The 83,866-nt window shown below is 40.3% G+C and carries 65 protein-coding genes; 24 read left to right on the plus strand and 41 right to left on the minus strand.

The window, feature by feature from the left end; all coding sequences use genetic code 11:
- Positions 1-494: 494 nt before the first annotated feature.
- From rplT to M2135_RS11885, 15 genes are all read right to left on the minus strand, one after another.
- Positions 495-839: a 50S ribosomal protein L20 gene (gene rplT, locus M2135_RS11815; protein WP_280748713.1), complete on the minus strand. Its 345-nt coding sequence runs from the start codon at positions 837-839 to the stop codon at positions 495-497.
- 105 nt (positions 840-944) lie between these two features.
- Positions 945-1,142, minus strand: coding sequence for a 50S ribosomal protein L35 (gene rpmI / locus M2135_RS11820; RefSeq protein ID WP_280748714.1), 198 nt, complete (start codon positions 1,140-1,142; stop codon positions 945-947).
- A 58-nt stretch (positions 1,143-1,200) separates the two neighbouring features.
- Positions 1,201-1,830 carry a translation initiation factor IF-3 gene (infC, locus tag M2135_RS11825; protein WP_280748715.1) on the minus strand — a complete coding sequence of 210 codons (630 nt, stop codon included), beginning with the start codon at positions 1,828-1,830 and terminating at the stop codon, positions 1,201-1,203.
- 33 nt (positions 1,831-1,863) lie between these two features.
- Positions 1,864-3,822 (minus strand): threonine--tRNA ligase, encoded by a 1,959-nt coding sequence (gene thrS, locus M2135_RS11830; RefSeq protein WP_280748716.1) that lies wholly within the window; start codon positions 3,820-3,822, stop codon positions 1,864-1,866.
- Between the two features lie 142 nt (positions 3,823-3,964).
- On the minus strand, positions 3,965-6,049 hold the full coding sequence (locus M2135_RS11835) for a tetratricopeptide repeat protein (RefSeq protein ID WP_280748717.1): 2,085 nt from the start codon (positions 6,047-6,049) through the stop codon (positions 3,965-3,967).
- A 926-nt stretch (positions 6,050-6,975) separates the two neighbouring features.
- On the minus strand, positions 6,976-7,302 hold the full coding sequence (locus M2135_RS11840) for an acetyl-CoA carboxylase biotin carboxyl carrier protein subunit (protein WP_280748718.1): 327 nt from the start codon (positions 7,300-7,302) through the stop codon (positions 6,976-6,978).
- Between the two features lie 24 nt (positions 7,303-7,326).
- Positions 7,327-8,874 (minus strand): acyl-CoA carboxylase subunit beta, encoded by a 1,548-nt coding sequence (locus M2135_RS11845; protein WP_280748719.1) that lies wholly within the window; start codon positions 8,872-8,874, stop codon positions 7,327-7,329.
- A gap of 25 nt (positions 8,875-8,899) precedes the next feature.
- Positions 8,900-9,457, minus strand: a complete 558-nt coding sequence (gene def, locus M2135_RS11850; RefSeq protein ID WP_280748720.1) for a peptide deformylase — start codon at positions 9,455-9,457, stop codon at positions 8,900-8,902.
- 3 nt (positions 9,458-9,460) lie between these two features.
- Positions 9,461-9,883, minus strand: a complete 423-nt coding sequence (ruvX, locus tag M2135_RS11855; RefSeq protein WP_280748721.1) for a Holliday junction resolvase RuvX — start codon at positions 9,881-9,883, stop codon at positions 9,461-9,463.
- Positions 9,884-9,954: 71 nt separating this feature from the next.
- A complete protein-coding gene (locus M2135_RS11860) occupies positions 9,955-11,352 on the minus strand; it encodes an undecaprenyl-phosphate glucose phosphotransferase (protein ID WP_280748722.1) in 1,398 nt (465 codons plus the stop codon).
- Between the two features lie 119 nt (positions 11,353-11,471).
- Complete coding sequence (locus M2135_RS11865; protein WP_280748723.1) at positions 11,472-12,611, minus strand: OmpA family protein; 1,140 nt, start codon at positions 12,609-12,611, stop codon at positions 11,472-11,474.
- 335 nt (positions 12,612-12,946) lie between these two features.
- Positions 12,947-13,819: a glucose-1-phosphate thymidylyltransferase RfbA gene (rfbA, locus tag M2135_RS11870; RefSeq protein WP_280748724.1), complete on the minus strand. Its 873-nt coding sequence runs from the start codon at positions 13,817-13,819 to the stop codon at positions 12,947-12,949.
- Positions 13,820-14,137: 318 nt separating this feature from the next.
- Positions 14,138-15,268, minus strand: a complete 1,131-nt coding sequence (locus tag M2135_RS11875; protein ID WP_280748725.1) for an esterase — start codon at positions 15,266-15,268, stop codon at positions 14,138-14,140.
- A gap of 16 nt (positions 15,269-15,284) precedes the next feature.
- Positions 15,285-16,493: an esterase gene (locus M2135_RS11880; protein WP_280748726.1), complete on the minus strand. Its 1,209-nt coding sequence runs from the start codon at positions 16,491-16,493 to the stop codon at positions 15,285-15,287.
- 34 nt (positions 16,494-16,527) lie between these two features.
- Positions 16,528-18,207: a carboxylesterase family protein gene (locus M2135_RS11885; protein ID WP_280748727.1), complete on the minus strand. Its 1,680-nt coding sequence runs from the start codon at positions 18,205-18,207 to the stop codon at positions 16,528-16,530.
- A 906-nt stretch (positions 18,208-19,113) separates the two neighbouring features.
- Here M2135_RS11885 and M2135_RS11890 point away from each other — a divergent pair.
- The 4 genes from M2135_RS11890 to M2135_RS11905 are packed head-to-tail and all read left to right on the plus strand — an operon-like array spanning position 19,114 to position 23,383.
- Positions 19,114-20,349 (plus strand): carboxypeptidase-like regulatory domain-containing protein, encoded by a 1,236-nt coding sequence (locus M2135_RS11890; RefSeq protein ID WP_280748776.1) that lies wholly within the window; start codon positions 19,114-19,116, stop codon positions 20,347-20,349.
- 53 nt (positions 20,350-20,402) lie between these two features.
- On the plus strand, positions 20,403-20,951 hold the full coding sequence (locus tag M2135_RS11895) for an RNA polymerase sigma-70 factor (RefSeq protein ID WP_280748728.1): 549 nt from the start codon (positions 20,403-20,405) through the stop codon (positions 20,949-20,951).
- Positions 20,948-21,802 carry a FecR domain-containing protein gene (locus M2135_RS11900; protein WP_280748729.1) on the plus strand — a complete coding sequence of 285 codons (855 nt, stop codon included), beginning with the start codon at positions 20,948-20,950 and terminating at the stop codon, positions 21,800-21,802. The genes M2135_RS11895 and M2135_RS11900 overlap by 4 nt, the downstream gene beginning before the upstream one ends.
- Positions 21,803-21,817: 15 nt before the next feature.
- Positions 21,818-23,383, plus strand: coding sequence for an STN and carboxypeptidase regulatory-like domain-containing protein (locus tag M2135_RS11905; protein WP_280748730.1), 1,566 nt, complete (start codon positions 21,818-21,820; stop codon positions 23,381-23,383).
- A gap of 1,002 nt (positions 23,384-24,385) precedes the next feature.
- Here M2135_RS11905 and M2135_RS11910 read toward each other — a convergent pair.
- The 9 genes from M2135_RS11910 to M2135_RS11950 form a co-directional block, all read right to left on the minus strand.
- Positions 24,386-25,678, minus strand: a complete 1,293-nt coding sequence (locus tag M2135_RS11910) for a nucleotide sugar dehydrogenase (RefSeq protein ID WP_280748731.1) — start codon at positions 25,676-25,678, stop codon at positions 24,386-24,388.
- A gap of 11 nt (positions 25,679-25,689) precedes the next feature.
- Positions 25,690-26,697 carry a DNA/RNA non-specific endonuclease gene (locus M2135_RS11915; RefSeq protein ID WP_280748732.1) on the minus strand — a complete coding sequence of 336 codons (1,008 nt, stop codon included), beginning with the start codon at positions 26,695-26,697 and terminating at the stop codon, positions 25,690-25,692.
- A gap of 899 nt (positions 26,698-27,596) precedes the next feature.
- On the minus strand, positions 27,597-29,837 hold the full coding sequence (locus M2135_RS11920) for an alpha-L-rhamnosidase C-terminal domain-containing protein (RefSeq protein ID WP_280748733.1): 2,241 nt from the start codon (positions 29,835-29,837) through the stop codon (positions 27,597-27,599).
- 29 nt (positions 29,838-29,866) lie between these two features.
- Entirely contained in the window at positions 29,867-32,443 is a 2,577-nt protein-coding gene (locus M2135_RS11925; protein ID WP_280748734.1) for a family 78 glycoside hydrolase catalytic domain, read from the minus strand.
- 31 nt (positions 32,444-32,474) lie between these two features.
- On the minus strand, positions 32,475-34,223 hold the full coding sequence (locus tag M2135_RS11930; RefSeq protein ID WP_280748735.1) for an alpha-L-rhamnosidase C-terminal domain-containing protein: 1,749 nt from the start codon (positions 34,221-34,223) through the stop codon (positions 32,475-32,477).
- 66 nt (positions 34,224-34,289) lie between these two features.
- Entirely contained in the window at positions 34,290-35,090 is an 801-nt protein-coding gene (rhaD, locus tag M2135_RS11935; protein WP_280748736.1) for a rhamnulose-1-phosphate aldolase, read from the minus strand.
- A 24-nt stretch (positions 35,091-35,114) separates the two neighbouring features.
- The gene (gene rhaT, locus M2135_RS11940; RefSeq protein ID WP_280748737.1) at positions 35,115-36,140 is read right to left on the minus strand and encodes an L-rhamnose/proton symporter RhaT; all 1,026 of its coding nucleotides are present in this window, start codon (positions 36,138-36,140) and stop codon (positions 35,115-35,117) included.
- Between the two features lie 19 nt (positions 36,141-36,159).
- Positions 36,160-37,419: an L-rhamnose isomerase gene (locus M2135_RS11945; protein ID WP_280748738.1), complete on the minus strand. Its 1,260-nt coding sequence runs from the start codon at positions 37,417-37,419 to the stop codon at positions 36,160-36,162.
- 21 nt (positions 37,420-37,440) lie between these two features.
- Positions 37,441-38,862, minus strand: coding sequence for a rhamnulokinase family protein (locus M2135_RS11950; protein WP_280748739.1), 1,422 nt, complete (start codon positions 38,860-38,862; stop codon positions 37,441-37,443).
- A gap of 358 nt (positions 38,863-39,220) precedes the next feature.
- On the opposite strand from M2135_RS11950, the gene M2135_RS11955 reads away from it, so the two are divergent.
- On the plus strand, positions 39,221-39,748 hold the full coding sequence (locus tag M2135_RS11955) for an FKBP-type peptidyl-prolyl cis-trans isomerase (RefSeq protein WP_280748740.1): 528 nt from the start codon (positions 39,221-39,223) through the stop codon (positions 39,746-39,748).
- A 52-nt stretch (positions 39,749-39,800) separates the two neighbouring features.
- Here the strand turns inward: M2135_RS11955 and M2135_RS11960 are convergent, their stop codons facing one another.
- Both M2135_RS11960 and M2135_RS11965 read right to left on the minus strand, forming a co-directional pair.
- A complete protein-coding gene (locus M2135_RS11960; protein ID WP_280748741.1) occupies positions 39,801-41,177 on the minus strand; it encodes a glycoside hydrolase family 140 protein in 1,377 nt (458 codons plus the stop codon).
- 7 nt (positions 41,178-41,184) lie between these two features.
- The gene (locus M2135_RS11965; protein ID WP_280748742.1) at positions 41,185-43,473 is read right to left on the minus strand and encodes a cation:proton antiporter; all 2,289 of its coding nucleotides are present in this window, start codon (positions 43,471-43,473) and stop codon (positions 41,185-41,187) included.
- A 109-nt stretch (positions 43,474-43,582) separates the two neighbouring features.
- On the opposite strand from M2135_RS11965, the gene M2135_RS11970 reads away from it, so the two are divergent.
- Positions 43,583-45,589, plus strand: a complete 2,007-nt coding sequence (locus M2135_RS11970; RefSeq protein ID WP_280748743.1) for an alpha amylase C-terminal domain-containing protein — start codon at positions 43,583-43,585, stop codon at positions 45,587-45,589.
- Between the two features lie 16 nt (positions 45,590-45,605).
- Complete coding sequence (locus tag M2135_RS11975; RefSeq protein ID WP_280748744.1) at positions 45,606-46,580, plus strand: type I phosphomannose isomerase catalytic subunit; 975 nt, start codon at positions 45,606-45,608, stop codon at positions 46,578-46,580.
- A gap of 79 nt (positions 46,581-46,659) precedes the next feature.
- Here the strand turns inward: M2135_RS11975 and M2135_RS11980 are convergent, their stop codons facing one another.
- Positions 46,660-49,128: a glycoside hydrolase family 2 TIM barrel-domain containing protein gene (locus M2135_RS11980; protein ID WP_280748777.1), complete on the minus strand. Its 2,469-nt coding sequence runs from the start codon at positions 49,126-49,128 to the stop codon at positions 46,660-46,662.
- Between the two features lie 159 nt (positions 49,129-49,287).
- On the minus strand, positions 49,288-49,680 hold the full coding sequence (locus tag M2135_RS11985; RefSeq protein WP_280748745.1) for a YkvA family protein: 393 nt from the start codon (positions 49,678-49,680) through the stop codon (positions 49,288-49,290).
- A 480-nt stretch (positions 49,681-50,160) separates the two neighbouring features.
- Between M2135_RS11985 and M2135_RS11990 the strand changes: the two genes are divergently transcribed.
- The 5 genes from M2135_RS11990 (at position 50,161) to M2135_RS12010 (ending at position 54,395) form a co-directional block, all read left to right on the plus strand.
- Positions 50,161-50,841 (plus strand): response regulator transcription factor, encoded by a 681-nt coding sequence (locus tag M2135_RS11990; RefSeq protein ID WP_280748746.1) that lies wholly within the window; start codon positions 50,161-50,163, stop codon positions 50,839-50,841.
- Position 50,842: 1 nt separating this feature from the next.
- A complete protein-coding gene (locus tag M2135_RS11995) occupies positions 50,843-52,111 on the plus strand; it encodes a HAMP domain-containing sensor histidine kinase (protein WP_280748747.1) in 1,269 nt (422 codons plus the stop codon).
- A gap of 65 nt (positions 52,112-52,176) precedes the next feature.
- Positions 52,177-52,620: a PepSY-like domain-containing protein gene (locus tag M2135_RS12000; RefSeq protein WP_280748748.1), complete on the plus strand. Its 444-nt coding sequence runs from the start codon at positions 52,177-52,179 to the stop codon at positions 52,618-52,620.
- Positions 52,621-52,654: 34 nt separating this feature from the next.
- The gene (locus M2135_RS12005; RefSeq protein WP_280748749.1) at positions 52,655-53,482 is read left to right on the plus strand and encodes a PepSY-like domain-containing protein; all 828 of its coding nucleotides are present in this window, start codon (positions 52,655-52,657) and stop codon (positions 53,480-53,482) included.
- Between the two features lie 187 nt (positions 53,483-53,669).
- Positions 53,670-54,395 (plus strand): hypothetical protein, encoded by a 726-nt coding sequence (locus M2135_RS12010; protein ID WP_280748750.1) that lies wholly within the window; start codon positions 53,670-53,672, stop codon positions 54,393-54,395.
- Between the two features lie 32 nt (positions 54,396-54,427).
- Here M2135_RS12010 and M2135_RS12015 read toward each other — a convergent pair whose 3' ends face one another.
- From M2135_RS12015 to M2135_RS12035, 5 genes are all read right to left on the minus strand, one after another.
- Positions 54,428-54,940 carry a hypothetical protein gene (locus tag M2135_RS12015; RefSeq protein WP_280748751.1) on the minus strand — a complete coding sequence of 171 codons (513 nt, stop codon included), beginning with the start codon at positions 54,938-54,940 and terminating at the stop codon, positions 54,428-54,430.
- A 477-nt stretch (positions 54,941-55,417) separates the two neighbouring features.
- The gene (locus tag M2135_RS12020; RefSeq protein WP_280748752.1) at positions 55,418-56,119 is read right to left on the minus strand and encodes a head GIN domain-containing protein; all 702 of its coding nucleotides are present in this window, start codon (positions 56,117-56,119) and stop codon (positions 55,418-55,420) included.
- Between the two features lie 145 nt (positions 56,120-56,264).
- Positions 56,265-56,573, minus strand: a complete 309-nt coding sequence (locus tag M2135_RS12025) for an RNA-binding protein (protein ID WP_280748753.1) — start codon at positions 56,571-56,573, stop codon at positions 56,265-56,267.
- 39 nt (positions 56,574-56,612) lie between these two features.
- Complete coding sequence (locus M2135_RS12030; protein WP_280748754.1) at positions 56,613-57,062, minus strand: cold shock domain-containing protein; 450 nt, start codon at positions 57,060-57,062, stop codon at positions 56,613-56,615.
- 47 nt (positions 57,063-57,109) lie between these two features.
- On the minus strand, positions 57,110-58,234 hold the full coding sequence (locus tag M2135_RS12035) for a DEAD/DEAH box helicase (protein WP_280748755.1): 1,125 nt from the start codon (positions 58,232-58,234) through the stop codon (positions 57,110-57,112).
- A 298-nt stretch (positions 58,235-58,532) separates the two neighbouring features.
- Here M2135_RS12035 and M2135_RS12040 point away from each other — a divergent pair, with 298 nt between their 5' ends.
- Positions 58,533-59,675 (plus strand): aldo/keto reductase, encoded by a 1,143-nt coding sequence (locus M2135_RS12040; RefSeq protein WP_280748756.1) that lies wholly within the window; start codon positions 58,533-58,535, stop codon positions 59,673-59,675.
- A 34-nt stretch (positions 59,676-59,709) separates the two neighbouring features.
- Here M2135_RS12040 and M2135_RS12045 read toward each other — a convergent pair whose 3' ends face one another.
- Positions 59,710-60,588 (minus strand): AraC family transcriptional regulator, encoded by an 879-nt coding sequence (locus tag M2135_RS12045; RefSeq protein WP_280748757.1) that lies wholly within the window; start codon positions 60,586-60,588, stop codon positions 59,710-59,712.
- 431 nt (positions 60,589-61,019) lie between these two features.
- The gene (locus tag M2135_RS12050) at positions 61,020-62,201 is read right to left on the minus strand and encodes a C1 family peptidase (protein ID WP_280748758.1); all 1,182 of its coding nucleotides are present in this window, start codon (positions 62,199-62,201) and stop codon (positions 61,020-61,022) included.
- A 117-nt stretch (positions 62,202-62,318) separates the two neighbouring features.
- On the opposite strand from M2135_RS12050, the gene proC reads away from it, so the two are divergent.
- The 3 genes from proC (at position 62,319) to M2135_RS12065 (ending at position 65,813) form a co-directional block, all read left to right on the plus strand.
- Positions 62,319-63,122 (plus strand): pyrroline-5-carboxylate reductase, encoded by an 804-nt coding sequence (proC, locus tag M2135_RS12055; protein ID WP_280748759.1) that lies wholly within the window; start codon positions 62,319-62,321, stop codon positions 63,120-63,122.
- A gap of 83 nt (positions 63,123-63,205) precedes the next feature.
- Positions 63,206-64,276, plus strand: coding sequence for a DUF4831 family protein (locus M2135_RS12060; protein ID WP_280748760.1), 1,071 nt, complete (start codon positions 63,206-63,208; stop codon positions 64,274-64,276).
- A 28-nt stretch (positions 64,277-64,304) separates the two neighbouring features.
- The gene (locus M2135_RS12065; protein ID WP_280748761.1) at positions 64,305-65,813 is read left to right on the plus strand and encodes a peptide MFS transporter; all 1,509 of its coding nucleotides are present in this window, start codon (positions 64,305-64,307) and stop codon (positions 65,811-65,813) included.
- Positions 65,814-65,896: 83 nt separating this feature from the next.
- On the opposite strand, the gene metK is transcribed toward M2135_RS12065, so the two are convergent.
- Positions 65,897-67,189 (minus strand): methionine adenosyltransferase, encoded by a 1,293-nt coding sequence (gene metK / locus M2135_RS12070; RefSeq protein WP_280748762.1) that lies wholly within the window; start codon positions 67,187-67,189, stop codon positions 65,897-65,899.
- A gap of 294 nt (positions 67,190-67,483) precedes the next feature.
- Here metK and guaA point away from each other — a divergent pair, with 294 nt between their 5' ends.
- Together guaA and M2135_RS12080 are read left to right on the plus strand one after the other, a co-directional pair.
- Complete coding sequence (gene guaA, locus M2135_RS12075; protein WP_280748763.1) at positions 67,484-69,007, plus strand: glutamine-hydrolyzing GMP synthase; 1,524 nt, start codon at positions 67,484-67,486, stop codon at positions 69,005-69,007.
- 353 nt (positions 69,008-69,360) lie between these two features.
- Entirely contained in the window at positions 69,361-69,633 is a 273-nt protein-coding gene (locus M2135_RS12080; RefSeq protein ID WP_280748764.1) for a hypothetical protein, read from the plus strand.
- Between the two features lie 49 nt (positions 69,634-69,682).
- Here M2135_RS12080 and M2135_RS12085 read toward each other — a convergent pair whose 3' ends face one another.
- The 5 genes from M2135_RS12085 to M2135_RS12105 all read right to left on the minus strand — a co-directional run bounded on the left by M2135_RS12085 (position 69,683) and on the right by M2135_RS12105 (position 74,234).
- Positions 69,683-70,381: a 16S rRNA (uracil(1498)-N(3))-methyltransferase gene (locus M2135_RS12085; protein WP_280748765.1), complete on the minus strand. Its 699-nt coding sequence runs from the start codon at positions 70,379-70,381 to the stop codon at positions 69,683-69,685.
- A 10-nt stretch (positions 70,382-70,391) separates the two neighbouring features.
- Positions 70,392-71,708, minus strand: a complete 1,317-nt coding sequence (locus tag M2135_RS12090) for a nucleoside transporter C-terminal domain-containing protein (RefSeq protein WP_280748766.1) — start codon at positions 71,706-71,708, stop codon at positions 70,392-70,394.
- Entirely contained in the window at positions 71,705-72,352 is a 648-nt protein-coding gene (locus M2135_RS12095; RefSeq protein ID WP_280748767.1) for a bifunctional nuclease family protein, read from the minus strand. Before M2135_RS12095 ends, M2135_RS12090 begins: the two co-directional genes overlap by 4 nt.
- 71 nt (positions 72,353-72,423) lie before the next feature.
- The gene (locus M2135_RS12100; protein WP_280748768.1) at positions 72,424-73,362 is read right to left on the minus strand and encodes a DUF5106 domain-containing protein; all 939 of its coding nucleotides are present in this window, start codon (positions 73,360-73,362) and stop codon (positions 72,424-72,426) included.
- A 20-nt stretch (positions 73,363-73,382) separates the two neighbouring features.
- Positions 73,383-74,234, minus strand: coding sequence for a M23 family metallopeptidase (locus M2135_RS12105; RefSeq protein ID WP_280748769.1), 852 nt, complete (start codon positions 74,232-74,234; stop codon positions 73,383-73,385).
- 747 nt (positions 74,235-74,981) lie between these two features.
- Between M2135_RS12105 and M2135_RS12110 the strand changes: the two genes are divergently transcribed.
- The 6 genes from M2135_RS12110 to M2135_RS12135 all read left to right on the plus strand — a co-directional run bounded on the left by M2135_RS12110 (position 74,982) and on the right by M2135_RS12135 (position 83,739).
- Positions 74,982-75,977 carry a TRAP transporter substrate-binding protein gene (locus M2135_RS12110; RefSeq protein ID WP_280748770.1) on the plus strand — a complete coding sequence of 332 codons (996 nt, stop codon included), beginning with the start codon at positions 74,982-74,984 and terminating at the stop codon, positions 75,975-75,977.
- Positions 75,961-76,440, plus strand: a complete 480-nt coding sequence (locus M2135_RS12115) for a TRAP transporter small permease (RefSeq protein WP_280748771.1) — start codon at positions 75,961-75,963, stop codon at positions 76,438-76,440. The genes M2135_RS12110 and M2135_RS12115 overlap by 17 nt, the downstream gene beginning before the upstream one ends.
- Before the next feature lie 5 nt (positions 76,441-76,445).
- Positions 76,446-77,744 carry a TRAP transporter large permease gene (locus tag M2135_RS12120; protein ID WP_280748772.1) on the plus strand — a complete coding sequence of 433 codons (1,299 nt, stop codon included), beginning with the start codon at positions 76,446-76,448 and terminating at the stop codon, positions 77,742-77,744.
- Positions 77,745-77,886: 142 nt separating this feature from the next.
- Positions 77,887-79,758, plus strand: coding sequence for a beta-L-arabinofuranosidase domain-containing protein (locus M2135_RS12125; RefSeq protein ID WP_280748773.1), 1,872 nt, complete (start codon positions 77,887-77,889; stop codon positions 79,756-79,758).
- 107 nt (positions 79,759-79,865) lie between these two features.
- On the plus strand, positions 79,866-81,542 hold the full coding sequence (locus M2135_RS12130; RefSeq protein ID WP_280748774.1) for a putative transporter: 1,677 nt from the start codon (positions 79,866-79,868) through the stop codon (positions 81,540-81,542).
- A 595-nt stretch (positions 81,543-82,137) separates the two neighbouring features.
- Positions 82,138-83,739, plus strand: coding sequence for an AbgT family transporter (locus M2135_RS12135; protein WP_280748775.1), 1,602 nt, complete (start codon positions 82,138-82,140; stop codon positions 83,737-83,739).
- The last annotated feature ends 127 nt before the right edge of the window (positions 83,740-83,866 follow it).

Consider the following 83,866-nt stretch of genomic DNA (forward strand, 5'->3'; position numbering starts at 1 on the left):
AGGTCTGTGCTCAGGGGAGTAAACAATATCCCATACTTCCTGTTTAGACTCAAAAATATTTATGCCTAGCTCCACAACTTTACGGGGTGAGCCATAATTATAGCATTTCAAAAGGGTAATAGGCCTAAAATAAAAAGAGGTGATCATGGATCACCTCTTCTATTATAAAAAGCCGCACCTAGATATGAACAAACTCCGTATGACAAGATTTGAGTGCTTTGCCACCTTTGTAATCCGCTGTGCAAAATGCATACCTCGAAAGGCGCGGCCCGCCATTAGCAACAAGAGCGATGTCTCGGAATTAATATAAACTGATGAGTTTCCCAATCGAAAGTGCGGCTAACTCATTTGTCTATTCTCCTATCACAAATATATAGAGAACAACTGACATTTCCAAACAAAATCGACCTGAACTTCTCAAGTACTTTTATATAAAACAAAAAAGGAATCCCTTTGTTCAAGGGATTCCTTTCATTTGTTGTAAGTATAGTAACTTATTTCACTTTATCAACAATTGCTTTGAATGCTTCCGGATGGTTCATAGCCAAATCGGCCAAAACTTTACGATTGATTTCAATCCCTTTAGCATGTAAAGCACCCATTAAACGGGAATAAGACATTCCTTCCAAACGAGCAGCAGCATTGATACGCTGAATCCATAATGCACGGAAAGAACGTTTTTTGTTACGACGATCACGGAAAGCATACGTTAACCCTTTCTCCCAAGTGTTTTTTGCTACAGTCCACACGTTTTTACGTGCACCATAGTACCCTCTTGTAAGCTTTAAAATCCGTTTTCTTTTTGCTCTTGAAGCAACATGATTTACTGATCTAGGCATAATTCTAATCTGTTTTTGAATGTTAGCGCCATCATTGAAGTGATGATCTTGTAAGCTAAATACATTCGGTTAATAAAAATCGTTTTTAAACTCGCTTAATTAAGACTACTTGAGACCAAGCATTGATTTTACATTATTCACATCAGAGGCATGAACCAATCCGGTGTGAGTAAGATTTCTCTTCTGTTTTTTCGTCTTCTTAGTCAGAATATGACTTTTAAAAGCGTGTTTTCTTTTGATTTTACCTGTTCCGGTAAGGGCAAACCTCTTTTTGGCACCGGAGATAGTCTTCATCTTAGGCATTTTGCTTATTATTTAATTATTAAAATTAGCGACCCACTACGGGTAACCTTCTATTATTTTATTCGTTATCTCCTCCTTCTTTCAGTTCTTCACTGGCCGATGGAGATGAATCTTCTGTCTTTTGAGGCGGTTTGACCCCTTCGCTTTTCTTCGGAGGAACAACACTTACCTTTTTGGGTGAAAGCATAATAATCATTCGCTTTCCTTCAAGAACCGGTAACTGTTCCACTTTTCCGTAATCTTCCAGATCATTGGCAAAACGGAGCAATAAGACCTCTCCTTGTTCTTTAAATAAAATAGAACGTCCTTTAAAAAAGACATATGCTTTTACTTTTGCGCCTTCCTGAAGAAAACCTTTAGCATGTTTCAGCTTGAAGTTATAATCATGATCGTCTGTCTGAGGGCCAAACCGTATCTCTTTAACAATCACTTTAACAGATTTTGCTTTCTGTTCTTTCTGGCGTTTTTTCTGTTGATAAAGAAATTTTTGGTAATCGGTTATCTTACAAACAGGTGGATCAGCATTCGGCGAAATTTCGACCAGATCAAGTCCCATATCCTCTGCCATTTTTAATGCTTGAGAAGTCGGATATACACCTTGTTCTACATCATCACCGACTAATCGAACCTCACGCACCCGAATACGTTCATTAATTCTGTACTGATCTTTCAGTTTATCATTCTTCATTCAAAAAGATTTATTCTCCTCGTTATTAGTTATTTAATTGTTTGTATTCCGCCAACGATTCATCATTTCTTCTACTTCATCGTTCAAAAGCGCAGCAAATGTAGCAATTTTCATCGAACCTTTATCACCTTCGCCCTGTTTTCTTACGGAAACTTCATTATTTTCAGCTTCTTTTTCACCGACAATCAGCATATAAGGTATTCGCTTCAATTCATTATCACGAATCTTCCGGCCGACTTTCTCATTACGATCATCAACCACTACACGTATATCTTGTTCTTCCAATTCACGGGCAATCTCCCAGGCATAATCATTAAACTTCTCACTGATTGGTAATATAGCCACTTGGTCTGGAGTCAACCACAGAGGAAATTTACCTCCGGTATGCTCAATCAAAACAGCTACAAAACGTTCCATAGAACCAAACGGAGCCCGATGAATCATTACCGGACGATGTTTTTTATTATCCTCACCTGTATATTCCAGATCAAAACGTTCAGGCAAGCTATAGTCTACCTGGATAGTACCCAGCTGCCAACGGCGTCCGATCGCATCTTTGACCATAAAATCCAACTTCGGTCCATAGAAAGCAGCTTCACCCAATTCGACACGTGCGTTCAACCCTTTCTCCTGACAAGCTTCAACAATTGCTTTTTCTGCCTTTTCCCAATTTTCATCTGCTCCAATATATTTCTCTTTATTATTCGGATCACGCAAAGAGATCTGAGCCTCAAAATTCTCAAAATCAAGTGCCTTAAAAATAATAAAGATAATATCCATAACTTTCAGGAATTCATCCTTCAGCTGATCAGGACGGCAGAAGAGGTGGGCATCATCCTGTGTAAACCCACGAACACGCGTTAAGCCATGCAACTCCCCACTTTGCTCATACCGATAAACCGTTCCGAATTCTGCAAAACGGATAGGCAAATCTTTGTACGAACGTGGTATTGTTTTATAAATTTCACAGTGGTGAGGACAGTTCATCGGTTTCAACAAGAACTCCTCTCCTTCTTGTGGAGTATGTATCGGTTGAAAAGAATCTTTTCCGTATTTTTCATAATGCCCGGATGTCACATACAACTGCTTTCCGCCAATATGCGGAGTCATAACCTGTTGGTAACCATATTTCTTCTGAATACGTTTCAAAAAGTCTTCCAACTTCAAACGCAACTGAGTTCCTCTTGGCAACCACAAGGGTAATCCTGCACCTACGGCTTGTGAAAAAGTAAACAGTTGAAGTTCCTTTCCTATCTTACGGTGATCTCGCTTTTTAGCTTCTTCCAAAAAGGCGAGATACTCATCCAACATCTTTTTCTTAGGGAAGGTGATTCCATACAAACGAACCAATTGTTTACGCGTCTCATCACCACGCCAATAAGCACCGGCAACACTCAACACCTTGACTGCTTTTATATAAGATGTATTTGGCAAGTGAGGACCACGACACAAATCGGTAAATGCTCCCTGTGTATAAGTGGTAATCGTTCCGTCTTCGAGTTCACCAATTAACTCTGTTTTATAAACTTCACCACGATCACCGAATTTTGTTAATGCATCAGCTTTAGCTATTTCCTGACGTTGAATCTCTTCCTTCTTAGCTGCCAGTTCCAACATCTTTGCCTCTATCGTCGGGAAATCACTCTCTTTAATCGTAGCACCTTCTCCCGGATCAACATCATAATAGAATCCGTTTTCAATAGCCGGACCGATACCAAACTTTATCCCGGGATAAAGTTCCTGCAAAGCCTCGGCCATTAAATGGGCACTGGAATGCCAATAGGCATGTTTCCCCTCTTCATCATCCCATTTCAGTAACTTTACTGTGGAGTCTTGATGAATAGGACGTGTTAAATCCCAGGTATCGCCATTTACATCTGCGGCCAATACATCCTGAGCCAAACGTGAACTGATACTTTCTGCTATCTGTAATGCAGTAGTTCCTTTAGCAAATTCTCTTACGGTATTATCCGGAAAAGTTATTTTTATCATATGCAATTACTCTATTTTCAATATTCAAGGTGCAAAGGTACGATTCTTTTCAAAAATACATATCCATATATCTAAAATAATTTCATCGGTAACAATCGATTATCCACCTAATAGTCAGAAAAGAGGATGAAATTAGAATAGATCAATTACTGGTCATTCGTTTAATGATACTATAGGCATTAATGATCCCCAACTCCCCTGCTTTACTCAGATCGGCAATACCCCGCGAGGCATCTCCCAGCGACAAGCGTGCCAAACCTCTGTTAAAATAAGCTTCCGCAAACTCCGGGTCGTGTTCAATAGCATCATTGTAATCCTGAATAGCCGCACGGAAATCACGCTGGGCACAACGCATATTCCCCCGATTAAAATAGGCATAGACAAATCCCGGATTCTGCCTGAGCACCAGATCGTAATCACGAATAATCATCTCATGCTCATACGATCTTTTATTATCCTTCAAGGCTGTCGAAGTCGGATCAGAAGAAGCAGACTGCTGCTGGTTTCTCCCGACATTCAGATTCATCATCGACCCAATTTCATTGGCAGAGGTTTGCGACATCGTATATTCCAACTGCTTATACCGAACAATTGCCCGATTAAAATAAGCCATGATAAAGGTCGGATCCAATTCGATCGTTTTATCATAATCTTTTATCGCCTCGGCAAAGTCCTGGACAAGCATATAATCAATTGCTCTCCCGAAATAATGGACAGCCTTATCCGGTTCCTGAGCAATTTTAGCCGAATAGTTGTCTATCGATGAGAAATGAACGGCGATCTGTCCCTCCGTCAAAGCCGCTTCCTGATTGGTAATTAATAATATCCGGTCGAGTATCATCTGTTGATTAAAATCTTCGATCGTTTTATCGTAATAGATGATCTTTTTGACCAATTCAGGTTTTTCATAATAGGTCAGAATAAATTGAGGTTCCAGATCAACGCGAACATTCCTGTCCTGAACCCGTCCTCTGATCTCGCTTTGATATTTATTTTTTTGTTCGGTCTCTTTATCGTAGATAACCAATCGGTTAAATTTATTGATATTCGTATCCGATTGTTCCCGGGTCTTATCTTCTTCATCCTGATCAGTATCCGCTGTCGAATGCGTACCCGCGCGATTCGATTGCTGATTTTTCTTCAGTTCCTGTTCTCTTTCATAGGCGATCCAGTTATCACGCTCCGCCCCGGCATTATCGCCCATCTTCCGTTTCGCTTCGGCACGGCTATAATAGCCCGGTAAGAAATTGGGATATTCATTTAAAACCACATTAAAATCGTTGATTGCCCCTTCATAATCAGCCGTTTCATAATGCAATAGTGCTCGATTATAATACGCCATATAATTATCAGGTTCTTGTGCGATTACCACATCAAAATCTTCAATGGCCCGATTATTATCTCCTACCTGAAAACGCAACAACCCGCGGTTAAATCTGGCGATCAGGTTCCGGCTATCAATTTCAATCACCTGATCATAATCAGCCATCGCTCCTCGCAAGTCATTCAAATGGTACCTGACTAATCCGCGATTGATATAATAACCACTCTCCCGATTATTCAGACGCACCGCTTCATTCAGATCGGCCAATGCTCCGTCAAAATTATTCTGCTGATAACGCAATATAGCCCGATTTCCATAAGCAGGTGCGTAATATGGATCCATCTCTACCGCTTTATCGTAATCGGCCAAAGCGCGTAAGGTATCACCTTTCTCGGTATACATCGCACCACGAAGCAAATAATTCATCGAGTTGTTTGCATGCGATTTCATAAGTGCGGCAAAAACCTCCTCCGCATGATCAAACTCTTTCTTCTGGATATAGGCAACCGCTTTGTTGACAAGCATGGAACGGTCGGTAGGCCTAAACTCTAACCCTTTGGTATAATCATCAATTGCTCCATTCAGGTTCTCCTGACTCTGCCGGGCAATGCCCCGGGCAAAATACGCCTGCACCAGAAAGGGATTACGCTCCAGGCACATCGAACAATCTTCCTCCGCTCCACTATAGTCGTCCAGATTGATTTTTGCAACAGCACGGTAGAAATAGGGTTCTGCCAGCCAAGGCTTTGAGCGGATGACCTGATTGAAGTATTGAATCGAAAGCACATAATCTTCAAAATAAAGCGCATTCCTGCCGATTGCAAGTACACGATCCGTATTAATTTGCGCAGACAGGGATAGTGAACATATGGACAAAAATAAAAAGACTACAATTTTCTTCATTCCTCTCTATATTACATCTTCGGAGATTGTAATCAAACCAATAATGTTGTGTTTCATCCGAATATCAGGCAAAAATAAAGAAATAATCTTAGGAAATATAGAGGGGTTGCTTAAAAACTATAAAAAGAGGTTTGCATTGTCAAATGCTAACATAACGTGAGTTCGATATAAGTTTCAAATTGAAGGATATGTGAAGATAGTGAAGGCGAACGCCACAGGCGTTAAATGTGCATAACCCCGGGTCGATCCGCTACGCTTCTCTTCACCCGGGGTTATGCATATTAAATCCCTGTGGGATTTGGCCTTCGGAAAACCAAATTTTACCCAATCTGAAAATAACTCTTTATTTCAAACTCATGTTAACATATAGTTGTATCAGCTTTGTTAATATCCAAAAAGTCAGAAAAGATAAGATCTACTTTTGGCCCCCCCATTTTATCAATTTACGCTCCTGAGCGTTGCATATTCGCGGGCAACTGCAAGGTCGTTCGGAAATATCGTCTGCATTTGAGGGTTAATTTCTATTCAAATAACTGATTACAACTCAATTACACCTGTTTTTTTAATTCAAGAAAAAAACCAAAATGTCGCTGTCGGTTTATTTGAAGCATGACAAATACTTTTCTGTTAGAGGTACCTCTAAATTCGTTTACACCTACCTCTAAATGAATTTACACGTACCTCTAAATTATTTTAGACGTACCTCTAACAAAAAACAGAGGTAGGTGTAACAAAAAAACTGTCAATATACTGTTTTTATTTCCTTTGGAGGATGTAGAAAAAAGTACGTATACTTTTCGAAAACGAAAACAAATATGGTTGATAGACCTAAAAAATAACCGTCTGTTTTAGTCAAAATAAAAACCGGGGATCACAATTGATTATCAACCAATTACAACCCCCAGTCTTTTCATTTATTAAAATTATTATTTCGGATCAATCTTTATCATCAAATGATTTTTACTGATCTTTTCACCCTCTTTTACATTGATTTTTTGAATAACTCCTGAAACGGGAGCGACTATGCGGTTCAACATTTTCATCGCTTCATGAATCAATAGCAGCTGACCGGCTTTTACCTGATCCCCCTCTTTCACCTTTAATTCGATAATGGTACCCGGAAGAGTAGAGAACACCTCTCCCTGAACCGGTTTATTCCATACAGGGCGGTGCTTATATTTATCGGTCAACAGCGTTTTGTATCTCCTGGCTGTAACCACAAAATCAACATATTCATTTACCTTCTTTTCCATATTGAAACAAGATTTAGATTTTTATCAGAACGGTGGTATTCCATGCTTTTTAGACGGACGCTCTTCTTCTTTCGATTCGGAAAGTTTAAGTGCATGCAACAACAAAGCACGCGTCTCTTTCGGTTCAATAACCGCATCAATAAACCCTTTCGATGCGGCAACATACGGATTGGCAAATTTTTCAATATACTCTTTCACCTTCTCTTGACGCATCTCCTCCTGATCGGCTGCCTCCATAATTTCCTTGCGGAAAATAATATTTGCAGCACCTTCCGGACCCATCACTGCGATCTCCGCACTTGGCCATGCAAACATAAAGTCAGCACCTAAGTGTCTTGAATTCATCGCAATATAACCTCCACCATACGCCTTACGCAAGATGACTGTAATCTTCGGAACCGTCGCCTCAGAATAGGCATACAACACCTTGGCACCATGACGAATAACGCCGGCATGTTCCTGGTCGACGCCCGGTAAATAACCCGGCATATCTTCCAAGGTTATGATCGGAATATTGAACGAGTCGCAGAAACGGATAAAACGAGCGGCCTTATCGGCACTATCACAATCCAACACACCAGCCAATACCATCGCCTGATTAGCGACAAAACCTACGGTTTCGCCGTTCATTCGCCCAAAGCCAATCACAATATTTGCTGCCCATAGTTCTTGTATTTCCAGAAAATCAGAATCGTCAATAATGCATTTGATCACATCCCTCACATCATACGGTTGTTTAGGATCAGCCGGAACGACATTTTCAATATTCTTTTTTGTTTTCGGATCCTTGGGTTTAGCCAGTTTGGCTTTTTCTTTATTGTTCCAAGGGATAAAGCTGATCAATCGCTTGACCTGCTCAAAACACTCTTGTTCACTTACGGCGTAAAAATGTGCATTCCCTGTAATTTCGGCATGTACACGCGCACCGCCCAGATCTTCCATCGAAATATCTTCTCCTAATACTGTTTTAATCACATTCGGTCCTGTGATAAACATTTTAGAGATATTTTCCACAACAAAAACAAAGTCTGTCAATGCCGGAGAATAAACAGCGCCACCTGCACACGGTCCCAAGATTAATGATAATTGCGGAATCACTCCGGATGCAATCGTATTACGGTAAAAAATCTCACCGTAACCGGCTAAAGCACTGACACCTTCCTGAATACGGGCACCACCGGAATCATTTATTCCGATAATCGGGCATTTCATTTTCAGGGCATGATCCATAATTTTAGTGATTTTACGGGCATGCTGTAACCCCAATGATCCACCTGCAACAGTAAAATCCTGTGCATAGATACAAACCGGAGCACCAAAGATTGTTCCTGTTCCGGTAATAACACCATCTCCCGGAAAATCTTTTTTATCCATACCAAAATCACGTCCGTCGTGTTTGACAAACATATCATACTCCTGAAAAGAGTTCTTATCCAATAATGAAAGTATACGTTGACGAGCCGGGAGTTTCCCCATAGCTACCTGCTTCTCAATAGCAGCGTCGCCCCCACCCTTCTCTGCCTTGGCTTTCTTTTCGCGAAGAGTAAGGATGTTTTTAAATAAATCTGCCATAGTGATTAATTATAGAGTTTTTCTGTTATTTGCCCACAGCTTTTGCCCGATACGAGCAACGTGCGGTTCCTTTTATAATATCATTTAGTTTTCCTTTATTCAATTGGCGGCGGATACCTGAAATATTATCGATAAATACATGTCCTTCAAGATGTTCACATTCATGCTGTACCACGCGAGCTGCAAATCCTTCTATCTCTTCCTCCTGTTCGACAAAGTCTGTATCCATGTATTTTATTCGGATTTTACGGGCACGGGAAACTTTTTCATGGACACCCGGCAAACTGAGACATCCTTCTTCCAAAGTGATCTCTTCTTCACTCTGTTCAATAATTTCCGGATTCACCATTACGCGTTTAAATCCTTTACATTCCGGACAATCATCGCCCATAACATCTGCATCTATCACCAATAAACGAATGGATAATCCAACCTGAGGAGCAGCTAATCCCACTCCATCCGCATTATACATCGTTTCAAACATGTTATCCACCAATTGTTTCAAATTGGGATAATCTTTGGGTACATTTTCCGTTTCTTTTCGTAATACGGGCTGACCGTATAAATAGATGGGTAAAATCATATATTATTGTTGATGTTTTTTTGATTCTAAATAAGATTGTAAAATGATAACAGCACTGATCTCATCTACTAAGGCTTTATCTTGACGTTTCTTTTTCTTCAGGCCACCTTCCAACATGGCTTTGTGAGCCAATACCGATGTAAAACGTTCATCATAATATTCAACAGGAATTGTTGGAATTATCCGACGAAGATGTTTAACAAAGGCTTCAATATATGGCATGTTTTCCGAAAACTCATTATTCATCTGTTTAGGAAGGCCTATAATAAATAAATCGACGGGTTCTTGTTTGATATAGTTGGACAGATAATTGACAACCTCCCCACTTGAGACGGTTGCCAGGCCATTTGCTATAAGCTGCAATGTATCCGTGACAGCTAATCCTGTCCGTTTACGACCATAGTCTATAGACAATATTCTTCCCATTGTTTGCAAAGATAAGAGAAATATAGATACAGATTACACAAACTTACAGAAAGTGTGCAACCATCAGCCTATCAGTAGGCATTTTTCTCCCCTTTAAACATATTGAACACCGTCACAACAATGATTTTTAAATCCAGGAAAAAAGACCAATTTTCGATATACCACACATCTCTTTTTACGCGTCCTTCCATCTGTTCCAGCGTTCTGGTTTCACCACGATAACCAGTGACTTGCGCCCATCCGGTAACACCCGGTTTTACTAAATGGCGCACCATGTACTTATCTATAATTGTAGAATATTGGTGGGTATGTTTCAACATATGTGGCCGTGGCCCTACAACAGACATATCCCCTATTAACACATTAAAAAATTGAGGAAATTCGTCCAGATTCGATCGACGAAGAAAACTGCCGAAACGTGTTTTGCGAGGATCATTTTCCTGCGCCTGCAAAGAGTCGGCCTGTGGATTAACACGCATTGTCCGGAATTTATAACAATAAAACTCCTGTCCATAGATACCTGTTCGCTTCTGTCTGAAAAAAATGGGTCCCGGAGAGGTTATTTTAATGATCGTCCCTACAATAATATATAATACGGGAAATACCGTGAGCAAAATACCCAAAGAGAAAACAACATCAAATGAACGTTTTAAGGCTCTGTTATAAGCCGACTGCAGTGGCTCACGTCGCACCGTCAAAAGAGGTATAGACTCCATGACCTCCATGACCAGACTCTTTTTTACATTCCGGTAGAACTCCGGTACAATATAAAAACGAATCATGTTCTTCTCCGCAAAATTCATTAGACGAAGCATTTTATCATCCTGCGTTCCCGGCAATGTACAGTAGATTTCATCTATTTCGTGCTGCAACACATAATCTTCTACCTCATGCGTCATACCCAGATAATTAGGCAATATCTCTTTCAAGGAAAGATTGTCATCGAAAAAACCCATCATATTAAAACCATACGACAAGTCTTCTTTCATGACCCTGTAAAGTTCCATCCCGTTCTTTCCCGCACCGACAATAATAACCTTTTTAAAATTATACCCTTTCCGGCGATAAATTTTTAATGAAACGCGCACCACAACCCTCCATAGAGCAAAAAGCACGACCAATGTCAGATAATAAACCACAATAAAGGTAGCCAATACATCACCGATATTCATGAATATCAGACAGGTCGAAAACAAGATGATAAAAAAGGTAATTAATACAAATGCCCTTTGAACGATTTTATCTATAAAGACAACGGATAGGTGCAACTGTATCGGAATGAAATACAAAGAAAAGAAATAACAGAAATTTAATAATAACACGACTTCGCGTAGGCTGTATGATAAACCTACCGTATAATAATCACTCAAAGAGTAATATACTATAAAAAATAAAGCATTTATTATGATCAGATCCCCTACTCCAATAAGCCATTGAATAAGGTAGCCGCGTTTCTTATAAAAATCCATCCCGATAGTTCTAAAATCTCACAAAAGTAAACATTATTCCTGAGCAAAAAAAAAGCTGCGCAATATTGCGCAGCTTTATCTTATATTTCGATTTTATGAGTATCGATAGCGATAATCAATTAATCATTTGCAGTCATAATAACTACACGGTTCCAGTTGTTTTCGCTATAAGGCTGAACATCAGAACCTTTCCACTCGATAGTGATCTGGTTAGAAGAGATGCCATATTTATCAACTAACTGTTTAGCAACCGCTCTCGCACGTTTTTCCGACAATTGCATGTTATAAGGAGAAGTACCTGTTTTCTGATCGGCATAACCAATCACTTTGATAGGTACGTTATTTTCCTTCATGAACTGAGAAGTGTTGTAAATATTGATTTCCTGATTTTTGTCAATAACAGAACTATTCAAGCGGAAATAAACAACATTTTCTGCATAGTTCTTTTCAACAACTGTTACAGCTTCCGGACAGTCAGGACAAGATACCGGACGTTTGCTCAATTCATCATTAGCAGCACGTAATGAGTTGATTTGATTATTCAAATCATTCAACAAAGCGTAATCCATCGGTTCCATAACTTCGAAATCAGTTTTACCCAATTTGAATGTCAAACCTGCACTTAACTGAGCGATACCATCACTTAATTTACGTTTAGATACACGGTTGAAATCTTCGTTCAATAATGATCCTTGTAATTCAACATTCAAGTCAATACGTTTGCTTAAACGGAACGCTGTCAAAATACCACCATTTAATGAAGGAGACTCTGTTCTTGGATAACCTTGATTTTTGAAACGTTGAGCATAACCCAAACCAATCCAAGGAATCAAACGGAACACTTTTGACTCACTGTATACACCAAAGTAATTGGTTACATCCCACATAAAGTCAAAATGACCTGCAAAATATTTATTATGTTGCAGTTGCTGTGGAGAAGTTTCACCCACATAACCATGGATCACTCCACCATTCAGTTGAAGACGAGTCCCGAAATAGGGATTAAACCATTTACCTACTGATAATTGAGGGGCAAAATTCAAACGATCCATGAAATCTTGCTCATTATTATCATCACCATACAACACACTTGCACCACCAGCAATAGAAATAAACCAGTTATCACTGGCCTTGTTTCTCTTAAATGTGGTCTTTCTGCCAATCTCATTATTCTGAGCAGCCATCGGCTGGTATTCTTGTGCAGCCACAGAATATACAAATCCTGACAGTAACGCGAAAAGTAATACTTTAAACTTCATATCAATTAATTTTAAAATTAAACAATCAATTACCAGACAAAGCCCATTATCGAGCAAAATTAACACTTTTTCATCTTATAACAAGCATTCTTTGAAATTTGTTTCTATTATATTCTAAAAATAGTTCACTCTCTGAGAGTTTCTTTTCTCTTAAATCAAATATCTATATATAATGTAAGATCAAAATTATCATTTGCTTCACAAAAAGGGTAGGCATTATCGCTATAAAATTGGCTTCATACTGTAAATCATAACGCGATTATATACACCATAAAACGACCAAAAGCAAATCCCTACAATCTATTATCGCCATAACAGATGTTTCTGTTTCCTTTTCACTTCATTAAGCCTAATAAATACTGCCCATACTGATTTTTCTCCATCACACGAGCAATTGTTTCCAATTCCTGTTTATCGATCCAACCTTTTCGGTAAGCGATCTCTTCCAGACAGGCTATTTTCAGTCCTTGTCTTTTTTCGATGACTTCTACAAAGGTGGATGCTTCCGACAAAGAATCATGTGTTCCCGTATCCAACCAGGTAAATCCTCTTCCCAATAATTGCACCATTAATGCGTCATTATCAAGAAACTGTTGATTGACCGAAGTGATCTCAAGTTCCCCACGAGAAGATGGCTTTATCTGTTTCGCTATTTCTATCACTTTATTCGGATAAAAATAAAGACCCACTACCGCATAATTCGATTGCGGATCAACCGGCTTTTCTTCAATACTCAAAGCATTCCCATCCGTATCAAACGAAACCACCCCGTAGCGTTCCGGATCGTTCACATAGTAACCAAACACAGTTGCTTTTTGTTTTGTTTTCACATTTTCAACCGCATTTTTTAACATACTTGTAAATCCCTGGCCATAAAAAATATTATCCCCCAACACCAAACAGACATCATCTGTTCCGATAAACTCTTCACCTATAATAAAGGCTTGTGCCAATCCATCAGGGGAAGGTTGTTCGGCATATGAAAAATGTACACCATACGCTGAACCATCTCCTAACAAACGACGAAAAGCGGGTAAATCCTGGGGAGTAGAAATAATAAGAATATCCTGAATGCCAGCCAGCATCAATATCGATATCGGATAATAAATCATTGGTTTATCATATACAGGCAAAAGTTGTTTCGAGACACCTTTTGTTATTGGGTATAAACGTGTTCCGGATCCTCCGGCTAATACAATACCTTTCATTTCTCCTATATTAACGGTTAACCAATTTTACAATTGAAGCGACAAATATATACAATTTATTCTGATTTTAACAAAAAAAATGCTGAAGTTCTTTATTTTTCAATGGCGATATAAGAAGGATCATCCCGAACGACTCCTTTGTTGATTTAAAATGACATAGGTAATCCGCCAAAGACATTCGACGATTACAAGAGATTTAGTGTTGACTAAAAAGATTCAACACGAGGAACAGGTTCTTTAACAAATTAAAAATCAAATAAGAACCATATTCTCCGTATTGAACCTTCTTTTCAAATCTCCTTTAATATAATAGGTATGTTATCTGAACAGCATCGGCGCCATCGTATTCAGGTAGTCACGCCAATTCGACCAGGTATGTCCGCCGCCTGTGATATGGAAGGTATGTTCCAGTCCGTTGCGTGTCAACGCTTCATCCAACATTTTAGCAGCAGGGAAAGCAAAGTCCACATCACCGCAAGCGATCCAGTAGAGTTTGTAACCCGCCTTTTTCAGAGCCTGTAATTGCTCATCCACTTCCTGTCCTTCACGCAGTCCCATACTCATCGGGCAGATATAACCAAACAGTCCCGGATAATTATTTGTCACATTCACTGTGTGTCCTCCACCCATAGATAGACCGGAAACAGCACGTGAATCGCGTTCGGCAATCACACGGTAGTTTTTCTCAATGTACGGAACAATATCCTTGGCTAAGCTATGAATATACAGATTGGCATTTGCCGGGTCTCTATAATCATATGCATTTTCCGGCAACATCAGTGGTTTGGCGGCCTGTTGTCCCGGATTACCGTTAGGCATGACAACAATCATCGGTTTTGCTTTACCCTGTTCGATTAAATTATCGAGGATCTCGCAGGCACGTCCCATATTCGACCAGGCATCTTCGTCACCACCTCCACCATGAAGCAGGTAAAGGACAGGGTATTTCTGAGTACCTGTCTCATAACCATAAGGGGTGTAAACATACATCCGCCTGTTCATCTTAAGCGTTGGCGAATCAAACCATACTTTCGACAGATTACCTCTTTTATTGGCTTCTTTATAATTGGCTGTTTTAGCACCTTCTACGAATAACATACTGAGATAACGTGTTCCATCACGTTGCATCAGGATATTTTGGGCATCACTCATATTCACTCCGTCGACGATGAAATGGTAGGTGTAAATTTCCGGACTTGGCGATTTAATGGCCACTTCCCAAACCCCTTCTCCATTTTTCTTGAGAGCCTCTGAAGAGGTGTTACTCTCCATCCAGGAGCCATAAAGTTTAACTTCCTTGGCATTCGGAGCATTGATACGGAATGTTACGTTCCCTCCGGCAAACTCGGGAGAAACAATTTGGGCGCGATTAGCAAAGTTTGCAATTTCCTGTGCCGACAGCCATACGCTGCATAATAACAGGGAGATAGTATATAAGTAAGTTCTCATCTTTTTCTTGTTTTATTTATTTAAATAACATTGGAGCATATTCGGATAAATAGATTCGCCAGTTATCCCAGGTATGGCCGCCACCGCTTTCACGATAGACATACTTAAAATCAATTCCATCCATCTTTTTCATGCTTTCGATCACACCATTGTATAAGAAGTCCGTATTCCCACAGGCGATCCAATACAGTTTATAACCGTTTTTCTTTTGTACTTCCAGTTTTTTCATAAACTCACTTTCCGCGTTCGGATCCTGATTATTACCGCCCATAGTGGTTACAACCGGAGGAGCTGAAAAGACTCCGACATAGTCGAACATATTCGGATACAGGGAAGAGATACGTGAAGAATGCATACCCCCCATAGATAAACCGGCTATCGCTCGATTTGCTTTATTTTTCTTCACGCGATAATTGCTTTCTACAAACTTGATGATATCGCCGAAGGTATCTTCCATGCTGGCAACCGCTTCTCTTTGTCCGCCACCCATTGCAGGCTTGAACATACCATGGCTTGATTCGCCGGGAGCAGCCGGATTTTGCGTATGTCCATTAGGCATGACGACGATCATCGGTTTCGCTTTTCCCTGCGCAATCAGATTGTCTAATATCTGTGAAGTACGTCCCAATGCGATCCACGCTTCTTCATCTCCGCCCGAACCATGGAGCAGATAAAGTACCGGATAAGTTTGATTATTACTTTCATAACCCGGAGGTGTATAAATCGTAATTCTGCGTTGAGCCTGTAACCCGGGCGAATCATACCATCTGCGCGTGACGCTTCCGTGCGGAATGTCCTTTACTCCGTACAACCCGTCACGTCCGTCGGCGATGATAAAGATATTGGTCACAGTGGCCACGTCACGGATTTGATAGACATTGTTCGGATCGCTGGTTTTTACACCGTCGACAATGAAAGAATAACTATACAACTCCGGTTGAAGCGGAGAGGGAGTCGTGAATTCCCATACGCCGTTTTCTTTCTCGGTCAGGTCTGCATTGCCGGCCGCATCCATCTCTCCGAATGAAGTTTGTATCTTCTGTTTCGGCAAAAAATCACCGGTGAGTTGAACCTTTATCGCTTTGGGCGCGACAAAACGGAATGTTACGGTATTATCCGGATGAATTTCGGGTGAAACAATAGCCTGTCCACCGAATAACGCTTGTTGAGCATATATCGCTGTGGATATGATCAACCCTAATGAAATAATAAAAAATTTGTTCATAACTGATCTAATAAAATTGGTATTAAAAAATTATTTACATAAGACTTGACCGAGCCTCACGGTCGGGGTCATTTTTGACTTCACAAACGTCGTTCAGAATCATTGTCTCTCCATTTTCAACCGTAAATTCAGGCCATTGGGGGAGACTGGATGTATTCGGATTACCCGTGCGCACAAAGGCCAATAGAGCATCCGCCATTTTTTGAGACAATTTACGTGGACGTGCGCCTCCTCCCGTATGTGTCAACATCAGGTCTGTATTTAAGAACCAGAAACAGATATCGAGGCAATGGAAGGCTCGCATGCGATTGTCGAAAAGAGGAGGACACCATCCAAACCAGGCCATATAAACTGGTGATTGCTGATGCTTCTTGGCTGTGGCGGCATTGATCACATTCTGACGATTCGAAGTGATCATGGCTAATAGTTCGATCGGTTTGGCATCCGGGAAATTTTTGGCGTATGCATCAACAATTGACATTGTTTTATCTCCATAACGGGATTTCAAACGTTCGACAACTCCTTCTTTCGAGATTTTCTCCAGTTCGGCATCTGTACGACTGGGTGATTGCTCATGGAAAGTGGTACAGAATAACATCGGTATATCGGGAGAGTTGGGTAACGGCTCTTCGAAGAAGGTGCCTTTAGGCAGATATACATCGTCGGCTATAGGGCCGTAAGCGCCACGGTAAGTCGTTGGGCCACCCATATCTTCCTGCAACTTTACGGCAGCCTTATTGGCGATATCCATATACTCCTCCCAGGAGAGATCCTGTAGTTTATCGATTTGAGCCGGGGTTAACCGTGCTTCTTTCAGGATATATTCTCCTAATTTCTGCGAATAAGCTTTATCATTAGCTGTTATGGCCGATCCACTTAATGGTACAGCTTTATGAATCAGCCCTTTTGCTTCCGGACAGGCCGATAACAGACAGACTTTTCCTCCACCGCCTGACTGACCGATAATCGTCACGTTTCCGGGATCACCACCAAAATTGGCAATGTTCCGGTTGACCCACTTTAGGGCTTCCACCATATCCAACAGACCAACATTCCCGGAGTCTTTGTATTTTTCTCCGCCGACTGCCGACAAATCGCTAAAACCGATAACTCCCAACCGGTGATTGATGGAACAAAATACAACATCGCCGTATCTGGTTATATTCTCACCATGGTAGCCGTCCTGCTCTATTCCGTTCCCGCTCCTGTAACCTCCGCCATGGAGCCATACAATAACCGGACGTTTTTTCCCATCAGCAATACCGTTTGTCCAGATATTGATGGTCAGACAGTTTTCGCTTATTTCATCATAATTCCAATGATCCACAAAGGCACCGTAAGATGTGGGTACACGGCTATAGATTGTTTGTGGCGCCGAATTACCATAGAATACCGCCGGGCGTATACCATCCCATCGCGCGTGTTTCTGTGGAGGCATAAAGCGGTTTTTACCGGACGCGTCAGCGGCATAGGGAATCCCCAGAAAGGTATAAACACCTCGCATGGAGAAGCCTTTTACTTTCCCGCAATCGGTATCCGCAATAGCGATATTATCGCCGATTAGCAAGACCTGATCGTCGTCATTTGGGGTTTGAGAACTATCGGAAGACGAAGTTGCTGTGCATCCGGCTAAAGGGATAACCGAACTTGAGGTAATGACGGCTGCGCCAGCCCCCAATCCTTTAATAAAGGAGCGTCTGTTGAATGATTTCATGGTCGGAATTTAGAATAAAAAGTTAACAATATGATGCGAATATAGTAAAAAAAAAATCATAAATCACTATCCTTAACCTTTTATTTGATCCTGCCCGATCAATCGAAAAACAAAAATCAAAACGTCAAAACATCCCTTTCGACAGGCCGTTCATTGCCCTTTGACCCGAGGGTTGTTTCAAATATCCGCTTCTCCGGAAGTTCACGGTTATCAAAATGCAGGTCAATCGATCTTGAATCGTCACTTATTGACCGTGAAATAAAAATCGCGTAAATGATTTTCAGAGTGTTGTTATCCCAAGTATGTATTTAATGGAAAAATGATCATTTCAAACGAGACTGTTTTTTGCGTCATTTAGATGGAAAAAATCTGATTTTTCGACTGTTTTTGATTGCTTTTTGCTTGTTAGTGAAAAAAAACACATTGTTTCCGGAAAATCATCTGCATCATTGTTGCGCGTGTTCTACATGATTTTAAAAATCTTTTAGATAACTACCGGACATCATTAGCATGATTTTTTTAACATTCGCTTTTGAGTCGTGAAAAAGGGGTGAAAAGCCTTGATTTTTCGCCTGGTTAGTCGATTTTTCTTCTTTTGTGTGTTATTTAATTACTCTATTTTGTATCATATTGATATAATAATGGGTCATTTGATGGAATAGTGGTATTTTATTGAAGAAATATTCACTTAAAAAAATAAGTCAAATGACATCCGTAAAAGTAAAATTCAGAAAATCGTCAGTTACGGCCAATCAATCAGCAGTAGTTGAAAGAGATTAAAATGTGAAGTTAATTTTTACTGTTGCCATAGGGTATTCTTTTCTTTACCCGTCATACTAGTGTATAAACAGTAATCAACATCAACACATAAAAGGCAATCTTATGAAAACAATCGGCAAACAAATGATGCGTTTTTTCCTGATACTTATGTTTATCGGAATAACCAGTCCGATAGAAGCACAGGAAGAAGATGATAACTACATTACAATCCATGGAGTTGTACGGGATAAACAATCACGCAAATTATTGGAATATGTAAACGTATCTGTTCCGGGAACAAATATTGGTACAATCACCAATTCCGACGGTGAGTTCTCCTTGAAAATAAAAGAATCGATAACAGCGCGTCATGTGGAGATTTCACATATCGGTTATATGAACTCACTGATCGCCATCAATGGAAAAGATCTGTCGGATATTACCGTATGGATGAATCCGAATACAAACTTATTGGAAGAGATTGTTATTCGTGCAGGTAATCCACGCACGATCGTTGAAGAAGCCATGAAGAAAGTGGGCGACAATTATAGTCCGAATAGCAATTTATTTACCGGTTTTTATCGCGAGACCGCCCAAAAAGGACGAAGATATATCAATATCTCTGAAGCGATCATCGATATTTATAAAACACCCTACAAAGAGCGAAATGTAGAACGCGACCGGGTACAGATCTACAAAGGCCGGAAATTACTTAGTCAGAAAGCGAATGACACATTGATTGTCAAACTATTGGGAGGGCCTAACCTCTCGGTGTATGTCGACATTGTGAAAAATCCGGATTTATTGTTAGAGCCGGCCACGTTGCCTCACTACACCTTTAAAATGGAAGAGAGTGTCATGCTCAACGACCGCCTACATTATGTGATCAGCTTTACTCCTGCAGCGATTCTACCCTATGCCTTATATTACGGCAAGTTGTATATCGACCGGGAACGCTTATCTTTCAGCCAGGCCGAATTCAGCCTGAGTATGGACGACCGAAATAAGGCGACTGAAGCAGTATTAAGAAAGAAACCTTTCGGTTTACGTTTCAGGCCTCTTGAAGTCTCTTTTCTTGTCACTTACAAGGAACGCGACGGCATAAGTTACCTCAGTTACATACGCAACGAGGTACGTTTCAGATGCGACTGGAAACGAAAATTGTTCGGAACGAATTACACCATTCTCTCCGAAATGGTAGTCACCGACGCCAAAAAAACCGATACAACGATCCCATACCGGGAATCATTCCGAGCCAACCAATCGCTCTCGGATAAGGTGGCCGACTTCTACGACGATGAATTCTGGGGGGCATACAATATCATTGAACCGACAGAGTCACTGCAATCTGCCGTAAACAAATTAAAGAAACAACAACATTAATAACTCAACATCTTTTTGTAAATTTGGAGTATTGTACTCATTAAATTTCAACTATGCTTAACGATTTACTCGTGCTTAAAAAGATCAAAGAGGGTGATATTAAAGCTTTCGAAAAAATATTCAAGCTTTACTACTCCCCTCTTTGTCTATATGCGACAAGCCTGACAGGCCGGTCGGAAGCCGCAGAAGAAATCGTTCAGGAACTGTTTTATGTCGTATGGAAAGAAAAGGAGCACTTACAGATATTCCGTTCGTTTAAAAGTTATCTGTACGGAGCTGTCCGGAATCGTTCTTTTCAGTATCTGGAACATATGGATGTCAGAAACCGATACCGCGAAACCGTCTTATCCGGAAATCAACAGACTACGGTTTCACCCCATGAGCAGTTGGAATATAATGAGCTTCAGACATTAATAGATCAGGCGCTTCAGAAACTTCCGGAGCGTCGATTGCGGATCTTTCAAATGCACCGGTTCGAAGGTAAAAAGTATGCAGAAATTGCATCTTTACTTTCCGTATCTGTCAAAACAGTAGAAGCCGAAATGTCAAAAGCCTTGCAAACCCTACGAAAAGAGATTGAGCACTATACGCAACAAATATGAATCAAACAAGACAAGAAAAGATGAAAACAGATCAGGCATGGGAACAACTCTACGCCCGCCTGGAGCAGGAGGATCTACTCAATAAGCACGCTGATAAAAAATCTCAACGATTATTCAGTATACGGTCTGTAACCTGGGCAGCAGCCATCGCTTTACTTTGTATCACAGGCATATCTGTATATCTGAATAGTGTATCTGATGAGGCAAACAAAATGTTGCTGACTTTACAGAATTCTGAAAATGCGGTAACACTGGTGACGACACTTGAGGATGGATCAATCGTTTACCTGGATAATAACTCCCAACTACAGTATCCGGAACATTTTGCGGATGAAAAACGGGAAGTTGCACTACAAGGCAATGCATTATTTGAGATCAGTGGTAACCGCGAGCGTCCTTTTCTGATCGAAACAGCCGATGTATATATTAAAGTGATCGGCACCTCTTTTAATGTAAGATGTATGGAAAATGAACCATTCAAACTGGCTGTTCGACAAGGGGAAGTTGAAGTTACACTGCGCCAGACAAACGAAACGATAGCGGTTAAAGCCGGACAAACAGTAACTTTAATCTCCGACAACCTCCAATTAAGCCACTCATCCGACAACGATGAATTCAGACACTATACCTCACGTATTCGTTTTAAAGACGAGAAACTAACTGATTTACTGAATGTGATTAATAAAAACGAAGCGAACATAACTATCCTGGCAGAACCTTCATTAGCCGACAGGAGAATAACAATAACGTTTGAAGAAAACTCTCCGGAAGAGATGGTCGAACTGATTTGTCTGGGTCTGAATCTGAAATATACACGCGATAATAACTATTTAACCCTATCTCAACCGTAAACTAAACCGAATTTTATGAAAAACACATTCTCACGTATTTCTTTATTAATCCTTTTGTGGTTATCGCCTTTATGGGTGACAACTCCTCTTAAAGCGGAGAATGAAGATATATTGAATCGTGTTATTCGGATGCCTAAAAATAGCGGTACGGTTTATAGTTTGTTAGGAAAAGTCACCGACCTTTCTGGTTTTCTGTTTGTTTATGACAGTCGCTTGATTGATAATGATAAAAAAACCAGAATTAAAGCCGGGGAATACACCATTCGGGAAGCCATTCAAACAATTACCGGAAATAGCCGGCTTCAAATGCGTATTATTGGCTCACATATCCTCTTAACAAGTCCGAACGAAGCGATCAAGACATCGCAACAAAATAATCTTTCTCCTTCCATTTCAGATTCAGCAACCTATATCACTATTGAAGGGATTATACGCGACCGTTACTCCGAAGAAGTGATCCCTTACGCTTCTGTCGGTATAAACAATGAAGCGATCGGAACAATTACCAACCAGAACGGAGCATTCCGGTTACGTATTCCGGATTCGCTCAAAACATCACCTGTACATATCTCCCATTTGGGTTATATCCCCCAACAAATAGAAAGTTCGTTACTCGGTGGCGGACACCATTTAATTACACTGGAGCCACAAGTAATTTCTTTGCAGGAAATTATTGTCAGACTAATCAATCCTCAACGCTTACTGGAAGATGTGATGAATAAACTCGACCGGAATTATTCGTCTGAACCGGTTTATCATACCACATTTTACAGAGAAGGAATCGAACGCAAAAACAAACTTCAAAACTTGACTGAAGCAGTATTCAAAGTCTATAAATCGCCCTACTACAACACCTCGGCCGATCAGGTAAAGCTACTGAAAATGAGGCATATTATTAACGAACAGGCCAGAGATACCTTAGTGGCTAAATTCAAATCGGGAATAAATGCAACACTTATGCTGGATCTCATCAAACACCAACCTGATTTTTTAATCTTAGACAAATACAACCCGTATAACTATTTACAAGCCGATATGTCGGTCATAGATAATCGACAGGTCTATGTGCTCTCTTTTGAACAACGACAAACGATTACTACACCTTTATATCGAGGTGAATTATTCATCGACGTTGAAAACGAAGCGTTGGTAGGTGCAACTTTTGAAATCAATCCAAAATATGTTGAAAAAACAGCAGATATGCTGATTATCCGCAAAAGTAAAGATCTGAATATCATCCCACAGAAAATAACATACACCGTCTCTTACAAACATTGGAACGACACCTATTATATCAATCATATCCGAGGAGATCTGGAGTTTAGAGTCAGAAAGAAAAAGCAGCTGTTCAGTAGCTCAAATGTCCATTTCTGGTTCGAAATGGCAACCGTAAAAACAGAAACGGAAAATGTAACCAGATTCACCCGTAACGAAACGCTCTCTACCCGCACGATATTTGCAGACACAGACTCGCCCTATGATGCTGGATTCTGGGAGAACTTCAATTTTATCGTACCGGAAAAGAAATTGAGTGAGGAAATCAATCGGATAAGTGCTAAAATAGAAGAGACGGGTTATTAAACTATTTGTTCTTGTAAGATGTATTCCACAATCCACGAAGAAGTATGGATACGACCCTCTATATTACCCCTTATTTACGCTTGCTGAATCCCTGAACAATCACACACAGATTGCAATAGATTTTGACACAAAAACAACATATACATATTAAATATCACATATACACACTACAAAACAACCACAAACGCCAGACTAAACAATGGTCTAAATATTTTAATAATAAAACCTCATAAAATATATATAATTATAATAAAAACACATACGCTCCTCAAAGAATATCTATAAGAACGCTTATTTTAATTATTAAATCCTATAGACTATGATCAAAATATTACATTTTTATTATATATCCCACAGGATCTAACGGCAATAGAACAGAATATCATATATCCCCTATAAAATCAACAAACAATTTGTATATAATATACAAAATACACATTAAACAATATAATATAAATTATATATATAAAATACACATAAATATATCAGACTAATTAGAACCAAACCACAGAATACCACAAGAACAGAAAAGCCCTATTTAACTGACAGAAGCCATAGAGTGGCAGAATTGATAGGATAGAAGTTCATCCGGAATAAGGCACACCATGAGAGATGCGTATAACCGTATGCGCATATTACGCCTACGGCGTAACTGTTTTCTATTATTTTTAAGATTAAACCATAAAGTGTAAGCCAAAATATAAACTGACAAGTAAAAACACGCAAACGACGCTCTTCTCTCTAACTCCACCACTTTCCGGAAAGAACTCCAAAACACAGATTAACAACCTGTATAAAATCATAAAGAGAGCCTTTTCGCAAAGGCTCTCTTTATAGGTTTTTAATAGGTATTAGTCTTTAAGGCAAAAAGATTGTTTAGGTTATCTGCATGCAAAGATGATTCATAAAATCATACTGCGCAAGAAAAAAAAGATATTATAAAACACATTTTTATAATTATCGAGATTTCTTTGCAGCTTAACTTACTTTTTAACATTTCACTCATAGACTCCAGTAGTCCATTTTCTCGATTCGTCCTCGATAAATACCCTTTACGTCCCCCAAAACGGCCATTTCGTTGGTTATCGACAAAAAATAATTTTCATCAAATCTTAAATAAAGTTTATGAGGAACGGCTATAATCACTGCATCATAATCTGTTCTTTCAACCTTTTCGAGCAAAGAAAAACCGTATTCGCGTTCCACCTCTGAAGGCGAGGCATAAGGGTCTGTTACATCCGTTTCGACACCGTAATCATTTAATTCGCGAACAATATCTACCGCTCTTGAGTTTCGGATATCCGGAACATTCTCTTTAAAGGTTATCCCCATGATCAAAACACGCGAACCCAAGATATTTTTTCCCTGAGCGATAATCTTCTTTGCTATTTTTTTCCCCACATAATGGCCCATTGAGTCGTTGACAAAACGGCCGGAGTTGATCATCTTGGGATGATATTTCAACTCTTTGGCTTTATGAACAAGATAGTATGGATCGACACCTATGCAATGTCCGCCAACCAATCCGGGAGAAAAAGGGAGAAAATTCCATTTTGTACTTGCTGCTTCAAGTACATCATAGGTATTTATACCCATTCGTCCGAAAATGATTGATAATTCGTTCATCAATGCGATATTGATATCACGTTGTGTATTTTCGATAATCTTGGCTGCCTCTGCGACTTTTATACTGGGCGAACGATGTAATCCCGCATCAACCACCAATGCATAGACCTGCTCTACGGCATCCAGAGCTTCTTCATCACATGCAGAAACAATTTTCACCGTATTAGCCAAACTATGTTCTTTATCCCCCGGATTAATCCGTTCCGGAGAGTAACCCACCTTAAATTCCGCACACGCTTTTAATCCTGAGATCTGCTCTAATACAGGTATACAGTCTTCTTCCGTACATCCCGGATAAACTGTTGATTCGTAGACAACATAATCTCCTGGCTTCAAAACACCTCCTATTGTATGTGTCGCACTTAACAAAGCCCTAAGATCCGGCTGATTATGCCGATCAATAGGTGTAGGCATGGCTATCACATAAAATGAGGCTTTTCGGAGTTCGTCAATGGATGAGGTAAAGAGAATGTCTTTATCCAAGAACGTTTCTGCAGCAATTTCTTTTCCGGAATCAATTCCTTGTTTGAGTTGATCTAAACGGTTATTGTCGATATCAAACCCTATAACAGATAATTTTTCAGCAAAAGCCAGGGCAATAGGTAGCCCGACATAACCCAACCCGACAACAGCCAATTTGGTCTCTTTATTCAGTAATTTTGTGTACATCGCCATATGCTTCAAAAAGACCAGACTGCTTCATTTATTCTTGCTTCCATCTGTGTTTCCAATTCATCGGGTAACAAATGAAAGAAATCAATCCCCGTAAGAGTTTCCACACTATCAATAGGTACAGCGAACGAAAAAAGCTTTTCTGTCTTATACGCTTTATTTTCTAATACAAACGCAATTCCTTCGTATTTGTTATCCGAGATCATACAAATCACTTTATAAAAATGAGTTGGTACCCCTACTCTGTTTATACCCACGCGTTTCATTTCTTTTGAAATAATCGGACCACAAGCAATCAACAGACGGTTATTTTCTATCGCCCAAAGTCGGCACAACTCTTCCAAGTCTCTCCATAAACCCTGGTTCAAGTCGTGGTCTTGAGGGCAAATATTACTCAAATAAAAAGATTCCTTCATCGCCTTTTCCGACCATTTCATATCACCCGCCGGCGCCATATGCCCTCTATCGTAACCTGAATTCGAATAATCTTTATCTGTTGCCGATACCGACTTCAACTGTGGATCCGGAAGAAACTTATTCGTTCGTGCAACTTTGGCGTTTTTTACTTTAGATGCAGTCAGTTCCCAAGCCACCCAGTTCGCAATCTTATAATCGGAATTATACGAAACGGTATAACCTTCATGGTTCACGATGATCTCTTTCCGCTTAGACAACAAACGGGGTATTTCTGCTCGCTTCGGAAAAGTCAGGCCAGAGGTTACGGTTTTTACTGTATTGGTCTGCGTCTTTTGTACTTTCTGATCGGCCTGAGAGTTTTTGATCTGCTGTTCTGAAGGGAAAGTAATCTGAAGATCTTCTACCTTGGAACGTATGTTCTCCGTTTGCGGATCGGGATAAAAATGGTTGTACAAAAACAGTAAGCCAATGAAACTTAATGCTATCACAATCGCCCAAAGCAATAATTGCTTGAGGGAAGCGAAAAAAGAACCTTTTGCCTTTCCTTTCTTTTTCTTTTTGTATTTACCCGAACGAGGTTTAGTCGCTTTTTTTGCCATGAATAGAGTATGCTATCTTTCGAAGTACAAAAATAATACAAATAATGATTTGTATGATATGGTCACGAGTATACGGTATAATTCAAACATTTTCAACCATTTATCACCACCAGGAGTTATCCACCTGTAATTATTCTTTGTAAACAATTCATTTACAAACACTTCCACAAAAAGAATAAAACTAAAGGCAACCTCTTTTCATCTAAATACCTTATCCGTTTTATCGTATTTTGCTAACAGTTTTTGCCAGACCAATTAATCGTCTAACAGTTGGTAGACGATCGGGCACCAATTGGTAGACGAAAGTGACACAGTTGGTAGACGATAGTGATCCAACTGTTAGACGATTAATGGATCTGCACAAAAACAACAGCTTATTCCTATGAACCGAAGAACAGATGCGGTACTTTCCGGTAAGGGTACTTATTGGATATGCATGAAGAAAAGATTTAACCTAACGTGAACGCGATGTAAAGATTTATTTTTAGATTGGGTAAGATTTGAAGATTTTCCGAAGGCCAAATCCCGCAGGGATTTAATGTGCATAACCCCGGGTGAAGAGGAGCGTAGCGGATCGACCCGGGGTATATAATGAGTGTAACAAACGAACGCCGAAGGTGTTCAATCATCTGCGGTTCAACACCTATCGGCGTTGATTGGAGAGTAGCATCTATTCACCCCCGGGTTATGCACATTTAACGCCTGTGGCGTTCGCCTTCACTATCTTCAAATTTTCTTCGGATTGAATACAATTAAGGCTTTTCCTACCTTCATACTTTTGCGATTGAATCGCAAAGATGAGGAGTTTCAAATCGAAAAATCAAAGAATAGGCTTACTTTCCTTTATTTATAAGGGTGGTTGATTATGTCTATATATATTCTAAACCGGACACCAGACACTATAATAGAAGTGTGACCTCATGTTTCCCTGAGGATAATTTCCGGATCTGTCCGGAAGTTTGCAAAATGGCCTCGGTATCTTCCGGAACTGTCACTGTAAAATACAACTTACGTCCTTTCTTTTTAATATATACGGTAATATCTCCATAGGCGGTAGCAACCGTTGCCGCGGCTTCTGTCAATGTTCCTAACTGTGGGGCAATCTTAAACGTTTTAAATCCGGGTGAAGTCGGTTCTATGCCACACACTTTCTGACTCAATAAAGTGAGAGGTCCTCCACTCCATGCATGATTAATTGTTCCTCCACCGAATCCTTCCGGCCCAATACCCCAACCTTCAAAAAGAGTTGTATAACCAGCATAATTCATCATTTTTGTATAGCGTTGTTTCATGCGTTCCAGGGCAAAAGTAGCCTCCCCCATCTGGAATAAAGCTTCCAATACATATTTTTCCATATAAGGACTTGCATGATATTCTTTTCGCAACACTTTTATTAAAGCTGGATATTTATCCGTTGATGCTAATCCTGATAATACAGCCATCGCTTGAGAACGATCGTCAGTCTCTCCTTTATATCCTGGTGAACGGTAAGCTGATCCGATCCAGAATTTAGTATCAAAACATTGTTCTATGGTATGCATCATCGCTGAAATATCCTCAACATCAGACTGTTTGTTCAATTGACGAGCAAACGCTCTTTCTGCTTTTAATGCCAAATAATACCAGCAATTGGTCAATACCCCGATATCTACATTTTCTCCCCAATCTCCCCAGTTCCAGCCTCCGGACCGCTCGACAACCAAGCCACTACGATCGACTTGCCATACTTCATGCAAATAACGATGTAAGCGATCATAAATAGCCGATACAAAACTACTGTCGCCACTATAATAGTATTGAGTATAAAAACCATACCATCCCACCGACGCCAGCATTTGCAATGGCAGTTCTTTATCCCAATTACCGGCAGGCGCTGGCGAAAAAAGAGTACCATCTTTGCGTTGCCAGTCCATCAGTTCATAAATACCTTTCACCGCCAACTGCTGTCCCGATAAAGAAAGTGCATAAAAAGTCTCACCCAATTCATTCACTTCATCGCCCCACCATTGCGCCCGCTCACGATCCGGACAGTCCATATAACTATCCCGCATGGTAACATATAATGTCCGGGCCGAACGTTTCCATAATTCATTCAAGAAAGGATCGTTGCAACTGAACGAACCTGAAAATTCCGCATCATAACCGGTTTCCCTGAACCGCAGGTCTATCACTTCCACACCCTCCGGTATAATGTACCAGACCTCGTGTCCATTCATCCAGCCATAACTTTCATATATTTGTTCTCCGTCTCTGGCAATATACTCTGCCCGGACGTTTGGTACACTACCACCTTCATAATTATCGGTCAACATATGAATCGTCTGACCAGCTTCGGCTTTGACTTTCAGATAAGGGGTAACCTGACAATTATAAGGCAAGCGACAAAAAAGTGTATCGCCTTTTAATGACCGTCGTATGGTCGGATAGGGCAAAAGCCCGTAGTCTTTCCATTGAGGGATAGGGCGTTCGACCAATTCGCCAAAAGGAAAATCTCCTGCAGACGCGATTGGCACTGCAGATGCTAAACGTCCTTTAAAATCTGGGGCATACCACTCTTTCATTTCCAGGCGAGCATCAAAACGGATATTACTTTCCGGCAAACGGTAATTAGGAAAAGGAGCTTCTGTATTTTGATAAGCCTCATAAACAGAACATTGCCACGAACGATCCGACACTATTGAAGCGATCTTTTCTTCCGACTCATTATATATTTGTCCATGAAATAATAATCCGGCTTTACCACTATTGATATGACTAAACCCATCCTTACCGAAATGCCAAACGAGTAACGCAATTGTATTTTCACCTTCTTTCAAATAGCGTTCTATGGTCAGTTTATCATAATAAGTACCTTGTGGTGACGGGCCTCTCTTCAAACCTCCTTCAAATACGGTTAATTCACCATTAATCCATAGCCAATATTTGGTATCGGCAGCAATCAAAGCATCCATTTTACTGGGTTTTTCATCCAACTGAAATGTCTTTCGATAAATCAACCAGGTATTCGTTGAACTCTGACAACGTTCGGTATTTATCCATTGAGCCTCTTCAAATAAAGAACGACCGGCATGCTGTGCTATACAACAAAAACAGACAAGAGATTGCAAGAAAATAAGAGTAAAGCATCGTTTGATACACATAGACTTTTCGATAAAATTATATTTGTAAATCAATAATAAAGCTGATAAGTTCCGGATCTCAAATCAACTTTTCTGTCGGCGACTATTACCTCTGCTGTACATCCGGCCGGGACACGCACTGTTAATTCGATTTTATCCCCTGTACGTTTCCACTCACTGGTAATAATCCCTTTAACCGATTTATATTCTCCCTTAACCCAGTCAAGCCCCTCTACAAAATGAGGCGTAAACCGGATATGTTTGAAACCCGGAACAGTTGAGTCGTAATTAATTCCTGCTAATTGGTTAACCATCCAGGCTGATATATCTCCCATAAAGACATGATTGATTGAAGCATCACGAAACTGTGGGCTTAATGTCCATGTTTCAGCCAATGTCGTATACCCCATTGTTTCCACCCAATATCCCCAAGAGGGAGCCTCGGTTTTTGTCACCATTTTCATTACATCTTCAATATAACCATATCGGGTTAATATAGCCGGAACTGTTTTACTTCCTATTAAACCGAAGTCAAGGAAATGATTATTATTTGCTACAGCTGTCCGAAGATTATCTGCTACTTGTTTCTCTTTCCCTTCCGGAACAAGATCTAAGTAAAGCGCCAAAGCTTGTGCTGTTTGAGTACCTTCAGCATATATACCCGCTGCTGCATTAAAGAATTTATCATTGATCAATTGTTTTAACCGGGCGGCTTTTTCTTTGTACGGAGTAGCATCTTTTCCTAACAACTCAGCAAAACGAGCCATAAGTAGATTATCCTGATAGTAGTATGTGGTAGAGGTATATTCATTATTTGTCGTAGCTTTCCAATAGACCCAATCGCCTAATCCGAATGTAAGGAAACCCTCTTTTTCATTGGTTTCCAGATAGTGTAGATAACGTTCCATGGTTGGATATAATGCTTCAATACAACGCGTATCTCCATAATAATTATACAACGCATTCGGTATAATGAACAAAGCGGCATCCCATACCGGCCCGATGTTTTTTCCGTACCCCCAGCCACTCGAAGGAATAATACCCGATAAATCACCCGCTTCACGTTGATTATCGATAAAGTCATTCATCCATTTTTCGTACAGTGTAATACCGTCAAAACCCAACAATGCCAGATCGATAGCGATATGGGCATCAGCAGTCCAACCATTTTTTTCCCGTTGCGGACAATCGGTCGGGATGCTGTGTAGATTTCCCCGATAAGCCAGCATCGTCGCATTATAGATCTTATTCAACAGAGGATCAGAGCAACTGAATGATCCGACCGGATCAATATCCGTATGTACAAAAAGAGCGGTAAGACTCTCTTCTGTCATTTCTATCGGTTCCGAACTTTCTACTTCGGCATACTGAAAACCATGATAGGCAAACGAAGGCGTAAAGATTTCCTCTTCTCCTGTCCCTTTTAAGGTATACATATCCGTTTGGATGATCTCATACGGTTTCTCCGGATGATAGTAAATATTGATATTGCCTTGCTCCAACCGGCCATCCGTTTTCAACAATTCACCATGTTTAATCGTTACGCGGGTACCCGGTGCGCCTTTCACTTTCAAACGGGTAAACCCTGCTATATTCTTTTCATAGGAATAAACATACAATTGATCATTGAACTTCTTCACAGATACGGGTTTTAATTCTTCCGTAATCCGTATCCCCGGCATTTGTTGAGCGACAAGGAGCGGAGCAGGAGATGTTGTTAATGTTGCATCTTCCCACCGACTGTCATCAAATGAAGCCGTTTTCCAGCCTTCCTCCTCCAGTCGTGCATCATACATATCACCGCTGTACAGATTATTATATGTATAAGGTCCGGTTGCTGTCTGCCAGGTTTTATCTGTTGCAATTGTTTCTACAGAGCCATCATCATACGTCAGTCTTAACTCACATAACATACGCGGACGATCCCGCCAACGGGCAGTTTCAAAATTCCAGACCGCTTTTGATTGTATATTATACCAGGCATTCCCCAATACTGCGGCAATAGCATTTTCTTTTTCATTCAAAACCGAGGTAACATCATGTGTCACATACAAAATACGTTTATCAAAATGGGTATACCCCGGATCAAGATAGTTCTCTCCTACCCTTTGTCCATTGATAAACAACTCATAATAACCAGCCGCAGCGATATAAACACGGGCATTCTTGACCGATTTTTCAAGTGCAAATTTTTTCCTGAAAAGCGGAGCAGGTTCATATTCCTTATCCTGGTTATCTGTAATCCATTGACCCGTCCAATCCGAAGGATTTAACTTAGCCGTTTCGAAATAGGATGTTTCAGATGTCCGACACTTTTGTCCTTTTTGATCCCATACCGTAACATTCCAATAATAACGCGTATGTGATTGGAGAGACATCCCTTCGGTATAAGGCTGCAGATTATCCGGAGATGTACCGATACATATTTCAGAACGGGAGATATCAAAATCGTCCTCCACACTTTCATACTCCCAAGTAAAACGGGGAGAGATCGTTTCTATGCCAAGTGGTTCTTTCAGGTATTCCGTGCGCAGATTGACTGGCACGGTTTGTGTATTTTCGCTTTGACAAGCTGTTAATGTCAAGACATAAAAAATAAAAAGGATTAATACATTTTGTGTTTTCATGGTTGTTATATTGTTTCTGTATCTGGTTCTCTTATCGAATTACCTTCACTTCTTCCGGAGCATTTATTTCACTTTTAATCGTTCCTCCCGGTTGTTTTTCATGCCGAATCCGAATAGTCCCATAAGGAGTCGGGAAAGTCCCTTCTACCCATTCTAGATCCCCTAAATGAGGTGTGATTTTTACCACACGACAGCCAGGTTCTATAATCTGTACTCCCAATACATACTCACTCAGCCAGGCTGTCGGACCAGATGCCCAGCCATGACATAAACTATGGCGAAACCCTTCGTAACAATAAGCGCCATAATCCCCATGAATATCCTTTTTACCTGGAGCAACCAGTTCATCTATCCGTCCTGCGCCGGGCAACCAATCCAGGTTAAAATCTTCCCAAAACGTAGTCGCACCCAAATCAAGCATTGCCCCCCAGTAATCACGGATAACAGTCATTGCTCCGTCATAATTCCCGGCTAAAGCCATTGCACGCAACATATAATAACCATAAAAAGTAGAAAAACCATGACCTCCGTTTACAGAGAGGTAGGAATTATCAGCCTCTTTAGGCGACATCAAACCGGAAATAGCCATAAGGGCAGCAGCTTGTTTCGAACCAGGCGCATCTGGTGCTTTGCCAGACTTCAACATCGCTTTTGTGATAATCGAAGCGGCCTTTACAGCTCGTTTTGCAGTAGCCTGGCATTCTGCTGCCAACACTTTTTCATCCAAGATCGTACAAAGTTCTTCGCCCGCTCGCAAAGCTTGAATCATTAATGCCTGCAACCCGGCATCTATAGCCGCCGGATTTTCACTAGAAGGCCAATCCAGAAAGCGATTCCCATCCAACTGTTCCCTGCCATCTTTATCCACTTTGGAAATCAGGTGTTGCAACAAACTGGTCAGATACGCTTTCTGTTCCTTTAAATAATCCAGATCACCCTGATAAAAATACCAATCCCGATGGATCAGCAACCACCAGATCGAATAAGAACTAATCCCATTCATCCATTGTGGCAGTGGAGTAATGTCCCGAATCAGATCCAGGCTTTTAGGCACCACCTCATGATAGCCAAAGACCGAGTTGACTGTCATCACCTCCGGATGTAAATCGCCTACCCAGACCAATCGGTCACGTTTAATCCCATCCCATAAATATTCCTGCATATTCAAATGCACTGTATACGCACCTGTTTGCCAGATTTTATTTAACCGTTCATCGTTACATTTGAATGAACCTTTATAAGGTATATCAAGAAAAGTCGAGATTGCTCTGACTTCTTTCAGGTGCAATTCTGCCTCATCACCCAATAAGTCGATACGGACAAAACGAAAACCTGAATTTCCAACCTCTGTTACTCCCAACCAAGGCAATTTTAGTGTAAAATCACGCATAGCATGATCGTTTGTTGCTCCTTTTACACCAATTTCCGACATCGCTTCACTAACAGATTCACCGAAACGGATCCGTACAGATACCGGCAGTTGAGAAGCAGGCATTCCGGTGACCACCTGAACTCCTCCTTGCAACTCTCTTCCAAAATCCAACAATATTGAAACAGGCTCTCCCGGTTTGTTTTTCATTACACAAATACGGGTATTGGCCAGATCCGATTGCCCGTTACCTGGTAATAACAAATTATTTATTCCGGAGATTTGATCACCCGACTGTTGCCATACAATACGTGTCGGAGAAAGATATTCACGCGTGCGAGTATCCCGTTGCTGCGCTGAAGTCAAAAACGAACAACAAAGAAAAAAAAATAGGATCAGATGTTTATTCATGATTTAGATATAGGGTTTTAAAAGTCGCGTTCTGAAATATATTCAAAACGCGATATTCGTTTCTTCTTACAATCCGAAAGCCGGTACCAGATCATCCAATTGTTGGTCTGTCATACCTTCCGGCTCATATCCACACATCCGGGCATTCATATAGATCTGAGCCGACTTACTCAACGTATCTATGGCATCAAAACATTCGATAATATCCTCACCAACTGCTAATATACCATGTTTTTCCCAGAAAACCACATCGTGTTTTTCCAATTGTCTGATTGTAGCTTCAGCCAAAGCCAACGTTCCCGGGATCTCATAAGGGACAATCCCTACGCCTTTAGGCACAATAATCCGGGATTCGGGAATCATACTCCATAGGGTACGCGTCAATTTTTCAGAATCAAGAAACGGTTTACAATGAGTCATTCCGATCAGATCTGTCGGATGTGTATGCACTACGACCTTTATATCTCTTCCCAATCCACGAAGATAATTATGCATCATTAAATGAGAAGGCAATTCTGATGTCGGAACAATTGGTTGCTCTGCAATAATCTCATACGATTTCCCATCCGATGATATACGGATAAGTGATCCGTTTGCAAACGGATCCTGAGCAACATAACGCATCCGCTTGCCTGTTCCGGTTACATAAAAAATATGATTACTCAGAACCTCCATAGGCGTCAGTAGGTCTATAGCCGGACATAAAGCAGGTAAAGTCTTTTCTTCCTCAGACATCAATGAAGTCACGTTCACCGAAATATTACCTCCATTTCGTTCTGCCCATCCTTTTGTCCACAGATATCCTGCTACCTCTGCAATCCGTTCTATCTCTGCCATCAGGCTGTTATTGTTTCTAATTGTGATCATTCTTTCTTTATCTATTGAATCGTATTATACTAAATTAGGAAATAACAAGGAAAATATCAGTATACAGATTCCTGCTACCAATACAATGATTGTTTTTGTACTCGCCCCTTGCCATTCTTTCAAAATTATTCCCCAGAAATTACTGAATATGACATTTAATGACATCAGGATACTCCATGAAAAAGCCAGCATAACCGGTGAATCGGTAAAATAACTTTTCCCCATTCCCAAGCCAAAAAACTGGGAATACCACAAGACTCCTGCTAAAGCACAAAATAACACATTATTAAGTAAAGTACCCTTTGATACAGAGAAATAATCTTTTCCGGTCTTATTCTTTATATTCTGGAAAATACAATAAGAGGCATTGGTTAGAAAACCACCGATCGTGACTAATAAAATCACAGGATTCAAGGCAAACAGTTCGCTTGCCCCACCCGCTTTTACCTCTGCGACAATCTCGTTTCCAGACTCCAGCCCCAGATTAAAACAGGCACTCATCACTCCGGCAAGTAAAGCAACGAGCAATCCTTTCGTCAAAGCAAAATCTTTAATCGCTGCTTTCTTTTCTTCTTCCGTCATATTTTGTGCCCGTAAACTACCGGCATAACCAATCACTGCTATACCGGCCAGGGTAATACAGACACCGATCAACACAATTAATCCATCCCCGTGGAAAAGATCCATCCCACCGAAGATAGCCGGGAGAAGAGTTCCAAAACCGGCACAGGTACCCAAAGCAATACTTTGTCCCAGTGCAACTCCCAAGTATCGCATACTTAAACCGAAAGTCAACCCTCCTACTCCCCATAGCATACCATACACTATACAGCCCCAACTACCGTCGGCGCTCCATAACTGCATAAGGCTACTTCCGGAAGGAATGGCCAACAACGCACCTAAATAGGGAAAAACAAGCCATGCAAACAGCCCTTGTATCAACCAAAAGCTTTCCCAACTCCACTCTTTTACTTTCCGTATCGGCACATACGAACTACTCTGTCCAAAACTACCGACAGCTATTATTAATAAACCGATTAATATCTCCACAATTATTAATTGTTAATGATTAATTGCGCTTGCTCGTTACTTCTTTTTCATATTGTTGGATGCCTGCAATATAATCATCTCCAACCGGCACATTATTCTGCAGACAGAACATATCCCATACCGCATTCCACGGCATACTCTTTAATTCTTCCTGCATAGCCAACCGTTCAAAATATTTACCCTCCGCTTCATATTGCTGCAGTAGTGCAGACGGTTCCAATAAAGCCTGTAAGAAAGCCTTTTGTGTTGCACGACATCCAATCACATAAGCACCTATACGATTAATCGTGGCATCAAAATAATCCAATCCGATATGTACGCGATCCAATGCTTCACAACGGATAATTTCCCGAGCCAGATCCATCAGATCATCATTAAGTATGACCACATGATCACTGTCCCAACGGATCGGACGGCTCACATGCAACATAATCTCGGGAGTGAAAAGCAATAAAGAAGAAACTTTATCCGCTACACTTTCCGTCAAATGGAAATGTCCGGTATCCAAGGTAACAATTTTACCTTTCTTAGCACCATAACCCAGATAGAAATCATAAGAACCCACCGTATAACTCTCCAAACCTATGCCAAAGAGTTTTGCTTCAATACAATCCTTCATATAATTATATGGGGTTGAAAAGATCTCATCTAAGGACTGTTCTAGTAAACGACGATATTTTAACCTGTTTGCAGGCACTTCCTTACTTCCATCATGCACCCAAAGGTTCATCATAGCAGGATCTTCCTGATATTTCCCCATCTCTTCACTGATCCATCGACAACGTTTCGTATGTTCGATCCAGAAGTTACGTATCTCATTATCCGGGTTAGCCAGTGTCAGATCACCACTTTTAGGATGTGAGAAAGAGGTACTGTTGAAGTCCAGTTTCATTCCATTTTCTTTCGCCCATTGCATCCAGCTTTGGAAATGAACCGGTTCTACCTCATCGCGATCGACCACTTTACCTTGAAAATCACCATATATCTCATGTAAACTCAAACGGTGGTTGCCGGCTATATACGATGATGCTTTGAGAATATCAGCACGTAACTCATCGATATTGCGTGCGCGTCCGGGATAGTTACCCGTTACCTGAATTCCTCCTGTTAATGTACCTCCCTGATTTTCAAAACCGGTAACATCATCTGCCTGCCAGCAATGCAAAGACAAGGCAATTTTTTGTAAACTGTCGATCGCTTTATTCACGTCCACACCCAAGGCGGCATACTTCTCTGATGCTACCTGAAAAGCTGATTTAATAGCTGTTTCTTTTGTCATAATATGATTATTGAATTATTATTATTGAGGATAAAATGTTTTCAGATCAAAGGAAGAGGCTATAATCCGGCGCATCTCCCAACGGTCGGCAACCAAGCCGGCAGCTTTGGCCTGTACCATACAGTTTCCAATAGCTGTAGCCTCAGATGGCCCTGCCACAACGGGTATACCTATCGCATTTGCTGTCAATTGATTGAGCAGTGCATTATTCGATCCACCACCTATTATATGTAGTTTATCGACTGCAAACGGAGCTGTCTCTTTGAGCATTGATAAAACCTCTTTATAGCGGTTTGCCAAACTATAAAAGATACAACGAATAAAATCGGCATCACTCTGTGGAGTATCTTGTCCGGTTTGTCGACAATATGCGGCAATCGCCTCAGTCATAAGCTGCGGATTGGCGAAAGAGTCGTCATCCGGATTAACAATCGATGCAAATGTGCTCTCTTTTTCAGCCTTTTGAACAATCTCTTCGTAAGAATAAGAACGGCCTTCCCTCTCCCACTCCTTTCGGCACTGTTCTAAAAGCCACATTCCGGTAATATTCTTTAAAAATCGGGTAGTCCCTTCGATTCCTCCTTCATTGGTGAAGTTATTGTTGAAAGAAGCGTCATTGATAATCGGTTGTTCGACTTCTATCCCCATCAAACTCCATGTACCACTGCTTAAATATGCAAAATGAGTATCGACTGCCGGTACAGCCACAACAGCCGATGCTGTATCATGCCCTGCAACAGCAATAACAGGAATTTTTCCTATACCAGTCTCATTGGCTATCTCTTCTGTTAATTCGCCCACTATTGTTCCGGGCATAACCAGCGGAAGCATTATCGAGGGAGAGATTCCTGCTGTTTTAAGCAATAATTCTTCAAACTGTTTGGTTATCGGGTTCAATATTTGTGAGGTTGATGCATCGGTATACTCACAAACTTTTTCCCCTGTTAATAAATAGGATAGTAGATCTGGTATAAAAAGAATATTTTCTGCCTGTTCTAACGGTGCAAACTGCTCTTGTTTCATTCGGTATAATTGAAACAGGCTATTAAAATTCATTATTTGAATCCCTGTCAGATGATATACTTCTTCACGAGGAAGCAGCTTAAAAAAAGCTTCAGGTGCTCCTTCGGTATAAGGATCTCTGTATGCACGCGGCAGTCCTAAGAGCGTACCGTCTTGGGCTATACAACCAAAATCTACCCCCCAGGTATCGATCCCAATCGAATCGACCTGTATGTTCTTTTGCATACATATCCGCAGACTTTCTCGTAGCGAATCATACAATTGATAGATATTCCAATAGTACTTGCCATGAAGTTCCATGATGCTGTTTTCAAATCGATGGATCTCATGCATTTCAAATGTGGAGCCAGTTAGTGTGCCTATGATCGCTCTTCCGCTTGTCGCTCCGATATCAAAGGCCAAAAAGTTTTTTGTTTTCATGGTATTATTCAAATGAACACTTTTCAGGAGAGCAAAAATAGAGAGTTAACAGATGCCGGAATTTATGAAAATGATAATAATCCTATAAATTATGACAGAAGTAGTTTTAAAAGGTATGTTGACTGTTTTTTGCAGTATCCCAACTGTTTTTTTGCAAGATACTGTCTGTTTTTCTGTAACACGTAGGTCTGTTTTCTGTTAGAGGTACGTCTAAAACAATTTAGAGGTACGTCTAAATTCGTTTAGAGGTACGTGTAAAATAATTTAGAGGTACCTCTAACAGAAAAGTGATCGCTATGTTGTAACTTTTTGTTTCAAATAAGCTTTTATTATATTTGCACTCTTTTAATAACACATTATGAAATTTAGACAAATATTGATGACACGTTTATGGTTTTTTTGTGTGATGTTGGGTTCGTTTTTAGCTGTATGTACCGCTTGTGACGATGATGATGAACAATTCTCTCCGGAGGAACAGAATTATTTCGAAGAGAATGCAGACTATCTCTATCGAAGAAAAACCGAAAAAAATGAGAACGGAGATTTGGTTTATACACCGATTCCTGTCGGGAAAGATACAATCTTGTATCGGGTTATGGAGAAAGAGGGAGATGGGGAAAAACCGCAGATGAGCAGTCGGCTTACCATGCTCATACAAGGTGAATTGATCAGTGGTGAAACTTTTCAACCGCAGATTGAAATACCCTGTACACCAGCACAATTAATACCCGGAATGGCCTATACTCTTTTGGAATGTGCAGAAGGAGAAACGGTTGAAAGTATTATCCCGGCATCGTTGGGATATGGATATGTACCGGTCGGAACAATTCCAGCTGGTTCGACATTAATTTTTGTCTTTAAAATAAAAGCGATCGATACGCCTTAAGGGTATATCGATCGCTTTATGACAGGGGGATAGATCTATTAGGATCACTTTTTTAGTTTTCTCGGATAATTAAAACCCAGTCGTTACCCCGACCGGAGGATGGTGGAGTTATTTGACAGGCACTTGTACGCATAACCTCTTCCCCCTCTTTTAATTCTCCTGTACGGGGATTCATCCAGGATAAAGCGAATTTGTTTTTACGGCTGATCGGTTCCAGGTTGATTGTTGCATTTTCTCCATGGGGAAAATAGACAAATGCAAATCCATTACCACGTAAAGCAACTATTTTATGATCAGGTGAACTGTTTTCGGAAACGATTAGCGATAAATCAGGTATGCGGCTTGTCCAATCAAAACGTTCCATCAGCTGGCGGGCATAGATTAAATCGAAGGCGCCGGGTAAGTCCATGGATGTTTTCCAGTTTCCTCTTGCTTGGCCGGTCGGTTCAAATTCAGGAGTCAGCATTTGCCAGATATCATGACAACCATACGTATGGCCTAACGCTCCCGTAAAAAGATTCCAGTACATGGCTTGGCGAACATCCACATCATCAAACCACCCTAAGGAGTCGGGCTGCCAGCATATCGGATGGTTTTCATAACGGGGCTCTCCGTCCAAACACGGTTTGACCGGAATAAGATTATAGTCTCTTTGTACAATTTTTTCATAGGCTGCATAGTTGCGTTGGCAATGGCCTGTTTGCGACATATTGAAATCGAGCCAGTCACAGTTATGAAACCATTCGCTGGATGAGCGTTCGCCTTGCGGATGGAAAGTGATCAGATGGTTTTTATCGGCTTTTCGCAGAGCTTTCCCTAATGCATCCCAGATCGGATAATTGCCATCGCCCCCAAAACGGTCGCCTCCATTGATCCAGATAATATTTTTGAAATTCTTATAGCGTTTGCCCAACCATGTTCCATACCATTCGGCATTTATAGGGGTGAAAATTTCCGGACCAACGCCCCATTGTTTATCTACTTTATCTCCCCAGGTGGGAAGTAATCCGATATACAGTCCTTTTGTTTCTGCCATTTTGATCACTTTGTCGACCCATTTAAAATAGGCTTCATTCGGTTGCTCTATCCGATTGTCTGTTAATGGCGTATCCCCATTTTTATTGGGTGTGTTTAACCCATCGAGTTCGGCCAGAATAACAGCCTGGATCACCGTAAAACCTTTTGCTCGTCTGTTTTCGAGGTATTCTTCTACTTCCTGTTCATTTAAGCGATGGAATAATTCCCAGGCGGTATCTGCCAGATAGAAGAAAGGTGTGCCGTCTTTGTGTTGCAGATAACGCCCGTTGGCAGATACTTCGAGTTTGCCATGCGAAAAGTTTACAGACGATCCATTCCATAATGTCTTTTGTGAAAAACATGACCACACAGAGGTTAAAGCCAACAAAACAATGATTAGCTGATTTTTCATAATGTACTTATTTACTTAAAATTAGGGTTGAAGGCATATTTTGTAATGCCTCTTGATGATTTTCAGATATACGGTTCCAGGTATGATAACCGATAAGCATAAAATTATAACCATTGAATATCTCAGCGGTCAACTCTTTTTCCCGTAAAATAGCCGTATTTCGTACACGGGTTATAAAGTCTTGTGATTTTTCTTCTACAACAGATCGTCCGGGAGTCGTATGATTGGTCAGGTTTAAGACTGCCGCTAAACCCTGAGTCGATCTCAGTAACGTCTGTGCATAATGGAATAGGTAGAGATCTTCCTCTGAGTCAATGATAATCAAAATGCTATTTGCTTTTACAAAATCACGGTTAATGAACACGCCAACCGGGACGTTTGTCTGTTCGATAAACATTTTGGTTTTATCTTTCAACAAATCACCCGGGTAAAATAACGATTCCGGGGCTTTGAATTTCTTAAGGTACTTATTGTATAGCGACTTATGGTACTTTGTGGCGGCAACGTCACCGGGTAGATTACTGTGGGAGATCCCGGCACCGACCAGTAAAAAATCGAAACCTTCTTCGTTGACGATTTGGCAGATATCTTGTCCCGGATTATTGGATATTTCATAACGTGTTTGAATGTCGATCCCTAATTTTTGAGCGCCGTACAGGATCGGACCGAAACTCATCTCTTCAAAATTTTCAATGTGTAATGGATTCACATCCGGCCCTACAGTCAGATGGAGTGCCGTTAATTCCATTTTATTTTTCCCTTTAGAAAACATCTGGTGGGCAACATCTAACATAATCTGACCGTTTCCGGCGCGTCCAAAAGAAAGTAAAACCCTGAAGATATTTTCGACCGGTTGATGTGTTGTGTGTTCCAACAACTTATCTCTTGTCCGGAAGCAGAACTTAATGAATGAGATCAGAGGTGCTGTCATGAAGGTGGTAATTAATGTCATGATGACTAACATGACAAAAATCGGAGGAGGAAGTATCTTCATTTCGTAACCGATGGTCAGTACCACTAACTCCATTAATCCTCTCGTATTCATTAGTGCGCCAATATAAAGGCTGTTTTTCCAACTCTCGCCGACAAAACGGGCAGAGAACAATGCGCCTCCGAATTTTCCGGCAATAGCGACAAGGATCAGGATTCCACACATCGACCATAGTTCCGGGGTATTCAGTAGACCGATCTCAGTCCGGAGGCCGGTAGAGACAAAGAATAGAGGTAGGAACAAGGAGAGTGAAACGTCTTCCACTTTTTCGCTCATGATCTTACGGAATTTAATATCTCCGGGCATGACTACTCCGGCAATGAAAGCGCCAAACAGAGCATGTAGTCCGAGTACTTCAGTGGTATAAGCAGACATGATAAGAATCAGAAACATAGAGGCGACTAATCCTTTGTCGATCACTTCTTTATTGTGATAAATATTCCCAACCATTTGTAAAAAAGGACGGACAGCAAGAAACATGAAAGCGATATATACAACAGAAAACAGGATATTAAAGATGGCGCTTAACATCGATCCGGCTTGTGCTATGGCTATGACAACAGCCAGTAAACACCAGGCGGTGATATCTCCATTGGCAGCGCTGGCTAATGAAATTGTTCCGAGATGTGTTTTGGTTAACCCCTTTTCTTGAATGATACGCGCTAATACCGGAAAGGCGGTTATACTCATCGATATACCGATAAATAATGCAAAAGAGAGAAAAGGCGTACTTTCATCAGCATATGTATCGTAAAGAAAATAGGCAGCCAACATACCGAAAAAGAAAGGAACAATAGTGCTGGTATGGCTGATTAGGATTGTCTCTTTCAGTTTACTTCGAACTTCCGTAATGTCCAATTCCATGCCTATAGCAAACATAAAAAGAATCAATCCGAATTGACTGATTAAAGTAATATTCCCTAATGATTCGACGGGGAAAAGAAAGGCAGATATTTCAGGAAAAGTACTTCCCAGAATAGAAGGTCCCAGGATAATACCGGCAAGAATCTCTCCTAAAACCGTCGGTTGTCCTATTTTCATGAATAACCATCCAAAAATACGACAGAAAATAAGAATGACGATTATTTGTAACAGGAGGATACCTATTGGAGATTCAATGTGTTCGAGCAACAGTTTCTGAAACAGATCAAATCCTTCCGACAGATTGGTCGGGGCATCGTAGGTCGCAGAAATTGCTTCGTCCACTTGTTGGCGTTCTCCTTGTTTAGCAATAAAGAACATCAATGAACCGAAAACAATAATCACCATCAGATAGAAAGTCAAACTTTTTGCCCCTTTACTCATCTACTACGCGGTTTGATGCAAAAATAATAAATATCCTTTTATTCTCATTATTCTCAAAGGGTATATTTTTTTCTTTTATCTTTGTCAGATAACCAATTATATAAAAATAATGGATTCGCTTAACCTGATTAAAAATGATCCTTGGCTATCTCCCTATGAAAAAGCCATTGATGGACGATATGAGTATGCCCTGAATAAAGAACAAAACCTGACAAACAATGGGAAACAATCACTCTCGGATTTTGCTTCCGGTTATCTTTATTTTGGATTGCATAAACAACCCGGTGGATGGGTTTTCCGCGAATGGGCTCCTCATGCAACAGCGATTTATCTTATTGGCTCTTTCAACGGTTGGGAAAAAGATGAAACATACCGGATGAAGTTACACGAGAATGGGGTATGGGAGATACAATTGGATGAACATCAACTTCACCACGAAGATTTATTCAAACTCCTTGTGGAATGGGAAGGTGGAAGTGGAGAGCGTATACCGGCCTGGATACGCCGGGTAGTCCAAGATCCACAGACTCATATTTTTAATGCACAGGTTTGGAATCCCAAACAACCTTTTGTCTTTAAACAGAATGATTTTATACCCGATACTTCTCCTTTACTGATTTATGAATGTCATATCGGAATGAGTACAAATGAAGAACGGGTAGGTACATATACCGAATTCCGGAAGAATATACTGCCCCGCATTAAAAAAGACGGTTATAACGCGATCCAGATTATGGCTATTCAGGAACATCCCTATTATGGCTCTTTTGGATATCATGTCAGTAGCTTTTTTGCAGCATCCTCTCGTTTTGGTACTCCAGAAGAACTGAAACAACTGATTGATGAAGCGCATGGGATGGGTATCAGTGTGATTATGGATATTGTGCATAGCCATGCCGTGAAAAACGAAATAGAGGGATTAGGGCGTTTTGACGGTTCCTATGATCAGTATTTTCATTCAGGTGATCGACGTGAACATCCAGCTTGGGACTCTTTGGTGTTTGATTATGGCAAGAATGAGGTGCTCCATTTTTTATTATCAAATTGCAAATTCTGGCTCGAAGAATATAAGTTCGACGGTTTCCGTTTTGATGGAGTCACCTCTATGTTGTATTATAGCCATGGGTTAGGAGAAGCTTTTATGAATTATAGCGACTACTTTAACGGACGTCAGGATGGAGACGCTATTGCCTACCTCACATTAGCCAATAAACTGATCCATGAAGTCAATAAAAATGCGATTACTATTGCTGAGGAGGTGAGTGGTATGCCCGGACTGGCTGCAAAAGTAGAAGATGGCGGTTATGGGTTTGATTATCGTATGGCGATGAATATTCCGGACTACTGGATAAAAACGATCAAAGAGAAAAAAGATGAAGAGTGGCATCCATCCTCTATCTGGTGGGAAACAACCAATCGCCGTTCCGATGAAAAGACGATCAGCTATACAGAAAGTCATGATCAGGCATTGGTTGGAGATAAGACGATTATTTTCCGTTTGATCGATGCCGATATGTACTGGCATATGCAGGTGGATGATCATACTTTTTTAGTGGATCGCGGTATGGCTTTACATAAAATGATCCGGTTAGTCACTGTTGCCACCATCAATGGAGGTTACCTTAACTTTATGGGGAATGAATTCGGTCATCCCGAATGGATCGATTTTCCTCGTGAGGGGAATGGTTGGTCGTATAAATATGCACGACGACAGTGGGAACTGGTCGATAATTTGAACTTGAAATACCATTATCTGGGTGATTTCGATCGCGAAATGCTAAACCTGATCAAAGCGGTGAAAGGTTTTCAAAATACACCCGTGCAAAAAATATGGGATAATGATGGTGACCAGATCTTAGCGTTTATGCGGCAAGAGTTGTTGTTTGTCTTTAACTTCAGTCCGGATAAATCGTTTACCGATTATGGCTTCCTTGTTCCTATGGGCGAATACGAAGTCGTTCTGAATACGGATGCACCGTGTTTTGGTGGTTTTGGCTTGGCCGACGACAGTATCCATCATTTTACCCATTTTGATCCTTTATATAAACAAGAAAAGAAAGAATGGTTGAAACTCTACCTACCAGCCCGTAGCGCGTTGGTTTTGAGAAAAATATAATTTACAGATAAAAATCATGTTATATCCATTGACATTTAAACCGATCCTCAAAAGTGTGCTTTGGGGAGGTTCAGCGATTTGCCCGTTTAAAGGCATTACTCCCGTACAGGAAGGTATCGGGGAAAGTTGGGAACTCTCTCATGTGGAAGATCACTATTCGATTGTAGCGAATGGAGCATTAGAAGGAAAATCTTTAGATGAATTGATTCGTATATACGGAAATAGTCTGGTTGGAGAGAAAGTGATCCGCCGGTTTGGAACAACATTCCCGTTATTGATCAAATTCATCGATGCACGTGATGATCTATCCATTCAGGTTCATCCCGATGATACGTTGGCACGCAAACGACATAATTCGTTTGGAAAAACAGAAATGTGGTACGTGATTAAAGCTACTCCCAAAGCAACTTTATACTCCGGTTTTTCGCAACAGATCAATGCCGAAGAATATGTGGAGCGAGTCAAAGACAACACAATCATGGATGTTTTAAAACGCTACGAAGTGGCTTCAGGTGATGTCTTTTTTCTGCCGGCCGGCCGTGTGCATGCCATAGGGGCAGGTTGCTTTATCGCAGAAATTCAGCAGACAAGTAATGTGACTTATCGCATCTATGATTATAACCGGAAAGATATTCAGGGCAATGAGCGCGAATTGCATACGGAATTGGCAAAAGACGCGATCGATTATACGTTGTATGATGATTATAGAACACATTATTCGTCAGAAAAAGATGCTGTAGTAGAATTAGTTCACTGTAAATATTTCACAACAAACCTGTTGGAGTTGGATAAACCGATAGAACGTGATTTAGTCGCATTGGATTCTTTTGTCGTCTATATTTGTATGGAAGGAGGGGCTAAGATCACTGATGATAAAGGAAATGTTATCGAAGTCCATCAAGGGCAGACTGTACTGATCCCTGCGGAAACCAAACAAGTAAATATCCTCCCGCTTTCTACGGTCAAATTGATGGAAACATATATCGATTGATCTGATAAAGAGACAAAACACAAACAGGCGACCTGATACATTGATACGCAGGTCGCCTGTTTTTCTTTATAGGAAAATATTATTCAACCGGAATAAAAATACTATTTATCCGATCTCCTTTGATAGCAACAATATTCTTACCTTTATTTTTTATAAGTTTAATACGGGCACGTCCATTATATGCCTGCACTTTTTTAGAACCGCTGGATGTTCCCCGGTTTATGATCAGATGACCATCTCCGACAGAGTCAAAATAAATATAATCGCGCGAAGTGAGGCTAACGACTCCATTTTCATCAATCAATGCAGCTTCTATCCAGACATATTCATCAGTCTCTTCGATGATTGAAGCTGTCAGTTGTGTAGGAGAACCAAACGTTCTTGTTTCATACTCAAATGTAATTTCATCTTCCACCCGTTCTTTTCCTTTTTTACCAATGGCTTTAATCGTATTAGTGCCTGATTTGAATACAGATTCCCAGCGCAATCCTGCGGCAGGAAAATCTTGTGAGTTACGTTTTTGCTTACCTAAACTTTCTCCGTTAACAAACAACTCCACCTCTTCACAATTAGAATATACTTTCATCATTTTCTTTTCATTGGCCTTTCCCCACCTGACAGGCCATGAATGTCCGTATATGTGAATCATTGGTTTTTCAGTCCAATAAGATTGAAAAACATAATAACTCTCTTTAGGTGTAAAATCCCGTTCGATGACTCCTTTTTGATTCATATAAGGCACCGGATTTTCCGGTCTGACAGGAGTTGAGAAGTCTTTAAAAGGCCAATAGGCCGCACCTGTAAGCCAAGGCATTGTTTCTTGTTCTTTCAGATGCCAGTCAATCAGGTCACAGATATAAGATTCACTCCAGTCGCCATCTTTAGAAACGCGAGCTGCTCCTCCGTATAAAGACGCATCCCCGGCGCGTTCATCGGCTCCCTGACCGGAAACGATATTCTGAAGGTTCTCAAATATATTTTCTGCATGTCGCCGTGCATGACTATCACCACCCCATTCCACATGCAGGAAATGATTTACTTTTTGCATTTCTGTATGTGATACATCTTTATATTCGGTATACACTCCGCGATACCAACCGGCCCAGATGGAAGGTGAGTAGACATCCACAATATCGCTGCAAAATTCGCAACGGCGGATAGCCGTTTTCCGGCTATTGTCCAATTGATGAGCCAGATCATGCAACTCTTTCATAAATGCCCGGATAGCATCTTTTTCAAAATAGCTAAAATCATTTGGCCAGTCATTTTCATTTCCCAGTCCCCAAATGATAACCGAAGGATGATTACGATGTTGAGTGACCATATTCGTTAACATCCGCCTGGCTTGTATTTTATAACTTTCACCACCTAATCCACCACGACACCAGGGTATTTCTTCCCAGACAAGTATGCCTAACTCATCACATAAATTGAGTATAATTTCCGATTGCTGATAATGCCCCAAGCGGATAAAATTGACACCCATCCGTTTCATCATTTCAATCTCGGTTCTCATCATCGCTTCCGTCATTGCTTGTCCTACGCCGGCATGATCTTCATGACGGTGTGTTCCGCGAAGCAGTAATCGTTTTCCATTGAGATAAAACGGCCCTTTCTCTTTGAATTCAAAATGACGGAAACCAAAACATTCTTTTGCGGTAACACTTTCTCCTTCTACATCCAGTTTTAATTCGCAGGTGTAGAGGTTGGGATTATCTACATCCCATAAAATCGGATTTTTTATAGAGATTTCAGTGATAAACTGTTTTCCTAACGGAAGTATATCCTGAAGCTGTTTATTAAAAACAATTTTTTTATTCGGATCATAAACAGTCACTTGTATGTTTGCCTTTTTTATATCCGCCGGATTATGAAAAGAGGCATTAATCGTTAAGATCCCCTCTTTCAGACTTGTTGATAATCCGGCATCTAACTGTATGTATTGAAAGGATGTTTTCGGCACATAGACCAGATTGACATACCGGTACAGCCCACCATAAACATTAAAATCGGATAAATCAGAAGGAATCATCTCCAGATCTCTTGAATTGTCACAACGAATTGAAAGGGGAATCTTTCCTCCGAACCGCTCTGTTAATCCTTTGTCTTTTTTAAACGCTTCAACCGCATCTGTTATATCAAGCGTCCACTCATCATATCCACCAATATGTTCACCCACTTTAGTCGTATAAAGATATACTTCCGTTTTCTGACCGGCACCTTCAAAATCAAGTAGAACTCTACCGTCGGCATACGGATTCTCTATATCCAACAATGTCTTATACCATCCCGCCCCCTGATAATAATTGACATCAGGATCTACAGCATCTTCTGCATTGAAACAATGAGGCAGTGTAACCTTTTCCCAAAGAGGTACGGTTTCCGGATTTCCCGGATTAGCAGGACGTACAGCCTCCCATATACCTCCAAGATCACCTTTCAGGTATTCCCAATTCTCAGTCAATCGAATTTTATGGGTTGTCGGCACTTTCCCTGTAGCAGAGTATAAAGAACAAAGTAATAGACAGCTTAGTAGAATAGATCTCATCATTTTAAGTATTAATATCAAAATGTTATTCCGGTGAGTGTTTGCGTACACACCACGAAATATTCTTCAAGCAATTCCGGTATAATGATCAAAAATATGGTCGGGGAATGTTGCTGAAAGAAGCCACAAAAATAGGAAAAGATTTATTATCGCCTATTTTCAGACCTTATTTGTTTGTAAAATTTCGGTCACTTTATGATCCGCCTTAGCTTTGATTTCAGGGGTAACACTATCATTGACCAATTTCAAGGCCAATGCCATTACGGCTATATCATCTGTAAAACCGATAACAGGCAGAATACTTTCAGGAATGAGGTCGACAGGTAAAATAAAGTATCCCAAAGCACCTACAATATAGGCTTTATGTTTGAAAGGAACTTTATCATCCTCAAGCAGATAATAAAGAATAAGTGCCGGACGAAGTACTGTTGCACCTACTTTCCGGGCAATACGGAATATTTTATCCCAAAAGTTCTTTTTAGAATAATGCTTCCCATATTTTTCTATCTCGTTAATCTCTTCAAAAGAGACATCTTCAATCCTTTTTGTCATAAATGTTTATCTCTTGGTTGTTTTCCTTCATACAAAACTAAGAAAAATAATCACTCTTTGAATATGAAAGGATTAGTTTAACAACTCATCAGATTATTTCACTTTTACTTGTTTTATAATCGTTCCTCGCTCTGTTTCTTAATTTGTACACACAGTTTTGAGAACTATCTACTCCCCTTTCCGGAGCCATTTCGAACACTTTTCTGTTAGAGGTACCTCTAAATAATTTTAGACGTACCTCTAAACAGATTTACACCTACCTCTAAATCAATTTAGAGGTACGTCTAACCAAAAAGTGGTTTACTTCATGTAATACAGTCAATACGATCCGACAAAAAAGCCTTCACTATAACCCTTAAATACGAGATACTCATTCACGCTCTTAAAGCAAATTCAGAAATTCCAGTTTTTTGCCAAAATGTTTACTTACCTTTGTAAATTAAGCATTTATAAGAACCGATCGTAATAAAAAACATATATATGAAGATTCTGGTAGTAGAAGATGAAGACGCCTTGCGGGAAGTGATTGTCCGTTCACTGGAAAAGGAACGTTATCTGGTAGAATGTGTGGCTAATTACCAAGAAGCCATGTTCAAAATCAATGACTACGACTACGATTGCATCATATTGGATATCATGCTGCCGGGTGGCAGCGGACTATCGATACTGGAAGAATTAAAAAAATGTCATAAAAAAGAAAGTGTCATTATCATCTCAGCCAAAGATTCACTCGAAGATAAAATAACGGGATTAGATTTAGGAGCCGATGATTATCTGACCAAACCATTTCATCTGGCAGAACTAAATGCACGCATCAAGTCTGTCGTTCGCCGCAAACAACAAGACGGAGAGATGAACCTTATATTGGCAAATATCACCCTCTACCCCGATCGACATGCCGTTTTTATTGAAAACAAAGAATTAGAACTCAATCGGAAAGAATTTGACTTACTCTATTACTTTATTACCAATCCCAACCGCGTGATCAGCAAAAGTGCTTTAGCAGAATCTGTTTGGGGAGACTATATCGATCAGGCAGACAGTCTGGATTTTATATACAGTCAAGTCAAAAATCTTAGGAAAAAACTAAAAACAGCAGGTGCTACCCCTGAAATTAAAGCAGTTTATGGATTTGGATATAAAATGATAAGTGAAGATTAAAATGAAACTAATACATTACACCATACGCAATTTATTTGTACCCCTATTAATCATCATGACCGTCTGGGCATTTGTGTTTTACATCCTTGTACTGCATGAAGTAAATGATGAAACAAATGATACCCTACAAAACTATAAAGAGATTATCATCAAACAAGCTTTAGCCGACACCACCTTCCTGAAAGACCATATCGGCCTGATGAATAGCTATTATATACGTGAAATACCGGCAGATCAAGCCAATCTGAGCAAAGATGAATTCTATGATGATACAAAATACATTGAAATAGAAAACGAACATGAACCCATTCGTGTTTTACGCACAAGCTTCATGACTCCCAATGAAAAATACTATGAACTCAAAATAGAAATATCCACATTAGAAAAAGAAGACCTGACCGAAACAGTTCTATGGGCAACAATTATTCTTTATATTTTGTTGATTTGCTGTATTTTATTGGTGACCCATTCGGTCTTCAAAAAAAGTTTTATCCCATTATACACCATCTTAGATTGGTTGCGTCGTTATCATCCGGCTAAACCATCAGAACCATTAGTCAATCAGACATCCATAGAAGAATTTAATATCTTGAATCAAGCCTTTAGAGATGCAACCGAGCGAGGTATAAAAGTCTATGAAGAACAAAAACAATTTGTCGAAAATGCCTCCCATGAATTACAGACTCCTATTGCCGTCTGTATGAATAAACTAGAATTACTCAGTGAAAATCAGGATTGTACCGAAGAACAACTCGCCGAAATCGCAGATATTTATCGTACCCTACAAGGCATCTCTAAAATGAATAAATCATTACTCTTGTTATCACGCATTGAAAACAAACAGTTCCCCGATGAAGAAGAAGTCAACATCACCCAACTCGTACAATCAGTAACAAATGAGTTTATAGAAATGTATGAAAACAAAAATATACAACTCTATTTTATAAAAGAAGAACCACTAAGCTGTATCATGAATCCCGCTTTAGCACAAACAATGATTAAAAACCTGGTTCGAAACGCATTTATACATAATATCCCCGAAGGAGAAATTTATATTCAAATAACAACAGATTCATTAAGTATAGAAAATACAAGCGATAGCCCCGAACTAAACCGGGATAAACTATTTAAACGTTTCGGTAAACAAAGTAATCGACCCGATTCCACCGGTTTAGGTTTAGCCGTAATTCAATCAATAGCACTCATTTACAAGATAGACCTTACATATACATATAATGGAAAACATCGGTTTATTTTAACATTTAAGTAAACAACTATTCCAAAATCTTTCCCAAAAGTTCCTCTTTCTTTGTCATAAATTTAAAGAAAGAAGATATGAAAAAAATTAGTTCACTCGTGATTATCCTATTCCTGTCTGTTTTCTCCGCAATCGCAGATAATGACAGGATTACACAAGATGTGTCGGAACTACCCATAGAAAGTCGGGAATTCATCTCTACACATTTTACCCAGACAGAAATCTCACACATAAAAATTGAAAAAAATCTGATCGGAATTAAAAACTATGATGTGATCCTGACAGATGGAACAAACATCGAATTCAACCGATCAGGCAAATGGACAGATATAGATAGGCGTAAACAACCCATCCCAACAGTACTCATACCAGCGACAATAGCTGCTTATGTTAAAACCAATTTCAGTGATAAGCAAATCACCTCTATCGAAAGAGAAACCCGTGAATGGAGTGTAAAATTAGATAATGGACTCGAATTAACCTTTAATAAAAAAGGACAACTCATTGAAATAGACGACTAAATAACAAGAAGTACAACAATAAAAAATCAAAAGTATGAAAACAAAACTATTCATTCTAACAGGCTGTCTATCCGCCCTTTCAGTAATAACAAGCTGTGATGATGATCATCACTTTACACCGGAAAATACAGTAGTAAATGCCTTTAATCTGCAATATCCAAATGCAGAAAGAGTAGAGTGGGAAACAAAAGCTGGTTTTAAAGTCGCAGACTTCATCTTAAATACCCATCAAACAGAAGCATGGTTCGACTACGACGGAAGCTGGCTTTTAACGGAAACAGACCTTACCTTCAACGAACTGCCAGCCGAAGTACAAAAAAGCTTTAACGAAAGCCCCTATCAATCATGGCATATTGATGATGTAGATCAACTTGAACGCGTAAATGCAGCCCTCATCTATGTCATTGAAGTAGAACAAGGAAAAGAAGAATACGACCTCTATTATTCCGAAGAAGGAACCTTGATAAAAGAAGTCAATGACCATACAAATGCAGAACATATCCCTGTTGTTATACCAGGTACAATCATCGACGAAATCAAACGAATGTATCCCAATGCAGTTATCCGGGATATCGATAAAAAAGGTACTTTCTTTGAATTTGAAATCCAGGACGGACACATTGAACGCGAACTGCTCTTCAATAGCGAACAAAAATGGGTAAGTACAACCTGGGACATTCGTCAGGCTGATGTGCCGGCCATTGTACTCGAAACCCTTAAACAATCACAATACAACAACTATAAAATAGATGACATAGAAGCTATGCAAAAGCCCGAAGGGATGTATTACATCTTTGAATTAGAATCAGGAAACAAAGAAATATATCTGACAATAGATGCAACAGGAACCATAATCATCTAAAGACAACTCTCAGATTCAAACCATACAAAGAGGGTATCCAAAAAGAACAGCAGATTTTTGAATGAGTTATAACATATAACCTCATCCAAACATTTTCTAACTTTTTGAATACCCTCTTCTATTCGATATCTATTATCTTTGCCGCCCGTAATCCAGTCTGAACACAGATGAAACAAATCAAAAGAAAATGAAGAAGACAACAATAACTCGTTATACGATTACCAGTATACTGATTATAGCCATATCCACACCTCTTTTCGCACAAGAAAAGAAAATATTTGAAATAACCCCTGCCGTAGATCTCGTTAGCAGTTATGTCTGGAGAGGAGGCTATGAAACAGGAGCATCCATACAACCCACATTAACATTTACTTATGATCGTCTCTCTCTCGAAGCCTGGGGATCTACCGATTTCTCCACCGCCTCAGATGAACATAGAAGCAAAGAAATCAACCTGACTTTAGGATATGAAATCAAAGGATTCAATGTCGCACTGATAGACTACTGGTGGTCGGGAGAAGGAGCCCGATACGGACGATACTCTACCGATCACTATTTCGAAGCAGTTATCAGTTACCACTTTGGCGAATCTTTTCCACTCGCCTTGAGTTGGAATACATTCTTTGCCGGAGGAGACAAAAACGAAAAAGGAGATCAAAACTACTCTACCTACATCGAAGCGACGTATGATTTCAATCTCTTAGGAGTTGAACTTACACCAGCTATCGGCATCTCCCCCTGGACAGGGATGTACAACAAAACAGGAAAAACAGGATTTGCTATTCCCGCCATCTCCCTGACAGCAACCAAAGAAATCCGAATAACAGACACATTCTCCCTCCCCTTATTTACCCAGGCAGTCGTATCCCCCGAAAATGATGATGTTTTTCTCGTCGTAGGAATTAGTTTTTAAAAAAAGCAATCAAGAGTGTGAGTTCTCTATATTTATTTGATAAGGATTACTCGGCTGGACTTATCCGAAATCTGCCATTTCAATTCATCATTAACATAGACTTTTGTAACAATCTCACGGTATTTTTTATCACTTTCACGCCATTCATAGCGTAATGTATCACGATCTGTATTATTCCATTCAACAATTGTCAATGTTTCTTTTTCTAAGAAGTTATAATACCCTTTAACAGTTGTACTATATTGTTTCGTATAGGTATCTGTTTCAATATCATTATCTCCTCCGTAATACTCATGAGAAAAAAAAATCGAATTTGCAGAATGATATACATGTTTCAGTTCATTGTTAATAACATGATAGACTGCAATTCTTTTTATCGCATTAGCATTTGTGTTTTTCGGATCTAACAGGTCATTCCCTTCTTTATCGAAAATAGAGATATCGATAGAGGAATATCTGACACCTCCCAGATCAACTGGAGCAGTATCCTCTTTACAGCTAATAAATAGAATGAATAATATTAATGCCAATAGTTTACTTTTCATAACTATAACCTATTTGTCTTAAGGATTTATTCCATATACCATTTGTAAATTCTGATTATAGGCTGTTCCATCTACATAAAAACCATTTGTGCCATAACTATACCAACCATCATGATCTGTGCCCCACCCCCAATTCATATGGAATTTTAAATATGTATAGCGTGTTTCATCTATACAAGTTTGCCATCTATGAGCACCATCACAAACCCATGTATTGGGTTATGGCAAATATAGTTATATTCTTTTATTTTATATCTATTTGATAATAAATAATGTAATTTGAAATAAAATAGTATATTTTCGTCATTAATCATATCTGTAATACTCCATTCAACCAGTGTCTATAACAATAGCCAAAATCTTCACTATCATTCTGAAAACAGAAAAGCCAGAATAAAACACCCTGGCCTTTCACTTAATAATTGTATAACAACTGCTCAAAAAATGTGTATCACCTTTATAATCTTATGCCTAATATTATTGTTGCCTGACAGAACCACCACTACTCACCTTTCTGTTTACAGTTCCCGGATTCCCCTTATACTGTATATCAGCACCACTACTTGCCTTAGCTTCCAACTCCTTCGTCACATACAATGAAATATCACTACCCGAAGAAGCCGAAGCCTCAACACTTTCAACCTCCATATCCCGCATATGAATATCACTGCCACTACTCGCATGAACCGTTGCAAACAACGCTTTACCACTCAATTTGATATCACTACCCGAAGAACTACGACAAGACAACTTATTCGCTTCTAGTTCAATCCGAATATCACTACCACTACTCGACGATAATGCAATCTCATCAGCAATCAATCGCGTCTGACTCTGAACATCAGACCCCGAACTCGCCTCAATCTCCCGTAAACCCTTAGCCTCCATATAAACATTTACCTTCAGATTTCTTGGTCTTTTACCAAAACTCGACTCAAAACCAATCTTTAACCGATTATTTTTCGCCTCAGTCACAATCTGTTTCAACATCTCCTCATCATTGGTCTCTACCCTGATTTTATTCGAAGAACCCTCCGTTATAAATACCTGAATACCACAACAAACATCTATCTGGTTAAAACTCCCAACCGTGCGACTCTCATTATATTTCAAACCCTGAGCCTGAACACCACTTAATAACAATGTCAGCAAAAAGAAAAAAACACCTTTCCTTACCATATCCATTTCAATTAAAATTAGTCTTTCTTAATAAGACGAATGAAATCTCCTTTCGGTTGCACCAGAAAAGGAAAATAAGTGCATTTAAATAAAAAACCCGGATAAAGAAAACTTTATCCGGGCGATTTTCTTCCTATAAATCCAATCAATACCTTCTTGAATTATAACCCCCGCCTCTGTTATTGTTGCGGTCATTAAAGCGAGGACGTTCAGTACGTTCCCGTGCCACTGACACCGAGATCGTCTTTCCATCATACTCCGCATTATTCAGTTCATTGATCGCTGTCTGAGCCTGAGCATCATCAGCCATTTCAACAAACCCAAAACCACGAGATCTGCCTGTTTCACGATCCATAATTACTTTGGCTGAAGAAACTTCACCATACTCGTTGAATAAATCGTTTAAGTCGGCATCACTTACGCCGTAGCTTAAATTAGAAATGTAAATGTTCATTTTTTCTGTATTAAAATATAATTGTATAATGGAAGAGGATCATTCCTCGTACCGTACTCTCACTGCATTCATATCACGTTGGCCACGCTCCAACTCAAAAAAGACCTTCTTACCCTCCTCAATATCATTCGGAGCAGCACTGATATGGAAGAAATAATTAACCCCACTGGCCAAATCCTTAATAAAACCATACCCTTTCTCTTCTACAAACCGTTCAACACGTCCATGTAATACTGTCGGTTCATCCGACTCCTCCTTTTTAGGCGTAGAAATAATAATACTCTCCGGATCAATGACCTTTTTCGGTTTAAATTCAGGAGGTGTAGAAGTCAGTTGCCCATTCTCATCCACATAAGCAAACATCTCTTCCATAGGAGCACCCTTTAAAGCATTCGCTTTACGATCCTCTTTGCGTTTTAATTTCTCTTGTTTCTTTTCTTGTTTCTTTTTCTCGTTCTCTCTTTTACCAAATGAAGCTGGTCTTGCCATGTATAAATCTTTTAGTTACTATAAATAATTTGATCAAATTCGTTTACTCAGGCCGGAACGGCCATCGTATTCAGTTTTTTACCCGTAAGTTTCTGTATATCATTAAGCAAACGGTATTCCTCCTGTGAACAAAAACTTAGGGCTACCCCTTTGTTCCCCGCACGACCGGTTCGCCCGATACGATGCACATAAGTCTCCGCCACATCAGGCAAATCATAATTAATGACGACTTCCAGACTATGAATATCTATACCACGAGCAGCTATATCCGTCGCTATTAATACACGTGTTTTCCCAGACTTAAAATTAGCCAATGCATTCTGACGGGCATTTTGCGACTTATTCCCATGAATAGCCTCACTCCCTATACCCGCTTTATTCAATACACGAGCCAGTTTATCAGCCCCATGTTTCGTTTTAGAAAAAACCAATACAGCCTGATCTTTCTCTTTTCGGAGCAGATTCACCAGCAAATTCTTCTTTTCAGCTTTTTCTACATAATACAGATATTGACTGATCGTATCCACAGTAGATGAAACCGGAGTCGTTTCCACCCGCACCGGATGACGAAGAATACGCTGAGAAAGTGCAGTTATCGCTTGCGGCATAGTGGCAGAAAAGAACAATGTTTGCCGCTCAACCGGTAACTTAGGTAAGATACGTTTGATATCATGAATAAATCCCATATCCAACATACGGTCAGCCTCATCAAGTACAAAATGAGTGATACTGTCTAACGAAATAAATCCCTGACTCATCAAATCCAACAAACGCCCCGGAGTCGCAATTAAGATATCTACCCCTTGTTTTAACTCATCTGTCTGCGCTTTTTGTTTAACACCTCCAAAGATCACACAACTGCGTAATCCCATATAAGAGCCATACTGCCGAAAACATTCATGAATCTGAATCGCCAACTCACGCGTCGGCGTTAATATCAACGAACGAATCTGCCGTTTCTGTGACGGACGTTTATCTTCATTCAACAACTGAAGAATAGGAATAGCAAAAGCCGCAGTCTTTCCGGTGCCTGTCTGCGCCAATCCTAAAAGATCGCGTCCTGTTAAAACATGTGGGATAGCCTCTCTCTGTATAGCGGTTGGATTTTGGTACCCTTTTTCATCCAGAGCCTTCAATATAGGCTCTATAATCTTTAAATCTTTAAATGTCATACACTTTCGAATTGATATACATCAACCCATTTTCTAATTTATAATCGTAAAACAAGGAAGTCTAAAAGGTCGTTATCAACTCGAATTTATCCGGGATTAATGCCGGAGCACTACTAAGGAGAGAAAGATCAGAATAAAACTTGATTGTCTTCGGCAGCAAAGGTAGTTATTAAATTGAACATAAAGGTCTTTTTATGTTAAAATCAAGGAAGAAAGACTTTTCAGCAAAGCAAAATGAACCTCTCAGCGAACTCTTTCTTATTCTTTTGAATTACCTTTGCCACATAATCAGATACAAATGGAATATCGTAAAATTGGACATACCAGCATCTCAGCCAGTATTATTGGATTAGGAGCAGAACATCTGGATGGACAGCCATACAGCGTAGTAGAGGAAACCGTACACGCAGCCTTAGAGCAACAGATAAACATCATCGACCTGTTTATGCCTGGTGAAGAAGTCCGTCAAAATATAGGAAAAGCACTTGGCAACAGACGAAAAGATGTCATTATACAAGGACATATCGGTTCGGTCGATTTAAACGAAAAGTACGATATGAGTCGCGATTTAAACATCTGCAAAGCATATTTCGAAAGGTTGATGAAGAATCTCGGAACAGATTATATCGATGTAGGTATGTTATTCTTTATGGATTCAGATGAAGCGTTTGAACAAATTCAAGCCAATGGTATTATCGATTATGCACTTGAATTAAAAGAAAAAGGAATTATACGCGCCATAGGAACCAGTTCGCACAACCCGAGAGTTGCACGTAAAGTCCTGGAAACAGGCGTTGTAGACCTCATGATGTTCAGTATCAATCCCGCATTTGACATGACCCCTCCTGAAAAAGATGTATTGGATACGATGGAAGAGTTGGAAAAACAGCAATATGTGACGATCGACCCTCTGCGTAATGAACTCTATAAATATTGCGAACAACAACATATTGCCATCACTGTGATGAAGACCTTTGGAGGAGGAAGGCTGTTGTCGGCAGAACATTCGCCGTTCAAAAAAGCCATGACACCAGCCCAGTGTATCCATTATGCCCTGACGCGCCCGGCAGTTGTAAGTACAATGATCGGATGTCAGTCAGCCCAACAAGTAGAAGAAGCCGTCAGTTATCTGAATGCTACAGCTGAAGAACGCGACTATATGGATATTATCAGTGACTATCAGGGAGCACTCAGCGGAAAATGTGTCTATTGCAACCACTGCCAGCCGTGTCCTGTAAATATCGACATCGCCCTGGTGAATAAATACCTGGATATCGCCCTGTTGGATACTGATAAAATACCCCCAAGCATCCTTCAGCATTACAACTCATTATCAGTCAGTGGAAGCGATTGTATCGCCTGTGGAAATTGTGAAGACAAATGCCCGTTTTCTGTGCCTGTAATTAAAAACATGGAACGAGCCGCCGAATTACTAAGATAATCGGTAGCAATACATATATAATAAGTTCCCCGTTTTAATGCGCCCTTTCCCGGAACTCCGAAGGCGTGATACCTTCTTTCTTCTTAAAAAAAGTAGAAAACTGTCCCGCATTTTCAAAACGCAGACAGTATGCAATTTCAGAGATATTCATCGCAGAACCGGTCAATAACTCTTTCGCTTTTAACAGCCGTTGTTGATGTTGATATTGTGCTGGCGATACCCCCGTATACTCTTTAAACATCCGCCGGAACCAAGAATAACCAAGTCCCAGCTTAGCGGCTATCTCTTCAGGAGATAGCGGATTTTCTACATACTCTTTCATCAAAATACGCGCCTCATTGATTTTATCGACAACATACGTATTCGTAAACGATTGGTTTCTCTTTTTGTAATAAACCGTTCCAAGTATATGAAGAACAATACTGGAAATCATCTGCTGATAACCCGACTTCTCCTCTGCAGAGAACTTAATAATATCATTGTATAAGCCGACAATAGTCGCACTCAACCCAATATGATGTAACGGTTCCTCTTTCGTAAAAAAACTCCGCTCTACACGTCGGTCGATATGAGGGCCTCTGAATCCAACCCAATACTCGTCCCACCCTGTATTTGTATCCGGATAATAACTATGCCACTCATCCGGAAAGAGCAAAATCATTGTACCAGCTTCAACTTTCTGCATTTTACACGACTGCGATGAAAAATATCCGCTCCCTTTAGTTATATAGACCAACTGATACTCCTTCAGAATACGACCATTCTGAGGTTTGAAGTTATGGCTGTCAGGGTGTTTGGATAACGGATATTGCCCCTGTGGAGGAATAAACTGATAACCGACTGTTGAAACCACAATGCCCCAATCTTCATCACTTGTCCCTATAGTCAGATAACGTAATAAATCAGTCTTCATATTGTGTCAGATTTGAAAGGTTTACGATCTATTGTTAGCAAACATACGAAAAAAGGCGATTGTTTGATCTGTCAAATAGAAAAAAATGAACCTATTCATTCATTCTTTTTCGATATGTAAACTCCAAAATCGCCCTTCTATTTCGTGAACGAATCCAAACAAAAACCGGAACGTCCCGTCGGTTTATTTGTACCTTTTGCCGCGTTTTTTTGTTAAACGTAGATCCGTTTTTTGTTAGAGGTACGTCTAAAACAATTTAGAGGTACGTCTAAATCTGTTTAGAGGTACGTCTAAAATCATTTAGAGGTACCTCTAACAGAAAACAAACCTACGTGTCACAAAAAAGTATTCACGATAACCCAAAAAATAGAAAGGCTTGCTTTCATAAAATGAAGCAAGCCTTTCTATTTTTGTTAGACTCAAAAGTGAGATCAGAGTCCTAATTTTGTACGGATAGCAGCCGGAATAGCATTTTTATGCACAATGATATTCATCGTTTTATAAGCCACGAAAGGTTCTGACACATACCATTTTCCTTCGTATTTGCTATTGGTACCCCATGAATTTTTGACCATATAGAATTTTTTTCCGTTCTGATCTTTAGCGATACCGTAAATTTGCATACCATGATCATCGGTAGTCTGATAGTTGTCATAAGCTTTCTGGCGCATTTCCTGAGTGATTGTCAACTCTTGTATCGGCTTTTCAACCAGTTTACGCAATTCGGCATTCTTTTCAGTGGCACTCAAGCCTACCCATCTATCCTGATCAGAGCCTGATGTTTCTATTGTTTCCACATCCGGCATCACTCCGATACCATTACGGGTAAAGCCGACTTCACTCACATCTGTAGCCCATGCTATTGTATATCCGTTATTTATAGAATAATCGAACACTTCCATAAATTCGTTTATAGGAAGATTATAAGATTCTGCCCAACGCCAGTTGTCTGGAATTTCCAATGCAAATGAGGAATAGAAAGGATGATGTGTATACGAAGTTAACGACACATAATCGTCCGCATTTATACCTAATTCTTTAGCAAAACTCATTGGCGTATATTGTTTGTTATTATAACTGAATGTTTCGGGCAATTTTCCCAGATACGCATCAATGATCCCATCAAAACCTTTTTTCCAGGCTGTAGATAGTTTACCGTTTTTGTTTTTAATGATCGCTTCCACATAAGCAGCAGCAGCGCTTTCCATTTCACCATGTACGTGAATATCTTCACCGTATTCCAGTCCGGGCATAACCGATTCGGGAACTAATCCATAATGTTTAATACCATACAACACATCATAAAAACCTCCTCCTTGTGCGAAATTCAAGAAACCGTGCAAACGGACATACCGATCTGCTTTATCTCTATATGAATGATTGACGATAAACATTTCCGACAGGTTATGCTCTCCTTTTCCCATACGGATAAGTTCCGATTCAATAAAAGCCAATGAAGAAAAACACCAGCAAGTACCTGTACGACTTTGATTCTGGATTGGCGTAATTTTAAGTTCTTTTACCGGAGTAAATACATACCCTTCATTTCCCTGAGCAACAACAGCGGTTGCCGAACATGCCAGCAAGAGAGTGGCTGTGATAAGTTTTTTCATGTTATTCATTTTATAAGATTCTCTATTGCATGCAAATATACAACAACACATCTATTCAATTCAATTTTTTATCTACTTTTGTCGATATATTCTTTTATTCAATCAACATATATCCAAATGAAAATAGCAATTATCGGTGCAGGAAACATAGGAGGAGCAATTGCTCGTGGTTTAGCTAAGGGTTCCATATTCAAGGCTTCTGATATTATTTGTACAGATCGGTCGACAGAAACACTTGATAAGTTGAAACAGATTAATCCGGAATTCCGTCTGCTTCAGGACAATCAGGAGGCTGCCCGTCAGGCCGATATCATTATGATTGCTGTTAAACCCTGGGTGGTCGAATCTATTATTGATGAAATAAAACACCTGCTCGATTTCGAGAGACAGATTATCATATCCGTAGCAGCCGGCATCACATTCGATCTATTGAGTTCCTATCTGACAAAAAATATCGATTCCGAATCATTGGCTACCCCGACGATCTTCCGGGTAATACCCAATACTGCTATTGAGGTGCTCAATAGCATGACTTTCGTCTCTGCCCGGAACGCCTCACAGGAGCAAACGGAGTTGGTGATTCGGATCTTTAATGATCTCGGAAATGCGATGTTGATTGAAGAACGCCTGATGACAGCAGGTACTGCACTTGCCTCGAGCGGCATTGCTTTTGCGTTGCGTTATATCCGCGCCGCAATAGAAGGAGGTGTTGAATTAGGCTTCTATCCGAAGGAAGCACAGGAGATTGTGCTCCACACGGTTAAAGGAGCTGTAGAGTTATTATTGGAAAACAAAACAAATCCTGAAATGGAGATCGACAAAGTGACCACTCCTGGTGGAATCACGATCAAAGGGTTGAATGAAATGGAGTTATCCGGTTTTACCTCTTCCGTTATTCGAGGACTTAAAGCAAGTAAATAAATATCAGCTATACCATGACCGTTGGTTTCTTTCAAAAATTTTCATAGTTTTGTACGATTTCACCCTCAAAATGATGATTTGACATGAAAAATTATATGATCCTTATCGGCTTACTTATTGGAGTGTCGCTTACGGCGCAAACAAGAGTAGTCAAAAAAAATGCTGTAAAAGCAAATAATTTCGGTATCACCTATTCACTTCCCAAAACCTCATTAATCATTCATGCAGAAGTCATAAAAACAACATCCAAGGCTGGCCCATACTACCAGTATGCCGATCGTTATCTGGGAGTTAAAGACCCGGTTACAGCAGATAAAGTCTCTTATGAACTGGGGAAAATATCACTGGCCAATAAAGGGATACCTGATCCGGAGAATACATATATTGTCGAATTCAAATCAGGAACTGTTGCTCCTTATGCCTATCTGACTGAAGAGGGACTCCTCTGCTCGATCAATGCCGAATATACCGCCGAAGAATCAGAATTGGATATCATAAAAAAACAAAAAACAACTCCTGCAACAGCCACTAACACTTCTGTTTTTACAGAAGAACTACTGATGGCCGGATCTGTTGCCCGCCAGGCGGAAGTGGCCGCCCGTCAGATCTATCGTATTCGTGAAAGTCGCTTGAATATTTTAACCGGAGAGGCCGATAATATGCCACCGGATGGAAATGCGATGAAGTTGGTCATCGAACAACTGGAAGAACAGGAAAAATCGTTGACAAACCTGTTTACCGGTATCGTAAGTAAAGAAATCCAGATGTATGAAGTGGATGAAATAATCCCTCATGACGATATGGAAAAAGAGATATTATTCCGTTTTTCAAATGCATTAGGCATTGTCGATGCGGATGATTTGGGAGGTATTCCCGTATATATGAATCTGCAAGCGACACAAAAAGCTCCTGTGTTAGATCCAAAAGAGGCCGATAAGAAACAAAAAGCAACTAAAGGTATCATTTATAATATCCCGGGAAAAGCCAATATCGATATCCAGATGAATCAGCAAACACTCTATAAAGGAGAGGTACAAATTGCTCAATTTGGAAGTCAGGAAGGATTAGCGCCTGCAATGTTTGAAGATAAAAAAGCACCGGTTAAAGTCTATTTCTATCCTGAAACCGGAGCGATTAAACAAATTATACAATAAACAAATACTCATTTAATACTTAAAACACATGTTTAAAGATCAACCTAAGGGATTAATTCCGGCCGCGTTAGCCAATATGGGTGAGCGTTTCGGATTCTACACAATGATGGCTATTTTAACGCTCTTCCTGATGTCCAAATTTGGTATGTCCGGAGAAGAAGCAGGATGGCTGTATTCTATTTTTTACGGAGCAATTTATATTCTTGCGCTGGTCGGAGGACTCATTGCCGACGGCACAAAAAATTACAAAGGAACTATTATTGCCGGATTAGTTGTCATGAGTCTGGGATATGCTTTTCTGGCTGTTCCGAGTTTAATTGTCAGTAAATGGATCGCATTATGTGCCCTATTGGTTATCGCCTTTGGAAACGGACTCTTCAAAGGGAATCTGCAGGCTCTTGTCGGACAATTATATGACAATGAGAAATATTCCAAAATGAGAGACTCCGGTTTCCAACTCTTTTATATGTTTATTAATATCGGAGGAATGTTTGCTCCGTTTGCTGCTGTTTGGGTGCGTAACTGGTTTGTTCAATCACAAGGATATGCCTACAATTCGGATCTTCCGGGACTTTGCTGGCAATATAAGAACGGGACAATGACAGCCGATGTGTTAAATGGACGTTTCTCCGAACTGGCGAAAGAGGTATCCGGTGGAGTCACTCCGGAAATGTCTACATTTGCAGATAAATATCTTGATGCATTTAATACCGGTTTCCATTATGCTTTTTCGGTTGCTATTGCAGCCATGCTCGTCTCTCTAATTATTTTCTTCATCTACAAGAACATCTTACCGGACAAGAAGAAAGTAACTACACAAGGAGATAAAACGGAACTATCAAAAGAGGAAATCAAACAAGATGCCAAAGAGATCAAACAACGTCTGGCTGCATTGTTCGCGGTATTTGCCGTTGTTATTTTCTTCTGGTTCTCATTCCATCAAAATGGGCTGACATTGACCATGTTTGCCAAAGATTATACGCAATTAAAACTGTTTGGAATGGATATTTCTGCCGAGATATTCCAATCGATAAATCCGTTTATTGTCGTATTCCTCACTCCGATTATTATGATGTTCTTTGCCTCCCTGGCTAAAAAAGGAAAAGAACCTTCTACACCCAGAAAGATCGGTATCGGTATGGGAATTGCGGCATTCGCCTTTGTAATTATGACTGTCGGATCGATTGGATTACCTACTTATTCGGAAGTAGAAACCATGGGAGGATTGCCCTTTGAACAACGTGTGACCCCTTGGTTATTATTCACAACTTACTTTATTCTTACTGTTGCCGAATTATTTATCTCTCCGCTCGGATTATCTTTTGTATCTAAAGTGGCACCGGCTCATCTTCAAGGATTAATGCAAGGATGTTGGTTGGGAGCAACTGCCATTGGAAACTTCTCGTTATTCCTTGGTGCAATGATGTATGAAAGAATATCTATCTCAGTCACATGGAGTGTCTTTGTGATTGTATGTGCTATTTCCATGTGCGCTATGTTTGCGATGGTCAAATGGCTTGAAAGAGTGGCAAAATAAAACAAACAGTTCTCCAGAGAAAAATAACGATACAAAAAAAGGGTGCTTATGCACCCTTTTTCTTTTTATAGCGATCGTATTAATTACTTTATACCATTAAACGCTTTCTGGATTTTATCTACATAATCCAACTTTTCCCAAGTGAATAACTCCACTTCACATATAGTTGGCTCTGCAATATAACGAGACGAAAAACGCTTAGTGACTACTTCCGGCTGACGCCCCATATGGCCGTATGATGCTGTCTCGCGGTAAATCGGATTACGAAGTTTCAACCGTTCCTCTATCGCTTTCGGACGCATATCGAATAGTTCCCATATTTTTTCAGCAATCTCTCCATCAGTCATATTGACTTTCGAACGTCCATAAGTATTAACAAATATATTCATCGGTTCAGCCACACCAATCGCATAGGAAACCTGTACCAACATTTCATCAGCAATACCGGCAGCTACCATATTTTTAGCAATATGACGTGCTGCATACGCCGCAGACCGGTCGACTTTCGACGGATCTTTTCCCGAAAAAGCGCCTCCGCCATGCGCTCCTTTTCCTCCATAGGTATCAACAATGATTTTTCGTCCGGTCAGTCCGGTATCCCCATGCGGTCCGCCGATCACAAATTTTCCGGTCGGATTAACATGATAGATGATCTTATCATTGAATAAAGCCTGTACATGAGGAGGGTATTGTATTTTTACACGTGGTACAAGAATATTCTTAACATCAATAGCGATCTTTTCCTGCATAGCCAGATCGGCTTGTTCTTGTGTCAATCCGTTTTTTGTCACAAACTCATCGTGTTGAGTGGAAACCACAATCGTATCAATACGCAACGGAATACCACTGTCATCATATTCGATCGTTACCTGACTCTTGGCATCAGGGCGAAGATAAGGCATCAATCCCGGTTCTTTTTTACGAATATCTGCCAGTTCTTTCAATAGACTGTGAGACAGATCTAAGGCTAAAGGCATATAATTTTCCGTTTCATTTGTAGCATAACCGAACATCATCCCCTGATCACCAGCACCTTGATTATAAGGATCCTCACGTTCTACGCCACGATTGATATCGCCACTCTGTTCATGGATCGCCGACAAGACGCCACACGATTTGGCTTCAAACTGATATTCACTTTTGGTATACCCGATCTGTTCGATCACATTCCGGGCGACTTCCTGTACATCTACATATGCACTTGATTTTACTTCTCCCGCCAGAACAACTTGTCCGGTTGTTACAAGGGTTTCGCAAGCTACTTTCGAACTTTTGTCATAAGCCAAAAACTCATCCAGTACAGCATCCGATATTTGATCGGCTACTTTATCGGGGTGTCCTTCAGACACCGATTCGGAGGTAAATAAATAACTCATTACTTCAATTAATTAATGTTTGTTCGTAGTGAATCGACAAGGAAAGAATAATAGCACCGAACGGTAAGGTCTGTTTTTAGCATTTTTTCCCGTGGTTGCAAGCAATCCAAATCTATCCACGTCAATTCTGCCGACAAAGATAATAAGAATACATACACAGTATAATATTTCAACTAAAAAATATGTTTTTATCCGAGACAGATAGTGCGAACAAACAAGTTCGGATACAGGCCTTCTTAAAAATCGAATATTATTTCCTACCTTTGTAATCCCAAATAAATACTTACAATACGCATGCACGAGAAAATTATTATTCTTGATTTTGGCTCGCAAACAACTCAGCTAATCGGACGAAGAATCAGAGAGTTAAACACTTATTGCGAGATTGTTCCATACAACAAATTCCCTTACGAAAAAGCTAAAAATGTAAAAGGCGTCATTCTTTCCGGCAGTCCTTATTCGGTCTATGATGCCAACGCTTTTAAAACAGAACTGGCTGAAATACGAGGTAAATATCCGGTATTGGGAATCTGTTATGGGGCACAATTTATAGCCTACACTTCAGGAGGCAAGGTTGAACCAGCTAATTCCCGCGAATACGGACGAGCAAACTTATCGTATATAGACAATACAGACGCTCTTTTCAAACGAATTACATCCGGATCTCAAATCTGGATGTCACATGGTGATACGATAACCTCTTTACCTGGGGATTTTAAAATAATTGCCAGTACAAGCGACGTAAAAGCGGCTGCCTACAAGGTTGATGATGAACAAACCTGGGGAGTACAATTCCACCCTGAGGTTTTCCATTCGACCGACGGCACCACCCTTTTAGATAATTTTCTTGATATTTGCGGATGTAAAAAAGATTGGACTCCCGCTTCTTTTATCGAATCAACCGTTGCCGAACTGAAAGAACAATTAGGTAACGATAAAGTAATCCTGGCATTATCAGGCGGTGTCGATTCTTCCGTGACTGCTGTATTATTGAATAAAGCGATCGGGAAAAACCTGACCTGTATTTTTGTTGATCATGGCTTGCTCCGCAAAAATGAATTTCAAAAAGTATTACAAGACTATGAACATCTTGGCTTGAATGTCATTGGCATTGATGCCAAAGAACGGTTTTACAAAGAACTGGCAGGGGTAACTGATCCGGAAACCAAACGTAAGATTATCGGAAAAGGATTTATTGACGTCTTCAATGAAGAGGCACTCAAATTAAAAGATATCAAATGGCTTGGCCAAGGGACAATCTATCCCGATGTGATCGAGTCGCTCTCTATCACCGGAACTGTTATAAAAAGTCATCATAATGTTGGAGGATTGCCTGAGAAAATGCACCTAAAACTGGTTGAACCCCTTCGACTGTTGTTTAAAGATGAGGTGCGTCGTGTCGGAATGGAATTAGGTATGCAACCTCATTTAATTAAACGTCATCCATTTCCCGGTCCCGGCTTAGGCATACGTATCCTGAGTGATATCACACCAGAGAAAGTACGTGTCTTACAAGATGCGGATGATATCTACGTTACACTCTTACGCGAATGGGATTTATACGACCAGGTCTGGCAAGCAGGCGCTATCTTGTTACCTATCCGGTCGGTCGGAGTAATGGGCGATGAACGTACCTATGAAAATACGATCGTATTACGTGCTGTAACCTCAACTGACGCAATGACAGCCGACTGGGCACAATTACCTTATGATTTCCTGGCGAAAGCCTCCAATGAAATCATTAATAAAGTAAAAGGAGTGAACCGGGTTGTTTATGATATCAGCTCCAAACCGCCTGCAACGATCGAGTGGGAATAAATAAACGCTCATTACCTGATAAAAACTGAAGGATGGCTTGTTTCAAGTCATCCTTTTTTTATCTAATGATTGTTTAGCATATGTTATAAAACGCTCTTCCCATTTATCTTTTTTCGAATAATAATCTATAGTTTCAATATCGCCTGAATACTTGAATTAATAATTGATTCATAGCCTTCCCATAAAATTGAATCATCATAAACCAAGTAATAAACATCTCATTTATTATTCTTTTTTTGTATTTTATGTAAATATTTTTTGCAGAAATAAAACTATGTAAGAAATATTATTAATATATTTGCCAATAGATTATTTAATTAATTTTTTTCGTACTTAAAAAAGAAATAAGGATTATGGCTAGACGTAAGGGTCAGACAATGACCGAAGCCCAGAAAGCAGCGATGCGCGCAAAAAAAGAAGCCAGAAAGTTAGGTAAAGAAACGGCTTTTAGTATGATCAACACAAATCTAAAGTATCTAAGTTTTTCAGAACTTGAGCATATTATTGCTTTAGCTTCTCGCATGAAAAAAGAGAAACTAGGAGATGAAGAGTTGAAACTGATCAAAGAAATGGAAGAAATTGAGTTAAGACTCAAAAAGCTGAAAGAATTGGATTCTGAAAATTAACTTTAGGAGAAACTAAAAAAGAGGTGATAAATTTATCACCTTTTTCTTTTTACTGATTCAATACATGAATGGTCTGACAAGCGACTAACGCAGCCGTTTCTGTACGCAGCCGGCTCTCACCCAAAGAAATAGGTTCAAAGCCGTACTCCAATGCCAAAGCTATTTCTTCCGGGCTAAAATCACCTTCCGGTCCTATTAATACCAAGGCGTTTTCTCCCTTAGAATACAGATGAGATAACAACCTCTTTTCTCCCTCTTCACAATGGGCAATAAACTTTCGTCCATCGAACGGTTGTTGGATAAACTGCTTAAACGGAACCATTCCTGTCAACGAAGGCAATGTCGCTTTATGAGATTGCTTCATCGCACTAATCATAATTTTTTCAAGTCGCTGTGTTTTAATCTCCTTACGCTCGGAATGATGGCACTGCAGACAAGTCACCAAATTGATCCCTATTTCAGTTGCTTTCTCTACAAACCACTCCATACGATCCATATTCTTTGTAGGAGCAATTGCCAGATGTAAATGAAAATCCCACAACGGAAGCTGTTTTTCTTTTTCCAGAATAGTGATTTCACAATGTTTAGGATGAGCCCGTTTAATCACAGCTTTATAAAAACAGCCTTTCCCATCCGTCAAATGAATCTCATCCCCTTCACCTAACCGCAATACCCGTAGGCAATGACCCGCCTCCTCCTGCGGAAGTTCCGGGTTTTCGGTAATATCCGGTGCGTAAAACAATTGCATAAATAACGAATTAATACATAATCATTCCAATAATAGTTGCAGAAAGTACAGAGACCAAAGCCCCACCGATCATTGCCGGCACACCCAAGCGGGTGATCATCCCCCGCTTTTCAGGAGCTAAAACGCCCATTCCCCCCAACAAAATACCGATAGAAGAGATATTGGCGAATCCGCAAAGGATATATGTTGACATCAACACCGACTTCTGAGACATAAATAGTCCGGCATCTTTCCAGATCTGCAGTTGCGAGTAAGCCACAAATTCATTCAGTATTGTTTTCTGGCCAAGCAACGAGCCAACTAGTGTAATATCCGCTGTCGGTACACCTATAAGCCACATGAAAGGAGCCAAGATGATTCCGATAATAAACTGAAAAGTCAAGCCTTCAGTTCTTCCGTCAGTCACCTTATAGATCCAATCATTCAATCCGGTATATTTTCCGATAACCCCTTCGGTAATAAAGTTCACCAATGCGACTAAAGAGATAAAAACAAGTAACATCGCTGCAATATTGACCATCAGACGCACCCCGGTCATTGTGCCTGATGAGATCGCATCAAGCACCGTGGCATGTTTACTCTCTTTCTCCAAAGAGACTTCCCGGTCTACAATTTCTTCTGTTTGCGGACAAATCATTTTGGCGATAACAATTGATCCGGGTACCGCCATGACGGATGCCGACAACAAATGTTTGGCAAAAAGGATACGAGACACCGGATCATCCCCTGCCAACATACCGATATATGTCGCCATTACTGTACCGGCAATCGTTCCCATACCGGAAACCATCACCAGGAATATCTCCGATTTATTCATGGTTGGCAGATAGTTCTTAATCAAGACCGGAGATTCGGTCATTCCCAAAAATATATTCCCGGAAGAAACAAGTCCTTCCGCCCCGGAGATATTCAAGAAACGACGTAAAAACCAGGAAAAAGCTCCAACCACCCGTTGAATAATACCCCAATGATAAAACATAGAAACAAGGGCAGAAAAGAAGATAACAACAGGGAGTGAATGAATCAAAAAGACAAAACCATTCTCTTTGCTGGCATATGATCCCAATAGAAAATTAACTCCAGCCTGCGTGAAGTGCATTAACCCGATAAACGCTTTACCTATCCACTCCAAGACTGTTCCAATAAAAGGGACATACAAGATAGCTAAGGCAAAGACAAATTGAAGAAAAACCCCTCCTCCGACTAATTTCCAATCAATACGTTTCCGATCAGAACTAAACAAATAACCAACTCCAAGTATCACGATAATTCCTAATACTCCTCGTAATATAGAAGTCAGACCAAACCCCATCTGACCCTCAATCATTCCGTGCCACCCTCCTCTTGACGCCGCCGGAGTTCATCTTTATACATCTTCGCATACTCATAATTTTCATCATTCACAGCCTCTTCCAACCGTTCCTGAAGTTCATCTTCATCCAGTCTGCTAAGCCACCGCTTTAAAGATTTTTCATCTTTAAATTCTGCCGGATCAAAATCAGGAAAAAAACTCGCTTCAATCTCCTCTTTCGTATACTCTTCCACTGCAGGGGCGACCTCTTCAAGAACGACTCCACACTCTTTCAGAATCTCCTCTGTGGTATAAATATCACATTTTACCCGTAAGGCTATGGCAATCGCATCAGAGGTACGTGAATCTAACCGAACCTGCCGTTCTCCTTCAGTAAACAACAACTCCGAATAGAAAACCCCGTCTTCAAACTTATAAATAAAAATCTCTAACAATTGAACACCAAATGCCTGGGAAAAAGAGGCAAACAAGTCATGCGTCAAAGGTCTTGGAGGCGTTATCTTCTCCAAAGCAATGGCTATAGATTGAGCTTCTGCTGTTCCAACAATGATAGGTATACGACGCGATCCATCTTCTTCTGCCAATATCAACGCATAAGCACCTGATTGTATTTGGCTGGTGGTAAGACCTTGTACGCGTAATTTTATTTTCTCACTCACAACGAATCCATTTAAATGCTACACAAATATAATATTATATTCGAAAACAGCCATAAAAAAGGTACTGAGGGCTAAAAAGAAGAAAGAGTTGTTTGCAATGAATACAAATAGTCCGCCATATGTCCGAATACCGGATCTTTGAGTAACACTTTTTTTTCTTTGTTCAACAAATACAATGTCGGAATAGCTTTAAGATCATACACTTCATCATTTTTCAAAGTCTGTGTCTGATCATACCCATTTATCCAATCGGTAGGCATTTCGCTCAAATGATTTTTCCAGGCCGTCAGATCTTCATCCGGATAAATCGCCACTATTTGCAACTGTTTTTTTTGTTGAAGCGATTTTATCACAGGAGACTCTTTCAATAAAGTAGTTAACTCACGGCAAGCTTCGCAATCCGGATTATAAAAATAGAGCACAAGCCATTCGCATGTGAGACTATAAAGTGTTTTTTTTTGCCCATCCGCCAACGTATAGGTCAAATTATTCGCTTTCTCCCCCACCCGATTCTTTAATGCCAACTCCAGTAAATAGGCCGGACGAATTCTTTGGGTCTCATCGGTTAAAGGAGAGGCTAGGATCGCTTCCAAGGCGGAAATATAAAACTCCTCATTGCGCAGAGGCGAATTCGGATCATACAAATATTTTTCATACAGACCAGTAAAATAGGTATATACCAACCTATCTACTTCTGCTTTTTTCAGCATATTTTTTATTGAAGAGGCTACAACCTGAGGCAAAGCATGGTTCATCAGATTGACATAATCGACAAATGCCTGCTCCGTCACCGCAGGATAATGGATATAAGTCGTATCTGAAAAATCAAATTTATCCCAATAGTGTTGTACATAATAGGAGGCTCTCTCCTGAGGATCAGTAATCATACTGGGGATAGACACTTGCTCAAAAACAGGAGTTACAACCGCTTTTTCCTCTTCTTTTTCTTTTTGTTGGCCGGCACATGAGAGCATCACAGCCATGAATGTCATTACATAGAAACATTTCATACGTCACAGACTTAACATAATTATATTGAGTTACATAAAACTACGGAACCTATAGCAAGTAAACGCTCCACAGGAAAACCCGTATAACTCCCCGCCAACTGATGCGGAAACAGATCGATAGGCTCTACGACAATAGCTTTTCCTTTCTTGCGACAAACCAGATTTCTGCTTTTCAGTGTTCTTCGCGTAAAGTCAAAAATAAGCTCCGGATTAAAATGCTGCCCATTTATACGTGTTTCAAAATGCAGATGATGCGTCGTGGCACGGCCTGTACGACCTGTTAATGCAATCGGTTGCCCTGCTTTTACATATTCGCCCACCTTAACCAGATTGGTTGAATTATGGCTATAAAGCGTTTCCAGTCCATTATAGTGCCTGACTACTACGACATTACCATAAGCCGCATAAGGGCTTGACATACGAACGATACCATCAAATGCAGCCACTATTGTATCATTTGCTTTTGTTTTCAAATCAACACCTGTATGATTCGTTCGGCGTCCGGCATAAGGAGAAATCATCTTCGCTCCCGCCAGCGGAAAAGCATAACAGTCTGACGACAAGACAGAGAGGTATATAATCTCTGTATCCGAATCCACAAAAAGATGAGGATCGTTCGATTGAACATGTTGTTTATCCCAGGCAGTAAGTGTTTCCGTAATGTTTTTCCGGGTCAGGTCTATCTCTTCATAGCTTGGATAAGGCAAAGAAGATATTAATTCTGCCTCAGGCAAAGAGAGTGTTGTTGATGGAAATTTTATCGCTACCGGACGGACAGAAATCAACTTTTTAGCCTGCGTTGTACGGACAAAAACGAGAACAATAAGAAGAAGAAACAGTACTACAAATTTATTTATCCGTTTAGAAGTCATCTTTGATATCACGCTTTAGAAATACAAAGATAAGAAAAGCCGAGTGCAGATGCAAACTTCTTTTTGAATTACACGTTCAATAATCCGCCTCAAGTAAATCCATAAACTTACAACATACACAATATCATTTTATCATAAAAACAAGTCTATTCACGACATAAATAACGAATAACTCCTTTTTTAACAACTCACACTTTGGCCATTTTTAATAGAACAGACGCACTTTTTAAAACATTTTGTGCAAAAATCGACCGTTTTTCCAATATGTTCTGGAATTTTTTCCCATTTTATCATAATGATTTTTAAATATGGTGCAGATAATATTGGAGAAACATCAAAATACTTTTAGCAGATCATGCAGATGATTTTCTTTAAAGGCTAAAAACAGTCGAAAAAACGGGACTAAAACTAGTTCTTTTTTTCTAAAACACCTATTTTTCCGAACCGACAAAAATAGACTATACAAGATGATAATCAATATATGTTGTAAAAATAAACCCTAAATCCCTGCGTTTTTTTCGGGCAACGTTGCTGTGACCTTTATACACACAAACGTCGATGCAGTTAAATTGACAAAATGCTTAATTTGACAATTTGCTTTTTGGGCTTTTTCAGGATGTTGGCTCTGAACAGAAAGAAGATAGAGGAATCATCAGATTTTATATATTTTTCCGAGTGTGTTCGTACACATTCTAAATTATTGGTTATATTTGTTGCGCAAAACAAAGCAGAATTAATAGAACTACCATGAAAATCATAAGGACATTCTTGTGCCTTTTTGTTACATTCCTCTTTCTCACCTCCTGTAATCAGGAAGATAAAGAAGTAAAGGTTTTGAAACTGGCTCACGGTCTCCCTCCTTCACATTCTGTCCACCTCGGACTCATCTATCTGAATGAACAGTTGGAGGAGTTATCCCATGGAAAGATGAAACTTGATATTTATGCCTCAGGACAATTAGGGTCGGAAAGCCAATGCATCGAATTACTTCAGATTGGCAGTCTCGATATGACAAAAGTATCATCTGCTTCTCTTGAAGGATTTGTCGATCCTTTTAAAGTGTTTGGTATTCCTTATATTTTTAAATCCAGAACGCATTATTTCTCCGTTATTGACGGATCTATAGGACAACAAATACTTACCACTACGGAACCGTACTGGTTTCGCGGACTCACTTATTTCGACTCCGGCGCCCGTAGTTTTTATACCAATAACAAACCGATCCGGACTCCTGCTGATTTGAAAGGATTAAAAATCCGTGTACAACGCAGCCCTATCGCTGTTGAAATGATGCGCACCTTCGGAGGCTCAGCAACCCCTGTGGACTGGGGCGAACTTTATACGGCATTACAAAGCAATGTGGTCGACGGAGCAGAAAACAACACCCCTTCCATCACCACCGCTTTTCATCATGAAGTAGCCAAATACTTCTCAGTCAATGAACACACCATGTGTCCCGATGTCATTATCATCAGTATGGCTCGATGGAACAAATTGAACGAGCAAGAACGTACCTGGCTTCAGCAGGCGGCAGACAAAGCACGTATCTACCAGCGACAGTTGTGGGAAGTACAGGAAAAACAATCGTTGGACGAAATGATAGAACGTGGGATGGAGATCATCTATCCGGATAAACAACCGTTCATCGAGGCTTCCAGACCGATGATTGAACGTTTTAAAAATGATCCGGCATTTAGTGAATTGATTGATAAAATAGAACAGACTCATGAGAAAGATAATTGATAAAAGCCTGGAGAGTTTACTGATTTTTCTAATGGCATTTCTTGTACTGGACGTCCTTTGGCAGGTTATGAGTCGGTATATACTGGCATCACCCAGTTCTGTGACGGATGAACTGGCCGGTTTTCTGCTTATCTGGGTCGGTCTACTGGGAGCCGCTTATGTATCAGGATGCAATCAGCACCTGGCCATTGATCTGCTTATGCAAAATATTCGTCCTGAAAGACAGCAGAAGCTACAACTCTTTATATTCTTTATCGTTTTTATTTTTGCCCTGACTGTGTTGATTATTGGTGGAGGCTGGTTGGTGTATACCCGTTTTTATCTGAATGTGACTTCGGCTTCATTACAACTCAATATGGGATATGTTTATCTGGTTCTTCCCATCAGTGGTCTATTAACAGCTTATTATGCCATTGACAATGCGATCAGATTATTTCGTTCATCCACTAACTCTACAATGTAATTCATATGGATATTACCGGCATATTAGTACTCATTATCAGTTTTTTCATATTACTCGGAATAGGTGTTCCTGTGGCTTATAGTATCGGTGCAGCCGGGATATTGACGATGTTAGTCAATATTGATTCGATCCCGGCTTTTACAACTTACGCCATGCGTATGGCCTCCGGACTGGACAGCTTTGCGCTTTTAGCGATTCCCTTTTTCATATTGGCCGGAAATATCATGAACAGTGGCGGAATTGCGCTACGATTGATCGACTTTGCCAAGGTACTGGTCGGACGGTTGCCCGGAGGACTGGCCGTGGTGAATGTGGTCGCCAATATGCTTTTTGGTGCGATCAGTGGTTCAGCTGCAGCTGCGGCTTCGGCGATAGGGAGCATTATGACGCCCGAGATGAAAAAAGCCGGTTACGATCCTAATTTCAGTGCTGCCGTTAATATATCCTCAGCCACAACAGGGATGACGATTCCTCCCAGTAATGTATTGATCGTCTATTCATTAGCCAGTGGCGGAGTATCTGTATCGGCTTTGTTTATGGCCGGCTATATTCCCGGAATTTTAACCGGTTTGGCGATAATGATAGTCGCCGCCACAATTGCAGCCAGAAGGAATTATCCGGTAGGAGAACATACTCCCCTGTCTGAAGCTACACGTATCTTTTTCAGAGCTATTCCCAGTCTGATGCTACTGGTAGTTGTCATCGGAGGTATCCTTATTGGACTATTTACTGCAACCGAAGCGTCGGCCATTGCCGTATTATATGCCCTTGTATTGGCTTTTATTTACAAAGAACTGACGTGGAAGAAACTTCCGGCAGTCTTGTTACAGTCAGCTAAAACGACAGCCATCGTATTGCTACTCGTTGCTACCTGTACGGGATTATCCTGGATTATGAGTTATGAGAACATTCCACAAACCGTCAGTGCAGGCTTACTCAGTATCAGCAATAACCCTATTATTATACTTATCTTGATAAATATCATCTTACTGGTCGTTGGTATTTTCATGGATATGACGCCCGCCGTCTTGATATTTACACCGATTTTCCTCCCAATTGCTACACAGCAATTGGGAATGGATCCGGTGCATTTCGGGATTATGATGGTATTGAATCTATGCGTAGGATTATGTACTCCTCCTGTCGGATCGGTACTGTTCATCGGATGTAGTGTTGCCGGGGTTAAGATAGACAAAGTCATTCGCCCACTATTCCCCATGTTTGCAGCAATGATCATCGTATTGTTTATGGTGGCCTTCCTGCCCGATCTGAGTCTGCTTATTCCGCGTTTATTCGGATTGTAGACAGGTAAAATCAGCTGTAGTCTCTCATTGGTTGCAAAGACGAAGAAAAGTATCATATTTAAAACTTTTTCTATCAAACAGATAAGCAAAAACAGATGCTAACACGCTATTTTTGCTTTTATAACTTTAATAATCTAATCAGATGAAAAACTTAATACGGCCTATTGGCTTTGCGCTATCTCTTATTTTATATTCGGCTACCACTACCTCATTTGCACAACAGACAAGCAATAACACCACACAGTTGAAAATTTACGGATATTTAGGCGAACGGATAGACGATTGTATCCAATACCGGGTAAAAGGGCAAGATGTGGATCATCTAGTCGAACCATTCCGGCATCAAAATGAGACCTCTCGTTGGCAAAGTGAATTCTGGGGAAAATGGATACAAGGAGCTATAGCCTCTTATCGTTACAACAAAGATCCCGAATTATATCAGATCATAAGAGAAGGGGTTGAAAAAATTATGGCTACGCAATTACCGAATGGTTATATTGGCAATTACACGCCGGAAGCACAACTCCAACAATGGGATGTCTGGGGTAGAAAATATACCACACTAGGTCTGATCGCCTGGTTTGACCTTTCCGGAGATAAAAAAGCACTCGATGCCGCCTGCAAAGTCGTTGATCATCTGATGACACAGGTTGGTCCGGATAAAACAAATATCGTAGAAACCGGTAATTACAGAGGAATGGCTAGTTCTTCCATCCTTGAACCGGTAATCGGTCTTTACAATAGAACCAAGGAAAAACGTTATCTCGACTTTGCTACCTATATCGTGGAGCAATGGGAAACTCCTGAAGGGCCACAACTAATCAGCAAATCGATCGCCGATGTTCCGGTCGCCCACCGTTACCCTCACCCTGTTCAATGGTTTTCAAGAGAAAATGGACAAAAAGCCTATGAAATGATGTCGTGTTATGAGGGATTACTGGAGTTGTATAAAATCACAAAAAATCCGTTATACCTGTCGGTTGTAGAAAAAACAACAGCACATATTATTAACGAGGAAATAAACATTACCGGCTCCGGCAGCGCGTTTGAATGTTGGTATGGAGGAAAAGAAAAACAAACTTTCCCCACTTACCATACGATGGAGACCTGCGTGACTTTTACCTGGATGCAGTTATGTCACCGCCTGCTTCAACTCACCGGAAACTCGCTCTATGCCGATCAGATTGAACTTTCAATATATAACGCTCTTCTTGCCTCGTTAAAAGGCAACGGATCACAAATAGCCAAATATAGTCCGTTGGAAGGATGGCGGCACGAAGGGGAGGAACAGTGCGGTATGCATATCAACTGTTGCAATGCGAACGGGCCACGTGCATTTGCATTAATACCTAACTTTGCCTACCAGACAAAAGACGATTGCCTTTTCGTTAATTTATACAGCCAATCGGATGCGACTATTCAACTTTCCGGAAAGAAACAAGTACGAATCAAACAAACAACCGACTACCCGCTTTCAGAAACCGTATCCATACAAATCAATCCGGATAAAGAAGATTTATTCAGCATTGCTTTCAGAATTCCTTCCTGGAGTAAACAGTTTGCTATCACGATCAACGGAGAGCCTGTTCAGCAATATATGCAAGGATCATACCTCACAGTCAACAGAAAATGGAAAAAAGGGGATGAAGTCATACTGAATTTTGATATGCGGGCTAAATTAGTGGAACTCAATCAATCACAAGCTATCGTTCGGGGACCTGTGGTCTTTGCGCGTGACAGCCGGTTTAATGATGGTGATATCGATGAAGCTTCCGTCATTCTGGATAAAGACGGTTATGTCGACATTAAACCTATCCACGCTTCAGATTTTGCTTGGATGACGTTTACAGCACCGATGATTCTGGGTACCGACCTGGAAGGGCATAGTGCATCCAGAGAAATACATTTTTGCGATTTTGCTTCTGCCGGAAACTCGTGGGATATTTCACAACGTTACAGAGTATGGTTACCTAAAACACTCAATGTGATGAATACCCCTTATAAACCTTACTGACACCTAATCGGAGAAATTACTCTTTCGGCAGTCTACACATTTTTAGGAGATGCTACTCCTACAATAAATTAATGTCCTATCTTTACCTCGTCAATAATAAGGTATAGATGGATTGGTTATTACAAACCTTGCTGGAACCTTCAATGATACAGGCCGTTGCTGTCATTTCGATAGTTTCGGCCATTGGTTTGTCGTTAGGAAGGATTCGTTTTTTCGGTATTTCCCTGGGGATTACTTTTGTTTTTTTCGCCGGTATTATGGCTGGCCACTTAGGGATTGTTGTCAATAAAGAGATGCTCTCTTTCGCCCAGAATTTCGGGTTGATCCTCTTTGTATATACGTTAGGACTACAGGTTGGCCCCGGCTTTTTCTCCTCTTTTCGTAAAGGTGGGCTCGAGTTGAATATGATGGCTTTAGCTGTAATCGGACTCGGACTGCTACTGACTCTATTTCTTCATCGCCTTTGTGGTATTTCACTGCCCAATATGCTCGGTTTGTTATCCGGTGCGGTAACAAACACACCGGTTCTTGGAGCAGCACAACAGACTTTACTTGAAATTGCCCCCGACCAGACAAAAGAAGCTACCGACATGGCGCTTGCCTGTGCTGTGGCCTATCCGCTTGGAGTTGTAGGAGTTATTCTGGCCATCGTATTGATCCGTCAATTCTTTGTGATTGAAGCAAACGAAATTAAATCGCAGGAAAACAAAAAACCGGCAAAAACGAATGTGGCAGAGTTTAAAGTCTGCAACCCATCGATTTACAATAAATCGATCCGCGAAGTGATGAAACTGGCTGGAAAGCATTTCGTAATCTCCCGTATATGGCGCAAAGGGAAAGTGACTATACCGACTTCAGAAACATTGTTACAACCCGATGACCATCTCTTGGTTATCTCTTCAAAAGCAGAAGAGGAAGCCATCAAACTTCTTTTTGGAGAACAGGAAAATGTCGACTGGAACAGTGAAGATATAGACTGGAATGCCATCGATAGTCAATTGATTTCAAGACGCATTGTCGTTACAAAAGAAAAAATCAATGGTGTCAAACTGGGAGCGCTTAAACTGAGAAATCTATATGGTATTAACATCACACGAGTAAACCGTGCTGGTATTGATTTGATCGCTTCACGCGACCTACGTTTACAAATAGGCGATAGATTGACGATTGTCGGAGAAGCAACGGCAGTGAATAATGTCGGAAAAATACTGGGAGACGAAGTCAAACGGCTTACGCACCCCAACTTATTAGCGGTCTTTATAGGAATCTCGTTAGGCGTACTCTTAGGCGCTATTCCAATCTCGCTACCGGGAATCAGTATGCCGGTAAAACTGGGTATCGCCGGGGGACCTATCATCGTCGGCATACTGATGGGAGCCTATGGTCCCCGTCTTCATTTAACCACTTACACCACCCAAAGCGCGAATCTCATGTTGCGCCAATTAGGAATTGTGATCTATCTCGCCGGCCTGGGGATCGACTCCGGTGCCCATTTTTTTGAAACGGTATTCCGGGCTGAAGGATTGCTCTGGATCGGTTTAGGGTTTATACTCACACTTGTTCCGGTTATGATAGTTGGATTTGTCGCCTCAAAATTCCTTCATATTGACTATGCCCATAATATTGGCATGATTTGCGGGAGTATGGCTAACCCGATGGCTCTTAATTATGCAAATACGACTGTTGAAGGAGATGAACCATCCGTATCCTATGCTACAGTCTACCCTTTATCGATGTTTATACGCGTTATCACCGCACAGCTTTTACTTATACTATTTTACTGATTATCAACAGACCACATTCAAAAACCGCGCCATTAACAGCGACGACAATCTCTTATTTGAATATAAAACAGGAAACCCGTCCATTTATCAAGCGCATTTCAGGTTAAAAGAGGTATAAGCAGATTCGTTCCTTATCCATAGTTGCAATAAACATGCATTTACAATGGTCAGTTCAAATAAAATATATTTAAGCCAGCACCACATAAAATACAGAGCAAAACCATACACAAATAATCCAGTATATACAACTACAAATCAAAACTTTAATAAACAAATAAGCAAAACATACAGCTATACAAACAGCAACAGTATAAGCTAAAGCACAATCACACAAAACCATTCAACAAATCAACTTCTTCATCAGACATTCATCTTATACGACAATCTAATATATTCAGCCATTCAGAACAAGGGCTAATTTAGGACTAATTCCAAACAGATCACCCCACAAACAAAGCTGTCAATTCATTCGAAAAAGAATCGATTTATAAAATAATTCATCTATTTTTGCCCTGTTCATGACAAAAGCGAGACCTTCGCCTAAAAAACAAACGTACAGTTCTTATAAAGAGCCATTTATCAAACACAAACAAAAATGAAAGTTCGAAAAATACCACATACATACACCATCATATCGGTCATCATATTGATCTGCGCCATACTCTCATGGATCATACCCGCCGGAGAATACGATCGTGAAACACGAATAGTCAATGGATCCGAACGAACGGTGATTGTCGAGAACTCCTTTCATAACGTTGATCCTTCTCCACAAAGCTGGCAGGTCTTCGGTGTTTTACTGGACGGATTTGAAAAACAAGCCGGTATTATAGCATTCCTACTCATTATCGGGGGCGCCTTTCAAATCATGAACACCACCCGAGCCATCGACACAGGTATACTCTCTTTTCTCAATAACGCGCAAAAAATTGAGAAATATGGATTCTTCAGAAAAATCGGCGTAAACAACATCGTTATTTCGCTGATTATTATCCTATTCAGTCTCTTCGGTGCTGTTTTCGGAATGAGCGAGGAGACACTGGCTTTTGTTATTATTATCGTACCGTTAGCCATCTCCATGGGGTACGACTCTATCACCGGATTATGTATGGTCTATGTGGCTGCGCATGTTGGTTTCTCCGGAGCGATTCTGAATCCTTTTACAATTGGGATCGCCCAAGGCTTATCCGACCTACCGCTTTTCTCCGGTTTCGGATATCGTCTGTTTTGCTGGATAGTCTTAACCACGATTCTGATCATTTTTGTGCTATTATACGCTTCTAAAATTAAAAAGAATCCGCAAGCCTCTCCAATGTACAACGCTGATGTATACTGGCGCCAGAAAGAGTCCGACGCTTCCGGTACAATGACAGCAACTCAAACCACCCGTTCGGCATGGATAAGCTATGGACTGCTGTTAATATCCTTGATACTCTTTGCGGTATTTTACCCAACAACCGCTTTTTCTGTCGGCACAAATACAGTTTCATTTCCAGCCATTCCTCTTTTTACTGCTTTATACGCATTGACAGGTTATTTAGGACTGCGCAAATCCAATCAACTATTTATACTGAATCTCCTCGGATATACGATCGTTTTCCTGATCATCGGCGTCATGGGATATGGCTGGTACCTGACGGAAATTTCTGCCATCTTCCTGGCAATGGGCATCTTCTCGGGATTTGCCAATAATGAAAACGCAGACGCTATTATCGCTCAATTCCTCACCGGAGCGAAAGATATGCTCTCGGCCGCCATTGTCGTCGGATTAGCCGGAGGAATCATCCAGATCCTGCAAGATGGCCGTATCATTGATCCGATATTGCACAATCTGGCGACCCTTATGGACAGCGCTGGCAAAGTCGTATCACTGGGCATGATGTATATGATTCAAACAACCATCAATATCATTATCCCTTCCGGTTCGGCAAAAGCCGCCCTGACAATGCCTATTATGGCTCCTTTTTCCGATGTTATCGGTATCTCACGCCAAGCGACAGTGATGGCTTTTCAGTTTGGCGACGGATTTACCAACATGATCACCCCGACTTCCGGCGTATTGATGGGTGCATTGGGCATGGCACGCATCCCTTACGAAGTTTGGGTCAAATGGTTCTACAAGATACTGATTCTCTTCATTCTTATAGGAATGGTATTACTGATTCCTACAGTACTGATTCCTTTGGATGGGTTTTAATTGCAGACCAAATCTTCAAACCCTTCAACCATTTGTCTTACACTGAAAAAGGTTGACACTTTTTTGCCACATAAATAACAAATAATTTATGTCAAAAAAGAAACATCGTATGTACAGCGAAACTTTC

It is taken from the genome of Parabacteroides sp. PF5-9 (assembly GCF_029893105.1).
Taxonomy (GTDB): Bacteria; Bacteroidota; Bacteroidia; order Bacteroidales; family Tannerellaceae; genus JARXWG01.

Bases quoted from the DNA above. Each gene is read 5' to 3' on its own strand.
- rplT (WP_280748713.1), bottom strand. From the start codon at position 839: ATGCCTAGATCAGTAAATCATGTTGCTTCAAGAGCAAAAAGAAAACGG.
- rpmI (WP_280748714.1), bottom strand. From the start codon at position 1,142: ATGCCTAAGATGAAGACTATCTCCGGTGCCAAAAAGAGGTTTGCCCTT.
- infC (WP_280748715.1), bottom strand. From the start codon at position 1,830: ATGAAGAATGATAAACTGAAAGATCAGTACAGAATTAATGAACGTATT.
- thrS (WP_280748716.1), bottom strand. From the start codon at position 3,822: ATGATAAAAATAACTTTTCCGGATAATACCGTAAGAGAATTTGCTAAA.
- M2135_RS11835 (WP_280748717.1), bottom strand. From the start codon at position 6,049: ATGAAGAAAATTGTAGTCTTTTTATTTTTGTCCATATGTTCACTATCC.
- M2135_RS11840 (WP_280748718.1), bottom strand. From the start codon at position 7,302: ATGGAAAAGAAGGTAAATGAATATGTTGATTTTGTGGTTACAGCCAGG.
- M2135_RS11845 (WP_280748719.1), bottom strand. From the start codon at position 8,874: ATGGCAGATTTATTTAAAAACATCCTTACTCTTCGCGAAAAGAAAGCC.
- def (WP_280748720.1), bottom strand. From the start codon at position 9,457: ATGATTTTACCCATCTATTTATACGGTCAGCCCGTATTACGAAAAGAA.
- ruvX (WP_280748721.1), bottom strand. From the start codon at position 9,883: ATGGGAAGAATATTGTCTATAGACTATGGTCGTAAACGGACAGGATTA.
- M2135_RS11860 (WP_280748722.1), bottom strand. From the start codon at position 11,352: ATGGATTTTTATAAGAAACGCGGCTACCTTATTCAATGGCTTATTGGA.
- M2135_RS11865 (WP_280748723.1), bottom strand. From the start codon at position 12,611: ATGAAGTTTAAAGTATTACTTTTCGCGTTACTGTCAGGATTTGTATAT.
- rfbA (WP_280748724.1), bottom strand. From the start codon at position 13,819: ATGAAAGGTATTGTATTAGCCGGAGGATCCGGAACACGTTTATACCCA.
- M2135_RS11875 (WP_280748725.1), bottom strand. From the start codon at position 15,268: ATGAGAACTTACTTATATACTATCTCCCTGTTATTATGCAGCGTATGG.
- M2135_RS11880 (WP_280748726.1), bottom strand. From the start codon at position 16,493: ATGAACAAATTTTTTATTATTTCATTAGGGTTGATCATATCCACAGCG.
- M2135_RS11885 (WP_280748727.1), bottom strand. From the start codon at position 18,207: ATGAAATCATTCAACAGACGCTCCTTTATTAAAGGATTGGGGGCTGGC.
- M2135_RS11890 (WP_280748776.1), top strand. From the start codon at position 19,114: ATGCGTTTTTTCCTGATACTTATGTTTATCGGAATAACCAGTCCGATA.
- M2135_RS11895 (WP_280748728.1), top strand. From the start codon at position 20,403: ATGCTTAACGATTTACTCGTGCTTAAAAAGATCAAAGAGGGTGATATT.
- M2135_RS11900 (WP_280748729.1), top strand. From the start codon at position 20,948: ATGAATCAAACAAGACAAGAAAAGATGAAAACAGATCAGGCATGGGAA.
- M2135_RS11905 (WP_280748730.1), top strand. From the start codon at position 21,818: ATGAAAAACACATTCTCACGTATTTCTTTATTAATCCTTTTGTGGTTA.
- M2135_RS11910 (WP_280748731.1), bottom strand. From the start codon at position 25,678: ATGTACACAAAATTACTGAATAAAGAGACCAAATTGGCTGTTGTCGGG.
- M2135_RS11915 (WP_280748732.1), bottom strand. From the start codon at position 26,697: ATGGCAAAAAAAGCGACTAAACCTCGTTCGGGTAAATACAAAAAGAAA.
- M2135_RS11920 (WP_280748733.1), bottom strand. From the start codon at position 29,837: ATGTGTATCAAACGATGCTTTACTCTTATTTTCTTGCAATCTCTTGTC.
- M2135_RS11925 (WP_280748734.1), bottom strand. From the start codon at position 32,443: ATGAAAACACAAAATGTATTAATCCTTTTTATTTTTTATGTCTTGACA.
- M2135_RS11930 (WP_280748735.1), bottom strand. From the start codon at position 34,223: ATGAATAAACATCTGATCCTATTTTTTTTTCTTTGTTGTTCGTTTTTG.
- rhaD (WP_280748736.1), bottom strand. From the start codon at position 35,090: ATGATCACAATTAGAAACAATAACAGCCTGATGGCAGAGATAGAACGG.
- M2135_RS11945 (WP_280748738.1), bottom strand. From the start codon at position 37,419: ATGACAAAAGAAACAGCTATTAAATCAGCTTTTCAGGTAGCATCAGAG.
- M2135_RS11950 (WP_280748739.1), bottom strand. From the start codon at position 38,862: ATGAAAACAAAAAACTTTTTGGCCTTTGATATCGGAGCGACAAGCGGA.
- M2135_RS11955 (WP_280748740.1), top strand. From the start codon at position 39,221: ATGAAATTTAGACAAATATTGATGACACGTTTATGGTTTTTTTGTGTG.
- M2135_RS11960 (WP_280748741.1), bottom strand. From the start codon at position 41,177: ATGAAAAATCAGCTAATCATTGTTTTGTTGGCTTTAACCTCTGTGTGG.
- M2135_RS11965 (WP_280748742.1), bottom strand. From the start codon at position 43,473: ATGAGTAAAGGGGCAAAAAGTTTGACTTTCTATCTGATGGTGATTATT.
- M2135_RS11970 (WP_280748743.1), top strand. From the start codon at position 43,583: ATGGATTCGCTTAACCTGATTAAAAATGATCCTTGGCTATCTCCCTAT.
- M2135_RS11975 (WP_280748744.1), top strand. From the start codon at position 45,606: ATGTTATATCCATTGACATTTAAACCGATCCTCAAAAGTGTGCTTTGG.
- M2135_RS11980 (WP_280748777.1), bottom strand. From the start codon at position 49,128: ATGAGATCTATTCTACTAAGCTGTCTATTACTTTGTTCTTTATACTCT.
- M2135_RS11985 (WP_280748745.1), bottom strand. From the start codon at position 49,680: ATGACAAAAAGGATTGAAGATGTCTCTTTTGAAGAGATTAACGAGATA.
- M2135_RS11990 (WP_280748746.1), top strand. From the start codon at position 50,161: ATGAAGATTCTGGTAGTAGAAGATGAAGACGCCTTGCGGGAAGTGATT.
- M2135_RS11995 (WP_280748747.1), top strand. From the start codon at position 50,843: ATGAAACTAATACATTACACCATACGCAATTTATTTGTACCCCTATTA.
- M2135_RS12000 (WP_280748748.1), top strand. From the start codon at position 52,177: ATGAAAAAAATTAGTTCACTCGTGATTATCCTATTCCTGTCTGTTTTC.
- M2135_RS12005 (WP_280748749.1), top strand. From the start codon at position 52,655: ATGAAAACAAAACTATTCATTCTAACAGGCTGTCTATCCGCCCTTTCA.
- M2135_RS12010 (WP_280748750.1), top strand. From the start codon at position 53,670: ATGAAGAAGACAACAATAACTCGTTATACGATTACCAGTATACTGATT.
- M2135_RS12015 (WP_280748751.1), bottom strand. From the start codon at position 54,940: ATGAAAAGTAAACTATTGGCATTAATATTATTCATTCTATTTATTAGC.
- M2135_RS12020 (WP_280748752.1), bottom strand. From the start codon at position 56,119: ATGGTAAGGAAAGGTGTTTTTTTCTTTTTGCTGACATTGTTATTAAGT.
- M2135_RS12025 (WP_280748753.1), bottom strand. From the start codon at position 56,573: ATGAACATTTACATTTCTAATTTAAGCTACGGCGTAAGTGATGCCGAC.
- M2135_RS12030 (WP_280748754.1), bottom strand. From the start codon at position 57,062: ATGGCAAGACCAGCTTCATTTGGTAAAAGAGAGAACGAGAAAAAGAAA.
- M2135_RS12035 (WP_280748755.1), bottom strand. From the start codon at position 58,234: ATGACATTTAAAGATTTAAAGATTATAGAGCCTATATTGAAGGCTCTG.
- M2135_RS12040 (WP_280748756.1), top strand. From the start codon at position 58,533: ATGGAATATCGTAAAATTGGACATACCAGCATCTCAGCCAGTATTATT.
- M2135_RS12045 (WP_280748757.1), bottom strand. From the start codon at position 60,588: ATGAAGACTGATTTATTACGTTATCTGACTATAGGGACAAGTGATGAA.
- M2135_RS12050 (WP_280748758.1), bottom strand. From the start codon at position 62,201: ATGAAAAAACTTATCACAGCCACTCTCTTGCTGGCATGTTCGGCAACC.
- proC (WP_280748759.1), top strand. From the start codon at position 62,319: ATGAAAATAGCAATTATCGGTGCAGGAAACATAGGAGGAGCAATTGCT.
- M2135_RS12060 (WP_280748760.1), top strand. From the start codon at position 63,206: ATGAAAAATTATATGATCCTTATCGGCTTACTTATTGGAGTGTCGCTT.
- M2135_RS12065 (WP_280748761.1), top strand. From the start codon at position 64,305: ATGTTTAAAGATCAACCTAAGGGATTAATTCCGGCCGCGTTAGCCAAT.
- metK (WP_280748762.1), bottom strand. From the start codon at position 67,189: ATGAGTTATTTATTTACCTCCGAATCGGTGTCTGAAGGACACCCCGAT.
- guaA (WP_280748763.1), top strand. From the start codon at position 67,484: ATGCACGAGAAAATTATTATTCTTGATTTTGGCTCGCAAACAACTCAG.
- M2135_RS12080 (WP_280748764.1), top strand. From the start codon at position 69,361: ATGGCTAGACGTAAGGGTCAGACAATGACCGAAGCCCAGAAAGCAGCG.
- M2135_RS12085 (WP_280748765.1), bottom strand. From the start codon at position 70,381: ATGCAATTGTTTTACGCACCGGATATTACCGAAAACCCGGAACTTCCG.
- M2135_RS12090 (WP_280748766.1), bottom strand. From the start codon at position 71,708: ATGATTGAGGGTCAGATGGGGTTTGGTCTGACTTCTATATTACGAGGA.
- M2135_RS12100 (WP_280748768.1), bottom strand. From the start codon at position 73,362: ATGAAATGTTTCTATGTAATGACATTCATGGCTGTGATGCTCTCATGT.
- M2135_RS12105 (WP_280748769.1), bottom strand. From the start codon at position 74,234: ATGACTTCTAAACGGATAAATAAATTTGTAGTACTGTTTCTTCTTCTT.
- M2135_RS12110 (WP_280748770.1), top strand. From the start codon at position 74,982: ATGAAAATCATAAGGACATTCTTGTGCCTTTTTGTTACATTCCTCTTT.
- M2135_RS12115 (WP_280748771.1), top strand. From the start codon at position 75,961: ATGAGAAAGATAATTGATAAAAGCCTGGAGAGTTTACTGATTTTTCTA.
- M2135_RS12120 (WP_280748772.1), top strand. From the start codon at position 76,446: ATGGATATTACCGGCATATTAGTACTCATTATCAGTTTTTTCATATTA.
- M2135_RS12125 (WP_280748773.1), top strand. From the start codon at position 77,887: ATGAAAAACTTAATACGGCCTATTGGCTTTGCGCTATCTCTTATTTTA.
- M2135_RS12130 (WP_280748774.1), top strand. From the start codon at position 79,866: ATGGATTGGTTATTACAAACCTTGCTGGAACCTTCAATGATACAGGCC.
- M2135_RS12135 (WP_280748775.1), top strand. From the start codon at position 82,138: ATGAAAGTTCGAAAAATACCACATACATACACCATCATATCGGTCATC.